This is a genomic window from Microbacterium sp. SS28 (assembly GCF_022761035.1).
In the GTDB taxonomy this organism is placed as follows: domain Bacteria; phylum Actinomycetota; class Actinomycetes; order Actinomycetales; family Microbacteriaceae; genus Microbacterium.
On the sequence record NZ_JAKWJP010000002.1, the window covers coordinates 281,969 to 395,017 of the forward strand.

The 113,049-nt window shown below is 69.2% G+C and carries 104 protein-coding genes, 5 tRNA genes and 1 other RNA gene (2 of these 110 only partly in view); 51 read left to right on the forward strand and 59 right to left on the reverse strand.

Features of this window, described 5'->3' with window-relative positions:
- The 4 genes from alaS to MJ607_RS06645 form a co-directional block, all read right to left on the reverse strand.
- A protein-coding gene (gene alaS, locus MJ607_RS06630) for an alanine--tRNA ligase (protein ID WP_243074784.1) crosses the window boundary here: on the reverse strand, positions 1-533 show its beginning. The gene continues 2,125 nt to the left of window position 1, outside the view; the window shows 533 of its 2,658 coding nt (coding positions 1-533); it begins with the start codon at positions 531-533; its stop codon lies off the left edge, out of view.
- Positions 534-597: 64 nt separating this feature from the next.
- Positions 598-936 carry an ATPase gene (locus tag MJ607_RS06635; protein ID WP_243074785.1) on the reverse strand — a complete coding sequence of 113 codons (339 nt, stop codon included), beginning with the start codon at positions 934-936 and terminating at the stop codon, positions 598-600.
- Between the two features lie 149 nt (positions 937-1,085).
- Positions 1,086-1,715 (reverse strand): 30S ribosomal protein S4, encoded by a 630-nt coding sequence (gene rpsD, locus MJ607_RS06640; RefSeq protein WP_243074786.1) that lies wholly within the window; start codon positions 1,713-1,715, stop codon positions 1,086-1,088.
- 193 nt (positions 1,716-1,908) lie between these two features.
- Positions 1,909-3,189, reverse strand: a complete 1,281-nt coding sequence (locus MJ607_RS06645; protein ID WP_243075273.1) for a replication-associated recombination protein A — start codon at positions 3,187-3,189, stop codon at positions 1,909-1,911.
- A gap of 164 nt (positions 3,190-3,353) precedes the next feature.
- On the opposite strand from MJ607_RS06645, the gene MJ607_RS06650 reads away from it, so the two are divergent.
- The 3 genes from MJ607_RS06650 to MJ607_RS06660 all read left to right on the forward strand — a co-directional run bounded on the left by MJ607_RS06650 (position 3,354) and on the right by MJ607_RS06660 (position 6,246).
- A complete protein-coding gene (locus tag MJ607_RS06650) occupies positions 3,354-3,671 on the forward strand; it encodes a dioxygenase (RefSeq protein ID WP_243074787.1) in 318 nt (105 codons plus the stop codon).
- Between the two features lie 594 nt (positions 3,672-4,265).
- Positions 4,266-5,519, forward strand: a complete 1,254-nt coding sequence (locus MJ607_RS06655) for a DUF349 domain-containing protein (RefSeq protein WP_243075274.1) — start codon at positions 4,266-4,268, stop codon at positions 5,517-5,519.
- 154 nt (positions 5,520-5,673) lie between these two features.
- Positions 5,674-6,246 carry a type IV toxin-antitoxin system AbiEi family antitoxin gene (locus MJ607_RS06660; RefSeq protein ID WP_243074788.1) on the forward strand — a complete coding sequence of 191 codons (573 nt, stop codon included), beginning with the start codon at positions 5,674-5,676 and terminating at the stop codon, positions 6,244-6,246.
- Here MJ607_RS06660 and MJ607_RS06665 read toward each other — a convergent pair.
- The 8 genes from MJ607_RS06665 to MJ607_RS06700 all read right to left on the reverse strand — a co-directional run bounded on the left by MJ607_RS06665 (position 6,216) and on the right by MJ607_RS06700 (position 14,939).
- Positions 6,216-8,477 (reverse strand): bifunctional (p)ppGpp synthetase/guanosine-3',5'-bis(diphosphate) 3'-pyrophosphohydrolase, encoded by a 2,262-nt coding sequence (locus MJ607_RS06665; RefSeq protein ID WP_243074789.1) that lies wholly within the window; start codon positions 8,475-8,477, stop codon positions 6,216-6,218. The two genes, MJ607_RS06660 and MJ607_RS06665, sit on opposite strands and share 31 nt — an antisense overlap.
- 81 nt (positions 8,478-8,558) lie before the next feature.
- Complete coding sequence (secF, locus tag MJ607_RS06670) at positions 8,559-9,548, reverse strand: protein translocase subunit SecF (RefSeq protein ID WP_243074790.1); 990 nt, start codon at positions 9,546-9,548, stop codon at positions 8,559-8,561.
- Positions 9,548-11,302 (reverse strand): protein translocase subunit SecD, encoded by a 1,755-nt coding sequence (gene secD, locus MJ607_RS06675; RefSeq protein ID WP_243074791.1) that lies wholly within the window; start codon positions 11,300-11,302, stop codon positions 9,548-9,550. Before secD ends, secF begins: the two co-directional genes overlap by 1 nt.
- A 41-nt stretch (positions 11,303-11,343) precedes the next feature.
- Positions 11,344-11,757 carry a preprotein translocase subunit YajC gene (gene yajC, locus MJ607_RS06680; RefSeq protein WP_243074792.1) on the reverse strand — a complete coding sequence of 138 codons (414 nt, stop codon included), beginning with the start codon at positions 11,755-11,757 and terminating at the stop codon, positions 11,344-11,346.
- Between the two features lie 82 nt (positions 11,758-11,839).
- Entirely contained in the window at positions 11,840-12,868 is a 1,029-nt protein-coding gene (ruvB, locus tag MJ607_RS06685; protein WP_308193812.1) for a Holliday junction branch migration DNA helicase RuvB, read from the reverse strand.
- On the reverse strand, positions 12,861-13,481 hold the full coding sequence (ruvA, locus tag MJ607_RS06690; RefSeq protein WP_243074793.1) for a Holliday junction branch migration protein RuvA: 621 nt from the start codon (positions 13,479-13,481) through the stop codon (positions 12,861-12,863). Before ruvA ends, ruvB begins: the two co-directional genes overlap by 8 nt.
- Before the next feature lie 68 nt (positions 13,482-13,549).
- Positions 13,550-14,125 (reverse strand): crossover junction endodeoxyribonuclease RuvC, encoded by a 576-nt coding sequence (gene ruvC / locus MJ607_RS06695; protein ID WP_243074794.1) that lies wholly within the window; start codon positions 14,123-14,125, stop codon positions 13,550-13,552.
- A gap of 55 nt (positions 14,126-14,180) precedes the next feature.
- Positions 14,181-14,939 carry a YebC/PmpR family DNA-binding transcriptional regulator gene (locus MJ607_RS06700; RefSeq protein ID WP_243074795.1) on the reverse strand — a complete coding sequence of 253 codons (759 nt, stop codon included), beginning with the start codon at positions 14,937-14,939 and terminating at the stop codon, positions 14,181-14,183.
- 62 nt (positions 14,940-15,001) lie between these two features.
- Between MJ607_RS06700 and MJ607_RS06705 the strand changes: the two genes are divergently transcribed.
- On the forward strand, positions 15,002-15,463 hold the full coding sequence (locus tag MJ607_RS06705) for a nitroreductase/quinone reductase family protein (RefSeq protein ID WP_243074796.1): 462 nt from the start codon (positions 15,002-15,004) through the stop codon (positions 15,461-15,463).
- Positions 15,464-15,470: 7 nt separating this feature from the next.
- On the opposite strand, the gene MJ607_RS06710 is transcribed toward MJ607_RS06705, so the two are convergent.
- The 6 genes from MJ607_RS06710 to pdxS all read right to left on the reverse strand — a co-directional run bounded on the left by MJ607_RS06710 (position 15,471) and on the right by pdxS (position 19,264).
- Positions 15,471-15,854, reverse strand: coding sequence for a YciI family protein (locus MJ607_RS06710; RefSeq protein ID WP_243074797.1), 384 nt, complete (start codon positions 15,852-15,854; stop codon positions 15,471-15,473).
- A 29-nt stretch (positions 15,855-15,883) separates the two neighbouring features.
- Positions 15,884-16,606 carry a hemerythrin domain-containing protein gene (locus tag MJ607_RS06715; protein WP_243074798.1) on the reverse strand — a complete coding sequence of 241 codons (723 nt, stop codon included), beginning with the start codon at positions 16,604-16,606 and terminating at the stop codon, positions 15,884-15,886.
- A gap of 71 nt (positions 16,607-16,677) precedes the next feature.
- Positions 16,678-17,211, reverse strand: coding sequence for a DUF1697 domain-containing protein (locus MJ607_RS06720; RefSeq protein WP_243074799.1), 534 nt, complete (start codon positions 17,209-17,211; stop codon positions 16,678-16,680).
- A 1-nt stretch (position 17,212) separates the two neighbouring features.
- Positions 17,213-17,734: a hypothetical protein gene (locus MJ607_RS06725; RefSeq protein WP_243074800.1), complete on the reverse strand. Its 522-nt coding sequence runs from the start codon at positions 17,732-17,734 to the stop codon at positions 17,213-17,215.
- 29 nt (positions 17,735-17,763) lie between these two features.
- A complete protein-coding gene (pdxT, locus tag MJ607_RS06730; RefSeq protein ID WP_308193820.1) occupies positions 17,764-18,363 on the reverse strand; it encodes a pyridoxal 5'-phosphate synthase glutaminase subunit PdxT in 600 nt (199 codons plus the stop codon).
- A gap of 10 nt (positions 18,364-18,373) precedes the next feature.
- Positions 18,374-19,264, reverse strand: a complete 891-nt coding sequence (gene pdxS / locus MJ607_RS06735; protein WP_243074802.1) for a pyridoxal 5'-phosphate synthase lyase subunit PdxS — start codon at positions 19,262-19,264, stop codon at positions 18,374-18,376.
- A 79-nt stretch (positions 19,265-19,343) separates the two neighbouring features.
- On the opposite strand from pdxS, the gene MJ607_RS06740 reads away from it, so the two are divergent.
- Positions 19,344-20,678: an aminotransferase class I/II-fold pyridoxal phosphate-dependent enzyme gene (locus MJ607_RS06740; RefSeq protein ID WP_243074803.1), complete on the forward strand. Its 1,335-nt coding sequence runs from the start codon at positions 19,344-19,346 to the stop codon at positions 20,676-20,678.
- Positions 20,679-20,685: 7 nt separating this feature from the next.
- On the forward strand, positions 20,686-21,537 hold the full coding sequence (gene pdxY, locus MJ607_RS06745) for a pyridoxal kinase PdxY (protein WP_243074804.1): 852 nt from the start codon (positions 20,686-20,688) through the stop codon (positions 21,535-21,537).
- Between the two features lie 24 nt (positions 21,538-21,561).
- Here the strand turns inward: pdxY and MJ607_RS06750 are convergent, their stop codons facing one another.
- Entirely contained in the window at positions 21,562-22,116 is a 555-nt protein-coding gene (locus MJ607_RS06750; RefSeq protein ID WP_243074805.1) for an HIT domain-containing protein, read from the reverse strand.
- Complete coding sequence (gene thrS / locus MJ607_RS06755) at positions 22,113-24,122, reverse strand: threonine--tRNA ligase (protein ID WP_243074806.1); 2,010 nt, start codon at positions 24,120-24,122, stop codon at positions 22,113-22,115. The genes MJ607_RS06750 and thrS overlap by 4 nt, the downstream gene beginning before the upstream one ends.
- A gap of 183 nt (positions 24,123-24,305) precedes the next feature.
- Between thrS and MJ607_RS06760 the strand changes: the two genes are divergently transcribed.
- Positions 24,306-25,382 carry an alpha/beta fold hydrolase gene (locus tag MJ607_RS06760; protein WP_243074807.1) on the forward strand — a complete coding sequence of 359 codons (1,077 nt, stop codon included), beginning with the start codon at positions 24,306-24,308 and terminating at the stop codon, positions 25,380-25,382.
- An 18-nt stretch (positions 25,383-25,400) separates the two neighbouring features.
- Complete coding sequence (locus MJ607_RS06765) at positions 25,401-26,861, forward strand: hypothetical protein (protein WP_243074808.1); 1,461 nt, start codon at positions 25,401-25,403, stop codon at positions 26,859-26,861.
- A gap of 54 nt (positions 26,862-26,915) precedes the next feature.
- On the opposite strand, the gene MJ607_RS06770 is transcribed toward MJ607_RS06765, so the two are convergent.
- Genes MJ607_RS06770 through MJ607_RS06785 form a run of 4 tightly spaced genes read right to left on the reverse strand, consistent with a single transcriptional unit; the run spans position 26,916 to position 31,512 of the window.
- On the reverse strand, positions 26,916-27,836 hold the full coding sequence (locus MJ607_RS06770) for an alpha/beta hydrolase (RefSeq protein WP_243074809.1): 921 nt from the start codon (positions 27,834-27,836) through the stop codon (positions 26,916-26,918).
- A complete protein-coding gene (locus MJ607_RS06775; protein WP_243074810.1) occupies positions 27,817-29,160 on the reverse strand; it encodes a cytochrome P450 in 1,344 nt (447 codons plus the stop codon). The genes MJ607_RS06770 and MJ607_RS06775 overlap by 20 nt, the downstream gene beginning before the upstream one ends.
- 2 nt (positions 29,161-29,162) lie before the next feature.
- Positions 29,163-29,633, reverse strand: a complete 471-nt coding sequence (locus tag MJ607_RS06780; protein WP_243074811.1) for a nuclear transport factor 2 family protein — start codon at positions 29,631-29,633, stop codon at positions 29,163-29,165.
- A 28-nt stretch (positions 29,634-29,661) separates the two neighbouring features.
- Positions 29,662-31,512, reverse strand: a complete 1,851-nt coding sequence (locus MJ607_RS06785) for a peroxidase family protein (RefSeq protein WP_243074812.1) — start codon at positions 31,510-31,512, stop codon at positions 29,662-29,664.
- Between the two features lie 263 nt (positions 31,513-31,775).
- Between MJ607_RS06785 and MJ607_RS20170 the strand changes: the two genes are divergently transcribed.
- Together MJ607_RS20170 and MJ607_RS06795 are read left to right on the forward strand one after the other, a co-directional pair.
- Positions 31,776-34,193, forward strand: a complete 2,418-nt coding sequence (locus tag MJ607_RS20170) for a GMC oxidoreductase (RefSeq protein ID WP_243074813.1) — start codon at positions 31,776-31,778, stop codon at positions 34,191-34,193.
- Positions 34,190-35,236, forward strand: a complete 1,047-nt coding sequence (locus MJ607_RS06795) for an alpha/beta hydrolase (RefSeq protein ID WP_243074814.1) — start codon at positions 34,190-34,192, stop codon at positions 35,234-35,236. Before MJ607_RS20170 ends, MJ607_RS06795 begins: the two co-directional genes overlap by 4 nt.
- 9 nt (positions 35,237-35,245) lie before the next feature.
- Here MJ607_RS06795 and MJ607_RS06800 read toward each other — a convergent pair whose 3' ends face one another.
- A complete protein-coding gene (locus MJ607_RS06800) occupies positions 35,246-35,905 on the reverse strand; it encodes a DNA alkylation repair protein (RefSeq protein ID WP_243074815.1) in 660 nt (219 codons plus the stop codon).
- Positions 35,906-35,984: 79 nt separating this feature from the next.
- Positions 35,985-37,166, reverse strand: coding sequence for a hypothetical protein (locus MJ607_RS06805; protein ID WP_243074816.1), 1,182 nt, complete (start codon positions 37,164-37,166; stop codon positions 35,985-35,987).
- A 128-nt stretch (positions 37,167-37,294) separates the two neighbouring features.
- On the opposite strand from MJ607_RS06805, the gene MJ607_RS06810 reads away from it, so the two are divergent.
- The 14 genes from MJ607_RS06810 to MJ607_RS06875 all read left to right on the forward strand — a co-directional run bounded on the left by MJ607_RS06810 (position 37,295) and on the right by MJ607_RS06875 (position 46,666).
- A complete protein-coding gene (locus MJ607_RS06810; RefSeq protein WP_243074817.1) occupies positions 37,295-37,507 on the forward strand; it encodes a KTSC domain-containing protein in 213 nt (70 codons plus the stop codon).
- 269 nt (positions 37,508-37,776) lie between these two features.
- Complete coding sequence (locus MJ607_RS20175; RefSeq protein ID WP_243074818.1) at positions 37,777-38,943, forward strand: site-specific integrase; 1,167 nt, start codon at positions 37,777-37,779, stop codon at positions 38,941-38,943.
- Positions 38,944-39,151: 208 nt separating this feature from the next.
- The gene (locus MJ607_RS06820) at positions 39,152-39,574 is read left to right on the forward strand and encodes a hypothetical protein (RefSeq protein WP_243074819.1); all 423 of its coding nucleotides are present in this window, start codon (positions 39,152-39,154) and stop codon (positions 39,572-39,574) included.
- 47 nt (positions 39,575-39,621) lie between these two features.
- The gene (locus tag MJ607_RS06825; RefSeq protein ID WP_243074820.1) at positions 39,622-39,942 is read left to right on the forward strand and encodes a hypothetical protein; all 321 of its coding nucleotides are present in this window, start codon (positions 39,622-39,624) and stop codon (positions 39,940-39,942) included.
- A 107-nt stretch (positions 39,943-40,049) separates the two neighbouring features.
- Positions 40,050-40,298, forward strand: coding sequence for a helix-turn-helix domain-containing protein (locus tag MJ607_RS06830; protein ID WP_243074821.1), 249 nt, complete (start codon positions 40,050-40,052; stop codon positions 40,296-40,298).
- Positions 40,295-40,717 carry a hypothetical protein gene (locus tag MJ607_RS06835; RefSeq protein ID WP_243074822.1) on the forward strand — a complete coding sequence of 141 codons (423 nt, stop codon included), beginning with the start codon at positions 40,295-40,297 and terminating at the stop codon, positions 40,715-40,717. The genes MJ607_RS06830 and MJ607_RS06835 overlap by 4 nt, the downstream gene beginning before the upstream one ends.
- Complete coding sequence (locus MJ607_RS06840) at positions 40,714-41,847, forward strand: AAA family ATPase (protein WP_243074823.1); 1,134 nt, start codon at positions 40,714-40,716, stop codon at positions 41,845-41,847. Before MJ607_RS06835 ends, MJ607_RS06840 begins: the two co-directional genes overlap by 4 nt.
- Positions 41,847-42,113: a hypothetical protein gene (locus MJ607_RS06845; protein ID WP_243074824.1), complete on the forward strand. Its 267-nt coding sequence runs from the start codon at positions 41,847-41,849 to the stop codon at positions 42,111-42,113. The genes MJ607_RS06840 and MJ607_RS06845 overlap by 1 nt, the downstream gene beginning before the upstream one ends.
- A 271-nt stretch (positions 42,114-42,384) precedes the next feature.
- Positions 42,385-43,590: a phage major capsid protein gene (locus tag MJ607_RS06850; protein ID WP_243074825.1), complete on the forward strand. Its 1,206-nt coding sequence runs from the start codon at positions 42,385-42,387 to the stop codon at positions 43,588-43,590.
- 183 nt (positions 43,591-43,773) lie between these two features.
- Positions 43,774-44,397 (forward strand): HK97 family phage prohead protease, encoded by a 624-nt coding sequence (locus MJ607_RS06855; protein WP_243074826.1) that lies wholly within the window; start codon positions 43,774-43,776, stop codon positions 44,395-44,397.
- A gap of 53 nt (positions 44,398-44,450) precedes the next feature.
- Entirely contained in the window at positions 44,451-45,584 is a 1,134-nt protein-coding gene (locus MJ607_RS06860) for a hypothetical protein (RefSeq protein WP_243074827.1), read from the forward strand.
- A gap of 52 nt (positions 45,585-45,636) precedes the next feature.
- A complete protein-coding gene (locus MJ607_RS06865) occupies positions 45,637-45,903 on the forward strand; it encodes a hypothetical protein (protein WP_243074828.1) in 267 nt (88 codons plus the stop codon).
- Between the two features lie 308 nt (positions 45,904-46,211).
- Positions 46,212-46,475 (forward strand): hypothetical protein, encoded by a 264-nt coding sequence (locus MJ607_RS06870; RefSeq protein WP_243074829.1) that lies wholly within the window; start codon positions 46,212-46,214, stop codon positions 46,473-46,475.
- Positions 46,475-46,666: a helix-turn-helix domain-containing protein gene (locus MJ607_RS06875; RefSeq protein WP_243074830.1), complete on the forward strand. Its 192-nt coding sequence runs from the start codon at positions 46,475-46,477 to the stop codon at positions 46,664-46,666. The genes MJ607_RS06870 and MJ607_RS06875 overlap by 1 nt, the downstream gene beginning before the upstream one ends.
- 73 nt (positions 46,667-46,739) lie before the next feature.
- On the opposite strand, the gene MJ607_RS06880 is transcribed toward MJ607_RS06875, so the two are convergent.
- The 3 genes from MJ607_RS06880 to MJ607_RS06890 all read right to left on the reverse strand — a co-directional run bounded on the left by MJ607_RS06880 (position 46,740) and on the right by MJ607_RS06890 (position 47,037).
- Positions 46,740-46,811 (reverse strand) — tRNA-Val (locus MJ607_RS06880).
- 26 nt (positions 46,812-46,837) lie between these two features.
- A tRNA-Cys gene (locus tag MJ607_RS06885) sits at positions 46,838-46,911 on the reverse strand.
- 53 nt (positions 46,912-46,964) lie between these two features.
- Positions 46,965-47,037: transfer RNA gene (locus tag MJ607_RS06890), tRNA-Gly, on the reverse strand.
- 154 nt (positions 47,038-47,191) lie between these two features.
- Between MJ607_RS06890 and MJ607_RS06895 the strand changes: the two genes are divergently transcribed.
- Positions 47,192-47,264 (forward strand) — tRNA-Val (locus MJ607_RS06895).
- 59 nt (positions 47,265-47,323) lie between these two features.
- On the opposite strand, the gene MJ607_RS06900 is transcribed toward MJ607_RS06895, so the two are convergent.
- The 3 genes from MJ607_RS06900 to zapE all read right to left on the reverse strand — a co-directional run bounded on the left by MJ607_RS06900 (position 47,324) and on the right by zapE (position 50,411).
- Entirely contained in the window at positions 47,324-47,872 is a 549-nt protein-coding gene (locus MJ607_RS06900; RefSeq protein ID WP_243074831.1) for a type II toxin-antitoxin system PemK/MazF family toxin, read from the reverse strand.
- Positions 47,873-47,941: 69 nt separating this feature from the next.
- Positions 47,942-49,216, reverse strand: a complete 1,275-nt coding sequence (locus MJ607_RS06905; protein WP_243074832.1) for an ammonium transporter — start codon at positions 49,214-49,216, stop codon at positions 47,942-47,944.
- A gap of 166 nt (positions 49,217-49,382) precedes the next feature.
- Entirely contained in the window at positions 49,383-50,411 is a 1,029-nt protein-coding gene (zapE, locus tag MJ607_RS06910) for a cell division protein ZapE (protein WP_243074833.1), read from the reverse strand.
- 119 nt (positions 50,412-50,530) lie between these two features.
- Between zapE and MJ607_RS06915 the strand changes: the two genes are divergently transcribed.
- The 3 genes from MJ607_RS06915 to MJ607_RS06925 are packed head-to-tail and all read left to right on the forward strand — an operon-like array spanning position 50,531 to position 52,647.
- Positions 50,531-51,436, forward strand: a complete 906-nt coding sequence (locus MJ607_RS06915) for a sulfurtransferase (protein WP_243074834.1) — start codon at positions 50,531-50,533, stop codon at positions 51,434-51,436.
- Positions 51,437-51,475: 39 nt separating this feature from the next.
- A complete protein-coding gene (locus tag MJ607_RS06920; RefSeq protein ID WP_243074835.1) occupies positions 51,476-51,919 on the forward strand; it encodes a SufE family protein in 444 nt (147 codons plus the stop codon).
- Positions 51,916-52,647, forward strand: coding sequence for a dihydrofolate reductase family protein (locus MJ607_RS06925; RefSeq protein WP_243074836.1), 732 nt, complete (start codon positions 51,916-51,918; stop codon positions 52,645-52,647). Before MJ607_RS06920 ends, MJ607_RS06925 begins: the two co-directional genes overlap by 4 nt.
- Here MJ607_RS06925 and MJ607_RS06930 read toward each other — a convergent pair.
- Complete coding sequence (locus tag MJ607_RS06930) at positions 52,619-53,842, reverse strand: S9 family peptidase (RefSeq protein WP_243074837.1); 1,224 nt, start codon at positions 53,840-53,842, stop codon at positions 52,619-52,621. The two genes, MJ607_RS06925 and MJ607_RS06930, sit on opposite strands and share 29 nt — an antisense overlap.
- Positions 53,843-53,867: 25 nt before the next feature.
- Here MJ607_RS06930 and MJ607_RS06935 point away from each other — a divergent pair, with 25 nt between their 5' ends.
- From MJ607_RS06935 to MJ607_RS06955, 5 genes are all read left to right on the forward strand, one after another.
- Positions 53,868-54,458, forward strand: a complete 591-nt coding sequence (locus MJ607_RS06935) for a DUF3000 domain-containing protein (protein WP_243074838.1) — start codon at positions 53,868-53,870, stop codon at positions 54,456-54,458.
- Entirely contained in the window at positions 54,451-55,650 is a 1,200-nt protein-coding gene (locus MJ607_RS06940; protein WP_243074839.1) for an HRDC domain-containing protein, read from the forward strand. The genes MJ607_RS06935 and MJ607_RS06940 overlap by 8 nt, the downstream gene beginning before the upstream one ends.
- A 73-nt stretch (positions 55,651-55,723) precedes the next feature.
- Entirely contained in the window at positions 55,724-56,929 is a 1,206-nt protein-coding gene (locus tag MJ607_RS06945) for a thiolase family protein (protein ID WP_243074840.1), read from the forward strand.
- A gap of 13 nt (positions 56,930-56,942) precedes the next feature.
- A complete protein-coding gene (locus tag MJ607_RS06950) occupies positions 56,943-59,102 on the forward strand; it encodes a 3-hydroxyacyl-CoA dehydrogenase NAD-binding domain-containing protein (protein WP_243074841.1) in 2,160 nt (719 codons plus the stop codon).
- Positions 59,103-59,198: 96 nt separating this feature from the next.
- The gene (locus MJ607_RS06955) at positions 59,199-59,879 is read left to right on the forward strand and encodes a TetR/AcrR family transcriptional regulator (RefSeq protein WP_243074842.1); all 681 of its coding nucleotides are present in this window, start codon (positions 59,199-59,201) and stop codon (positions 59,877-59,879) included.
- Positions 59,880-59,952: 73 nt separating this feature from the next.
- On the opposite strand, the gene dxs is transcribed toward MJ607_RS06955, so the two are convergent.
- From dxs to dut, 5 genes are all read right to left on the reverse strand, one after another.
- A complete protein-coding gene (gene dxs, locus MJ607_RS06960; protein WP_243074843.1) occupies positions 59,953-61,908 on the reverse strand; it encodes a 1-deoxy-D-xylulose-5-phosphate synthase in 1,956 nt (651 codons plus the stop codon).
- Between the two features lie 94 nt (positions 61,909-62,002).
- Positions 62,003-64,831, reverse strand: a complete 2,829-nt coding sequence (gene acnA, locus MJ607_RS06965; RefSeq protein WP_243074844.1) for an aconitate hydratase AcnA — start codon at positions 64,829-64,831, stop codon at positions 62,003-62,005.
- A 141-nt stretch (positions 64,832-64,972) separates the two neighbouring features.
- Complete coding sequence (locus MJ607_RS06970) at positions 64,973-65,686, reverse strand: DUF3159 domain-containing protein (protein ID WP_243074845.1); 714 nt, start codon at positions 65,684-65,686, stop codon at positions 64,973-64,975.
- A complete protein-coding gene (locus MJ607_RS06975; protein ID WP_243074846.1) occupies positions 65,683-66,318 on the reverse strand; it encodes a DUF3710 domain-containing protein in 636 nt (211 codons plus the stop codon). The genes MJ607_RS06970 and MJ607_RS06975 overlap by 4 nt, the downstream gene beginning before the upstream one ends.
- Before the next feature lie 74 nt (positions 66,319-66,392).
- On the reverse strand, positions 66,393-66,836 hold the full coding sequence (dut, locus tag MJ607_RS06980) for a dUTP diphosphatase (RefSeq protein WP_243074847.1): 444 nt from the start codon (positions 66,834-66,836) through the stop codon (positions 66,393-66,395).
- A gap of 12 nt (positions 66,837-66,848) precedes the next feature.
- Here dut and MJ607_RS06985 point away from each other — a divergent pair, with 12 nt between their 5' ends.
- Complete coding sequence (locus tag MJ607_RS06985) at positions 66,849-67,349, forward strand: DUF3093 domain-containing protein (protein WP_243074848.1); 501 nt, start codon at positions 66,849-66,851, stop codon at positions 67,347-67,349.
- On the opposite strand, the gene MJ607_RS06990 is transcribed toward MJ607_RS06985, so the two are convergent.
- Positions 67,324-67,617, reverse strand: a complete 294-nt coding sequence (locus tag MJ607_RS06990; protein ID WP_243074849.1) for a DUF4193 domain-containing protein — start codon at positions 67,615-67,617, stop codon at positions 67,324-67,326. The genes MJ607_RS06985 and MJ607_RS06990 overlap by 26 nt on opposite strands.
- A gap of 220 nt (positions 67,618-67,837) precedes the next feature.
- Between MJ607_RS06990 and sepH the strand changes: the two genes are divergently transcribed.
- Positions 67,838-68,878, forward strand: a complete 1,041-nt coding sequence (sepH, locus tag MJ607_RS06995; protein WP_243074850.1) for a septation protein SepH — start codon at positions 67,838-67,840, stop codon at positions 68,876-68,878.
- A gap of 39 nt (positions 68,879-68,917) precedes the next feature.
- On the opposite strand, the gene MJ607_RS07000 is transcribed toward sepH, so the two are convergent.
- Entirely contained in the window at positions 68,918-70,045 is a 1,128-nt protein-coding gene (locus MJ607_RS07000; protein WP_243074851.1) for an alkaline phosphatase family protein, read from the reverse strand.
- Between the two features lie 80 nt (positions 70,046-70,125).
- On the opposite strand from MJ607_RS07000, the gene MJ607_RS07005 reads away from it, so the two are divergent.
- Positions 70,126-72,585: a DNA topoisomerase (ATP-hydrolyzing) subunit A gene (locus MJ607_RS07005; protein WP_243074852.1), complete on the forward strand. Its 2,460-nt coding sequence runs from the start codon at positions 70,126-70,128 to the stop codon at positions 72,583-72,585.
- Between the two features lie 27 nt (positions 72,586-72,612).
- On the opposite strand, the gene MJ607_RS07010 is transcribed toward MJ607_RS07005, so the two are convergent.
- On the reverse strand, positions 72,613-74,688 hold the full coding sequence (locus MJ607_RS07010; protein ID WP_243074853.1) for a type IIA DNA topoisomerase subunit B: 2,076 nt from the start codon (positions 74,686-74,688) through the stop codon (positions 72,613-72,615).
- Between the two features lie 168 nt (positions 74,689-74,856).
- Between MJ607_RS07010 and MJ607_RS07015 the strand changes: the two genes are divergently transcribed.
- Positions 74,857-75,081: a hypothetical protein gene (locus MJ607_RS07015; protein ID WP_243074854.1), complete on the forward strand. Its 225-nt coding sequence runs from the start codon at positions 74,857-74,859 to the stop codon at positions 75,079-75,081.
- Between the two features lie 10 nt (positions 75,082-75,091).
- Here MJ607_RS07015 and MJ607_RS07020 read toward each other — a convergent pair whose 3' ends face one another.
- Complete coding sequence (locus tag MJ607_RS07020; protein WP_243074855.1) at positions 75,092-76,117, reverse strand: alanine racemase; 1,026 nt, start codon at positions 76,115-76,117, stop codon at positions 75,092-75,094.
- The gene (locus MJ607_RS07025; RefSeq protein ID WP_243074856.1) at positions 76,114-76,830 is read right to left on the reverse strand and encodes an alanine racemase C-terminal domain-containing protein; all 717 of its coding nucleotides are present in this window, start codon (positions 76,828-76,830) and stop codon (positions 76,114-76,116) included. Before MJ607_RS07025 ends, MJ607_RS07020 begins: the two co-directional genes overlap by 4 nt.
- A 46-nt stretch (positions 76,831-76,876) precedes the next feature.
- On the opposite strand from MJ607_RS07025, the gene MJ607_RS07030 reads away from it, so the two are divergent.
- The gene (locus MJ607_RS07030) at positions 76,877-77,899 is read left to right on the forward strand and encodes a sugar-transfer associated ATP-grasp domain-containing protein (protein WP_243074857.1); all 1,023 of its coding nucleotides are present in this window, start codon (positions 76,877-76,879) and stop codon (positions 77,897-77,899) included.
- A gap of 55 nt (positions 77,900-77,954) precedes the next feature.
- On the opposite strand, the gene MJ607_RS07035 is transcribed toward MJ607_RS07030, so the two are convergent.
- The 3 genes from MJ607_RS07035 to MJ607_RS07045 form a co-directional block, all read right to left on the reverse strand.
- Positions 77,955-78,653 (reverse strand): coenzyme F420-0:L-glutamate ligase, encoded by a 699-nt coding sequence (locus MJ607_RS07035; protein WP_243074858.1) that lies wholly within the window; start codon positions 78,651-78,653, stop codon positions 77,955-77,957.
- The gene (locus MJ607_RS07040) at positions 78,650-80,011 is read right to left on the reverse strand and encodes an RNA polymerase sigma factor (protein WP_243074859.1); all 1,362 of its coding nucleotides are present in this window, start codon (positions 80,009-80,011) and stop codon (positions 78,650-78,652) included. Before MJ607_RS07040 ends, MJ607_RS07035 begins: the two co-directional genes overlap by 4 nt.
- Positions 80,012-80,221: 210 nt before the next feature.
- A complete protein-coding gene (locus MJ607_RS07045) occupies positions 80,222-81,142 on the reverse strand; it encodes a proteasome assembly chaperone family protein (protein ID WP_243074860.1) in 921 nt (306 codons plus the stop codon).
- A gap of 348 nt (positions 81,143-81,490) precedes the next feature.
- On the opposite strand from MJ607_RS07045, the gene MJ607_RS07050 reads away from it, so the two are divergent.
- The 3 genes from MJ607_RS07050 (at position 81,491) to sucB (ending at position 86,141) form a co-directional block, all read left to right on the forward strand.
- Positions 81,491-82,966: a leucyl aminopeptidase gene (locus MJ607_RS07050; RefSeq protein ID WP_243074861.1), complete on the forward strand. Its 1,476-nt coding sequence runs from the start codon at positions 81,491-81,493 to the stop codon at positions 82,964-82,966.
- Positions 82,963-84,336 (forward strand): dihydrolipoyl dehydrogenase, encoded by a 1,374-nt coding sequence (gene lpdA, locus MJ607_RS07055; RefSeq protein ID WP_243074862.1) that lies wholly within the window; start codon positions 82,963-82,965, stop codon positions 84,334-84,336. The genes MJ607_RS07050 and lpdA overlap by 4 nt, the downstream gene beginning before the upstream one ends.
- A gap of 65 nt (positions 84,337-84,401) precedes the next feature.
- Positions 84,402-86,141 (forward strand): 2-oxoglutarate dehydrogenase, E2 component, dihydrolipoamide succinyltransferase, encoded by a 1,740-nt coding sequence (gene sucB / locus MJ607_RS07060; RefSeq protein ID WP_243074863.1) that lies wholly within the window; start codon positions 84,402-84,404, stop codon positions 86,139-86,141.
- 12 nt (positions 86,142-86,153) lie between these two features.
- On the opposite strand, the gene MJ607_RS07065 is transcribed toward sucB, so the two are convergent.
- Entirely contained in the window at positions 86,154-87,467 is a 1,314-nt protein-coding gene (locus tag MJ607_RS07065; protein ID WP_243074864.1) for a hypothetical protein, read from the reverse strand.
- Positions 87,468-87,590: 123 nt separating this feature from the next.
- Here MJ607_RS07065 and MJ607_RS07070 point away from each other — a divergent pair, with 123 nt between their 5' ends.
- Positions 87,591-88,301 (forward strand): DUF4191 domain-containing protein, encoded by a 711-nt coding sequence (locus MJ607_RS07070; RefSeq protein WP_243074865.1) that lies wholly within the window; start codon positions 87,591-87,593, stop codon positions 88,299-88,301.
- 155 nt (positions 88,302-88,456) lie between these two features.
- On the opposite strand, the gene MJ607_RS07075 is transcribed toward MJ607_RS07070, so the two are convergent.
- Positions 88,457-88,849: an RDD family protein gene (locus MJ607_RS07075; protein WP_243074866.1), complete on the reverse strand. Its 393-nt coding sequence runs from the start codon at positions 88,847-88,849 to the stop codon at positions 88,457-88,459.
- Positions 88,850-88,982: 133 nt separating this feature from the next.
- On the opposite strand from MJ607_RS07075, the gene glnA (MJ607_RS07080) reads away from it, so the two are divergent.
- The gene (gene glnA, locus MJ607_RS07080) at positions 88,983-90,407 is read left to right on the forward strand and encodes a type I glutamate--ammonia ligase (protein WP_243074867.1); all 1,425 of its coding nucleotides are present in this window, start codon (positions 88,983-88,985) and stop codon (positions 90,405-90,407) included.
- Positions 90,408-90,689: 282 nt separating this feature from the next.
- Here glnA (MJ607_RS07080) and MJ607_RS07085 read toward each other — a convergent pair whose 3' ends face one another.
- The 6 genes from MJ607_RS07085 to MJ607_RS07110 form a co-directional block, all read right to left on the reverse strand.
- Positions 90,690-91,046, reverse strand: a complete 357-nt coding sequence (locus MJ607_RS07085) for a cell wall-binding repeat-containing protein (protein WP_243074868.1) — start codon at positions 91,044-91,046, stop codon at positions 90,690-90,692.
- Positions 91,047-91,302: 256 nt separating this feature from the next.
- Positions 91,303-93,384, reverse strand: a complete 2,082-nt coding sequence (locus MJ607_RS07090; RefSeq protein WP_243074869.1) for a cell wall-binding repeat-containing protein — start codon at positions 93,382-93,384, stop codon at positions 91,303-91,305.
- Between the two features lie 473 nt (positions 93,385-93,857).
- Complete coding sequence (locus MJ607_RS07095) at positions 93,858-94,232, reverse strand: hypothetical protein (protein ID WP_243074870.1); 375 nt, start codon at positions 94,230-94,232, stop codon at positions 93,858-93,860.
- A 517-nt stretch (positions 94,233-94,749) separates the two neighbouring features.
- A complete protein-coding gene (locus MJ607_RS07100) occupies positions 94,750-97,749 on the reverse strand; it encodes a bifunctional [glutamine synthetase] adenylyltransferase/[glutamine synthetase]-adenylyl-L-tyrosine phosphorylase (RefSeq protein WP_243074871.1) in 3,000 nt (999 codons plus the stop codon).
- 16 nt (positions 97,750-97,765) lie between these two features.
- Entirely contained in the window at positions 97,766-99,103 is a 1,338-nt protein-coding gene (gene glnA, locus MJ607_RS07105; protein ID WP_243074872.1) for a type I glutamate--ammonia ligase, read from the reverse strand.
- A 29-nt stretch (positions 99,104-99,132) separates the two neighbouring features.
- Entirely contained in the window at positions 99,133-99,354 is a 222-nt protein-coding gene (locus MJ607_RS07110) for an SPOR domain-containing protein (RefSeq protein ID WP_243074873.1), read from the reverse strand.
- Positions 99,355-99,421: 67 nt separating this feature from the next.
- Between MJ607_RS07110 and ppgK the strand changes: the two genes are divergently transcribed.
- Complete coding sequence (gene ppgK, locus MJ607_RS07115; protein WP_243074874.1) at positions 99,422-100,186, forward strand: polyphosphate--glucose phosphotransferase; 765 nt, start codon at positions 99,422-99,424, stop codon at positions 100,184-100,186.
- Positions 100,187-100,280: 94 nt separating this feature from the next.
- On the opposite strand, the gene rnpB is transcribed toward ppgK, so the two are convergent.
- The 3 genes from rnpB to MJ607_RS20180 form a co-directional block, all read right to left on the reverse strand.
- Positions 100,281-100,643: RNase P RNA component class A (gene rnpB, locus MJ607_RS07120), an RNA gene on the reverse strand.
- A 46-nt stretch (positions 100,644-100,689) separates the two neighbouring features.
- Entirely contained in the window at positions 100,690-102,423 is a 1,734-nt protein-coding gene (locus MJ607_RS07125; protein ID WP_243074875.1) for a bifunctional 3'-5' exonuclease/DNA polymerase, read from the reverse strand.
- A gap of 19 nt (positions 102,424-102,442) precedes the next feature.
- On the reverse strand, positions 102,443-103,174 hold the full coding sequence (locus tag MJ607_RS20180) for a zinc ribbon domain-containing protein (protein ID WP_243074876.1): 732 nt from the start codon (positions 103,172-103,174) through the stop codon (positions 102,443-102,445).
- Between the two features lie 83 nt (positions 103,175-103,257).
- Between MJ607_RS20180 and MJ607_RS07135 the strand changes: the two genes are divergently transcribed.
- Positions 103,258-104,781 (forward strand): amino acid permease, encoded by a 1,524-nt coding sequence (locus tag MJ607_RS07135; RefSeq protein ID WP_243074877.1) that lies wholly within the window; start codon positions 103,258-103,260, stop codon positions 104,779-104,781.
- A gap of 28 nt (positions 104,782-104,809) precedes the next feature.
- Here MJ607_RS07135 and MJ607_RS07140 read toward each other — a convergent pair.
- Positions 104,810-104,882, reverse strand: a tRNA-Val gene (locus MJ607_RS07140).
- A 157-nt stretch (positions 104,883-105,039) separates the two neighbouring features.
- Between MJ607_RS07140 and aceE the strand changes: the two genes are divergently transcribed.
- The 6 genes from aceE to MJ607_RS07170 all read left to right on the forward strand — a co-directional run bounded on the left by aceE (position 105,040) and on the right by MJ607_RS07170 (position 112,621).
- A complete protein-coding gene (aceE, locus tag MJ607_RS07145; RefSeq protein ID WP_243074878.1) occupies positions 105,040-107,769 on the forward strand; it encodes a pyruvate dehydrogenase (acetyl-transferring), homodimeric type in 2,730 nt (909 codons plus the stop codon).
- A gap of 29 nt (positions 107,770-107,798) precedes the next feature.
- Entirely contained in the window at positions 107,799-109,001 is a 1,203-nt protein-coding gene (locus tag MJ607_RS07150; RefSeq protein ID WP_243074879.1) for a CdaR family transcriptional regulator, read from the forward strand.
- An 85-nt stretch (positions 109,002-109,086) separates the two neighbouring features.
- Entirely contained in the window at positions 109,087-110,001 is a 915-nt protein-coding gene (locus tag MJ607_RS07155) for an ACP S-malonyltransferase (RefSeq protein ID WP_243074880.1), read from the forward strand.
- Complete coding sequence (locus MJ607_RS07160; RefSeq protein WP_243074881.1) at positions 109,998-110,999, forward strand: beta-ketoacyl-ACP synthase III; 1,002 nt, start codon at positions 109,998-110,000, stop codon at positions 110,997-110,999. The genes MJ607_RS07155 and MJ607_RS07160 overlap by 4 nt, the downstream gene beginning before the upstream one ends.
- Before the next feature lie 75 nt (positions 111,000-111,074).
- A complete protein-coding gene (locus MJ607_RS07165) occupies positions 111,075-111,323 on the forward strand; it encodes an acyl carrier protein (RefSeq protein ID WP_243074882.1) in 249 nt (82 codons plus the stop codon).
- 59 nt (positions 111,324-111,382) lie between these two features.
- A complete protein-coding gene (locus MJ607_RS07170; RefSeq protein ID WP_243074883.1) occupies positions 111,383-112,621 on the forward strand; it encodes a beta-ketoacyl synthase in 1,239 nt (412 codons plus the stop codon).
- A gap of 161 nt (positions 112,622-112,782) precedes the next feature.
- On the opposite strand, the gene MJ607_RS07175 is transcribed toward MJ607_RS07170, so the two are convergent.
- Positions 112,783-113,049, reverse strand: the 3' portion of a protein-coding gene (locus MJ607_RS07175) for a DUF3145 domain-containing protein (RefSeq protein ID WP_243074884.1). The gene runs 237 nt beyond the window's last position; 267 of the gene's 504 nt are visible here — the last part of the coding sequence; its start codon lies off the right edge, out of view — the gene reads right to left on this strand; its stop codon occupies positions 112,783-112,785.

Below are 113,049 nucleotides of genomic sequence, written 5' to 3' on the forward strand. Positions count from 1 at the left end.
CGGTCGAAGAAGATCTCGGAGCAGGGTCCCGCGGGACCCGGGAGCCCCGTGCTCCAGTAGTTCGTGTCCTTGCCGAGCCGCTGGATGCGGTCCTCCGACACGCCCGCGACCGATTGCCACAGTCCGTGCGCCTCGTCGTCCTCTTCGTACACCGTGACCCACAGGTCGGCGGGGTCGAAGGCGAGTCCGCCGTCCTCCTCGGACGAGGTCAGCAGCTCCCACGCGAAGCGGATCGCATCCGCCTTGAAGTAGTCCCCGAACGACCAGTTGCCGAGCATCTGGAAGAAGGTGCCGTGCCGCGGGGTCTTGCCGACCTCTTCGATGTCGTTCGTGCGGATGCACTTCTGGTTGTCGGCCGCGCGCTGGTACGGCGCGGGCACGTCACCGCTGAGGTACGGGATGAACGGCACCATCCCGGCGACGGTGAAAAGCAGAGCCGGGTCGTCGGTGACGAGCGACGCGGACGGCACGATCGTGTGGCCGTTCTTCTCGAAGTAGTCGAGAAAGCGCTGAGAGATCTCGGCGGTCTTCATTCGTGTGGATTCCTCGAAGGCGAGCGCCGGCGGCCCGCGATGCGGGCAGCGGTGCGTATGCGGGTCAGTCGGTGAGCTTGGCGGCGGCGTTCTTCGCGGCGTCGACGGCGTCGGATGCCGCACCGGTCGCCGAGTCGACGACGTCGGATGCCGCATCCTTCACGGTCGCGATTGCTCCGGTTGCGGCATCGACGACTTCAGCGGCGGCGTCTCGCGCGGCGTCTACGACGCCCTCGAATCGCGCCTCCTGCTCGCGGTAGGCGTCGCCGATGCGGTCGGTGAACTCGGTGAAGCGGGCGTCGATCTCGGCGAGGAGCTCGTGGCCGCGGGGGTCCTTGTTCACGAAGTGCGCGACGACGAATCCGCCGATGATGCCGACCAGGAACCACAGGACGTTCTTCATGTCACCACTCCTCGGCCGCGGTCGCGGCATCCCTACATCGTAAGCGGTGTCTCGATACGTTCGCTGGCGCTCACTGCTCGACAGCCGATGACGAAGGGCGCCGGGTTTCCCCGACGCCCTTCGTGCACGATGCGCTTCCCGCGCCGCCCTTATCGGGCTGCGTAGTACTCGACGACGAGCTGGACGTCACCGACGACCGGCACCTCGGCGCGCTTGGGGCGACGCACGAGACGGGCCTGCAGCTTGTCGAGCTCGACCTCGAGGTAGGCCGGGACCGGGGGCAGGACGTCGGCGTGTCCGCCGAGCGCTGCGACCTGGAAGGGCTCGAGGCCCTCGCTCTTGGCCTTGACGTGGATGAGCTGACCCGGCTTCACGCGGAACGACGGGCGGTCGACGAGCTGTCCGTCGACGAGGATGTGGCGGTGCACGACGAGCTGGCGCGCCTGCGCCGTGGTGCGGGCGAAGCCGGCACGCAGCACGAGGGCGTCGAGACGCATCTCGAGCAGCTCGACGAGGTTCTCACCCGTCAGGCCGTCCTTGCGGCGGGCCTCGTTGAACGTGTTGCGCATCTGCTTCTCGCGGATGCCGTACTGCTCGCGCAGACGCTGCTTCTCGCGGAGACGGACGGCGAAGTCGCTGTCCTGCTTGCGCTTGGTGCGGCCGTGCTCGCCGGGCGCGTAGGGGCGCTTCTCGAGGTACTTGGCTGCCTTGGGGGTCAGCGCGACGCCGAGGGCGCGCGAGAGGCGGACCTTGCGGCGGTCCTGGGACTTCGTTGCCACGAAGTGTTCCTTCCGATGACGCGGCCGTGTCTTTCACGGCTCGCGGACGTATCGCCCGCTCCTCGCCCTTTCCGGACTGCACGCCGGGGCATGCCGGAAGGTCTTGAAGAAGAGAGGGGATGCCCGAAAACTGCGTTTCGAGCCGATCGAGTCTATCAGACCGGGCGTTCGAGCCCGCTGAGCGGGGCGGAGGTCACGCGCCGCCGTCGAGGATGCGGCGGATCTTCTCGAGCCGCGCCTGCACGTCACGCTCCTGGCCGTGGCTGGTGGGCTCGTAGTAGCGCGTGCCCTGGAGCTCGTCAGGAAGGTACTGCTGAGCGACGACGCCGATCTCGCTGTCGTGCGGATACCGGTAGCCCTTGCCGTGGCCGAGCCGCTTCGCGCCCGCGTAGTGCGCGTCGCGCAGCGGCGGTGGAACGCGCCCGAATCGCCCCGCGCGCACGTCGGCGATCGCCTTGTTGATCGCGTTGTACGCGGCGTTCGACTTCGCGGTCGTCGCGAGGTACGCCGTCGCCTCGGCGAGCGGGATGCGCCCTTCGGGCATGCCGATGAGCTGCACGGCATCGGCCGCAGCGACGGCGAGCGGCAGCGCCTGAGGATCGGCGAGCCCGATGTCTTCGGCCGCCGAGATGATGAGCCGCCGGGCGATGAACCGCGGGTCCTCCCCCGCCTCGAACATGCGGGCGAGGTAGTGCATCGCGGCATCCACGTCGGAGCCCCTGATCGACTTGATGAACGCGCTGATGACGTCGTAGTGCTCGTCGCCGTCGCGGTCGTATCGCAGCAGCGCCCGATCGACGGCCTGCGCGACCTGATCAGCCGTGATCTGGACCGCGGCGCCGTCTTCGGCCGCGCTCGCCGCGATGGACGCCGCGGCCTCGAGCGACGTGAGGGCCCGCCGGGCGTCTCCGGAGGCGAGCCGCACGAGCGCGTCGCGCGCCGCGGGCTCGAGCACCGCGGTCCCCGCGAGACCCCGCGCGTCGACGACGGCGCGGTCCACCAGCATCGCGAGGTCTTCGTCTGTGAGCGGAGTGAGGGTGAGCAGGAGGGAGCGAGAGAGGAGGGGCGAGATCACGGAGAACGACGGGTTCTCGGTCGTCGCGGCGATGAGGACGACCCAGCCGTTCTCGACCCCCGGGAGCAGTGCGTCCTGCTGGGCCTTCGTGAAGCGGTGGATCTCGTCGAGGAAGAGGATTGTCGACTGGCCGTACAGATCGCGCTGCGTCAGGGCGTCCTGCATGACCTCGCGCACGTCCCGCACGCCTGCCGTGATCGCCGACAGCTCGACGAAGCGGCGGCCGGACGATCGGGCGATCGCCTGCGCGAGCGTCGTCTTGCCCGTGCCGGGCGGCCCCCACAGCACGACCGAGGTCGCCGTGGTCGCGGCATCCGGATCAGCGAGAGCCACGAGCGGGGACCCCTTGCGGAGGAGGTGGCCCTGACCGGCGACCTCGTCGAGCGAGGTCGGCCGCATCCGAACCGCGAGAGGCGTCTGCCCCTGGAAGAGCGCGGCGGGAACTGTCACTCCCCCAGGGTAGTCGCGGGTTGCGACGCGGGCTCCGAGGCCCGTTTGGCCGCCGTTCCCGCCGCCCCGTAGGATCATCCCGGCCCGGCTCACCGGGGAGCGAGGGAGGTCCCGTGGCGACGGGTGGCAAGGACCGTGAGGGACGCGAGTCCCGAGAGCGCGCTCGCGTCTATCAGGCGCGGCAGCAGCTGCATGAAGACCAGGCCAAGCGCCGGCGCCGCGACAACCTGCTCGCAGGCGTCATCGGCGGCATCCTGATCCTCGGAGTCCTAGGGGTGCAGACCCTCTACTTCACCGCCGGTCCCGGCGCGCCCGAACCCGCGCCGAGCGTGACTCCGTCTCCGTCGACGACACCCGCGCCCGTGGACACGCCTGCTCCGACCGAGACGCCGCTGCCGAGCGTCGAGCCGACGCCCACCCCGACGCCCTGACCCCGTCGCAACCCTGAGGCCCGGCTGCTGCCGGTACTAGGCTTGTCTGCGTCCATCCCCCGCAGGCGGCGAGAGCCGCATTGAGGTGCAATCGTGACTGCCGTAGCAGACCCCACTCCGCAGCCCGCCGTCGACGACGAGTCGCAGCCTGACAGCGTCGTCGCGCCGGAGCCCACCCCCGACATCCAGCCCGAGAACGAGTCCGCCGACGCAGCGGCCGAGGATTCCGCCCCCGTCGCAGACGGCGGAGAAGACGAGCCCGACGCCGTCGAGGTCGAGCCCTCCCAGCCCGACGCCCCGACTGAGGCCGACGCCGCCCGCGTCGAGGTGGAGGACGAGGCCGAGGCTGCCGAGCCCGCCGCTGAAACCGAGCCCGCCGCTGAGGCGGAGACCGTGGAAGAGCCTGAGGCCGCGGCAGAGCCCGCAGCGGATGCGGGCACCGAGCCAGAGGCCGAGGCTGAGGTCGAGCCGGTCGCCGAGACCGAGCCGGTCGCCGAGCCCGAGGCCGCCCCTGCACCCGTTGCAGCTCCCACCCCGTCCCCGTCTCCCGCTCCGAAGCCGGCAGCACGTCCCGGGCCGCGGCCCGGCGCTCCCGTGTCTTCCCGTCCCGCCGCCGCCGCCGAGCCGTGGGGTCGCGTCGCCGAGGACGGCACCGTCGAGGTGCGCGAAGGCGACTCGTGGCGGGTCGTCGGCGAGTATCCGGACGGCTCCGCCGAAGAGGCTCTCGCCTACTACGAGCGCAAGTACGCCGATCTCGCGAGCGAGGTGACGCTCCTCGAGGTGCGTCAGCGCCGCGGCGGCGCCTCCGCCGCAGACCTGCGGTTCGCCGCCAAGGCGGTCACCGAGAAGATCACGGGCGCGGCAGCCGTCGGCGACCTCGCTGCGCTCGAGGCGCGCGTGTCCGCGCTCACCGCGACGCTCGCCGCGGCCTCCGAGACCGAGGCGGCCGCCGCGCGCGAAGCCGTCGACGACGCCATCGCGTCGCGCACACAGCTCGTCGAGAAGGCCGAGGCGCTCGCCGCCCGCGACCCGAAGACGGTGCAGTGGAAGCAGGCCTCCGCCGACCTCGCGACGCTCTTCGACGAGTGGCAGTCGCAGCAGACCAACGGCCCGCGACTGCCGAAGTCGACATCGCAGGAGCTCTGGAAGCGATTCCGGGATGCCCGTGCGAGCGTCGACAAGCACCGCCGCGAGTTCTACGCAGAGCTCGACGAGGCGCACAAGGCGGTCCGCGACCGCAAGGCCGCGCTCGTCGAGAAGGCCGAAGCCCTCGCGCCGAAGGGCGAGGACGGCATTGTCGCGTACCGCGGGCTGCTCGACCAGTGGAAGACCGCTGGCCGCGCCGGCAAGAAGGCCGATGACGCCCTCTGGGCACGCTTCAAGGCCGCCGGCGACGCGCTCTACGGCGCCCGCAGCGAGCGGGAGACGGCCGACGCCGAGGAGTCCCGCGAGAAGATCGCGGCCAAGCGCGAGCTGCTCGCCGAGGCCAAGACCGTCGCCGACGAGTCCGACATCGCGAAGGCGCGCACGCTGCTGACCGGCATCCAGCGCCGCTGGGACGAGATCGGCCGCATCTTCCCGCGCGAGGCCGAGCGAAGCATCGACGACGAGCTGCGCAAGATCGAGCAGGCCCTGCGCACGCGCGAGGACGCCGACTGGAAGCGCAACGACCCGACGCAGAAGGCGCGTGCGAACGACATGACGCGTCAGCTCACCGACGCGATCGAGAAGCTCGAGGAAGAGCTCGCGGCAGCGCAGAAGAAGGGCGACAAGGGCGCGGCGGCGAAGGCCGCCGAGGCGCTCGAGGCGCGCAAGGGCTGGCTGCGGGCGCTCGGCGGCGGTTCCTGAGCAGACCGCGAAGCGCTCGTATCGAAGGGCTGATCCTCGCACGAGTCGCATCGAAGGACTGAGAGAGAACCCCGGGCGCCGACGGCGCCCGGGGTTCTCCACAGAACGGCCCGATCGCGCCTGCGCGGGTCGGGCCATCCGGCACACTGCCGTCATGACCTCGCCCTTCCTGTACTTCCCGGGTGACCGGCTCTCCCCCGCCGAACTGTCGGCGGCGCGGCTGGACGGCGACCTCGTCGAGCTCGGCGAGGCGTACATCCCGGCCGATGCCGTCGAGACGCGCGCGCTGCGGGCGGGGTCTCTGCGCGACATCCTCCGCGAGAACCTCGCCGCGACCCTCCTGAGCGCCGCGTGGATCCACGGCGCGCTCGACGAACCGCCGTCGCGGCACAACGTCCAGCGGGCCGTCCCGAAGCGCCTGCACCACGTCGTCGACCGCCGGATCGTCTACCGCGACCCCACGATCGCCTCCGAGGAGCTGTGGCGCATCGGAGGCGTCCTCGTGACGGAGCCGCGTCGCACACTCGCCGATCTCGCGCGCTTTCCCGGCGAGGGGCACACGGATGCCGCCTGCCGCCTCTCCGACATGGCACCGGGACTCGCACTCGACGCGATCGCGTGGTTCGACGAGCGCACCCCCGTGCCCTACAAGCGCTCGGCGATCGAGCTGCTGCGGGGCCTGGCCGCCCGCGCGCCTCAGGAGGACGTGACGCGGTACACGTCGTAGACGGCGTCGATGCGCCGCACGGCGTTGAGGACGCGGTCGAGGTGGACGGTGTCGCCCATCTCGAACACGTAGCGGCTGAGCGCGAGACGATCGTTCGTCGTCTGCACCGACGCCGAGAGGATGTTGACGTGGTGCTCGCTCAGCACACGCGTGATGTCGCTCAGCAGCCCCGACCGATCGAGCGCCTCGACCTGGATCTGCACGAGGAACACGCTCTTGGACGTCGGTGCCCAGTCGACCTCGATGAGCCGCTCGGGATCGGCCATGAGCGACTTGACGTTCGTGCAGTCGGCGCGATGCACAGAGACGCCGCTGCCGCGCGTCACGAAGCCCACGATCTGGTCGCCGGGGACCGGCGTGCAGCACTTCGCGAGCTTCACGAGGATGTCGGGCGCTCCGCGCACGAGGATGCCCGAGTCGCCCCCGCGCGGCGCGCGGGAACGGCCCACCTGCGGGAGGTCGATGGGGCCCGTCGAGGTGTCGCTCGCGGCGACGAGCGCCGTGACCTTCTCGATGACGGACTGCGTGGAGACGTGGCCCTCGCCGACCGCCGCGTACAGAGCCGAGACGTCCTCGTACTTGAGCTGCTGCGCGACCTCGGCGAACGAGTCCTGGCTCATGAGGCGCTGCAGCGGCAGGTTCTGGCGGCGCATCGCGCGGGCGATGGCCTCCTTGCCCTGCTCGATCGCCTCTTCGCGTCGCTCCTTCGTGAACCAGCCGCGGATCTTGCTGCGCGCGCGTGTGCTCTTGACGAAGCCGAGCCAGTCCTGGCTCGGTCCGGCGTCCGGATTCTTCGACGTGAAGACTTCGACGACATCGCCGCTCTTGAGCTCGGATTCGAGCGGAACGAGCCGCCCGTTGACCTTCGCACCCATCGTGCGGTGGCCCACCTCGGTGTGCACGGCGTACGCGAAGTCGACAGGGGTGGCCCCCGCGGGCAGGCCGATGACGCGGCCCTTCGGCGTGAAGACGTAGACCTCTTTCGCGCCGATCTCGAAGCGCAGCGAGTCGAGGAACTCGCCAGGATCAGCCGTCTCGGCCTGCCAGTCCGAGATGTGCGCGAGCCACGCCAGATCGGCGTCGACCGACTTCGCGTCCGGCTTGCCGCCGGCCATCTGCTCCTTGTACTTCCAGTGCGCCGCGACGCCGTACTCGGCCTGCTGGTGCATCTCGTTCGTGCGGATCTGGATCTCGACGGTTCGCCCGCCCGGACCGATCACCGTCGTGTGCAGCGACTGGTACAGGTTGAACTTCGGCGTCGCGATGTAGTCCTTGAAGCGCCCGGGAAGAGGGGTCCACCGCGCGTGGATCGAGCCGAGCACGGCGTAGCAGTCGCGGACGCTTCCCACGAGGACACGGATGCCGATGAGGTCGTAGATGTCGTCGAACTCGCGGCCCCGCACGACCATCTTCTGGTACACGGAGTACAGCTGCTTGGGCCGGCCCATGACGCGACCGCGGATGCGCAGCTCGCGCAGATCCGCGTCGACGGAGTCGATGACGTTCTGGACGTACTGCTCGCGCTGCGGCGTGCGCTGGCGCACGAGGCTTTCGATCTCGGCGTAGAGCTTGGGGTGCAGGACGGCGAACGAGAGGTCCTCGAGCTCGGACTTGATCGTCTGGATGCCGAGACGGTGCGCGAGCGGAGCGTAGATCTCGAGCGTCTCGGTGGCCTTCTTCTGCGCCTTCTCGGGGGGGACGAATCCCCACGTGCGCGCGTTGTGCAGGCGGTCGGCGAGCTTGATGAGGAGGACGCGGATGTCGCGTGACATCGCGACGATCATCTTGCGCACCGTCTCGGCCTGCGCGCTCTCGCCGTACTTGACCTTGTCGAGCTTCGTGACGCCGTCGACCAGCATCGCGACCTCGTCGCCGAAGTCCGCCGTCAGCTGGTCGAGCGAGTAATCGGTGTCCTCGACCGTGTCGTGCAGGAGCGCCGCAGCGATCGCCCGCGGCCCGAGGCCCAGGTCGGCGAGGATCTGCGCCACCGCGAGCGGATGCGTGATGTACGGCTCACCGCTCTGACGGGCCTGACCCGAATGCGCCTGCTCGGCGATCGTGTACGCACGCTCGACGATCGTGAGATCGCCCTTGGGATGGTGCGTGCGGACGGTGCGCAGCAGCTGCTCGACGTCGTCCCGCCGGGCGGATCGCGAGAAGATCCGCGGCACGAGGCGACGCAGAGACGAGGACTGCGACGTGGCGGAGCCAGCCGGGACGGTCTCGGTCATTCCGATCGGCTCCCCTCCGCAGGATCGCTCAATCCTACGCCCGCGGCAGCACCGCTTCGCGCGCGCGGACCGCCGTCACGCTCAGACCGAGGCGACGGCGCGCTCGCGCGCCGTCAGGACGCGCTCGTCGCGCGCCGTGATCGCGGGCTCGTTCTCGCGCAGCAGCGAGTACAGCGGCGCCGCGACGAAGATCGTCGAGTAGGCCGCCACGATCGTGCCGACGAAGATCGAGAGCGAGATGTCGGTGAGCGTCTGCGCACCGAGCCACAGGGCGCCGATGAACAGGATCGCGCCGGTCGGCAGGATCGCGACGACTGTCGTGTTGATCGAGCGCACGAGCGTCTGGTTGACGGCGAGGTTCACCGATTCGCCGAACGTGCGACCCGACACCTCACCGTCCTCGCTCGTATTCTCGCGGATCTTGTCGAACACGACTGTCGTGTCGTAGAGCGCGTAAGAGAGGATCGTCAGGAAGCCGATGACGGCGGCCGGCGAGATCTCGAACCCGAACAGCGCATAGACGCCGATCGTGATGACGAGCACGTCCACGAGGCCGATGATCGCGGCCGCGGACATCTTCCACGTTCGGAAGTAGAGCGCGAGGATCACGAACGTCAGGATCAGGAAGATCACGAGGCCCCATAGCGAGGTGCGCGTGACGTCGGCTCCCCAGCTGGGTCCGATGAACGAGGAGGTGACCTCGCTCTGCGGGACTTCGTAGGCATCGGCGAGGGCGACCGACACCTGGCGGGTCTCCTCGGCGGTCATCTGGTCTGTCTGGACGCGGATCGTCGCGTCGCCGATCGTCGTGACCTTCGTCGCGGCATCCGGGACGACCGTGTGCACGGCGTCCTCCGCGATCGACTGGTCGGGGCTCGTGACGCCCGACACCGTGAACTGCGAGCCGCCCGTGAACTCGATCGAGAACTGGATGGGTCGCACGAGCGGGACCAGCAGCGAGCCGATCACGAGGGCGGCGGCGATGATGAACCACATCTTGCGCCGGCCGACGAACGGGAATGACGTCTTCCCGGTGTAGAGGTCGTTGCCGAGCTGATTCATGGAGCGCATCAGTCGTCTCCCCCCTTGCCCGTCGCGGTCGGTTTGTCTTTCACAGCCGTGGTCGTCTTGCCGCCGTCCGAAGCGGAGAGCTCGGCCTGCTTGCGCTCGGCGATCGTCTGGCGACGCTCGGCCTCACCGCGCGAACGCGATGCCTTGCGACTCGCAGCCGACGTGCCGACCGCGGCGGCGGGCGCGCGGAACTGCGCACGACCGCGATAGACGGCGCCCAGCGACTCGGGGTCCAGACCCGAGAGCGGATGCCCCGAACCGAAGAATCGCGTGCGGGCGAGGAGCTGCATCACGGGGTGCGTGAACAGGATGAAGATCAGGACGTCGATGACGGTCGTGAGACCCAGCGTGAAGGCGAAGCCCTTCACGGTCGCGTCGGCGAGGATGTACAGCACGACGGCGGCGAGGATGTTGATCGACTTCGAGATGTAGATCGTCCGCTTCGCGCGGTCCCAGCCGTCCTCGACGGCGCCCGTGATGGACTTGCCGTCTCGCAGTTCGTCTCTGATTCTCTCGAAGTAGACGATGAACGAGTCGGCGGTGAAGCCGATCGAGACGATCAGACCCGCGACACCGGCGAGCGACAGACGGAAGCCCATGCGCCACGCCAGGATGCAGATCGTGATGTAGGTCAGCACGCCCATCACGATGAGCGACGCGATGATCACGAAGCCGAGGGCCCGATAGACGATGAGCGAGTAGATCGCCACGAGGATCAGGCCGATGAGGCCCGCGATGAGACCGATCTGCAGCTGCTGCGAGCCGAGCGTCGCCGAGATCGTGTCGGAGCTGACGACCTCGAAGCTCAGCGGCAGGGCGCCGTACTTGAGCTGGTCGGCGAGGGTCTTGGCCGTCTCCTGCGTGAAGTCGCCCGTGATGCTGGGCTTGCCGTCGAGGATGACGCCCTGCATCGCGGGGGCCGAGAGCACGTAGCCGTCGAGCACGAACGCGAACTGGTTGAGGGGCGCCGTCTCGCCGTAGAGGCGCTGGCTGATCTCGCCGAAGGTCGCGGTGCCCTCGGAGTCGAACACGAGGTTGACCGACCACACGCCGTTGTTCTGCTGCAGACCGAAGGTCGCATCGTCGATCGACGAACCGTCGAGCTCGACGGGGCCGAGGATGTACTTGACAGTGCCGTCGACGTCGCAGGTCACGAGCGGCTCCTCGACCGGCTCGCTCGCGGGGTCGTTCGCCTCGTCCGCGCAGTCGTACGCGAGGAATTCCGCCTGCAGAGCGGGCGTGATCCACGACGGGTCGCTCGCGTCGGTCGGCGCCGCCGTGGGCGTCGCCTGCAGCGCCGGGTCGGGCGTCGGGTACGGCGTCTCGGCGCCGTCCTCACCGACGAACGTGTTGGCGGGCGCTCCCGCGTAGAGCACGGGTCGCAGCTGCAGCTGCGCCGAGGCCTCGATCCGCTGGCGCGTCTCGTCGTCGGCCTCGCCCGGGATCTGGACGACGATGTTCTTGCCGCCCTCGGTCGTGACCTCGGCCTCGCCGACGCCCGAGGCGTCGACGCGCTGGCGGATGATCGTGACCGCCTGGTTCATCTGCTCGGTCGACGGGTCTGCACCGTCCGTCGTCTGCGCCTCGAGGATGATCTGCGTGCCGCCCTGGAGGTCGAGCGCGAGCTCGGGCGTCCAGGAGCTCTCCTTGAACACGTAGACGCCGAGCGCGTTGATGCCGAACAGGACGGCGGTGATGGTCACGAGACCGATCAGTGCGCGCCAGGCATGCCGGACGGGAGTGGAAGTCGCCACGAGGGTCAGCTTTCTCAAATGCCCTCGAGAGGGCGAGGGGTTCAGGCCTTGGGCTTGTCCGTGCCGTTGTCGGTCTCGGGCTCGACGACCGGCTCGGACGCGTCGGTGAGCGGCTCCGCCTCGATCGCCTCGTGCTCGATCGGCTCATCGTCGGCCACGGTCTCCGTGGGGGTCACGACGCGCAGGATCGCCTGGCTGTGGACCTTGATCTCGACGCCCGGTGCGAGCTCGACGATCGCGGGCTGGTCGAGGTTGTCGGGGTCGTACGAGACGATCGTGCCGTACAGGCCGCCCTGGAGGAGCACCTCGGCCCCGGGCACCGTCTGGCGCGCCTTGGCCTCCTGCTCCGTCTTCTGCTTCTGCATCCGGCGGCGCGAGCTCCAGAACATGAAGATCAGAAGCGCGCCCAGGACGAGGATCAGGCCGTAGTTGGCGAAGAAGGCAGCGAAGTCCATGGGGGTGGGAGACCTTTCGGGTCAGGCGCGCGCCGTGGCGGCGCTGCCTTGGAGAAGGAGGATCGGCGAAAGCCTTCAGCGATTATAGGTCATTGAATCGCAGGGCCCCGTCCGGGTGCGGGGCCCCCAGGTGGGCGTACGCGTGAGGGGTCGCGACACGCCCGCGAGGGGTCCTGCCGAGGAATCCGATCCGCACGAGATAGGGCTCGACGACTGACTCGATCGTCTCGGCCTCCTCGCCCACAGTGACCGCGAGCGTGCTCAATCCGACGGGCCCGCCCTGGAACCGCCGCACGATCGCATCGAGGACTGCGCGGTCGAGCCGGTCGAGCCCGATCGCGTCGACGTCATAGAGGTCGAGGGCTGCGCTGACGATCGCCGTGTCCGCGCGTCTTCCCTCGCCGTGGACGACCTGGTAGTCGCGCACGCGCCGCAGCAGGCGGTTCGCGATCCGGGGTGTGCCGCGCGAGCGGCGCGCGATCTCGGAGCGGGCGTCGTCCGGCAGACCGACGTTCAGCATGAGCGCCGAACGCTCGACGACGCGCTCGAGCTCGTGCACCTCGTAGTACTCGAGATGAGCTGTGAAGCCGAACCGGTCGCGCAGCGGATTGGGCAGCAGTCCCGAGCGCGTCGTCGCTCCGACGAGCGTGAACGGCGCGAGGTCGAGCGGAATGCTCGTCGCGCCCGCACCCTTGCCGACCATGATGTCGATGCGGAAGTCCTCCATCGCGAGGTACAGCATCTCTTCGGCCGAGCGCGCCATGCGATGGATCTCGTCGATGAAGAGCACTTCGCCCGGCGTCAGGCTCGACAGGAGCGCCGCGAGATCGCCGGCGTGCTGGATGGCGGGCCCGCTCGACAGTCGCAGGGGCCGACCGCTCTCGTGGGCGACGATCATGGCGAGCGTCGTCTTGCCGAGTCCGGGAGGGCCCGACATCAGGATGTGGTCGGGCGAGCGCTGCTGGATGCGCGCCGCGTCGAGCAGCAGCTGCAGCTGACCCCGGACCTTCTGCTGGCCGACGAACTCGGCGAGCGACATGGGGCGCAGTGCGCCTTCTATCGCGAGCTCGGTCTCGTCCTCGGGCTCGTCGATGTCGCGGAGGTCATCCACCGGCGGGCTCCTTGCGCGCCGGGCCGAGCACGGCCAGCGTGAGCCGCAGCAGCGCCTGCACCGAGGCGCGGTCGGCGTCGGCAGCTTCGTCGGCGACGGATGCGACGGCCTCCGCCGCGATGCGCTCGGACCAGCCGAGACCCACGAGGGCCTGTGTGACCTGCGCCGGGACCGCGTGCAGTGCCGGTCCGCCCGCCGCGGCAGCGGGCCGCGAGGGCGTGAGTCTCCCCGCGAGCTGGACGACGATGAGCTTCGCGGTCTTGGGGCCGATGCCCGAGACGCGCCGGAACGGGGCGTCGTCGTCGGCGGCGACGGCATCCGCGATCTGGTCGACCGACAGCGTCGAGAGGACGCCGAGCGCCGATTTCGGGCCGACGCCGGTCACCCCGAGCAGGAGGCCGAAGGCCACGAGCTCGTCGTGCGTCTCGAAGCCGAAGAGCGACAGCGCGTCCTCGCGGACGATGAGCGTCGTGTGCAGTCGCAGCTCCTCGCCGAGCCGGGCGGAGTGCGCGACGTGCGGCGGGACGGCGATCGAGAGCCCGACGCCGCCGACTTCGACGACGACCGAATCGGCGTCGGCGTGCAGGACGCGTCCGCGAACCGAGGAGATCATGCTTCGAGCCTAGAGAGCGATTCGCAGTTTTGTTCGAGCGACACGCTCGCCGCCCGGCGTGCGGATCGTCAGCGCCGCGAGAGGCGCTCGGCGTCCTTCCAGGCGCGCTGCGCGGGCGTGAGCACACCGGCCGAGGAAGGGCCCGTCGGCGCGTCCGCGCGCCACGCGTGGCACAGAGCCAGCGCGAGGGCGTCGGCGGCATCCGCGGGCTTGGGCAGCTCGTCGAGGCGCAGGATGCGCGCGACCATCGTCTGGACCTGGCGCTTGTCAGCCGACCCGTAGCCCGTGATCGCCGCCTTCACCTCGCTGGGCGTGTGCGTCTGCGCGCTCAAGCCGTGCTCGGCCGCGAGCAGGAGCGCGACGCCGCTCGCCTGCGCCGTGCCCATGACGGTGCTGCGGTTGTTCTGCGCGAAGACGCGCTCGACGGCGACGACATCGGGACTGTGCTCGTCGAGGACGAGGCGCAGTCCCGCCGCGATGATCGCGAGCCGTCGCTCGATCGGCAGCTCGGGATCGGACCGCACGACGCCGACGTGGACGAGCGTCGCGGAGCGGTCGCGTGCGACATCCACGACCCCGACTCCACACCTCGTGAGCCCCGGATCGACGCCGAGGACTCGGACGGATGCCTGTGCGCGAGCCACTCCCCTACGCTAGGCGCTCGCCGGACACCGGGCTTCCAGGCGCGCCCGGCTCAGGTCAGTCGTCTTCCTCGAGCTCGGCCTGCACCTCGGCGGTCAGGTCGAAGTTGCTGTACACGTTCTGCACGTCGTCGCTGTCCTCGAGGGCGTCGATGAGGCGGAACACCTTCCGCGCCGTGTCAGCGTCGACCTCGACCTTGAGGTTCGGGACGAACTCGACGTCGGCCGACTCGTAGTCGATGCCCGCATCCTGCAGTGCGGAGCGCACCGTCACGAGGTCCGACGCGTCCGTGATGATCTCGAAGCCCTGAGCGTGCGGCTCGACCTCTTCGGCCCCTGCCTCGAGCACCGCGAGCATGACGTCATCCTCGCTCGTGCCCTCGCCGCCGACGACGATGACCCCCTTGCGCGTGAAGTTGTACGCGACGCTGCCCGGGTCGGCGAGCGTGCCGCCGTTGCGGCTGAGCGCCGTGCGCACCTCGGCGGCCGCACGGTTCTTGTTGTCGGTGAGGCACTCGATCATGAGCGCGACGCCGTTGGGTCCGTAGCCCTCGTACATGATCGAGCTGTACTCGACGGCTTCGCCGCCGATGCCCGCACCGCGCTTGATGGCGCGGTCGATGTTGTCGTTGGGGACCGACGTCTTCTTCGCCTTCTGCACGGCGTCGTACAGCGTGGGGTTGCCTGCGAGGTCGGCGCCGCCCATCTTGGCGGCGACTTCGATGTTCTTGATGAGCTTGGCGAACGACTTGGCACGGCGCGAATCGATGATCGCCTTCTTGTGCTTGGTCGTCGCCCACTTGGAGTGGCCGGACATGGATTCAAGTCTAGAGTGCGGGATCATGGACGGAGGATCGCCGAACCCGAGGAGGCGACGCCATGGCATTCGACACGCCGAACGGCACGAGGGGCGCGCGGCAGCCCGGCCGAAGCCGGCTCGAGCAGCGCGGAAATCGCTGGATGGTCGAGCGGATCCGCCGCAAGGGGTCGCGGGGCGACCGGGAGGTCGTGCTCGTCACGATCGGCAAGCGCACGGGCAAGGAGCGCATGAACCCGGTGCGGTGCTTCGTCGAGCCGGATGGCCGCAAGCTCATCGTCGCCGCGGCGAACGGCGCGGCACGGAACCCCTCCTGGTACTACAACATCGCCGCCGACCCGGACCGGGTTCGCATCGAGTACGCCGGCCGGCGGGTGCGGGTCAGGCCCGAGCAGCTGCACGGCGGCGAGCGCGAAGCCGCGTGGCGGCGCATCGTCGCCGAGGCGCGTGGGTTCGCGCGCTACGAGCGGATCACGGATCGGGAGATGCCGGTCATCCGCCTCACGCCGCTCGACGAGGAATGAGGCCGGTTCACTCGTCCGGCATCGAGCGCCGGTCCCCCACTGGAGCGGTCGCGCGGGGGAAGGCGAGCGAGTCGGCGGCCACCCACCACTCCATGAGGTCGTAGGCGAGACGGCCGGCCACCACCGACGGGTCGGCGTCGGACAGACGCGCAGCCTCGGCCGGGCTGCACGCGAAGATCGACATCCCCCGGTAGGAGCCGTCGCTCTGGGCGTCGAAGGGCCCGTTCACGACGAGGAGGCCGTCGCGGCGGAGCCGCGCGCGGTACGCGAGGTGCTCGGACTGAAGGACCTCGAGCTCCGCATCGGAGAATGCGACCGCGTCGACGGGCCGGCGCAGCACGACGACGGTGTAGACGTCGAACGCCTCCGGGATGTTCGGATCGCGTGCCATGAGCCGATCGTAGGCTCGCCCCGCCGCTTTCAGGCCGCGCCCTCGGACGGGCGATACCCCGGAACGGCAGTCCCGGCGGACAGGAGCGCGAGCGAGCGCTCGTACTGCCGGCGCCCGTAGAACTTGTACAGCGTCCGGATCACGGCCGGGATCTCCTTCATGAGGTCGGCTGCGACTTCAGGCGTGAGCGAATCCTGGATGAGACCGAAGAAGAGGAAGATCTGCGACCGGTCGTACGTCTTCTGCGCCTGCGCGCCGAGCGCGTCCCACTCCTCCTGTGTGAACACCTCCTGCATGACCGGCATCGCCAGCCGCTCCTCGTTCTCGAGGTGGTTGCGCAGGACAGCGCCTGTCTGCTCGAGCTGGACGGCGAGCGGCTCGCTCGTGGCGGGGCCGGGATCGGCGCACCACGCGTCGATGAGCGCGGGCGTCGCGTCGATCAGGACCGCGACCTCCCGATGGTGCTGTCGCATGAGGTCGACGTGGATGGCGCATGCGGGCTTGCGGGCCGTCATGGCGTCCCAGAAGCTGTCGTCCTCGAAGTGATGGTGGTGGTGGAGCGCCTCGCCGACGAGGAGCACGTTGCGCGCGACCGCGCGCACGCGCTTGGGGTCGGACGCAGGTGTTCCGCGCACGCCGGCGGGCATCACCTGATAGAGCCTTCGGAACGCGTCATGCACGAAGACCAGGTCCTTCGTGTCGCATCCGGCACCTGCAGGGACCTCTCCCGAGGGCGGCAGCATCGTGGCCATGGATCCGGCTCCTCCCCTGAGAATGAGGAGAAGCTATCGGTCGTCGCGCCGGCAGGGCAAGAGCCCCGGAGTCAGCCGAGGATCTTCCCCAGGGTCCGCAGATTGCGGTTCGTCGTCCGCGGCGCGAACGTGCGCTTCGCGAGGACCTTCGCGAACGGGGTGTCGGTCGTGGTTCCCTTGACCGGATTCCAATAGACGACGCCGGGTCCTGTCGCGACGGGGTCGACGACGGGGTCGAGGGATGCCGCGGCCGCCGCGAGCTCGTCGCGGGTCGCGGTGTCGGCGCAGAACACGACCCACGGCTGGCGATCCGCGTCCGACGCGTCGAACGGGAAGTCGTCGATGGCCGACGTCAGCTCGTCCCGCGTGATGAGGAGGATGTGGGCTTCGTACCCGAAGCGCGTTCCGAGCGCCTCCTCGATGGACGCCTGCAGCGTCGCGCGGGCGCGCGTGCCGGCATCCGCTTCGAACGCGACGTTTCCGCTCGCGAGCACCGTCCGCACCGACGCGAAGCCGAGGCCGCGGAAGACCTCGGCGAGGTCGGCGCTGCGGATCGCGACGCCGCCGACGTTGACGCCGCGCAGGAGTGCGACCCACGCCGTCATGTCAGAGCGCGAACTCGAAGCCGAAGCGCGCCGACAGGAGCGCGACGAGGTCGCGCGGGATCTTCGTGAGATAGGCGGGCGCCGGCGCGAGCGTGTCGGGTCCGCCGATGAAGGGGAAGTACACAGGGCCCTCGGTCGCGGCCTCGACGCGGTCGCGCACCGCGACGATGTCCGAGCCGATCCGCCGCAGATCCGTGATCGTGATGGGCGAGGCGAGGCGCAGCGTGTCGCTCACGGGCATGCGCCAGTGCGGCAGCGTGTCGCCGTGCCGTTCGCGCGACTCCTCGCCGAGCGGACCGAGCACCCGGCCCCACGCGCCGATCCCGGGAGGTGTCAGCGTGCGATCCCACACGAAGATCGTGTCGCCGGGCTCGGTGTGGCCGACGAGCTCGTGCGACCACTCGAAGCGGCGCTCGTCCGAGGACTTCGGCGCGACGAGCGCGTCACCCACGACGCCCTTCGACGGCGCGATCATCCAATAGCGCTCCTCGGGTTGGTCGCGCCACCAGTCGTTGATCGCCATGCGTGAAATCTAACCCGAGCCGCGAGGATTCAGCGCGCCGCGGCGCGCACGAGCCCCAGGAAGCGCTCGTGGAATCGCGTCTCGCCCGAGACCTCTGGGTGGAACGCGGTCGCGAGCAGCGGACCCTGCTCGACGGCGACGACGCCTCCGTCGGGCAGCGTCGCGATCGCGGTCGCCCGCGGGCCCACTGCCGCGACGAGCGGCGCGCGGATGAACGTCGCGCGCACGGCGTGCCCCTCGAAGCCCGCGACCTCGAGATCCGTCTCGAACGAGTCGACCTGGCTGCCGAACGCGTTGCGCGTCACGACGACGTCGAGTCCGCCGAAGGTCTCCTGGCCGGCGATGGGATTGGTGAGCCGGTCGGCCAGCATGATCATGCCGGCGCACGTGCCGTACACCGGCATGCCCGCGGCGATCGCGTCGCGGATGGGATGCTGCATCCCGAACGACCTCGACAGCTTGTCGATGACGCTCGATTCGCCGCCGGGGATCACGAGACCGTCGACGGCCGCGAGCTCGGCGGGGCGCCGCACGAGCGACACCTCGGCGCCGAGCTCGCGCAGCACGTGGGCGTGCTCGCGGACGTCGCCCTGCAGGGCGAGGATCCCGACGTGCGGTCGGCGTTCGATGCTCAGCGCGTCACCAGCCGCGCTCGGAGAGGCGGTGCGGTGCCGGGAGGTCGGAGACGTTGATGCCGACCATCGCCTCGCCGAGGCCGCGCGAGACCTCCGCGATGACCTTGGCGTCGTCGTAGAAGGTCGTCGCCTTCACGATCGCGGCAGCACGCTCGGCGGGGTTGCCGGACTTGAAGATGCCCGAGCCGACGAACACGCCGTCGGCGCCCATCTGCATCATCATTGCCGCGTCGGCCGGCGTCGCGACGCCGCCCGCGACGAACAGCACGACCGGCAGCTTGCCCGTCGCGGCGATCTCGGCGACGAGCTCGTACGGCGCCTGCAGCTCCTTCGCGGCGACGTACAGCTCGTCTTTCGTCATCGACTTGAGGACGTTGATCTCGCTCGTGATCTTGCGGATGTGCTTCGTGGCCTCGGAGACGTCGCCCGTCCCGGCCTCGCCCTTGGAGCGGATCATCGCCGCGCCCTCGTTGATGCGTCGCAGGGCCTCGCCGAGGTTGGTCGCACCGCAGACAAAGGGCACCGTGAAGCCCCACTTGTCGATGTGGTTGACGTAGTCGGCGGGCGAGAGCACTTCGGACTCGTCGATGTAGTCGACGCCGAGCTCCTGCAGCACCTGGGCCTCGACGAAGTGGCCGATGCGCGCCTTCGCCATGACCGGGATCGAGACGGCCTCGATGATGCTGTCGATCATGTCGGGGTCGCTCATGCGCGACACGCCGCCTTGGGCGCGGATGTCGGCGGGCACGCGCTCGAGCGCCATGACGGCGACGGCGCCGGCATCCTCGGCGATGCGGGCCTGCTCGGCCGTGACGACGTCCATGATGACGCCGCCCTTCAGCATCTCGGCGAGGCCGCGCTTGACGCGGGACGATCCTGTGGTGGGCTCGGACATGGATAGACTCCTCGGTATTGGCCTAGGCCAAAAGATAGCACGTCGCAGGACGTGATTCCGCAGGCCGCCAGGGGGTTCGATGGACGACGAGATCACGGGCGCCACGGCTGTCGAGATCGCCGAGAGCGTGCGCCGGCTGCTCGACCGGGCGACGCTGTCCCCCGGCGACCCCCTCCCCTCCGTGCGCGCCCTCGCCGATCGCCTGCACGTGAACCGCAACACCGTCATGGCGGCCTATCGCCTGCTCGGGCGCGCGGGAGTCGTCGTGACGGCGGGGCGCGGCGGAACCCGCGTCGCGGGGCGCGCGCCCGTCGCGCAGGAGGGGTACGCGATCGACACCGTGCTGCGCGACGTCGGCACGGGCAACCCCGACCCCGACCTCATCCCCGATCCCTCGACCGCCCTCGCGCACGTCGCGGGGCGCCCCGTCCTGTACGGCGAGCCGGTCATCGACCGCGAGCTCGCGGGCTGGGCCGACGGATGGATGCGCGATGCCGTCGACCCGGCCCTGACGTTCCGCCTCACGATCACGAGCGGGGCATCGGACGCGATCGAGCGGCTTCTCGCGCAGGCTCTCACGCGCGATGACGCCGTGGGTCTCGAGGATCCGTGCTTCCTCGCGAGCATCCACACGGTGCGGCTCGGCGGGTATCGCCCCATCCCGATCCCCGTCGACGACGAGGGGATGACAGTCGACGGACTGCGCGCCGCTCTGGCCGACGGCGTGCGGGCGATCGTCTGCACGCCGCGCGCGCAGAACCCGACCGGGGCGAGCATCAGCGCCCGGCGCGCGGAAGACCTGCGGAACGTGCTCGCGGCGCATCCGTATGTGCTCGTGATCGAGGACGACCACTTCGCGATGCTGTCGACGCAGCCCTACCACTCGCTCATCGGTCCCGATCATCGCCGCTGGGCGCTCGTCCGGTCGGTGTCGAAGTTCCTCGGCCCCGACATGTGCCTGGCCGTCACGGCATCCGATCCGCGGACCGCGGAGCGGCTCGCGATGCGGCTCACGCCCGGGACGACATGGGTCAGCCACCTGCTCCAGCGGCTCACGCACGCCCTCGTGACCGACGGCGAGGTGCTCGCCGAGATCGAGTCGGCGGCGGCGCACTACGCCGAGCGCAACGCCGCCTTCGCGGAGCGCCTCGCGACGCACGGCATCCCGGCCGTCGCGGGCGACGGACTCAACCTGTGGGTGCGCCTGCCCATCTCGGCGCGCTCCGCGACGGAGCAGCTCATGCGACGCGGCTGGCTCGTGCGGCCCGGAGACGAGTTCGTCCTCGCGGACGACGACGCCTCGTGGCATCTGCGTCTCACCGTCCACGATCTCGACGACGACGACGCGCAGCAGCTCGCCGCCGACATCGCGGCGGCCGCCCGGTCCGGGGAGGCCATGCGCGAAGTGCGATGATCGAGCGGTGAAGATTCTCTCGATCCAGTCCGCCGTCGCGTACGGGCATGTCGGCAACTCCGCCGCGGTCTTCCCGCTCCAGCGGATCGGGGTCGAAGTGCTCCCCGTCTACACGGTGAACTTCTCGAACCACACCGGCTACGGGGCGTGGCGCGGCCCGCTCATCTCACCGGCCGACGTCGCGGACGTCATCACCGGGATCGAGGAGCGCGGCATCCTCCCCCAGATCGACGTCGTGCTGTCGGGCTATCAGGGCAGCGAGGGCATCGGCGACGTCATCCTCGACGCCGTCGCGCGCGTCAAGGCCGCGAACCCGTCCGCCGTGTACTCGTGCGACCCCGTCATGGGCAACGCAAAGTCGGGATGCTTCGTCGCACCCGCGATCCCCGTGCTCCTCCGCGAGCGCGTCGTGCCGAACGCCGACATCATCACGCCCAACCAGTTCGAGCTGGGGTTCCTCACGGGCACCGAGCCGACCGATCTCGTCTCGACTCTGGCCTCGGCGGATCTGGCCCGCGAGACGGGACCGCGGACGGTGCTCGTCACGAGCGTCGAGCGACCGGATGCTCCGGCAGGCACGATCGAGATGCTCGCCGTGACGGACGACGGCGCGTGGATCGTGCAGACGCCCCGTATTCCGATGAAGGCGAACGGATCGGGGGATGTCACAGCCGCGCTGTTCACGGCGCACTATCGCTCGAGCGGCGATGCCGCGGACGCCCTCGCCCGCACGACGTCGAGCGTCTACGACCTGCTCGAGCGCACGCACGAGTCGGGCGAGCGCGAGCTGCAGCTCGTCGAGTCCCAGGAGGCGTACGCGCACCCGCGCATGCAGTTCGCCGTCACGCAGGTGCGCTGACCCGGCTGAGCTTCCCGCGGCGCGTCAGGCGTCCCAGGCCTCCGCGACGCTCTTTCGGACCTCGCCGAGGAGCTGCGGGAGCGCCTTCGTCTTGGCGATGATCGGGAAGAAGTTCGCGTCCGTCGCCCAGCGCGGCACGATGTGCTGGTGCAGGTGCGCGTCGACGCCCGCCCCCGCGACCGCGCCCTGGTTCATGCCGATGTTGAAGCCGTCACAGTGCGCGACCTTCTTGAGCACGCGCATCGCGCGCTGGGTGAGTGCGCCGATCTCGGCGACCTCTTCGTCCGTGGCCTCGTCGTACGTCCCGATATGGCGATACGGGCACACGAGCAGGTGACCCGAGTTGTACGGGAAGAGGTTCAGCAGGACAAACGAGGTCACTCCGCGGTGCACGATGAGGGCGTCGGCGTCGGTCATGCCGGGTGCCGCGCAGAACGGGCACACTTCGCGCAGCGGCTCGGGGCCGGCCTGGATGTAGGCCATCCGGTGCGGGGTCCACAGCCGCTGGAACTCGTCCGGGACGCCGGGGATGACGCTCGCCGCGATGAGCTCGGCCTCCCCGGCGCCGCCGTCGGTCACGCCAGATCCTCCGCGGTGTTCACGAGCGCGTGCGACGCGATGGCGCGCTGCACGAGCGCGATCGCCTCGTCGACGGGGATGCCGTTGCGCTGCGTCCCGTCGCGGAACCGGAACGAGACGGTGCCGCCGGAGCGGTCCTGCTCCCCCGCAATCAGCTGGATCGGCACCTTGTGGGTCGTGTGGGTGCGGATCTTCTTCTGCATTCGCTCGTCGGAGTGGTCGAGCTCGGCGCGCACGCCGTCGGCCCGCAGTCGCGCGATGATGTCGCCGAGATAGTCGGCGTACTCCTCTGCCACCGGGATGCCGACGATCTGCACGGGCGCGAGCCACACCGGGAATGCCCCGGCGTAGTGCTCGAGGAGGATCGCGAAGAACCGCTCGATCGAGCCGAAGAGCGCGCGGTGGATCATGATCGGCCGCTTCTTCTGGCCGTCGCGATCGGTGTACTCGAGCTCGAAGCGCTCGGGCAGATTGGGGTCGACCTGCACGGTGGACAGCTGCCACGTGCGGCCGATCGCGTCGCGCGTCTTCAGGTCGATCTTGGGTCCGTAGAAGGCGGCCTCACCGGGCACCTCGGTGAGCTTGAGCCCACTCGCGACGGCGACGTTGCGCAGCGCCTGGGTCGAGTAGTCCCAGAACTCCTCGGAGCCGATCCACTTGTCCTTCTCATCGTCGCGCATCGAAAGCTCGAGCTCGAAGTCGTCGAGGCCGAAGTCGCGGAGCATCGAGATGACGAACTCGAGGACGCGGGTCGCCTCGCCCTCGAGCTGCTCGGGGGTCACGAAGAGGTGCGAGTCGTCCTGCGTGAAGCCGCGCACGCGGGTGAGCCCGTGCAGGGCGCCGGAGAGCTCGTTGCGGTAGACCGTGCCGTTCTCGGCGAGGCGCATGGGCAGGTCGCGGTAGCTCCGCGCACGCTCCTTGTAGATCAGGATGTGCATCGGGCAGTTCATCGGCTTCAGGTAGTAATCCTGGCCGTGCTTCGTGATCACGCCGTTCTCGTCGCGCTCCTCGTCCATGACGATGGGCGGGAACATGCCCTCGCGATACGTCACGAGGTGGTTCGAGGTGAGGAACAGGTCCTCCTTCGAGATGTGCGGCGTGTAGACGTAGGTGTAGCCGCCCTCGATGTGGCGCCGACGCGCGTGCTGCTCCATCTCGCCGCGGACGACGCCGCCCTTGGGGTGCCACACAGACAGGCCCGAGCCGATCTCGTCGGGGAACGAGAAGAGGTCGAGCTCCTTGCCGAGCTTGCGGTGATCGCGCTTGGCCGCTTCCTCGAGGCGCGCCTGGTAGGCGCGCAGCTCGTCCTTCGTCGGCCACGCTGTGCCGTAGATGCGCTGCAGCTGGGGGTTCTTCTCGCTGCCGCGCCAGTAGGCGCCCGCGATGCGGGTGAGGTCCCAGCCGTTGCCGACGAGACGCGTGCCCGGCACGTGCGGTCCGCGGCAGAGGTCCTTCCAGACCGTCTCGCCGTCGCGGCCCACGTTGTCATAGATCGTGAGCTCGCCCGCGCCGACCTCGACCGAGGCGCCCTCGGTCTTCTCGGCGCCGCCGCCCTTGAGGCCGATGAGCTCGAGCTTGAACGGCTCGTCGGCGAGTTCGACGCGCGCCTCGTCGTCCGTCACGACCCGGCGGACGAACCGCTGGTTCTCGCGGACGATCCGCTCCATCTCCTTCTTGATCGCCTTGAGGTCCTCCGGAGTGAAGGGCTCGTCGACGCCGAAGTCGTAGTAGAAGCCGTCGGTGATCGGCGGGCCGATACCGAGGTTCGCCTGCGGGCGGATGCGCTGGACGGCCTGAGCGAGCACGTGCGCCGTCGAGTGCCGCAGGATGGCCAGGCCGTCGGGGCTCTCGACGGTGACGGGCTCGACGGCATCCGTCTCCTCGACGAGGGTCGCGAGGTCTTTCAGCTCGCCGTTGACGCGAAGCGCGATCACGGAGCGGTCGGGGAACAGTGCGAAGCCGTCCGCGGGGTACGACACGGTCGATGGAAGGGCGACGTCAGTCAAGGCAGGTCTCCAAGAGGTAATCGGATCAAGGCTACCTGCGACCCGTCGGGGTGAGCGTCCGGCGTGTCCGATCCGACCCGTGACGCGGACGCGTCCTTCCCAATATGCTGAAGCGTCGCGGGCGAGGCATGGGGGTCCACACCGCGGCGACGCAGGGCACGGCATCCAATGCAGGGGGTCGAAATGGGCGAAGGCGACGCACCGGGCGCGACGAGTGTCGAGGAACGAGAGCGACGGCCGCTGCGATGCGGTGAGGCGACCGTCTACCGATTCGCGACGCAGGACGGCGTGGAGCTTCAGCTCTCACGCTTCCAGGGCGGCACGAAGGGCCCCGTCATCCTGACGCCGGGCTTCGGCACCTCCTCGATCGCGTACACGATCGACACGACCGACACGAACTACCCCGAGTACCTCTTCGAGCACGGCTACGACGTATGGGTGCTCGACTACCGCGCGAGCCCCCTTCTCCCGTCGTCCTCGACGCCGTTCACACTCGACGACATCGCGCGCTACGACTACCCGGCCGCCGTCTCGAAGGTGCGCGAGGTGTCGGGCGCGGACTCCGTGCAGATCGTCGCGCACTGCGTCGGATCGCTCACGATGCTCATGGGCATGGGGCTCGGGCTCGAGGGCGTGCGGTCGGCGGTCGCATCGCAGGTGACGCTGCATCCGCGCGGCGGGACGCTCAACGAGCTGCGCGCCGGCATCTACGCGGGGAACATCCTCGACGCCCTCGGGGTCGACACGCTGACGACCGAGTTCGACGACGACCCCTCGTGGGTCGAGCAGCTCTACGACAGGGCGCTCGCGATCTACCCCGCCGGCGAGGAGCCGTGCGATCGCCCGTTCTGCCGCCGTGTCATGTTCATGTACGGCGAGGTCTACGACCACGACAAGCTCAACGACGCGACCCACGACCACCTCGAAGAGGCCTTCGGCGTCGCGAACATGCGCACGCTCACCCACATCACGAAGATCCTGCGCGCGGACCACGCCATCAGCTGGGACGGCGACCACGACTACCTCGACGACGTCGAGGGGCTCAAGCTGCCGATCGCCTTCATCCACGGCGAGCACAACCGGCTGTTCATCCCCGAGGGCAGTCAGCTCACCTACGAGTTCCTCGTCGAGCGCAACGGCCCCGAGCTCTACTCGCGCCACGTGATCCCCGATTACGCGCACATGGACTGCTTCATCGGGAAGGATGCCGCGCGCGACGTGTATCCCACCATCACCGCCCAGCTCGATCTGCACAACTGACAATCTCGAGGAGCCCGCATGACCAGCGTCGACGAGTCCACCGCAGCGGGATCGAGCGCGGCGGGACCACACCCCGCGCTCGCCGACCTTGCGAGCTATCCCTTCCTCTCGGCGCTCACCGACCGCCGTACGCGGCGGATCCCGCGCGGCTTCTCGGTGAACGCCGGTCCGCTGAGCCACGAGAGCCACAACGACCCCGCGCCCCTCAGCAAGCTCGAGGAGGCGATCCTCGTGAGCACCGTCACGGGCATCACGGGCATCACGACGCATGACGGGCCGCTCGTCGAGAAGAACGGCGAGAACGAGCTCGGCACGCCGTTCCTCAACATCCTGGCGCGCACGGGCAGCAGCGCCGACAACGCGCAGGCGACCCACTTCTTCATGATCAACGACGACGGCATCTTCCTGCTGCGCGCGCCGCGCGGGCAGGAGGCGCTCGATCTGCTCAAGGACCTGCCGCCGAAGTGGGGCGACCGCACCGAGGCGGACTGGATCGAGGCTGCCGGCAAGTGCATCATCCGGATCTCGGACCGTCGGCTCGACTTCCCCCGCGAGTGGCCGTACTACCTGGGCTGGAACAACCAGGCCTCGAACGCGCCGGGCACGACAGTCTTCTTCCCCGTCGTGGACTGCACGTGGCAGTACATCAACGCGATCATCATCCTGCTCACCGAACCCGGGGGCATGCGTCCGCTCTTCCTCGACGACTGGCGCAGCTTCCACCCCAAGGGGTTCGTGGAGCGGTTCGCGAAGATCGGCGGCGCACTCGGCATCACGCCGAAGATCCCGTACCACCCGATCGGCGGGCTCTCCCGCGTGCGCAGCGGCTACGTCAACAAGGACAGCCAGGCTCCGCTCGGCTTCGGAGGCGCGCTCCGCACCGACTACGAGTCCTTCTTCTACTTCCAGAACCTCATGCTCATGGGGCAGTCCATGGGACTCGGCGGCTGGATCCACGGTTCCGTGTTCCCGCCCTACATCTGGCAGCAGGACGACTCCAAGGGATGGCACGGCCTCGGGTTCCGGCTCGAAGAGCCGAAGAAGCACCGCAAGTGGCCGCCCGTCCCCGCATCGCAGGCCAACCCCGTCGGCATCGACGGCATCCTCGAGGGACTCACTCCCCCGTACGTCTCGTCGATGGACGAGGCCGTCGACCGCGTCGTCGAGTCGAAGTACAGCGCGACGGGACCGGCCTACGGCAACGAGAAGGTCTTCGCGAGCTCCTACCGCAACATCGACGATGCCCGCGCGTTCCTCGAGAAGGGCACGCGGTTCGGCCCCGACGAGATCGCGTACACGAAGGACATCTGCAACTACATCTGGGACACGTACGGGCGCTTCCCGGCCCACGTCGATGCCTTCTACACGCCCGGGATGTGGCTGCAGTTCTCCCACCTCGAGATGGAGTACTACGACCGCTTCTTCGACCCGCGGCAGTACACGCGCCAGGCGGCCCACGACGGGCTCTGGCACCGCTGATCCTACGGAAGAGGCCGGCCCGAGCATCGCCCGGGCCGGCCTCTCCTCACGCTGCTAGAGGTTCGCGGTGAAGAACGCGGCGACCTGTGCGGCTTCCTTGCTCACGTACTGGTAGCCCTCATAGCGGCCGGTCGACGGATACGCCAGGACGCCCAGGGAGTGGGGCGTGAGGGCGGAGAACCCCTCGACGATCCCCATCTCGCCCCACGGGTCCCCCGTGCCCTGCACATACTGCACGACCGTCTCGCCGAGCCGGGGCGCCACGACGGCGGGATCGTGCGTGCTCGGCAGCGGCGCGCGCAGGAACACGTAGACGAGATCCGTGCTGCGCGCCGCGGCGGGCCCGAGCGGGCCGAGCACGTCACGCGAGAAGTTGCGGTTGAAGACGCCGAGCTTCGTCGGCTGGACCGCGAGGAGCGCCTTCACGGGCGGGCCCTCGGGGATCGCGTACATGACGGTGTTCGCTCCCGCGGACGTCCCGAGCGCGCCGATGCGGCCGGCGTCGACATCCGATCGTCCCCGCAGATACTCGAGCGCGCCGTTGAAGTCGCGGGCCTCCCACCGGCCCATCGTGAGGGGCGGCCGCTTGCCGCTCTCGCCGTGGTTGGACAGGTCGAACAGCAGCACGTGGATGCCCGCGTCGTGCAGCGCCTTCGCGGCGGGCAGGAAGTCGACGTCACGGTCGACGAACGGCACGCGCCCCGCGACGTTCCCGCCGCGGTTCCAGATCCAGCCGTGGACGAAGACGACGGCGGGCGCGGGGCCTGCGCCCGCGGGGATGAACCATCCGCGCAGGTCGACGCCGTCCGTCGCCGTGAAGGACGCCTCCTCATAGGCGAGTCCGACGTCCGCGGGCGTCCGCACGATCGGCTGGCGGTCGCCGTAGATCATGAGCCGCGTCAGGTGCATGAGCTTGCGGATCCCCCGCTCGTCGAGCGGGGGACGGCCGGAGGCGTCAGCCGGCGACGGGGACATGCTGGCGGAAGTTCACCACGAGGCCGCTCGCCGGAAGGGGGAACAGCTCGTTCGTCAGGGTGAGGTCCTGCTCGGGGATCGACCACTCCGCCTTCCGCAGCAGGAGCGTGAGGTAGACCTTGACGGCGACCGTCACGATGTTCTCACCCGGGCAGCGGTGGTGCGTGCTCTGGCCGTCGCCGTGCGGCACGTAACTGCCGGGCGGAAGCGCCGCCTCGCGCTGCGGCTGGAACCGGTCGGGATCGAAGCGGTCCGGGTCGGGGAAGACGTCGGGGTTGCGCATGTTGATATGGATGCCGCCCATGGCGCCCCACCCCTTCGGGATGCGGTACCCGCCGACCTCCATGTCCTCCTGCACGCGTCCGAAGAACGTCGCGGAGTTCATCGCGAAGTAGCGGCGGACCTCTTTCGAGATCTGCTCGAGGTACTCCATGCGCTCGATCTGGTCCATCGTGATGGGGCCGTCCGGCGAGACCTCCAGGACCTCCGCCCGAGCCCGCTCCATGATGTCGGGGTGCTGTCCGAGGATCATCGTCGTGAGGGTCAGGGGCACGAAATAGCCGCCCTGCCCCGCGAAGATGAGGTGCCGGATGTCGCCCCGCAGCGTGTCGACGGGGACATCCGACTCCTGAGCCGCCGTGATCATGCGCGAGACGATGTCGTCGTAATCGCCCGTGAGGTGCCGGTCGAGCGCCACGCCGATGATCTCGTCCATTCGCTTGCGGCCCGCGATCGCCTTGCCATACGTCGTGCCGGGGATCGGGACCGGGAGGGTCATGAACGCGTCGCGCATGTTGGCGAGGTGGCGGTCCATCTCGGCCGCGTGCTCTTCGCTGAGATCTCCCGTGTACAGGGCGCCCGTCAGCCGCGCCGCGAAGCGCTGCAGGTCGGCCCGCAGGTTGCCGCCGCGGCCGCTCTCCAGCCACGGGTCGATCGTGCGCTGGAGCAGGTCCTGCATCGTCGGCAGATAGGACGCGATCGACGAGCGGAAGCCGACGGCGCGCAGCATGACGGATTTGCGCGAGTGATGCTCGACGCCGTCGATGAGGGCGAGCGAGTTGAGGAAGATCTGCTCGGCCGAGATCGGATCAGCATCGCCGCGGACGATCCGGGCGTCCGTCGCGAACGTGTGGAAGGCCTCGTGGCCCGAGAAGACCACGAAGCTGTTGCCGAACAGCCGCGTCTTGAAGATCGGGCCGTACTTCTCGAGCCGGTCCTTGTAGAAGCCGTGGTTGTTGCGGATGATCGAGAAGGTCTCGCCCAGCCACGGAAGCCCGAACCGGCCGGGCGGGAGAGGTCGCTGCTTCTTCCGGGGGCGTGCCATGGTCAGTTCTTCTTCATCTTCTTGGGCAGCAGCTTCATCGTCCATCCGAACCAGCGCGACGAGCGGAAGACCCAGTTGATCATCCGCTGGTTCCACTCGTGGAGCCAGTACTCCTTGATCAGGTAGTTCTCGTCCAGGATGAAGATGCCCGTCGCACGTCCGGGCAGCGTCTTGATCGGCATCCGGATCTCGTACCTCAGGATCACCGTCGTGAAGGTCTCGCCCGCGGTGATGTCCAGAACCTCGCCGACGAACATGCCGTCCTTGATGAACTGCGTGAGCTGCGTGTAGAGCCCGACGATCTCGTCGGTCGTCTTGTAGTCGCCCGACATGTGGTTCTGGCCCGGGTAATGGATGACCGCGTCGGGCGCGAGCAGCTTGCGGAAGGCGACCATGTCGGCGGCCATGAGCACGTCCCAGTACGTGCGGATCAGGTTGAACCGCGCCTCGCGGTCCTCCTCTGTCGTGTTCATCGGACTCCTTGCCTGACGCGTCGGCGCGTCACTTCTTCTGGGCGACTGCGGCGGTCGCCGCGGCGGGGGCGGTGCGCGGTGCTGCGACGTTCCACGGCACGAAGGCGTTCGGGACGCCCTCGAGCGCGCTGCCGAGCTGCGGGAAGTGCCGCAGCAGGACCGTCTTCATGGTGTTGTCGGCCACCCACTGCAGGCCCGACTTCGTGTAGTACTCCTCCGTGTAGCACTCCGTGATGAAGCGGTCGCTCTTGAGGCGCCGGCTCGCCATGAGGATGAACACGCGGAACGCCGTGTCGCTGAACCCGAAGCCCTCGGGCGGGGTCTCGGCGTGCATCCCGACCTGCAGGTCGACCTTCTCGACGTCGCCGTAGACCTCCTCCAGCTCCTTGGCCCAGACGGGGTTGTCGGTGAGCTCGGCGAAGGTCGCGGCGGGCTTGAGGTGCAGGCGCCGCCGGAACTCGTTATAGCGGGGGACGCCGCGCTCGCGGTCGCGCGCGATGTCGAGCGCCGCCAGGTCGAGGCGCACGCCGTCGGGCAGCGTGAGGTCCTGCATCCACCGCGGGAAGTTGTGCAGCTGGACGGCGCCCGGGTTCTGCACGCCGAACGAGTACCAGAGGTCCTGGATGCTCTGCGGGCCCTCCAGGACGCGCTGCGCGTTGAGGAGGATGATCTCCTGGAATTCCATCGAGTCCAGCAGCGAGTCATCCTCGAGCGAGCGCACGTCGAGCTGCTCGGGCAGGAGCGGGTGGAGCCGGTAGACCGCCGAGAACTCCTCGGTCAGCTGATACGGCGCGCCGTGGTGGTTGTGCGGGGATCCGGGGATGCCGCTGATGACGTCGCTCTTGCTGATGCGACCGAACCGCCGGTGCAGCTTCTCTTCGGCCAGGCCCCACCAGTTCGCCCGCATCGCGACCTTGAGGACGGGGTGCGCGATGATCGCGGGCGTCCACTCCACCGTGTGGATCTTCGCCAGCAGCGCCGAGTTGATGAGCTGCGCCGTGCCGAACAGCTCGTCCTCGGTGAGGTGCGGGTAGTCCTGCTTGAGCCGATCGCAGATCGCGTTGTGCTCGAGCGTGAAGAGGGTGTGGAGCATCCCGAGCCCCACCCACCAGTTCTCGCTGAAGCCCGTCAGCGCGACTCCCGATCGCGGGTCGAGCGGCAGCGTGCCGTCCTTCAGGACGAGCTTGCCGTCGACGAAGCTGCGCACGGCCTTCTGCTTCGCCGCCGAGCTGCCGTAGATCGAGGAGGCGTCCCACCAGTGCGACTGGCTGTTGATGTACGTCGGCGGGATGTCGCGGTCGGCGTCGACGCGCGTGCCGTCCTGCCTCGTCCGCGGGATGCGCATCGGATCCTCGAACCACCCGTCGCCCTCGGGCAGCGGGATCTCGATGTTCTCGTTCTCCTCGCGGCCGTGCGCGAACCAGTCGTGCGTCTGGAACTGGATCCAGGATGCGGCGAGCAGGTTGATCGACGTCGCGGGCGTGAACTCGCCGCGGCGCATGAGCTTCTGGCTGACGAGCCGCGGGTTGGGCTCCATGAGCCCAGGCATGTCGGCCGGCCGCGCGTTCGCGAGCGGTACGTTGCGGGCGAAGCGCGTGCCGGCCCTGCCCATGTCGGGGTCGCTCAGGTCGTTGTACGAGCCGTCCGGCGTGCGGAACCGGCGCTCGGCGTCGGGTGCGTCGGCGAGCGCCACACCGGGCGTCCGCCCCGTGTCGCCGGGCGTCCTCGTGTCGATGAGGTTCTCCGCGCGCAGCTGATCGCGCAGGGCGATCAGGTTGAACAGCCCGAACAGGAACGGCAGCTTGTGCCACGGGGTCCGGCGATTGACCCTCGTGTAGATGCCGATCAATGCGCGTTCGAATGTCGACGGCTTGCTCACTGCGAACTCCATTCGCGCAGGACGGCGGTCCCCCAGTGGACGTGCCCTCATCCCAGTGGATCTGCCCGAATCATAGTGAAGCGCGGATGCCGGGGCCATCCTTCGCGCGAGACTTTCCGTGTCGTGTCCCTCCCGTCGTCCCTCACCCTCTTCGGTGCATGCTCGGGCGGTAATGCGTTGCGGGCGAGGGTCGCCGCTCACTAGTTTGAGGGCAGGTGCGGGACTGGGGCCGGCCACAGCATGCGAACTCACGGGAGGCTCACGTGGCAGTGAAGACCGAGCATGTCGACGCCGTCGTCATCGGTTCCGGATTCGGGGCATCCGTGTCCGCCTACCGACTCGCCGACGCAGGGCGTTCGACCGTCGTGCTGGAGCGCGGCCGCTCCTACCCGCCGGGCAGCTTCGCGCGCAATCCGTACGAGATGAGCCGCGCCTTCTGGGAGCCCAAGGACGAGCTCTTCGGGCTCTTCGACATCCGCTCCTTCCGCAAGCTCGAGGGAATCGTGTCGGCGGGCCTCGGCGGCGGATCGCTCATCTACGCGAACGTCCTGCTGCGCAAGGACGAGCGCTGGTTCGTGCACGACTCGCCGCTTCCCGGCGGCGGGTACGAGAACTGGCCGATCGGCCGCAACGATCTCGACAAGCACTATGACGTCGTCGAGGCGATGATGACGCCGACCCCGAACCCCTACCCCGACCTGCCGAAGGCGAAGGCGCTGCGGGATGCCGCGACGAGCCTCGGGATGCCGACCTTCGCACCGCCGCTCGCGGTCTCGTTCGCCTCGCGTCCCGGCGGCACGGCGCAGCCGAAGCAGATCATCGAGGATCCCGCTTACGGCAACATCCACGGCGCGACGCGTCTCACCTGCCGGCTCTGCGGCGAGTGCGACATCGGCTGCAACGAGGGTTCGAAGAACACCCTCGACCACAACTACCTCTCCGCGGCGGCGGCGAAGGGCGCCGACATCCGGACCCTCGCCGAGGTGTACGGCGTGACGCCGCTCGACGGGGGCGGATACGAGGTGCGCTACTGGCAGTACGGGACGGAGGCCGAGGCCGACGGCAAGCGCTCGCGCACCCAGGTGCGCATCACGTGCGACCAGGTCTTCCTCGGCGCGGGCACCTTCGGGACGACGGCGCTGCTGCTGCGCAATCGCATCGGCCTCCCCGCGCTCGGCCGTGCTCTGGGCAGCCGGTTCAGCGGCAACGGCGACCTCATCACCTTCTGCATGGACGCCAAGGCGACCTCCGAGGCGGGCCAGACCCGCTTCATCGATCCCACCTACGGCCCCGTCATCACGACCGCCATCCGCAAGGCCGACGGCGTCGACGAGGAGGGCAAAGGGCGCGGGCAGTACATCCAGGAGGCGGGCTTCCCCGAGTTCGCGAACTGGCTCATCGAGACGTCGCAGATCTCGACCTCGCTGCAGGCCGCAGCAGCCCTCGTCCGCCAGATGGTCGCGAACCGCGTGAGCAACAAGAACGAGTCGACGATCTCGGCGGAGGTCGCCAAGCTCGTCGGCCAGGGCCGACTGACGTCGAGCTCGCTTCCGCTGCTCGGGATGGGGCGCGACACGCCCGACGGACGCATGACGCTCCGGGACGGCGAGCTCGACATCGAGTGGTCGACGGCGACGAGCAAGGAGTACTTCGACTCGATGCGCGAGACGATGCGCGACATTTCGGAGACCCTCGGCGGCACGTTCCGCGACAACCCGCTGTGGTGGACGAAGCGCGTCATCACGGTCCATCCCCTCGGCGGCAGTCCGATGGGCCGACATGTGCACGAGGGCGTCGTAGACAGCTGGAACGAGTCGTTCGGACACCCCGGCCTGTTCGTCGTGGATGGAGCGGCGGTGCCGGGTCCCGTCGGTCCGAATCCGTCTCTCACGATCGCCGCGATGGCCGATCGCGCCGTCGAGCACATGCTCGAGAAGCCGCGCCCGAAGCGACGGCCCGCGAAGCGCCCAGAAGCCGCGGCAGTGTCGCTCGAACCGGACACGGTTCTCGATCCCGTCGCGGGCCGCAGCATGGAATTCACCGAGAAGATGAAGGGGTACATCGCGCTCGGTGAGACCGACCCCGTGGCGGGATGGCAGCTCGGGCGGACGCTGACCCAGCAGTTCATGTTCAAGCTCACCATCACCGCGCCCGACGTCGAGCGCTTCGTCTCCAGCGAGGACCACACGGCGATCGCGGAGGGCTACATCGACAGCGATGCGCTCGGCGGCGAGCGACCCGTCCAGCGCGGGTGGGCGAATCTCTTCGTCGACACCGAGCACGAGGGGACCCGCGAGATGCGGTACCGCCTGTGGTTCAGCGACATGTCGGGCACTCCCATGACGATGTACGGCTTCAAGACCGTGCGCGACGACCCAGGCCTCGACATCTGGCGCGACACGTCGACCCTGTACATCACCGTCAGGAAGGGCCACCTGCCGCCAGGCGTCAACGGCTCAGACGACGGGACCGGCGAGGTGATCGCCGCGGGCATGCTGAAGATCCTGCCGGCCGACTTCGCGCGCCAGCTGACGACGTTCCGCGGGGCGGGGCGAGGCCCACTCACCTCGATCGCGCGATTCGGCGCCTTCTTCGGAAAATCCGTCGCGGACGCCTACCTGCCTCCCGCCCGGGGCGCCTCCGTCGCGCCGGTCCCGGTCCGCGAAGGAGCGCCGGAATGACGGCGGTGACGCGGCGGCTCCACGTCGACGAGCCGCATTTCTTCCAGGCCGACGACGGCGTCCCGCTGACGCTCATCCGCGTGCGCGGACCCGAGCAGCCCACGAAGGGCCCCGTGCTGCTCGTGCACGGCGCCGGCATGCGCGCAGAGTCGTTCCGTCCGCCCGCGACCCGTTCGCTCGTCGATCTGCTCCTCGAAGACGGCTGGGATGTCTGGCTGTTCAACTGGCGCGGCTCGATCGACCTCACGCCCCTCCCCTGGACCCTCGACGACGTCGCCCGCAGCGACCACCCCGCCGCTGTGCGCTACATCACGGCCGCGACCGGAGCGTCGAGCATCAAGGCCATCGCGCACTGCCAGGGCTCGACGAGCCTCAGCATGGCCGTCGTCGCGGGCCTCGTGCCCGAGATCGATCTCGTCGTGGCCAACTCGGTGTCGCTGCATCCGCGCGTCCCCCGCTTCTCCAAGGTCAAACTGAGGGTTCTGCGGCCCCTCCTCCAAGGCCACTCCGCCTACGTCGACATCGCGTGGGGCGACGGCCCGGAGCGCGGCTTCGGCAAGATCACACGCTCGACAGTCCGGCTGTGGCACGCGGAGTGCCGCAACGGATCATGCAACATGGCGAGCTTCGCGCTCGGGTCGGGGCATCCCGCGCTGTGGAGCCACCGGAATCTGGATGCCGCGACCCATGAGTGGCTCGGTACCGAGTTCGGCAAGATCCCGCTGAGCCTCTACACGCAGGTGGCGAGGTCGGAGCGCGCGGGCCACATCGTGTCGATCCGGCGGCTCCCGGGTCTGCCCGTGCACTACTCGGCCTCGGCGCCGCAGTCGCAGGCGCGCTTCGCGCTCTACACGGGCGCCGACAACAGGGCGTTCCTGCCCGCGAGCCAGAAGGCGACCTACGCGTACCTCCAACGTCACCAGCCGGGACGGCACTCGCTGCAGGTGATCCCCGGCTACGGCCATGCCGATGTCTTCGTGGGGCATCGGGCACACATCGACGTGTTCCCGAGCATGCTCGAGAGGCTCAACGAGCCCGCCTGAGCAGCCTCCTCAGAGGTGCTTGAGCGCTTCCCGCACCGACAGCGGACTCAGTTCGTGCCCCGCGACGAAGTCGCGCACCCACTCGGGCGCGACGCGCGCGTGCTCGCGGAGCGCCCAGCCAATCGCCTTGCGGATGAAGAACTCCCGATCGCCGGTGTTGGGCTCGATCGCATCGGCGAGGAGCACGGGATCCAGCCGATCCCGCCTGCCGAGCTGCGACAGGATCGCGATGCGCCGGATCCAGAAGTCGTCGTCGACGCTCCAGTCGCGGACGAGCGCCGACGTCTGTTCGGGGCGCGCATCGAGCGCCTCGGCGAGCCGGTGGGCGAGGTCGTCGGTGATGTCCCACCACCGCCCCGTGCGCACCATGTGCTCGACGATGCCGATGACGGCGGGGTCGGCGCGCAGAGGCCGGAACCCGAGCAGCTGCATCGCGGCATAACGCTCTTCGCGGTGGGATGCCGCGTCCCACAGCTCGACCGCCGTCGCGCGGAGGACCGCGGCATCCGTCGTCCCTTTCGCCGCTGCGCGGACTATGCGCTGCCCTTCGGGCTTCGCGACGCCGTAGAAGGGCATCTCGGACTTCATGTAGGCCTGCTGCCCGGGGGCGCGCAGCGGGTCGGCCGCCGCACGCAGGTCGGCGCGGATCCGGTCGGCCAGCGCGCTCATGCGGGGGTGCGGGGAGGCAGTTCGGCCATGACCGAAGCGTAGCCGCCGGCCACGACACCCCGGCCCGTGGATGCCCGGGTCAGAGGAGTATCCGCACCTGCCGCGCGGGACTCGTCGAGCTCGACAGGGACTCCGAGCCTCCGAACGTCGCCACGATCGTGTGCAGTCCGCGGCCGAGCTTCGGCAGCCGGATCGTCGTGGACACCGAGCCCACGCCGCTGACGACCACGGGCGGGCGGCTCTTGCCGTCGATCACGAGCACGACGGAGCCGGCGATCGGTCCCCCGAGCGGATCCGTGACGACGACGCGCGCAGTGCCCGCCGACAGCGTGGACACTCCGTAGCGCCGGTCGAGGGTCAGTCCGGTCGTCGAGGCGGTGGTTGCGGACTCCACAGCGAGGCGTGCGACCCAGATGCGCGTCGTGACCCGGTCGGGCGCCGTGTTCGAGCCGGGAACGGTCGAGGTCGACTCGGCCCGGACCACGATGTCGTCGCCGGGCTTCGCAGGGAGGCTGCGGGGGATGGTGAAGCTGAGCACCGCCCCGTCGACGGTCGCCTCCACATCTTCGGCGGGACCCGTGGTCGTCGTGCCGCCGCCGACGGACACCTCCAGCCGCACGTCGAGGACCGGGGTCGAGCCAGGCGGGAACCAGATGCCCGCGGGGCCGCTGATCCGCACGCGATCGCCCAGCGCAACGGGGCTGCCCGTGGCATCCCGCGCTCCGTCGAGCGGCTCGCGCTCGGTCGTTCGCGTCGCCTTGGCGGGCGACTCGTCCAACGTCAGCTGCGCCCCGGCATCGCCGGCGCCGACCAGGTTCCAGATCGACAGGTATGACGCCTCGGCGCGAGCCGCGCAGGACGCCGTGTACGCCTCCCCCACCCCAGCCACGGCTCCGGTCGGCACGGTCAGCGTGCGGTCATACGGTGGGGACCACCACTCGTTGCTCGACCAATAGCGCTCCGCGATCAGCGAGCCGTCCGCTGCCAGGAGGTTGCAGGCGATCTCGTCGCCCTGGGGCCCGAAACCCGGGGCGAAGACGATCGTCCTGGTGTCCGGCCCGATCGTGATCAGCCGCGAGGCGGGCGTCGTCGCGCCGTACTCGAGGACGAAGCTCGAGTCGCCCGTGTTGCCGGTCGAGAAGTCCCGGACCGCGGCTGTGGCGGTCGGTGCCGCTGCCGCGGAGCCGCCCACCGCGGCGGCGCCTCCCATCATGATGACGGCTGTGACGAGCGCGGCTCCCACACGGGATCTGGCATTCATGCGATGTCCTCCACTGGTCGACGTCGGCCAGCGGATGCACCGTCGTATCAGTCTGCGTGAGGCCGCGGAGATGCCACAAGAAGGAAATGCCACCTATGACCGGGGCGCGGACGGCGTACCGTGTGGGGATGCACCGACGACAAGTGGACTCGACGGTCATCTCCGCAGCCGGTTACGACGGAGCGACCGCGGTGCTCGAGATCGAGTTCACCTCCGGGGACGTCTATCGCTATTTCGCGGTGCCGCCATCGGTGCACAGAGGTCTCATGGGCGCGGAGAGCGCCGGCCGGTTCTTCGCGCAGCGCATCCGTCCCGTGTACCCCGCCGAGCAGGTGCGGTGAGTCGGAGGACCCGTGCGGTGCCGCCGAGGACTCGCCCCCGTTCAGAGCGCGCCGGGAAAGCCAGAAAGCCCCCGGCGAACCGGGGGCTTTCACGTGGTGCGCGATACTGGGATCGAACCAGTATCAGCGTAACTGGGAAGAACCGCGAGATTACGCCATTATCCGCGTGTTCTTGCGGGAATCGGCAGTGCGATGTTAAGGTCACTGGAAGACGCAAGTGGACACCGTGGGACAGACGATATCCCACGGTATCCCACGAAGGAGACCCAGTGGCCCGCACGAAAGCACGCAAGACGCGCGAGGCGTGGGGCCAGGTCGACAAGCTCCCGTCCGGTCGAATCCGTGCCCGTTACACCGGTCCTGACGGCGAGCGCTACGGCGCACCGATCACGTTCGACACGCTCACCGACGCTCGCGGGTGGCTCGCGAAGCAGCGTTCGGCGATCGACGCTGGCACGTGGTCATCACACACCGCCCAAGGTGCTGCGGCTGCGCACGTTCGTCGCGTCGACACGCTCGGCGAGTACGCCGCGGACTGGATCAAGACCCGCGTCAGTAGGAACGGTGACCCGCTGCGCCCGCGCACCCGCGTCGAGTACGAACGGCTTCTCGCTGGGCCGCTCGCGGTGTTCACCCCGCAACGCCTCGCCAGCATCTCCCCCACGGCCATACGCGCCTGGTACGCCGCCGAACGGGACTCCGGACGGGTGACACAAGCCGCGCGCGCTTACGGCCTTCTGAAGGCGATCATGGCGACCGCTGTTACCGATGGGCGAATCCCCACGAACCCCTGCCACGTCCGGGGCGCGGCATCCGCGACGACCGGTCGCAAGATCGAGCCGCCGACCCCCGCCGAACTGCAGAAGATCGTCGACGCCATCACACCCCGCTACAGGGCCGCTGTGCTGATCGCAGCATGGGCAGGATGCCGATATGGCGAACTCACCGAGCTGCGACGCAAGGACATCCTCATTGTTCGCGAGGGCGGAGAGGTCCGCTCGGTCGGCGTCGACGTCGCGCGCGCAGTCACCCACGTCACCGGCGTGGGTTTCGTGGTGGGCAAGACCAAGAGCGAGGCGGGCGTGCGCGCGATCGCACTACCCCCGCACATTTACGGCCCCGTGCTCGAGCATCTGAAGCTGTACACGGCCGACTTCCCCGAGTCGTTGCTTTTCCCCGCCAAAGACGGTGTGCGGCACTTGGGCGAATCGAGCTTCGTGAAGCACTGGTACCCCGCTCGAGCGGAGGCTGGCCGCGAGGATCTCCCGTTTCACGCCCTCCGCCACTACGGCGCCACGAAGTACGCGCAGACCGGCGCAACGCTCAAAGAGATCCAGGCGCGCCTGGGGCACTCGACGGTGTCGGCCGCGATGAAGTACCAGCACGCCGCTGGGCGTGACGAAGAGCTTGCGAGGCGCATGAGCGACCTCGCATGAGGTGCGGAGTTATCCCCACCTGGTAACGAAAGCGCCGGCCACCAGCTGACACTGATGACCGGCAGAACAGAGGAAGGTCAGTTCCCATGTCCATCACAACCATAGAGTCCGATCGACGCTCGGCTGATACGTTCACTCGCCCGAAGATGCCAGCAGGCGTCGACGGCTCTCAAATGGCCTACTACGTCGAGTCGAAGCTCGAGGGAGGGTGGGTTCGTTCGAGATCGAGCCTGACTCCAAGGGCGTTTGGGAGATCAGCCCCGGCACAACGGATGACAAGTGGCTGACGGTCCAGGAGGCTCGCGCGTACGTCCGCGAGCTCCGTCTGGCGATCGCTGCGGCCGAGGCCTTGAATCGTCACAAGCCCCGAGTCATCGCGCCGTGCGACGTGGCGATCGCAACGGAAGTCAGCGCCGTCATCGCTGAACGCGAGTGGGGTCCCCAGGAAGCCGCCGCGCGTTTCGGATGGTCGACGACGAAGCTCGCGTCGAGGCTGCGCGGACACTCCTCATGGACGGTCGACGATCTTGTCGAGGTCTCGGACGGGTTGAGCGAAGACGACGGATTGGAGACGATCACGCGCCTGTTCGGGATCGGTATGGATGCGACGAAGGTCGCTCACGGAGACTGAGCGACGCACGATCTGACCCGACAACCGAGAATCGAAGGAGTAACCGGATGCCACAGATTCCGCTCGCGCTGTGCGACAAGCCCCGGGGCGCGCACGTCCTCGCCCGACTCGTCGCGCACGAGGGAAAGGTGGCTGTCGAGTTCGCGGCAGCAATCCCAGCCCCCACCAAGCGCACGGACTTACCTCGCCGGCGACTCTCCATACAGTCGGCGGCCTGGGGCACGCTCGCCGTTGAGTCGGAAGTGTTCCAGTCCAGCAGCACCATCCTGTTCTGCGCACCATGTCGCCGAGGCTATGTTCTCGAGTTCGACGACCTAGACATCAACGGGCGTGTGCCGATCGTTCTCGCGCGCGAGCCAAACCTGTAGAACGTCTCAAACGGCAGACACGCCCACGAATGACCACGCGTGTCTGCCGTTTGGGGTAATGTCCTCATTAACGCCCCGCCTACTGCTGGCGGCATCTCGTTTACTCCTTGGGCAAGGTAGACACCTCTTCGAAGGTTGTCGCCTTGCCTATTTCCATTTCAGGGCCCGCAGAGCCCGCATGGGTTTCCATCCGTGACGCCGCAGAGCGTAAGCGCCTCAGCGTCAAGACGATCCGCCGCTACATTTCTGCCGGCTACATCCACGCCGAGCGAGTCGGCCCGAAGCTGATCCGTGTCAGCGTCGCTTCTCTCGACGCTCTCGGCACCCCGCTTCAGTACCGCGGCGGTGCCTCTTGAATGACGAAAGCCGCCCGGAGGCGGCTGTCGAGACTGCTGTGGCGGCGGTCACTGCCAAGGATATCGCGAGCCTCGGACGTAGCGCCGAGACGCGCCTGACGCTCGCCCAGATCGACGCCCTGCGCTGGCGGATGATCGCCGGCGAGGTCCCCGTCTTCGAAGTCCCCATCGAGCTCCTGGGCTGGTACTGGGCGGGCGTCGAGCAGGCACCGCACTACGAGTGTGAGCGCCGGCTTGCGATCGCCAACCGCGACGCGGACGACCTGTACTTCCGGCTCCACAATCCGGCCGAGGTCGCGGCCGACCGCGATCGCTGGTTGCGCTTCGCCGACGTCGTGCTTCGACGGAAGTCTGCCGATGAGCAATGGGCGGAACTCGACCGCGTAGCCGCTCAGCGGGCTCAGGGGGTGGCACGTTGAGCTACACCTCAACCGCCTACATCAACGTCAGCGACATCCTCGAGCGGGGAGACGTGAAGCCGCCCGTGCCGACCGTGGGTCGACGAAGCGACGGCACCGGACTGTTCTACCGGGAACAGGCGAACCTCGTCTTCGGAGATCCGGAGTCAGGCAAGACACTCATCGCCCAGTGCGCCGCCGCCGACGAAATGTCCATGGGGCGCGCCGCGCTCATCATCGACCTGGATCACAACGGGGCGGCGGCGACGATCTCGCGCCTCGTGAGCATGGGCGTCGATGAAGCAGTGCTTCGCGATCCCGACCTATTCCGCTATTGCCAGCCGGAAGACGCGGACCACCTCGCAGTCGTCGTGAAAGAGGCTGTCGAGTGGAAGCCGGCAATCATCCTGCTCGACAGCCTGGGCGAGTTGCTGCCGATGTTCGGCGCATCGTCGAACTCGCCCGACGACTTCACGCGGGTCCATGCGGCCGTCATCAAGCCGTTGACGAAGTCGGGCGCGGCCGTGCTCGTCATCGACCATCTCCCGAAGAACCGCGACTCGCAGTCGTTCGGATCGACGGGGACCACAGCGAAGAAGCGTGCGATCGGTGGCACGTCGCTTCGCGTGACCGTGCAGGAGCCCTTCCGCCCTGGGATCGGGGGCAGAGCCCAGGTCACGCTGAACAAGGACCGTCATGGCGGTCTGAGGGCCGCATGCCCCACGGAGGACCGGGAACCGCTCGCCGCGACCTTCAAGCTCTGGAACGAGAACGGCGACATCCTCTGGCGGTTCATCCCGCCAGCCCTCGGCGAGAGGCCGCTCGCTGCAGGGTTCGTCGAGCAAGACGTCATCGAGCTCTCGGAGCTGATGCCGGCCCCGACGTCGCAGCGCGACATCAAGGAAAGGCTTGGATGGGGGTCCACTCGCGCCATGGACGCGCTCCGTGAGTGGCGCCGCCGCGGTCAGCCGACAACGGTGCTCCCCGCTCCTGCACCCTATGTGTCAGGAGCACAGGAGCACTCTGTTACTGCTCCTAGGAGCGATATAGGAGCACAGGAGCACTCAAATGACGGTGCTCCCCGCTCCCCACACATAGGGGTGCGGGAGCAAGGAGCACTCGCCAACCCTATGAACGGGGAGGCGGCTTGATGCGCATGCGTCCGGAAGTCCGGTTCGGTGTCGCTATCGCACAGTGCAGCCCCGACGATCTCGTCTTGGCGCTCCGTGTCGTTGGCGCGATGCTCCACGACGTCGACATTGACGAGCCTGGTACACAGGTCGGTCTGGTGAAGCTGTGGAAAGGGATCGCCGCAGCCATCGGTGACGAGATCAACACGCGCCCCGTGCAGGACCTCATGTCGGAGGTCGACTTCGCAGCGTTCAACGGGCTCGATGACCTGGGGACCACTGACTAGTGGATCAGCGCACGGTCAGCAACGTCGTCACAGTGCTCAGGCACTTGTCGGAAGCGTTGCAGGCGGAGGGGTCGGGGTACGCGCACGTGCCGAACGAGCTCGCGCTGGTCCTCGTCCGTCCTGGCCCGTCACAGGGTTGCCGGCGCTGTGGTCGCGCGGTTCCATCCGTGCGGGTGGGCCGGCCGCGGCTGTACTGCGCGGACTGCCACCCGCCGAGACACAAAGTCACCACAAACGAAACGCTGAGGGAAAGTCCCTTGAAGGAGAACCCATGAGCAACATCGAAGACGCGCTCGAGCAGCGCAGGCAGGGCCTCATCACCGAGGCGACCAAGATCGCGCAGAAGGGCGTGGCGGAGAACCGCAGCCTGTCGGGCGAGGAGCAGTCGAAGTTCGACGGCATGATCGCCGAGGCCGAGAAGCTGCAGGAGAGGGTGCATGAGCTCCACGAGGGGGCGCAGCGTGCTCAGGAGTGGCAGCGCTCGTGGGAGCAGTCCACGGGGCGCCAGTACCGGTCCACCGTCCAGGACGGCGCGTTCGGCAAGTGGGCTCGTGAGTCGCGCAGCGGCGACACGTACGACCTTGCCCCCGTGGCTGGCGCTGAGCGCCGCGCAGTCGCCGCCTACCGCTCGGGACAGGTCGAAGAGCGCGCGATGTCCGCGACGGGCGGTGTGGGCGCTGACGGCGTGTACGGCACGCTCTGGGAGTACGCCGTGGCGGGCAGTCAGATCCTGCAGGCCGGGTGCACGATCATCAGCACGGCGGACGGCAACACTCTTCCGCTTCCGGTCGCGACGGTCCACTCGACCGCGGCGACTGCCGCAGCGAACGCCGCGCTGACCTCGAGCGACGCGACGATCACGACGGTGAACCTGACCACGACGAAGTACCAGTACATCACTCTGGTCCCCAACGAGCTGTTGCAGGATGTCACGTTCGACATCGAGGGGTATCTCGCCCGTGCCGCAGGTCGCGAGCTCGGCAAGAACATCGCGAACGTGGCCGGCACGGCCGCTGTCGCTGGGTTCACCACGTCGGGCGCGACGGTCGCCAACGCATCGATCGCGACCGGCCTCGCCGACGCCGTGATCGATCTCTACCACTCGGTGCTCCCGGAGTACCGCACCACCGCCGCCGCGCTCGCCAACGACGACACGCTGCTGCGGCTGCGGAAGGCGAAGACGACCGGGTCGGGCGACTACGTGTGGCAGAACAGCCTCACCTCGGAGCGACCCGACACGCTGCTCGGCAAGGGCGTGTACGTGCACCCCGCGCTCGACTCGGCAGGCGCCGCGTCCCGGAAGATCATGTACTTCGGTGACTGGTCCGCACTCGCCGTCCGCATCGCGGGCGGCATCCGGTTCGAGCGGTCCACGGACTACGCATTCGGCAACGACCAGACCGCGTTCCGCGCGATCGTCCGCACCGGCTCCGTCGTCGTCGACCCGAACGCGGTCAAGTACCTCGTCACGACTTAACAGGCTTGCGCGTCAACCGCACCGCGCCCGACTGGACATTGAGGGCGAGCACGGACCGGATGGCCTCAGAAGGTGACTTTCACACTGCATAGATCGAGACCAGCGCGCAACACTCCCCCCGGCCCCGCCCCCAGCTCCTCCTCTGGGGGCGGGGCCGGCTCAGATACTCGAGAGGACCTGTCAATGACCGAAGTTGAACGCCGGTACACCCCCATCCGCGTCGACCTCCGCACCACGGGCGAGCGCCGCGCGATCGGTGGCTACGCCGCGAAGTTCTCCCCCGCGATCTCGCGGAACCTGGGCGGGTTCGTCGAGCGGATCGCGCCGGGATTCTTCGACCGCTCTAAGGGCGAAGGATGGCCCAACGTCCTTGCCCGCTACAACCACGACGACAACATGCTGCTCGGCACCAGCGACGCCGGCACACTCCGACTCGCCGTCGACAACGTCGGGCTGCTCTACGACGTCGACCTGCCCAGCACTCGCGAAGACGTGTACGAGCTTGTACAGCGCGGCGACGTGCGACAGTCCTCGTTCGCGTTCGCCGTCGACGAAGACGATTGGACCCAGGTCGACGGCTACCCGCTGCGCACACTCGTATCAGGCCGACTGTTCGACGTGGCGCCGGTGAACACGCCCGCCTACCCCGACACATCCGTGGCGCTTCGCTCGCTCGCGAAGCGCTACGGAGCGCCGCTCGACGAGGTCCGCGCGATGTCCGACGCCGGCACCCTCGGCAAACTCACCGGCCGGGGCGGGTCCGCGCACATCGCGCTCACCAAGGCCATGCGCCTACAGGGGGCCTGACGATGGCTCAGAACGCCATCAACATCAACATCCTCGCGAACGTCCGCGAGGCAGTGAAGGGCGTCGACGACGTCGCGGATGCGGTCGAGGACGTCGAGGATCGGCTGCACGACCTCACCAAGGAAGGCAGCTCCTCCACTGACCGGATGGAGCGCGACTTCAAGGACCTCGCGAAGGCAGCGGACAAGGCATCCGACGAGATGCGCTCGAAGTTCAGGGACGCTTACCGCGACGTCAAGCGGCACTCCGACGACGCGATGGACGCCGCGAAGAGGGGTGTCGACGACTTCAAGGACGAAGCGAGCAGCACCGCGCGGGAGGCCGCCGCGTCCTTCGATGGATCAGCTGACTCGATCGGCGACGCATTCCAAGAGGTCGCCGCGAACGCCTTCGCTGGTTTCGGCCCTGCTGGCGCCGTAGCGGGCATCGCAGCCGCGGCCGGTATCGGTGCCGCGGTCGCCGGATTCGCGGCCGTCGACGAGGCGAACAAGAAGAGCCAGGAACGCATTGACGAGTGGGTCGAGAAGTTCATCGACGGTCAGGGTCGCATCCAGGAAGAAGCCGTCCTGACGGGCGTTCAGAGCATGTTCGGCGACCCTGAGGCGATGCAGAAGGTCACTGCCATCATTGCCGCTACTGGCCTCGAGCAGTCCACCGTGATGCGGGCGCTCTCCGGGGATATCGAAGACAATCGGCTCGTCACCGAATCTCTCACCGCCGCGCGCGACGCCCTCACGGACGCGCAGAAGGACAACCTCGAGCAGCACAAGCCGTACATGGACGGACTGAAGGACGAGAGTCAGGAGCTGCTGAAAGCCGAGGACGCGCTGAAGAAGCACAACGGCGAGCTCGACAAAGCCACTAGCCAGTACGGCACCTACGCAGACGCGCTGTCCACCGGCCTCGTGCGCATGGCTGAAACGAAGGTCGCGGCCGGCGAAGCATCGAAGGCAATCGACGAGTTCGGCGACACCGTGTACACGCTCCCGGACGGGAAGAGCGTGTACGTCGACGCCGAGACCGGGCAGGCCACGCAGGATCTCGACGAGTTCAACCGCATCGACCTCGCCACCAAGAACGTGAAGGTCAAGGTGTACGTCGACAAGTCCGACTGGGACAACTGGACGCCGCGCGAGAAGGTCGCGCTTCTGAATCTGCGCGCCCCGGGCGGGAGGCAGGTGATATGACGACGACGATCACCCGCCAGGCGTGCCGAACCGAAGAGACACGGAGACAGAGATGACGATCAACCCCGACGAGAGCAACAACAAGCCCCAGCCCGGGTGGCTCGACTACGGCAACCCCGACCTGCAGGCGCTCATCCTCACCTTCAAGTTCGTTGGCGAGCTGATGCGCGCGGACGCCACCGCCGATCAGTGGAACGCACTGAAGGACGCTCTCGTCGCCGAGAACACCGCGGACGAGTTGGCCAACATGCTCATCGGCGCGTGCACCATCCACGCCCGATCGATCAACGAGGCTGACGCAAGAGGCGACCGCGCCTGACCGCTGACCAACCGAGGGCGAGAGCAAGCAACACGCGCGCGCCTCTGCCCCCCCCCCCCCCCCGGAGGGGGCAGAGGCTCAGCCTGACCCCTCGTTCTTTCCGCAGGCTGGGCCGATATGACCCGCGAGTCAAACGTCTCTCTCCCCAACGTTTTTTCCACTGCGCACACGGCTGCTGCACCACAAAAAAAGGGTTTGACTCGCGGGTCTTGGTGGCCTCGCTGGGCTAAAGAATCGCCTGAGCGCCCGGGGGGGTACACGTTTGACTCGCGGGTCTTGGGTATGCCCTGGCCCTAAAGAACCCCCTCTTGACCGACCGCACGCCCGAGGGCCACGATGCCACGGTGGAGACGATCCGTATCGAGTTCCCGCCCGCACTCATGACCCGTGACGTCGCGGCGTACTACCTTGGCCGCTCGACGCGCGAGCTCGACCGACTCCGTGAGAAGGGCCACATCACGGCCCGCAAGTTCCGGCCGGACTCGCCCGACGGCAGCGCGCCGTACTACGCGAAGGAAGACCTCGACGAGTTCGTTGCGTCTCTCCCCGAGAATCACCGTGAGCGTGCCTGATGCCGAACGATCCGCGACGACAGAAGCTCGCGTACTCCGTTCAGGAGGCGGCAGAGGTCGCTTCCATCAGCGTCTCGCTCATCCGGCAGCTGATCCGCGACAACAAGCTTCCCGCGCGCCGGCAGGGGTCGAAGATCCTCATCCTCCACAGCGACCTTCTCCTGTACCTCGAGTCGCTTCCCGAGGCGTAGAGCGATATCCCACGTATGTCCCACGGGTCGGTCGGACAAAGCAAAAACCCCCGGAAATCCGGGGGTTTCAGTGTGCGCGATACTGGGATCGAACCAGTGACCTCTTCCGTGTCAGGGAAGCGCGCTACCGCTGCGCCAATCGCGCCCGTATGGGCTTGTTCAGTTGATGAGTGGAGGTGGCGACGGGATTCGAACCCGTGTAAACGGCTTTGCAGGCCGGTGCCTAGCCGCTCGGCCACGCCACCGTGTGGTTTGACCCCACGTGCCGTGATCTCCCTGAGGGAGACCCCTGCACTCGAGCGGATGACGAGACTCGAACTCGCGACCCCAACCTTGGCAAGGTTGTGCGCTACCAACTGCGCTACATCCGCATTTCGTGTCCCGGACTCTCACCCGGGCACTCGTATGACTTTAGCCCACGATCCGCGCAGTGCAAAACCGAGCGCGGCCCGCGCGTGTCACGCCGCGCGATTCGTGCGACCCCTCTGCATCCGGTAGGATCGTGACTCGGCCCCGCGGGGTCGAGGGCGATTGGCGCAGTTGGTAGCGCGCTTCCTTCACACGGAAGAGGTCATCAGTTCGAGTCTGGTATCGCCCACGGAAACACCCCCGGAATCCGGGGGTGTTCCTCGTTTCAGGCGTCGCCGCTCCCCCGCCTCAGCCCACGATCTCCCATCCGTAGCGATCGCGCAGCGCGCGGGCGACATGGTGGAAGCGCTCGGGATCCAGAGCGGCCGCCTCACGACGCATCCCGTCGCCGTGCACGCTGTACAGCTGCTCGATGTCGACCCACGAAGGCCGCCCCTGCGTGTCCCACGGGCCAGCGCCGAGCGCCAGGAAGTCCCGGTCGCCGTCGTGCGACTTGCTCGTGAGCCGGACGGCGAACACGCGCGAGCCGTCCGCCCTCCCGATCACAAGGACGGGTCGATCCTTGCCGCGGCCGTCGTTCTCGGCATACGGCACCCAGGTCCAGACGATCTCGCCGGCGTCGGGATCGCCGTCGTGATCGGGGGCATAGGCGATCCGGAGTCCGTCGGCGGGCGGCGGCTCCACCGCGGTCGTCGCGCTCGCGCCGAGACGACCAGCCCCTTCTCCGCCGTCGGAGGCCCCCACGGGGCGCGCTGTGGGAACCGTGGGGCGCGCGGCCCTCGCGGAAGGGCGCAGGAGGGACTTCAGCGCGCTCAGGAGGCTCGGGCGAGGACTCATGCCGCCACCCTATGCGCACACGCCAGAGGGGCGCCGCGCGATGCGCGACGCCCCTCTGCTCGGGTGAGCTCAGCCGCGAGCGTCGGTGAGGACGTAGCCCTCTTCGCCGTGCACCACGGTGTCGATGCCGGCGATCTCGTCCTCGTTCTTCACGCGGAAGCCGATCGTCTTCTGGATGATCCAGCCGATGGCGTAGGCGAGCACGAACGAGTAGATGAGGACCGCGAAGGCCGCGATCGCCTGGACGAGCAGCTGCGTGCCGTCGCCGCCCGTGAACAGGCCCACGTCGGTGGCGAAGAAGCCGATGTACAGCGTGCCGAGGAGGCCGCCGACGAGGTGGATGCCCACGACGTCGAGCGAGTCGTCGAAGCCGAGCTTGAACTTCAGCTCGATCGCCAGGGCGCACACGGCACCCGCGATGAGGCCGAGGACGATCGCCCAGCCCGGCGTCAGCGCGGCGCAGGCGGGAGTGATCGCGACGAGACCCGCGACGGCGCCGGAAGCGGCTCCGACCGACGTGGGCTTGCCGTCCTTGATCTTCTCGACGATGAGCCACGCGAGAAGCGCGGCGGCGGGTGCGGCGATCGTGTTGACGAAGGCCAGCGCCGCGGTGTTGTCCGCCGCGAGCTCCGAGCCGGCGTTGAATCCGAACCAGCCGAACCACAGCAGGCCCGCGCCCAGGAGGACGAACGGCGGGTTGTGCGGGACGGCGATGCCCTTCTGGAAGCCGACGCGCTTGCCGAGGACGAGCGCGAGGGCCAGGGCCGCGGCACCGGCGTTGATGTGGACCGCGGTGCCGCCGGCGAAGTCGATCGCACCGGCGCCGAGCCACTCCTGCAGCCCGTACGTGATCCAGCCGCCGTACGAGAAGCTGCCGTCCTCGGCGAGGCCGAAGTTGAACACCCAGCTCGCGACGGGGAAGTAGACGATCGTCGCCCACACCGTGGCGAAGATCATCCACGCGCCGAACTTGGCGCGGTCGGCGATGGCGCCCGAGACGAGCGCGACGGTGATGATCGCGAAGGTCGCCTGGAAGGCGACGAAGGCGAGCGGCGGGTACGCCGCCCCCTCAGGCGCCTCGAGGAGGCTCGTGAGGCCGAACTCAGCGGGGTCGATCGTCCAGGGGAACTGGATTTGGCCCACGGCGGTGGCGGGGAACGCCACGGCGTATCCGTAGAGCACCCACAGCACGCCGATAAGACCCATCGCGCCGAAGCTCAGCATCATCATGCTGATCACGCTCTTGGCCTTCACGAGTCCGCCGTAGAAGAACGCCAGTCCCGGCGTCATGAGGAGGACGAGCGCGGCTGCTATGAGGATGAATGCGGTGTTGCCTTGATCCATCTCAGAAGGAACCTCTCTGCAGGGACGCAGGTATAGCGTCGGGTTCGCCCATTCTGACGAGAGACGGTTTCCACGGTTTCCGACCGGTGTTTCCTGACTGTTACGCATCGCATCATCGTGTAAACATCACGTTTCGCGACACCCGGAGTCGGCTGGCGGGCGACCCTCAATCGTGCGTGAGGGCGACGAGCCGCGACACCGCGCGGAGGTACTTCTTGCGATAACCGCCCGCGAGCATCTCGTCGCCGAAGACGAGGTCGAGCGGGATGCCGGTCGAGCGGATCGAGATCTGGGCGTCGTACGCCCGGTCGATGAAGGCGACGAAGCGCAGCGCGGCGGACTGGTCCTCGAGCGCGACGACGTCGCGCAGGCCGATGACGGACAGGCCGTCGATGAGCCGCAGATAGCGGCTCGGGTGGACGTGCGAGAGGTGTTCGATGAACGTCGGGAACGCGTCATCCGATGCCGTGCCGTCTACGGCGGCCGCTGCGACGGCGCGCTCGTAGTCTGCTTCGGCGAGCACGGCTGCGTGGCCGTCTACCGCGCGGTGGCGATAGTCGGTGCCGTCGATCCGGAGCGTCTGGAAGTTCGCGGACATCGCGTGAATCTCGCGGAGGAAGTCCTGCGCCGCGAAGCGTCCCTCCCCCAGCGCGTTCGGAGGTGTGTTGGATGTCGCGGCCATGCGCGTGCCGCCGGCGACGAGCTCGCCGAGCAGGCGCGTCATGACCATCGTGTCGCCGGGGTCGTCGAGCTCGAACTCGTCGATGCACAGCAGGTCCGAGCCTCGGAAGAGCTCGACGGTGTTCTGGTACCCGAGAGCGCCCACGAGCGCCGTGTACTCGATGAACGAGCCGAAATACTTCCGGCGTGCCGGCATCGCGTGATAGATCGAGGCGAGCAGGTGCGTCTTGCCGACGCCGAAGCCGCCGTCGAGGTAGACGCCGGGCTTGAGCTCCGGGCCCTTCTTCGCCCGGCGGAAGAGGCCGCCGCGCGGGGCGGCGGCACCGACGCCCGCGAACGTCATGAGCGCGTCCTTCGCCTCCTGCTGCGAGGGGAAGGCGGGGTCGGTGCGGTACGACTCGAACGTCGCGTCGTCGAACTGCGGAGGCGGGACGAGGGCCGCCACCATCTCGGCGCCCGACACCTGCGGCTGCCGCTCTGTCAGATGGACGATTCCGGCTGCCGTGGTGGTCATGTCGTCCTATGTCGGTCTCTTACGGTGACGGTGCGCGACGAACCGCGGGAATCTAGGGTCGGAGAGCGCGGTTCAACCCTACGCCGTTGCCGTGAGCACCCGACCCGAGGAGCATCCCTTTGACCGTCGAATTCGACACCTCGTCCCCCAAGTTCGCCGATTACGCCGAGCCCGGCCGGCTCGTGACGGGCGGCTGGCTCGAGGAGCGGCTCGACGCACCGGGCATCGTCGTGGTCGAGTCCGATGAGGACGTCCTGCTGTACGAGACGGGCCACATCCCCGGCGCGGTCAAGGTCGACTGGCACACCGAGCTCAACGACCCCGTCGTGCGCGACTACCTCGACGGCGCGGGCTTCGCCGAGCTGCTGAGCCGCAAGGGCATCTCGCGCGACGACACGATCGTCATCTACGGCGACAAGAACAACTGGTGGGCCGCGTACGCCCTGTGGGTGTTCTCGCTCTTCGGGCACGAGGACGTCCGGCTGCTCGACGGCGGCCGCGACAAGTGGATCGCGGAGGGCCGGCCGCTCACGACGGACGCCACGGTGCGGACCACGACCGAGTACCCCGTCGTCGAACGCGACGACTCGACGCTGCGCGCCTATAAGGAGGACGTCCTCGCCCACCTCGGCAGCCCGCTCATCGACGTGCGCTCGCCCGAGGAGTACGACGGCTCCCGCACGTCGGCGCCCGCCTACCCCGAAGAGGGCGCACTGCGTGCGGGCCACATCCCCTCGGCCCAGAGCGTCCCGTGGGCCCGCGCCGTCGCGGCGGACGGCGGCTTCAAGTCGCGCGCCGACCTCGACGAGATCTACCGCGGGGAGGTCGGCCTCCAAGACGGCGATGCGATCGTCGCCTACTGCCGGATCGGCGAGCGCTCGAGCCACACGTGGTTCGTGCTGCGTCACCTGCTCGGCTTCGACGACGTCCGCAACTACGACGGCTCGTGGACGGAGTGGGGCAGCGCCGTGCGCGTCCCGATCGTGACCGGCGCCGAGCCGGGCGAGGTCCCCACGCGCGCCTGACCGGGTCTCGCGCGGCCGTCGCGTGGGAGGATGGGACCGATGACCGAGACCGTTCTTCCCGCGACGCTCGCCGAGATCCGCGACGAGTTCCTCGAGCTCGCCGAGCCGGAGCGCCTGCAGCTTCTCCTGGAGTTCTCGCAGGAGCTTCCGGCCGTGCCGTCCGAGTACGAGGGCCATCCCGAGCTGTCCGAGCGCGTCGCCGAATGCCAGTCCCCCGTCTACATCATCCTCGAGGTCGACGACGAGGGCATCGTCGCGATGCACGCGACAGCTCCGCGCGAGGCGCCCACGACGCGCGGCTTCGCGAGCATCCTCGTGCAGGGCATCACGGGCCTCAGCGCCGCCGAAGTGCTCGCCATCCCCGACGACTTCCCGCAGTCGATCGGCCTGACGCGGGCGGTCTCGCCGCTGCGCATCGCCGGCATGACGGGCATGCTTATGCGCGCCAAGCGACAGGTCCGGGCGAGGCTGGCCGCGTCATGACCGCGGCATCCGCCCCGTCGATCGTCACGGAGGTCGTGCCGCGGTCCCTCGCCACGGCGACGATGGGCGCAGGCGACACGGACGAGTGGATGTCGCAGCGCTACGCCGCGCCGGACGGCCGCTTCGTGCGCCTCAACCTCGTCACGACGATCACGGGCGCCACAGCGGGCGTCGACGGCACGAGCAACAGCATCACCTCGCGCACCGACCGCTACGTGCTCGGGGCGATCCGCCGCGCCGCCGACGTCGTGGTCGTGGGCGCCGAGACCGTGCGCGCGGAGGGCTACATGCTCCCGAAGTCGGTGCGCCTCGCGATCGTGACGGCGTCGGGCGATCTCGGCGAGAAGGGTCTGCGCACCGACGGCGACCGCCGGCCCGCGATCATCCTGTGCCCGCAGGCCCGCGCTGCGCGCGTGCGCGAGGCGCTCCGCGACGCGCCGGTCGAGATCATGCCCCTTCCCGCCCACGACGACGCTGTCGGGCCGCAGGCGATCGTCGATGCGCTCGTCGCGGCGCACCTCCCCCGCATCGTCTGCGAGGGCGGGCCCGCACTCGCGACGCAGTTCCTCGAGGCGGGCGTCGTCGACGAGGTGTGCGTCACGGTGTCACCGGCGATCGAGCCGCCGGGGCATCCGTTCGTCCAGGTGAGCTCCGCCGTCGCGACCTCCGTCGCCGGCATGCTGGTCGACGACGCGGGCTTCAGTTATCTGCGTCTGCATCCGCAGTGACCAGGTCCTTGCGCTGCAGCCACGATCGGATCGCGCCGCTCCACCGCTCCTGGTCGTAGTTCCACAGCTTGGTGTGGCGGGCGACCTCGAAGACCTGCATCTCGACCAGGTCGGGGCGCTGCACGACGAGGTCGTGCGACGAGTCGGACGGCACGAATCCGTCGTCGTCGCTGTGCAGGATGAGGATCGGATGCCGCAGCTCGTGCGCGCGCGAGACGACGTCGAGGCGATCGAACGGGATGCCGCTCCCCGTGCGCGTGACGGGCGACGCCCAGTCCGACGCGAGCGCGCCGATCGCGAGCCCCGTGATCGCGCTCGGGAGGCCGTTGAGCTTCGTCTGGTGGTCGAGCACCTTGCGCCAGTCGATGACGGGCGATTCGAGCACGAGCCCCGCGATGAGGTCGCGGTGCGCCGAGTTGAGCGCGACCTGGAGCGCGATCGCGCCGCCCATCGACCACCCCATGAGCACGACGCGGCGCGCGCCCCGGCGGCGGGCGAAGCCCACGGCGGCGTCGACATCCCGCCACTCCGTCGCCCCGAGCGTGTAGGTGCCGGTGCGGCTGCGAGGCGCCTCGCCGTCGTTGCGGTACGACACGACGAGCGACGTCACGCCCGCGGCGTGGAAGACCGGCACGGCGCGCAGGCACTCGCGGCGATCCGTGCCGCGGCCGTGGATCTGGATGACCCACGTGTCGCCGCCGCCCGCAGCGGGAAAGAGCCACGCGGGGCACGGGCCGACCGCCGAGCCGATGAGCTCGGGCGTGAACGGCAGGTGCAGCTCTTCTGCGCGCGAGTAGTACCAGCCGCTGAACGCGGCGTCGGCCGAGAGGCTCGAGGAGGGCGCGATGTGGGTCAGCAGCTTGCGCTTGACGGTGTCGCCGTCCTCAGCGAGCACCGAGCCGAGCTTGACGTAGGTCGCCGTCCCCGAAGTGAACAGCCCGTAGCGTCCGGGGAGGCTCGTGTCGGGCGTCCGGCTCAGCGTGATCGTCTGAGCGGCGGTGTCCAGACCGACGATCTTGGTGTCGGCGATGCGGACGGAGGGCGTCACGATGCGGCGCGCGTACCGGACCGACACGAAGCCGAGGAGAGTCAGGATTCCGGTCAGCGCGACGCTCAGCGTCACCAGCGCCGCACGGATGCCGGCGAGGAGGGCGGGGGTTGCACCACGCGTCGCGGCGCGCCTGGGAGTGACCATCGAGCCCTCACTCTAGTCTGTCCGCGTGGCTGAGCTTCGTCCCCCGGCGCCTTCGGCGTCGTTCGCGCGCGCGGCCGAGGAGGTGCGGAACACGGGCTTCCGCGACGACCTCATCGTGAGGGAGATCCCTGCGCCGCCGGGGCTCGCGCCCGAGGCGATCGCCCTCGCGGGCGACGTGCGGCCCGAGGCGGAGGGCCGGGCTTCCGATCTCGGGACTGGGCGCTTCATCCTCCTCCACGACCCCGACGAGCCCGCAGCATGGGAAGGACCCTGGCGCATCGTGTGCTTCGCTCAGGCGCCCCTCGAGCCGGACATCGGCATCGATCCGCTCCTCGCCGACGTGACCTGGTCATGGCTCGTCGATGCGCTCGACGCGCACGGCGCCGAATACGGCGCGGCATCCGGAACCGCGACGAAGACGCTCTCGAAAGGGTTCGGGTCGCTCGCGGCCGAAGGCGACGGCGCGCAGATCGAGCTGCGGGCGTCGTGGTCCCCGCAGGGCGGTGTCGGGCCACACGTGGAAGCATGGGCAGAGCTGGTCTGCATGCTCGCCGGGCTCCCGCCCGGATCGGAAGGCATCGCCGTCCTCGACAACCGGAGGACGCCGCGTGGCTGAATACCTCGTCATCGCCGATGCGGACGGACTGACGGATGCCGCCGCCCGCCTCGCGGAGGGGACGGGGCCCGTCGCGGTCGACGTCGAACGCGCGTCGGGCTTCCGCTACTCGCAGCGCGCCTATCTCATCCAGGTCTTCCGCCGCGGAGCGGGACTCTTCCTCTTCGACCCGCCGCCGATCGGCGACTTCCATGCGCTGCAGGACGCGATCGGCGACGTCGAGTGGGTGCTCCACGCCGCGAGCCAGGATCTTCCTTCGCTGCGCGAGCTCGACCTCGTCCCGGTCTCGATCTTCGACACGGAGCTCGCCTCACGGCTGCTCGGTCGCGAGCGCGTCGGGCTGGGCGCCGTGGTCGAGGAGACGCTCGGCATCGCGCTTGCGAAGGCGCATTCGGCCTCGGACTGGTCGGTCCGCCCACTCCCGCACGCGTGGCTCGAGTATGCGGCGCTCGACGTCGAGCATCTCGTCGACGTGCGCGATGTGCTCGCGGCGGACCTCGAGGCGCAGGGCAAGACCGAGTTCGCCGCGCAGGAGTTCCAGGCGGTCCTCGAGCGACTTCCCAAGGCGCCGCGCGAAGAGCCGTGGCGACGCCTGAGCGGCCTGCACACGGTGAGGGGACGGCGCTCGCTCGCGGTCGCACGCGCACTGTGGACGGCGCGAGAGGAGTACGCGCGGGATGAGGATGTCTCACCCGGACGCCTCGTGCCCGACCGCGCGCTCGTCGCGGCGGTCCTCGCTGACCCCGCCACGAAGGCGGAGCTCGCACGGGTCAAGGACTTCACGGGCCGCGCGAGCCGCTCGCAGCTGGATCGCTGGTGGGCAGCGATCGAGGAAGGCCGTGCAACGGAGGACCTGCCGAACGACCGCGCGACCGGTGGGGACTCGCTGCCTCCCCCGCGCGCGTGGCCGGATCGCAATCCGCCCGCGGATGCGCGCCTGAAGGCCGCGAGGCCCGTGCTCGAGGCGCTCGCGGAGTCTCTTCAGATGCCCGTCGAGAACCTTCTGACACCCGAACTGCTCCGCCGGGTCGCGTGGGCGCCACCGTCCCCCATCGACGCGGACTCCATCGGACAGGCGCTCACGGAGCTCGGCGCGCGCAGATGGCAGATTGAGCAATCTGCACAGCCGATCGCCGATGCCTTTGTGGCTTCCGTGCAAGTCGATTCCGAGGCCCCTGAGACGGGTTCGTAGGTTTCCGCCACCCGATTCGGGGGCCTCCGGGGCCCCTCCTAGGCTGGCTGCATCCCAACTTTCTGGAGGCAGAGTGGCCGAGATTTCGGACGTCTTCTTCGTCGATGGCACGCGCACCCCCTTCGGTCGCGCCGGCGAAAAGGGCATGTACTGGAACACCCGCGCCGATGACCTCGCCGTCAAGGCGACCATCGGACTCATGGAGCGCAATCCCGGCGTTCCCAAGGACCGCATCGACGACGTGGCGATCGCCGCGACGTCGCAGACGGGCGACCAGGGGCTGACCCTCGGGCGCTCCGTCGCGATCCTGGCGGGGCTTCCGCAGACCGTTCCCGGGTTCGCGATCGACCGGATGTGCGCGGGCGCCATGACGAGCGTCACCACGATGGCCGGCTCGATCGGCGTCGGCATGTACGACGTCGCGCTCGCGGGCGGTGTCGAGCACATGGGCCACCACCCCATCGGCGCGAACTCCGACCCCAACCCGCGCTTCGTCGCAGAGCGCATGGTCGACCCGGGCGCCCTCAACATGGGTGTCACGGCCGAGCGCATCTTCGACCGGTTCCCGCACCTCACCAAGGAGCGCAGCGACCGGTACGGAATGCTGAGCCAGCACAAGGCGCAGGCGGCCTACGACGCGGGCAAGATCCAGCCCGACCTCGTGCAGGTCGCGATCAAGGACGCGAACGGCGCCTGGGGTCTTGCGACCGAGGACGAGGGCCGCCGGCCGCAGACGACGATGGAGGACCTCGCGGGCCTCAAGACGCCGTTCCGTCCGCACGGCCGCGTCAGCGCCGGCACGTCCTCGCCGCTCACGGACGGCGCGACGATGGCGCTCCTCGCCGGCGGCGGTGCCGTCAAGGAGCTCGGCCTCGCGCCGAAGATGAGGCTCGTCTCGTTCGCGTTCGCGGGCGTGCAGCCCGAGATCATGGGCATCGGCCCCATCCCCTCGACCGAGAAGGCGCTCAAGAAGGCCGGACTCACGATCGACGACATCGGAGCCTTCGAGCTCAACGAGGCCTTCGCGATCCAGGTCATCTCGCTTCTGGACCACTTCGGCATCGCCGACGACGACCCGCGGGTCAACCCGTGGGGCGGTGCGATCGCCCTCGGGCACCCGCTCGCGGCATCCGGTGTGCGTCTCATGATCCAGCTCGCGGCACAGTTCGCCGAGCGCCCCGACGTCCGCTACGGCCTCACGGCGATGTGCGTGGGCCTCGGACAGGGCGGCTCGGTCATCTGGGAGAACCCGCACTTCGACGGCAAGAAGCGCAAGTAAGGACCATCGACGAATGACGAACACCGCTTCCGAGCAGTACGCCCAGATCGACTTCTCGCCGCTGGACGCCCTCGCCGACGGAGAGGTGGTGACGCACTCCCCCGTGCGCGACATCCGCCTCGCCTCCGGCAAGGTCCTCGCCCTCATCACGCTCGACAACGGCCGTGACCACAACCGCCCCAACACTCTGGGACCGACGACGCTCAAAGAGCTCGGCGCGACGCTGAACTCGCTCAAGGCGCGTGCGGCCGACGGTGAGATCCACGCCGTGGCTCTCACCGGCAAGCAGTACATCCTCGCCGCAGGTGCCGACCTGTCGGACATCTCGCGGGTGGGCTCGAAGGACAACGCGCTGCTCATCGCGCAGCTCGGTCACCACGTGCTCGGCAAGCTGTCCGAGCTCGGCGTGCCCTCCTTCGCGTTCGTCAACGGGCTCGCGCTCGGCGGCGGACTCGAGATCGCGCTCAACTCCACGTATCGGACAGTGGATGCCTCGGCGGCCGCGATCGCGCTGCCCGAGGTCTTCCTCGGCATCATCCCCGGCTGGGGCGGCGCCTACCTCCTGCCGAACCTCATCGGCATCGAGAACGCGCTCGAGGTCGTCGTATCGAACCCGCTCAAGCAGAACCGCATGCTCAAGCCGCAGCAGGCGTTCGACTACGGGATCGTCGATGCGATCTTCCCCGCGGCGAACTACCTCGAGGACTCGCTCCGCTGGGCGGACGGCGTGCTCGGCGGCTCCGTCAAGGTCGTCCGCAAGAACGAGCCGGGCAAGATCGAGCGCCTCACGAAGTGGCCCATCGCCATCAAGGTCGCGCGCGGCATGCTCGAGTCGAAGATCGGCACGGTCCCGCGCTCGCCGTACGCCGCGCTCGAACTCCTCGACAAGGCGAAGAGCGGCACGAAGGCCGAGGGCTTCGCGCGTGAGGACGAGGCGCTCGCCGACCTCGTGACGGGCGATCAGTTCGCGGCATCCATGTACGCCTTCGACCTCGTGCAGAAGCGCGCGAAGCGCCCCGTCGGCGCCCCCGACAAGGGCCTCGCGAAGAAGGTCACGAAGGTCGGGATCATCGGTGCGGGCCTCATGGCGAGCCAGTTCGCCCTGCTGTTCGTGCGCAAGCTGCAGGTGCCCGTCCTGATCACCGACCTCGACCAGGCGCGCGTCGACAAGGGCATCGCGTACATCCACGAGGAGATCGGCAAGCTCGAGGCGAAGGGCCGTCTCGACGGCGACACCGCCAACAAGCTGCGCGCGCTCGTCACGGGGACGACCGACAAGAGCCTCTACGCGGACTGCGACTTCGTCATCGAGGCCGTCTTCGAAGAGGTCGGCGTCAAGCAGGCCGTCTTCGGCGAGATCGAGCAGTTCATCGCCGAGGACGCGATCCTCGCGACGAACACGTCGTCGCTCTCGGTCGAGGAGATCGGCGCGAAGCTCGCTCACCCGGAGCGGCTCGTGGGCTTCCACTTCTTCAACCCGGTCGCCGTCATGCCGCTCATCGAGATCGTCACGACCCCGCAGACGGCGGATGCCGCCCTCTCGACCGCCTTCGTGGTCGCGCGAGGGCTCGGCAAGAACGCCGTGCTGACGGCCGACGCGCCGGGCTTCGTCGTCAACCGCCTGCTCGCCAAGGTCATGGGCGAAGCAGCGCGCGCCGTCTACGAGGGCACGCCGCTGCTGACTGTCGAGAAGGCTTTCGCGCCCCTCGGTCTGCCGATGACGCCGTTCCAGCTCATCGACCTCGTCGGCTGGAAGGTCGCGGCGCACGTACAGGACACGATGGCGCACGCGTTCCCTGACCGGTTCTACGCCAACGAGAACTTCCACCGGCTCGCGGAGCTTCCGGAGGTCGTAGAAAAGGACAAGTCCGGCCGCGTCACGGGCTGGTCGAAGGCCGCGTCGGCCGTGCTCAAGGGCGCCGTCGGCTCCGCCTCCTCGAGCGAGGAGGCGATCCTGCAGCGGGTTCAGGACGGCCTCGCGCAGGAGATCAGGATCATGCTCGACGAAAAGGTCGTCCCCGAGGTCGAGGACATCGACCTGTGCCTCATCCTCGGCGCAGGCTGGCCCTTCATCGACGGCGGCGCCTCGCCCTACCTCGATCGCGAGGGGGCATCCGAGCGAGTCTTCGGCGGCACGTTCCACCACCCCGTCATCAAGGGGATCGCCGGCTGAGGCATCCCGATCCGTCTGAGGGCGGCCCTTCTGCGGAAGGGTCGCCCTCGTTCGTGCGACTGGCGGGCAGGCAGCCCTTTCAGGTAGCTTCTGAACATGTTCAGTACTCCCGAGCCTGTCGCCCGCAGCAAGAGCGAGCGGACGCGCGAACGCATACGCGCAGCGGCACTCGAGTCGTTCCGCACGCGCGGCTACGACGAGACGACGATCCGCAGCATCGCCGCGGAGGCGGGAGTGTCGGTCGGCACCACGAACTACCACTTCGGGTCGAAGAACGCCCTCGTGCAGGAGCTGTACCTCGAGGTCCAGCAGGCCCACCGGTCCGCGGCCGCTCCGTTGCTGGCGACCACTGACGACCTCGTCGAGCGGCTCTCGATCGTGTACACGACGGGCCTCGACCAGCTGACGCCCTACCACGCGCACGCGCCCGAGTTCCTTTCGGCCGCCGTGTCGCCGCGCTCTCCGATCAACCCCCTCGCAGAGGAGTCGGCGCCCGCGTTCGCGATCGTCGAGGGCCTCTTCCGCGACGCCGTCGACGGTGCGGCCGACGCGCTTCCCGACGAGTTCCGCACGGCGCTCCCCCACGCGCTCGCGCTCGGCCACCTGCTGCTCGCGCTCTTCTGGGTCTACGACTCCTCGCCGGGACAGGCCCGCTCGCGCCGTCTCGTCGAGCGCGGCCTCAAGCTGCTGCGCTTCGTGGTCCCCCTCATACGCGTGCCGCTCTTCCGCGGGCCTCTCCGGGAACTGCTAGACCTTGTCGCCGAGGTCCGCACGTGAGTGCGGTGGATTCGTCGCCGCGGACGGAAGCCGATCCGATCGCCTCGCATCCTCCGGCGTTCGAGGACGCTCTCTAGTCGCGAGTCTCGCGCGCGCGCGAGAGCCCCGTGAGAGTCGGGATCTCGCTCGTCGCGGGGCGCGCGACGGGGATGCGGGTGCCGAGCACCTGGGCCACGACATCCTGCGCGATCTTCGCAGCGGTGAGGCCTGCGTCCTCGAGGATCTGCTCGCGGCTCGCGTGGTCGATGAACTCGTCGGGCACGCCCAGCTCGTCGACCGCCGTGTCGACTCCCGCTTCGCGCAGCACCTGGCGCACACGTGTGCCGATGCCGCCGACGCGGATGCCGTCCTCGATCGTGATGACGAGGCGATGGGATGCCGCGAGTTCGACGAGCGACGGCTGCACGGGCACGACCCACCGCGGGTCGACGACCGTCGCTCCGATGCCCTGCGCGCGCAGGCGACCGGCGACATCGACGGCCATGTGCGCCATCGGGCCGATCCCGACGAGGAGCACGTCCTGCGCATCGCTCTCGACGAGGACGTCGACACCGTCCTTGAGACGGCGGACGGCGGGCAGCTCGGGGCTCACGGAGCCCTTGGGGAAGCGCAGGACGGTGGGCGCGTCGCTGACCGCGACGGCTTCGCGGAGCTCCTCGCGCAGGCGCACGGCGTCGCGGGGAACCGCGATGCGGATGTGCGGAACGATCTGCAGCATCGCGAGGTCCCAGATGCCGTGGTGGCTGGGACCGTCCGGGCCCGTGACGCCGGCGCGATCCAGGACGAACGTGACGCCGGCGCGGTGCAGCGCGACATCCATCAGCACCTGGTCGAAGGCGCGGTTCATGAACGTCGCGTAGATCGCGAGAACCGGATGCAGACCGCCGAAGGCGAGGCCCGCCGCCGAGGCGACGGCGTGCTGCTCGGCGATGCCGACGTCGTAGACGCGGTCAGGGAAGCGCTGCGAGAACGGCAGCAGACCCGTGGGGCGGAGCATCGCGGCCGTCATCGCGATGACGTCCTCGCGCTCGGCGCCGACGCGCGGGAGCTCCTCCGCGAAGACGTCGGTCCAGGACGTTCCGCCGCCGCTGCCGAGCGCCTCGCCCGTCACGGGGTCGATACGACCGACGGCGTGGAACTGGTCAGCCTCGTCGAGCAGCGCAGGCTCGTAGCCGCGGCCCTTGTCGGTGATCGCGTGGACGATGACGGGAGCCCCGTACTCCTTCGCGAGCTCGAGCGTCTCGATGAGCGACGGCAGATCGTGGCCGTCGACGGGCCCCAGGTACTTGATGTCGAGGTTCGAGTAGAGCGCCGCGTTGTTGATGAAGCGGCTGAGGAACCCGTGCGTACCGCCGCGCAGACCGCGGTACATGGCGCGTCCCGCCGAGCCGAACTTGCCGAACAGGGATTCGGACCCTCCGCGCAGCGTCTCGTACGTGTCGGCTGTGCGGACGCGGTTGAGATACCGGGCCATTCCGCCGATCGTCGGCGCGTACGACCGCCCGTTGTCGTTGACGACGATGACCAGGTTGCGGTCGTTGTCGTCGGAGATGTTGTTGAGCGCCTCCCACGTCATGCCGCCCGTGAGCGCGCCGTCGCCCACCATGGCGACGACGTGGCGGTCGCGTCGGCCCGTGCGCGTGAGCGCGCGGGAGACGCCGTCGGCCCAGCTCAGCGAGCTCGACGCGTGCGAGGACTCGACGACGTCGTGCGGGCTCTCGGCGCGCTGCGGATAGCCGGCGAGCCCGCCGCGGGCGCGCAGCTGCGAGAAGTCCTGACGCCCCGTCAGCAGCTTGTGAACGTAGGACTGGTGCCCCGTGTCGAAGATGATCGGGTCGTTCGGCGAGTCGAAGACGCGGTGCAGGGCGATCGTGAGCTCGACGACGCCGAGGTTGGGACCCAGGTGCCCGCCCGTGCGCGAGACATTCTCGATGAGGAATGCGCGGACCTCGGCGGCGAGCTGATCGAGCTGCTCGAGGCTCAATGCGTCGAGATCGCGGGGTCCGGTGATGGACGACAGCAGCGACATCCCCGCTCCTTTCCGGCCCGGAAGGGCTCTGCAAGTCTACCCGGGGCATGAAGAGGGGACCGGATGCCGTAGCATCCGGCCCCCGATTCCTGTCTCAGACCAGCGAGCGCAGCACGTACTGCAGGATGCCGCCGTTGCGGTAGTAGTCCGCCTCACCGGGCGTGTCGATGCGCACGACCGCGTCGAACTCGACCGTCTCCTTGCCGGGCGCGGAGAACTCGCTCGGGGCTGCCGTGACCTTGACGGTCTTCGGCGTCACGCCCTCGTTGAGCTGCTCGAGGCCTTCGATCGAGACGATCTCGGTGCCGTCGAGGCCCAGCGACTCCCACGTCGCGCCGGCGGGGAACTGCAGCGGGACGACGCCCATGCCGATGAGGTTCGAGCGGTGGATGCGCTCGAAGCTCTCGGTGATGACGGCCTTGACGCCGAGGAGGCTCGTGCCCTTCGCCGCCCAGTCACGCGACGAGCCGGAGCCGTACTCCTTGCCGCCGAAGATGACGAGCGGCGTGCCGGCAGCCTGATAGTTCTGGCTCGCGTCGTAGATGTACGACTGCGGACCGCCCTCCTGGGTGAAGTCGCGCGTGAAGCCGCCCTCCACGACCGCGCCGTCGTTGACGGCGCTGACGAGCAGGTTCTTGAGGCGGATGTTCGCGAAGGTGCCGCGGATCATGACCTCGTGGTTCCCCCGGCGCGAGCCGTAGGAGTTGAAGTCCTTCTGCGCGACGCCGTGCTCCGTCAGGTACTGAGCCGCAGGCGTGCCCCCCTTGATGTTGCCGGCCGGGCTGATGTGGTCGGTCGTGACCGAGTCGCCGAGCGTCGCGAGCACGCGGGCGCCCGAGATGTCGGCGACCGGGGTGAGCTCCATCGTCATGCCGTCGAAGTATGGGGGCTTGCGCACATAGGTCGAGGCGTCGTCCCACTCGAACACGTCGCCGGTCGGCGTCGGCAGCGTCCGCCACCTCTCGTCGCCCTCGAAGACGCTCGCGTACTGGTGCGTAAACATCTCCTTGTTGATCGACGAGTCGATGGTGGCCTGCACTTCGGCCGAGTCCGGCCAGATGTCGCGCAGGAACACGTCGTTGCCGTCCTGGTCGGTGCCCAGCGCGTCGACCTCGAAGTCGAAGTTCATCGAACCGGCGAGCGAGTACGCGATCACGAGCGGCGGGCTCGCGAGGTAGTTCATCTTCACGTCGGGGTTGATGCGACCTTCGAAGTTGCGGTTGCCCGACAGCACGGCGGTGACGGCGAGATCGTTCTCGTTGATCGCGGTCGAGACCTCCTCGATGAGGGGTCCCGAGTTGCCGATGCAGGTGGTGCAGCCGTATCCGACGGTATAGAAGCCGAGGTCCTCGAGGTCCTTCGTGAGGCCGGCCTTCTCGTAGTAGTCGGTGACGACCTTCGAGCCGGGCGCGAGGGTGGTCTTGACCCACGGCTTGGCCTTCAGGCCCTTCTTCACCGCGTTGCGGGCCAGCAGACCGGCCGCGAGCATGACGGACGGGTTCGACGTATTGGTGCACGACGTGATCGCGGCGATCGTGACGGCGCCGTGGTCGAGCACGAACTGCTCGCCGCCGGGGAGCGTCACCGGGGTCGGCTTCGACGCGGTCGCCGGCGCGTGGCTGCGGTGGTGGTGCTGGTGGTGGCTGTACTCCTCCTCGGGGGAGTTTCCGGGCGGGTCGGACGCGGGGAACGACTCGGACCCTTCCAGATCGACGAGGTCGTGGTCGATGTCGGCGTAGTTCGTGAGGTCGCTCGCGAACTGCTGCTTCGCCTGCGAGAGCACGATGCGGTCCTGCGGGCGCTTCGGGCCGGCGATCGACGGGACGACCGTCGACAGGTCGAGCTCCATGTACTCGCTGAAGACCGGCTCACGGGAGGCGTCATGCCAGAGCGTCTGCTCCTTCGCGTACGCCTCGACCAGCGCGAGCTGCTGCTCGTCGCGGCCCGTGAGTCGCAGGTAGTCGACCGTCACGCTGTCGATCGGGAACATCGCGGCGGTCGAGCCGAACTCCGGGCTCATGTTGCCGATGGTGGCACGGTTCGCGAGCGGGACCGATGCCACGCCCTCGCCGTAGAACTCGACGAACTTGCCCACGACGCCGTGCTTGCGCAGCATGTCGGTGATCGTGAGCACGACGTCGGTCGCGGTGACGCCCGTGGGGATCGCGCCGGAGAGCTTGAAGCCCACGACCTTGGGGATGAGCATCGAGACGGGCTGGCCCAGCATCGCGGCCTCGGCCTCGATGCCGCCGACGCCCCAGCCGAGCACACCGAGGCCGTTGACCATCGTCGTGTGCGAGTCGGTGCCGACGCACGTGTCGGGGTAGGCGCGCAGGACGCCGCCCACGGACCGGTCGTAGATGACCTTCGCGAGGTGCTCGATGTTGACCTGGTGCACGATGCCGGTTCCCGGCGGGACGACCTTGAAGTCGTCGAACGCGGTCTGACCCCAGCGCAGGAACTGGTAGCGCTCACCGTTGCGCTCGTACTCGATCTCGACGTTGCGCTCGAGCGCGTTCTCGGAACCGAAGAGGTCGGCGATCACCGAGTGGTCGATGACCATCTCGGCGGGCGACAGCGGGTTGATCCGCTTGGCATCGCCGCCGAGAGCCGCCACCGCTTCGCGCATCGTGGCCAGGTCGACGATGCAGGGGACACCGGTGAAGTCCTGCATCACGACACGGGCCGGTGTGAACTGGATCTCGGTGTCGGGCTCGGCCGCGGCATCCCACGATCCGAGTGCCTCGATCTGCTGCTTCGTGACGTTCGCACCATCCTCGGTGCGGAGCAGGTTCTCGAGGAGCACCTTGAGACTGAACGGCAGCTTGTCGTAGCCGGGCACCGTGTCGATGCGGAAGATCTCGTAGTCGGTGCTGCCGACCGTCAGGGTGCTCTTGGCACCGAAGCTGTCAACCGTGGACACGTGTCTGTCTCCTTCGTCGGCACGGGGAGCAGGACTCAGACGCCCCGCATCCTCCATCTTTCCCCTCGTCGCATGCCTCGGCTAGTGAGGATCGCCTAAGCGGCGAGCGAGAGAATTTATCTTGATGTCAAGATAAATGTATCACTTGCGCGCATGGGGGTAGAGCGCGCGGACGGCGAGCCATGTGACGGCGACGAGCGGGGCGAACAGCGGCAGGCCCATGATGAGCTTCGTCGTCGCGAGGGCTGTGACGTCGCCCGAGAAGTAGAGCGGAAGCTGGATCAGGAGGCGCAGCGCGAAGAGCGCGGCCCACGCGAGCGAGAGCCAGAAGAAGACGCGGCGCTTCCGCGCGTCACCGCGCCACTTCGTCCCCTCACCCATGAGGAAGCCGACGGCGAGGCCGATGAGCGGCCAGCCGATGAGGGCCGAGACGAGGAACGCCGTGCCGTACAGGCCGTTCGTGAGGAAGCCCCACACGAAGTTGTCCTCCGCTCGGCCCGTCCACAGCGCGAGGGCGGCGGCGGCTCCCGTCGCGACGAGCCCGCCGATCGCGGCGCTCGCAGGCTGGCGCATCGCGAGCCGCACGATCGTGAAGACCAGCGCTATGCCGACCGACACGATGAGCGCCGGCAGCAGCTCTTGCCAGAACGTGTAGATGACGAGGAACGACAGCGATGGCAGGACGGATTCCAGGATGCCGCGCCAGCCGCCCATCGCACGCCACACGACGTGGCCCGTGCTCGCCTCCGTAGCGGGGTCGAGCCCCGCGCGGCGCGCGGCGCCGCCGAGGGCCGCGCCGAGCACCTCGGACGCCGTGGGGTCCGGAGCGTCCGGTGCGGGCTTGTCGTCCGTCATGCCGTGCCCGGCGTCGCGGGCATCTTGAGCGGGATGAGATCGCGCGGAGGCATGGGCGACCCGCCGCGCACGACGACGATCGAGCGGAAGAGGTCCTCGACCTTGGCGGCCGCCTCGACGTCGGTCGTGGCCGCTCCCCCGATGACCCCGCGAAGGAACCAGCGCGGGCCGTCGACGCCGACGAAACGCGCGAGCCGCTTGCCCGCGGCGCCCTCGGCACCCGCGAGCACGGGGACCTCGGCGAGCAGCTCGGGGCCGAGCGGGCCCTCGCGCTCCTCTACGCGTCCGCCCTGCTGACGGATCTGCTGCCGGATCTGCTCGCGCGTCTCCTCCCACAGCCCGCTCGAGCGCGGGGCCGCGAACGGCTGGACCTGCAGGGTCGAGCCGGCGTAGTCCAGGCCCACAGCGACGATGCGCTTGGTCTGCTCCTCGACTTCGAGGCGCAGGTTCAGCCCTTCGCGCGGCAGGATCTTGATCCCGCCGAGGTCGATGTACGGGCGGACGGGGTTCGCCTCGGACTCGTCGAACGGACCGGCGGTGGCGCGGTCGGCGGGCTCGGCCGCCTCCGGCGCATCCGCCTCGTCAGGGGCCGCCTCGTCGGGGGTCGCATCTGAGGAAGTGGCATCGGTCATGCCAGGGCTCCATCCTTCTGTGTTGTTCGATCGCGGGGAGCTCCCCGCGAGGACTCGCTGGCGCTCGTCGGCGGCTACGCCGCGCCGCCGTAGCCGGTCGACCCGAAGCCGCCCTCGCCTCGTACGCTCTCGGGGAGCTCGTCGACGGGGATGAACTGCGCCCGCGTCACGGGCATGACGATGAGCTGGGCGATGCGATCGCCGACGGCGATGTCGAACGCGTTCTCGGGGTCGGTGTTCAGCAGCGTGACCTTGATCTCGCCTCGATAGCCCGCGTCGACGGTGCCGGGCGAATTGACGATCGTGATGCCGTGCTTCGTGGCCAGGCCGCTGCGCGGGACGACGAATGCGGCGAAGCCCTCCGGCAGCGCGATGCGCACTCCCGTGCCGACGAGAGCACGCCGCCCCGGCTCGAGACGAAGGGCCTCCGCGGAGACGAGGTCGGCCCCGGCGTCTCCGGGGTGGGCGTACGCAGGAACCTCGGGCGCGATAATGAGGACGTCCACGGTTTCGGTCACTCAAAGAGGGTAATGCAGAAGACAGCTGGCGACAGCGCCCCCACGGGGTCGCTCGCAACGTTCCGAGAGCGGCTGAGTCCCTCGCTGTGGGTGCTCGTCAGCGCGGCGGTGGTGGCGCCTATGGCGGCCCTCGTCTTCGCGCCGATCGACACGACGATCGCACTCATCGCGGGCGCACTGCTGGGCGCGCTCTTCGTGACCCTGCTCATCGCGGGCTCGCCCGTCGTCGCCGTGCGCGACGGCGCGCTGCACGCGGGCCGCGCCCGCATCCCGCTCGACCTGCTCGGCGAGCCGCAGGCTCTCACGGGGGAGGACGCGCGCACGGCGCGGGGCCCCGGGCTGGATCCTCGCGCATGGCACGTGATCCGGGGTGGCATCGACGGCCTGCTCGTCGTGCCGGTCATCGATCCGGACGACCCGGCACCCGCATGGATCGTGTCGTCCCGGACGCCGGACCGCCTCGCAGCGGCGATCCGGCGTGGTCGGACTACGCCGCGCACTCCGCGCAGATAGGACCGTCGGCGCGCTCGTGGTCGAGCTGCGAACGGTGCTTCACGAGGAAGCAGTTCACGCACGTGAACTCGTCCTCCTGAGGCGGGAGCACGACGACGTCGAGCTCGAGGTCGGACAGATCGGCGCCGGGCAGCTCGAAGCCCGATGGGTTGTCGGCATCCTCGACGTCGACCGACCCCGACATCTTGTCGGGGACCCTCTCCTTGAGCGCCTCGATCGACTCGCTGTCGTCCTCGGTCTTGCGGGGGGCGTCGTAATCCGTAGCCATGCCTGAACGTCTCTACTTCCGAAAAATCAATATCGTTGTCGCATGCCCTGGCGGGCGGCGATAGTTTGCACGAAGGCGGGCCGAATCGCAAATGCCGGACCTGCGGGCTCTCCTCGCGTGCCAGCGTGAAACTCGCGGCGCGCCCACGATATTCCCAGGACCGGACAGGTCCCTGTGGGACCATGGCCGGACACGGCTGGATCGGAGAGGGCGGTTCGCAATGGAACAGCTCAAGGTGATCGGAACCGAGGACGACAGGCTCGTCCTCGCGACCGAGACGGGCGAGCGCTATGCGCTCGCGATCGATGACGTGCTCCGTGCCGAAGCGCGCCGGGCCCGTCGTGAGCGCGACGGCGAGGAACGCGCCACGGTCCGGCCGAGCCCTCGCGACATCCAGGCCCACATCCGCGCGGGTCTGTCGGCGGAAGAGGTCGCGAAGCTCCTCGGCGCCCGCGTCGAGGACGTCGCCCGGTTCGAGGGCCCCGTCCTCGCCGAGCGCGAGCACATCGTCGGCCAGGCGCTCGCGGTCCAGGTCCTCCTCGGATCCGATCTCGATGGCGATCGCCACCCGACCTTCGGCGCGGCGGTGCGCGTCAAGCTCGCCGAGGCCGGCGCCAAGGGCGAGCGCTGGACGAGCTGGAAGGAATCGACCGGCTGGATCGTCAAGCTCGAGTTCACGGCGAGCGAGATCGACCACGATGCCCGCTGGGGCTTCGAGCCTCGCCGCTCGACTCTCTCTCCGCTGAACCCGGACGCGATCCAACTCTCGCGGCAGGGTTCGCTGCCGGAGGGCCTCATCCCCCGCTTGCGAGCGCTCGACCAGACTCCCGTCAAGGACGACTCCCGCTTCGACAGCGGAGCCTTCGGCCCGCGGCGGCTCCCCGACCCCGAGGCGGATCTCGAGTCGCCGGACGTGCCTTCGCCCGTCGCGCCCGCGGTGCAGCAGGCCGCGATCAAGCGCGCCGACGAGCCGACCACGACGACACCCGAGACGGCGGACCTCCTCGAGGCGCTGCGCCGCCGCCGCGGTCAGCGCGAGCCCCTCCCCGGTGCGGACGAACTCGCCCCCGTGCGCGGTCCGAGCCCCGTCGCGCTGTTCGACGCCCTCGAGTCCGGATACGACGAACCGGCAGCACCCGAGCCCCAGCCCGACTACGAGCCCGACCGTCCTGTCGCCGCCGAAGCGTCAGGCCGCCGCAAGGGGCGCACCTCGATGCCCTCATGGGACGAGATCGTCTTCGGAGCCCGCGGCGAGGAGTAACGCCGCGCTACGCGCAGCGCGGCCCGCAGGCGCCTGAGGTCAGGCGAAGGCCCCGAGCCGGATGAGCGGCACCGTGCGCTCCTCGTCGGTGAGCGATCCGTGCTGCCCGATCATCTTCTGCGGAGCCTTGTCGGCCAGGCGATCGTCGTAATACGCCACGGCGGCACGGGCGGCGACCAGGACGTCCCCGATCCGTTCGCGCACATCGTCCGCGACGGCGCCGAAGAGACCCGCCTCGATCGCCTCATCGCGCGAGAGCACCCAGGACCGGCCGGACTCGGACACCCGCCACGCCTCGAGCACGGCATCCGCTCGTCCCGGCTCCGCATACAGGTGCAGCATGCGCGGCTCGCCGCCGATCACGCGGACGCCGTCCACGAGGTCGTCGCCGGCGCGCAGCAGCAGCTGCCGGTGCCGCGGCACGTCGACGACGCCGTGGTCGGCTGTCACGAGCGCACCCGCGTCCGACGGCAGCGCCTTCGCGAGCGTCCGCGCCGCGCCGTCCACCGTCTCGAGGGCGTGCGCCCAGTCGTCGGACTCCCAGCCGCGCTGGTGAGCGATGCCGTCGAGTTCGGGCGCGTAGAGATAGACGAGGGCTCCGGGATGCCGCGCCACGAGCTCTGCGGCGAGCTCGGCGCCCTCGGCGGAGTTCTTCGCCGAGACGAACTCGGCGCCGCGCACCGTGGCCGTCGAGAAGCCGGAGCCCTCGAACTTGGCCCGCGAGACCACGAAGCACGGGCGACCCGCGTTCGACTCGCGTTCGAGGATGGGCTGGGCGCGCTGCCACGTGTGCGGGTCGAGCCCGTCCGTCTCCCAGCCCTTGAGGAGATTGGGCGCGAGGTCGGTGCCGGGGATGCGGACGCGATAGCCGACGAGACCGTGCTCTCCCGGCTCGACACCGGTCAGCAGCGACGTGAGTGCCGCGGCGGTCGTCGAGGGGAAGACGGAGCGCGCGACATCCCGCTTCCCTCCCGCCTCGGCGAGGAATCTCGCGTGGCCTGCGCGGGCCGAGAGGTTGCGGGCGCCGAGCCCGTCGACGACGAAGAGAACGGCGCTGCGGGCGGGGCGCAGCCACTCACCGCGCCCCTCGAGGGCGGCGACGACCTCGGGTACGACACGGGTGAGGCTCCGGGCGCGGGGCGGGTCCGCCGGTAGGCTGAGGGACATCCGGGCCAGTCTCGCACACCCGCGGACAGCCCCCGCCGGACACTCTCCGCCGGCCCATCGTCACCCGAGGCCAGATCGTCATGCCCGCACCCCGCACCGATTCCTCCCCCGCCGACCACGGCCGCATCGAAGACATCGACGTCGCCACCGAGATGCAGGGCTCGTTCCTCGAGTACGCCTACTCGGTCATCTACTCACGCGCGCTGCCGGATGCACGCGACGGTCTCAAGCCCGTCCAGCGGCGCATCCTCTTCCAGATGGCGGACATGGGCCTGCGTCCCGACCGCGGGCACGTCAAGAGCGCGCGCGTCGTGGGCGAGGTCATGGGCAAGCTCCACCCGCACGGCGACGCCCCCATCTACGACGCCCTCGTGCGGCTCGCGCAGCCGTTCTCGCTGCGGGTCCCGCTCGTCGACGGTCACGGCAACTTCGGCTCGCTCGACGACGGTCCCGCCGCCCCCCGCTACACCGAGGCGCGTCTCGCGCCCTCGTCGCTCGCCCTCACGGAGAACCTCGACGAGGACGTCGTCGACTTCATCCCCAACTACGACGGCCAGTTCCAGCAGCCCGCCGTGCTGCCGGCCGCCTTCCCCAACCTCCTCGTCAACGGCGCGGCCGGCATCGCCGTCGGCATGGCGACCAACATGGCGCCGCACAACCTCATCGAGGTCGTCGGCGCCGCGACCCACCTGCTCGAGAACCCCGACGCGACGCTCGAAGAGCTCATGGAGTTCGTTCCCGGCCCCGACCTCCCCGGCGGCGGTGTCATCGTGGGCCTCGACGGCATCAAGGACGCCTACGCGACGGGCCGCGGCACGTTCCGCACGCGCGCCAAGGTCTCGATCGAGCCGCTCGGCCCCCGCCGCACGGGGCTCGTCGTGACCGAGCTGCCGTACCTCGTGGGCCCCGAGCGCATCATCGAGAAGATCAAGGACGCCGTCCAGTCCAAGAAGCTGCAGGGCATCGCGGACGTCACCGACCTGACCGATCGCCACAACGGCCTGCGGCTCGTGATCGGCATCAAGACGGGCTTCGATCCGCAGGCCGTCCTCGATCACCTTTACCGCCTCACGCCGCTCGAGGACTCGTTCGGCATAAACAACGTCGCGCTCGTCGCGGGCCAGCCGCAGACCCTGGGTCTGCGCGAGCTCCTGCGCGTCTATCTCGACCACCGCATCGAGGTCGTGACGCGCCGCAGCCGCTTTCGGCTGCAGCGGCGCAAAGAGCGCCTGCACCTCGTCGAGGGCCTCCTCATCGCGATCCTCGACATCGACGAAGTCATCCAGGTCATCCGGCAGTCGGACGACGGCGAGCAGGCGCGCACGCGCCTCATGGACGTCTTCGACCTCTCGCAGCTCCAGGCCGAATACATCCTCGAGCTGCGCCTGCGCCGCCTCACGCGCTTCTCGCGCATCGAACTCGAGACCGAGCGCGAGACGCTCCTCGCCGAGATCGCTCAGCTCGAGGAGCTCCTGGGCAGCCAGGTGCTCCTGCGCGCACAGGTCGCGAGGGAGCTGGATGCCGCGGCCGAGACCTTCGGGACGCCCCGGCGCACGCTCCTGCTCAACGGCGGGCCCGTCGCCCCGCGCTCGCGCGCCGCGGCATCCGCTCCCGACCTGCAGATCGCGGATGCGCCCTGCCGCATCTTCCTCTCGGCGACGGGCCGCATGGTGCGCGCCGAACTCGCGGCCGACTCGGCCAACGACGGCGTCGTCACGCCGTCGCGGCGCTCCAAGCACGATGCGATTCTGTCGTCGGTGGACGCCACGACCCGCGGTGACGTGGGCGCCGTGACCTCGGCAGGGCGCCTCATCCGCTTCTCCCCCGTCGACCTGCCCTCGGTGCCCGGCAACTCCGTCCAGCTCGCCGCGGGCACCCGCGCCGACCAGTACCTGGGTCTCGGCGCGGGCGAGCACGTCGTGGGCCTCGTCCCGCTCGCGGACGCGCCGCCGATCGCCGTCGGCACGGCGCAGGGCGTCGTCAAGCGCTTCGCGGCATCCGAGATCGCGGGCAAGCACGACATCGAGATCATCGCGCTCAAGGACGGCGACCGCGTCGTGGGCGCGGCCGTCGCACCCGACGACGCCGAACTCGTCTTCGTCGCGACGGATTCGCAGCTGCTGCGGTTCTCCGCCGACTCCGTGCGCCCCCAGGGCCGCGCGGCCGGCGGCATGGCCGGCGTGCGGCTCACTCCGGGTGAGCGCGTCCTGTTCTTCGGCGTCGTGAGGGCCGAGGCGTCCGGAACCGTCGTCGTCACGATCGCGGGCAGCTCGCAGGCGCTCGCGGGAGCGGATGCCGGCTCGGGCAAGGTCTCCGACTACGCCGAGTTCCCGCCCAAGGGCCGCGCGACGGGGGGCGTGCGGGCACAGCGCTTCCTGAAGGGCGAGGACACCCTCACGCTCGCGTGGGTCGGGTCCGAGCCGCGCGCCGTGGGCGCCGACGGTGCGACGCGCACGCTGCCCGCCCCGGGCGCGAAGCGCGATGCGTCCGGCCAGCCCCTCGACGGCGTCATCGGCGCCGTCGGGACCGTCGTCAGCTGATCTGCCACTCCCGGCGGGCGGCGGGGCTCAGGCGTCGATGCTCTCGCGCGACAGCCGGTCGCTCGAGCTGACGATGAATTCGCGGCGCGGGGCGACCTCGTTGCCCATGAGCAGTTCGAAGACGGATGCCGCAGTCTCGGCGTCCTGCATCCGCACGCGTCGCAGCGTCCTGCCGCCGCGGTCCATCGTCGTCGTGGCCAGCTGCTCGGCATCCATCTCACCCAGGCCCTTGTAGCGCTGGACGGGCTCCTGCCAGCGTTTGCCGGACTTGCCGAGCTTCGTGAGCAGAGCGTGCAGCTCCTGCTCGCTGTAGGTGTAGATCGTCTCGTTGGGCTTGGACCCCGGGTTGACGACGACGACGCGATGCAGCGGCGGCACCGCCGCGAAGACGCGCCCCTCTTCGATGAGCGGGCGCATGTAGCGGAAGAAGAGCGTCAGCAGCAGCGTGCGGATGTGCGCGCCGTCGACGTCGGCGTCGCTCATGAGGATCACCTTGCCGTAGCGCGCCTGCTCGATGTCGAACGACCGCCCCGAGCCCGCGCCCACGACCTGGATGATCGACGCGCACTCGGCGTTGCCGAGCATGTCGCTGATCGACGCCTTCTGGACGTTGAGGATCTTGCCCCGGATGGGCAGGAGCGCCTGGTACTCGCTGTTGCGCGCGTGCTTGGCCGTGCCCAGCGCGGAGTCGCCCTCGACGATGAACAGCTCGGACTCGGCGACGTCGTTCGTGCGACAGTCCGCGAGCTTCGCGGGCAGCGACGAGGACTCGAGAGCGTTCTTGCGACGCTGCGTCTCTTTGTGCGTGCGGGCCGAGATGCGCGCCTTCATCTCGGAGACGATCTTGTCGAGCAGCATCGACGCCTGGTTCTTGTCGTCGCGCTTGGTCGACGCGAAGCGCGCGGCGAGCTCACGGCTGACGACGTTCGCGACGATCTGGCGGACGGCCGGCGTGCCGAGCACTTCCTTCGTCTGCCCCTCGAACTGCGGCTCGGGCAGGCGCACGGTCAGCACGACGGTGAGACCCGCGAGGATGTCGTCCTTCTCGAGCTTGTCGGTGCCGACCTTGAGGCGACGGGCGTTCTGCTCGACCTGCGCGCGCAGCACCTTCATGAGCCCGAGCTCGAAGCCCTGCTGATGCGTGCCGCCCTTGGGTGTCGCGATGATGTTGACGAAGGAGCGGCTCGCCGTGTCGTAGCCCGTGCCCCAGCGCACCGCGACATCGACGTGGCACTCGCGCTCGAGCTCGGTCGGGATCATCGCGCCCGTGGGCTGCAGGACGGGCACGGTCTCTTTGAACGTGCCTGTGCCCGTGAGGCGCCATGTGTCGGTCACGGGAGCATCGGGCGCGAGGAAATCGGCGAACTCCGAGATGCCGCCGTCGAACCGGAAGCTCGTCTCGTTGACGCCGCCTTCGCGCTCGTCGCTGATGACGATCTCGAGGCCGGGCACGAGGAACGCCGTCTGGCGTGCGCGCTGCTCGAGCTCCTCGAGGTTGAACGCGGCATCCTTCGTGAAGATCTGGCGGTCGGCCCAGTACCGGATGCGCGTGCCCGTCACACCCTTGGCGGCACGCCCCGCGACCCGCAGCTCGGAGCTCTTCTCGAACGGGCTGAAGCCCGCGTCGGGTGTCGGGCCGGCGAAGGTGCCCGGCTCGCCGCGGTGGAACGACATCGCCCATGTCTTGCCGTCGCGGTCGACCTCGACGTCGAGGCGCTCCGAGAGCGCGTTGACGACCGAGGCGCCCACGCCGTGCAGGCCACCGGATGCCGCATACGAGCCGCCGCCGAACTTGCCGCCCGCGTGGAGCTTCGTGAAGACGACCTCGACACCCGTGAGACCCGTGCGCGGCTCGATGTCGACGGGGATGCCGCGGGCGCGGTCGCGCACCTCGACGCTGCCGTCGGCGTGCAGCACGATCTCGATGCGGCTGCCGTGCCCGCCGAGGGCCTCATCGACGGAGTTGTCGATGATCTCCCAGAGGCAGTGCATGAGCCCGCGCGAGTCGGTCGAGCCGATGTACATGCCCGGGCGCTTGCGGACGGCCTCGAGCCCTTCGAGCACCTGAAGATGGTGGGCGGAATACTCGGCTGTCACAGTCATCCAGCGTATCCGCGGCATCCGACGCTGTGCCGCACAGACACCCGCGTCTCGAACACGCGTACGCGCTCAGCGAAATGTCATGCATTGGGGGCATTCTCGAAACAAGCGCGTGGTTGTATGTCATGACCAAGCGAAGCAGCACGAGTGACGATCCGAGGAGGCACCGAGATGAACACGCTTTCGACCCCGACCCAGCCCGCCGCCGTCCTTGAGCACCGCCTGACCGCTGCGGACCGCTGTGACTCCTGCGGAGCCCAGGCCTACATCGCCGCCGAGGTGAACGGCAGCGAACTGCTGTTCTGCGCCCACCACGGCCGCAAGTACGAAGAGAAGCTCCGCTCGATCGCCACGTCGTGGCATGACGAGACGGCACGGCTGAGCGAGTCCGTCTGAGCAAGTCCGCCTAGCGGACCACGCGCGCGACGGTCGGTGCGATCCGCACGGCGATCTCCTCGCCGATCGTGCCGACCGTCTCGGCCGCATCCGTCGCGCTGAACGGCGCTCCCGCGCCCAGCATCCGCACCTCGTCGCCGATCGCGGCGCCAGGCCAGGCGTCCAGATCGCTCTCCTCGAGCCGGATCGCGCGGACGAGCGAAGCTCCTGCCGATGTCCCCGCCTCCAGGTGCCCGGCGAGCGAGGAGGGAAGTCCGTCGAGGCTTCCCGTGCCGACAGTCACGGTGTCGGTCGAGACGCGCACGACCCGGGTCACCAGGGCCGAGATCGGATGGATGCCGAGCTCCGACTCCCCCGGACCGCCCGCGGGACGGATGCCGTACGCGAACGCCCCGATCCGCACGAGGTCGTAGCGGAACTCATCCCGTGCGAAGCCTGCGGCGGAGGCCGCGAGGTGGCGCAGGCGGGGACGCAGGCCCGCCGCGCGCGCCTGGTCCCACGCCGTCTCGAAGACGGCGCGGGCCGCGTCATCCTCCTCGTGGGAGGCCTCCGCGATGTGACTCCACACGCCCACGACCTCGATCCGGCCCGCGCGCTCGAGCTCGGCGGCGCGTGCGACGACCACGGGCCATTCCTCCGGCCGCACGCCGTTGCGATGCAGTCCTGTGTCGATCTTGAGGTGCACGCGCGCGACTCCGTCGACGGCGGCGAGGTCCTCGAGGAGCACGGCGTCGCCGACGCCGACGTCGAGATCGGCGTCGACCGCCTCCTGCGCTTCGGCGGCGGAGGCGACGATCCAGACGAACACGCGCGGCGCGACGCCGAGGCGGGTCCTGACGGCGCTTCCCGTCCGCACATCGAACGCGCCGAACCACCGGACGCCCTCGGCCCAGGCGCGCTGGACGATCGTGCCGAGGCCGTGCCCATAGGCGTCGTCCTTGACGACGAGCATGTGCTCGGCGGGGGCGACGGCGCGGCGCACTGCGCGCAGATTCTCGGCGAACGCGTCGAGGTCGACGCGGAGCTCGGCTGTCATTCGACGTCCTCCCGCTGCGCGCGCAGCCCGACGGCCGTCACGAGCTCGGCCGCCGACAGCCCCGTACAGGCGACCCAGTCCGCCAGGCGCGGATCATCCGGGCCGTCGCCGAAGAACACGACCTCGTCGCCACGCGAGACATCCGCATCTCCGATGTCGACGACGCACACGTCCATCGCCACGCGGCCGACGACGGGATGCCGCGCCGCCCCGATGCGCACCGCAACGCGATCGCCGAGCGACCGGACGATGCCCTGCGCGTACCCGCCCGACACGAGCGCGACGCGCGTATCGACGGGCGCGCGGTGCGTGAAGCCGTACGAGACTCCCTCTCCCGCCCGCAGGCGCTTGACGACGAGCACGGAGCCGGAGAGCCGCATGGCCCCGATGCCGTCGGATCCCGGGAGCCCGTAAACCTCGTCGGGATCGAGTGACGCCTCGCCCGCGCCGCGCACAGCCGCGCCGGGCAGCTCCGCCTCGAGCGCCTCCCGGTCGGCCTCGTCGACGACGAACGCGTCCACGCCTGCCGCCAGAAGCGTGCGCGAGACGCCGCGCGCACCGTGCCCCCACGCGTCGTGGCGGAGGTCCGCGACGGCGAACTCCCCGTCCGAGCGCAGAAGGAGAGCTTCGACGTTCGCACGCAGCGCACGGTGGTCGATGCGGGCTACGGGAGCGCTGCGCCGGAGCACCGTCATCCGATCGCCCGAAGTCACGCCGTCTAGACTAACGGGGTCCCCCGTTCCCTACCCTGGAGCCCGCATGCCTCGGAAGGGCCTCGGCCTTGCGCCCCGCCTTCGCTATCTCGCCGGACGCGCCCGTCGCATCGATGTCGGCTCCGTCGTCGTGCGCGCCAAGGAGGCGTCCCACCAGCACGACAAATGGACGCCGGCGATCGTGGTGGACATGCTGTGGCAGGCGGGATTCCGCAACGTCGGCTTCCAGGACTACATCGACTACGACTTCGCGATCCTGAACGCCGCCGAGCGCGCGACGTACATGACGCATCCCGTGTCGAACCAGCTCTCGCAGAAGTACGACCACCCCGACTTCCGCGGGCTCTTCCAGGACAAGATCGAATTCGACCGCGTCTTCAGCGAGCACCTGCACCGCGAGTGGATGGTCGTCGAGGCGGGCAACGCCGACGCCGTGCGGGACTTCGCACAGCGCCTCGGCACGATCGTCACGAAGGAGCCCGTGGGACAGGCCGGAACCGGCGTGCACCGCTACCACGCGGCCGAGATCGAGGATTGGGATGCCTTCCACGAGGGGCTGCTCGCGCGCGGCGAGCTGCTCATCGAAGAGGTGATCGCGCAGCACGCCGACCTCGCGGCCGTGTGCCCCGGGACGGTCAACACGACGCGCGTGACGGCCTTCTTCGACGGCGAGAAGACGCACATCCTCGCGATCGCCCAGAAGTTCGGCCGCGGCGCCGTGAGCGACCAGATGACCTACGGCGGCTTCTACACGATGCTCGACGACGAGGGCCGCTCACGCGGCAAGGGCTACGACTCGCACGAGAACATCCACGAGTACCACCCCGAGTCGGGCGTGAAGATCGCCGACTTCCGGCTGCCGCTGATGGACGAGGTCGTCGCGTTCGTCGACCGTGTCGCGCGCGTCGTGCCCCAGGTGCAGTACGTCGGCTGGGACATCGTCGTGACGCCGACGGGCCCTGTCCTCGTCGAGGGCAACTGGGCAGCCGGCGTCTACGAGAACAAGCCGAGCGCCACCGGCATCCGGACCGGCCACAAGCCCCGCTACCAGGCCGCCATCGGGTTCTGACGCGTGCAAAAGGCCCGGGCTCCCCATCGGGGGCCCGGGCCTTCTCGCAATCAGGTCAGGAGGCGCGGACGACGCCGAGCGGCGTCGACTGGTGCCCCTGGCCGAGCGGGTTGTCGCGCAGGATCGCCACGAGTCGCTTCTCGGCGTCCTTCGAGAGGGTCGAGCCCAGGATGTTCCCGCCGATGTCGTTGATGTCGACGACGGCCACCTCGGGGACTCCGCCCAGGAGCCCCTTGAGCCGCTGCGCGACCTCGCGCGGACGGTCGGGTCCGAGCACGACGGCCTTGTTGTACGGCGGGATCGTGCCGCTCGTGGGACCGTCGATCGCACGCGCCTTGTCGCCCGCGATGCGGTAGAAGTCACCACGGCGCCCGAACAGCTTCGTGACGGCCGAGACGGACGCCGCGAAGAGGATGCGGATCGTGCCGCACTCGCGCAGCGCCATCTCCATCGTCTCCGGCATGCCGAGGCCGATGCCGTACGGCGTCTTGACGACGTACTTCGAGAGGAAGAACGCGAGACGGCGCGGCTTGATCGAGTCGATCGGGAACGATCGGCCCTGTGTGATCGCGACGATCTTCTCGGTCACGAACAGCGTGTCGCCCGGCTTGACGACATCCGTCGCGTACTCCTTGATGAAGGCGTCGAGGTCGTCACCGGGCATGACGACGCGCGTCTTGATCGGAATGCGGGCGTAGCTCGCTCCCTCGAGGTCGACGGTCAGCGCCTTGCCGGCGTTGGCCTCACCCGTCATTCGAGGTAGTCCCGCAGCGACTGCGAGCGGGACGGATGCCGCAGCTTCGCCATCGTCTTCGACTCGATCTGGCGGATGCGCTCACGCGTCACGCCGAACGTGTCCCCGATCTGGTCGAGCGTCTTGGGCTGTCCGTCGCCGAGACCGAAGCGCATGCGGATGACGCCCGCCTCGCGCTCGGAGAGCGAGTCGAGGAGCGACTCGAGCTGACGCTGCAGCATCGTGAAGCCCACGGCGTCCGCGGGCACGACAGCCTCGGTGTCCTCGATGAGGTCGCCGAACTCGCTGTCGCCGTCCTCGCCGAGCGGAGTGTGCAGCGAGATCGGCTCACGGCCGTACTTCTGCACCTCGATGACCTTCTCGGGGGTCATGTCGAGCTCGCGGCTCAGCTCTTCCGGCGTGGGTTCGCGACCGAGGTCCTGCAGCATCTGGCGCTGGACGCGCGCGAGCTTGTTGATGACCTCGACCATGTGGACCGGGATGCGGATCGTGCGGGCCTGGTCCGCCATCGCGCGCGTGATCGCCTGGCGGATCCACCACGTCGCGTACGTGGAGAACTTGAAGCCCTTGGTGTAGTCGAACTTCTCGACGGCGCGGATCAGACCGAGGTTGCCCTCCTGGATGAGATCCAGGAACTGCATGCCGCGGCCCGTGTAGCGCTTGGCGAGCGAGACGACGAGGCGGAGGTTGGCGCCCAGCAGGTGGGACTTGGCGCGCTGGCCGTCGCGGGCGACCCACTGCAGGTCGAGGCCCAGCTGGTTCGACTTCTCGGCCGCCGTCATGTGCGAGAGCTTCTCTTCGGCGAACAGGCCCGCCTCGATGCGCATCGCGAGCTCGACCTCTTCGGCCGCGTTCAGGAGCGGCACCTTGCCGATCTGCTTCAGGTAGTCCTTGACCGGGTCGGCCGTCGCGCCCGTGATCATGGTCGAGTAGACGGGGACGTCGTCCTCGTCGGTCGTCGAGATGACGATCGCGCCGGTCGGGAGCGGCTCGGAGAACGCGGGAGCCTTGCCCTCCTCGTCCTCCTCGTCCTCGGCGGAGTCGGCTTCGCCCTCGGCGTCGCCGGCCGCGGGGGCCTTGGTGCGCGCCGTCTTGGCCGCGGGCGTCTCGTCGTCGCTGTCGTCCTCGATCGCCACGTCGTCGTCGAGTTCGACCTCGTCGTCGATCTCTTCGGACTCGTCGGGATCGGCGCTCTTGCTCGCCTTGGCCTTCGAGGCGCGCGCGGGCGCGGCCTTCGCCGGAGCCTTGGGCGCGGTGCGCTTGGCCGCGGGCTTCTTCTCCACAGCCTCGGCCGGAGCCTCGGCCTCCGTGGCCTTCGACGCTCGGGCTTTGGGTGTCGTGTTCGTGCTCAAGGTCACGTTTCGCCTCTCATCGGGTGGAGCGCGTCCCGCGCTCCCCGATCGAATTCGGACACTAGTAAGACCCTTGTCAAGTCCCCAGCCCGGCGAGCAGTGCTCGCGGACCGCGATGACAACGGGTCAGATCATCTATTGTCTCACACTCGCCGCGTGCAAACGGCGGAAGCGGACATAGGTGTCCAAGGCGGCGGGACCGAGCGTGATTCCCGTTCAGGGGCGCTTGTCTTCGTCTCCCGACGGTCGCGACGCGAGGAACCGCTCGAGCTCGGCGGCGAGCTCATCGGCGCTGGGAAGGTCGCCCGCGTGGATGATCGGCGTCGCGAGCGTCGACCCCGCCATGTAGGAGTCGTACCGCTCTTCGAGCCCCTGCACCATGCGCGAGAGCTCATCGCTCCCGGCGACCTGCTCCTCGACCTTGGTGAGGTACTCGCGGTTCTGCTCGCGCAGGTCGTCGCCCGAGAACACGAGGCCCGTCGCGACGGTGATGCTGTCGAGTGCGGCGAGCGTCGACGCGGGGTACTCCGTGTCGCCGAGGTAGTGCGGGACGAGGAGGACGAATCCGGCGATCGCGAAACCCGCCTCCGAGAGGCGGTACTCGATGAGGTGCCCCGCCGTCGCGGGAACCTGCGTGTGCGGCTGCCAGACCGAGTGCGCCGCCGTGAGGTCGGTGCGGGTACCGCTCACCGTCGTGCCGATGGGGCGCGTGTGGGGCACGGGCATGGGGATGGAGTGCACCCACGTCACCGTGGAGACGGCGAACGACTTCGCGAACTCGACGACGGCGGCGGCGAAGCCGTCCCAGGCGAAGTCCGGCTCGTAGCCTGCGAGGACGAGGAACGGCTGCCCCTGCGAATCGTGCGCGAGGGAGAGCTCGAGCCGCGGCGGGCGGTAGTCGGTCAGGTGATCCTGGTCGAACGAGATGACGGGACGACGCGCGCGGTAGTCGAGCAGCACGTCGTTCGAGAAGACGACGAGCGGAGTCGGATCCAGTTCGTCGCGCACGTAGTCGACAAGCCCGCTCACCGCGGAGCCCGCATCGGTGAACCCGGTCAGAGCGATGACCAGCGGAAGCCCCGACGGCGCCGGCGGAGCCGACGCGGCGCGCTCGAAGAGGGGTGCGGAGAGGGGCATGGGTCCATGCTACGAGCCACATCCGACGGCGGGGCCACCAGCATCCCGCTGACAGCGAACACCGACCGGAACCGCGACCCCGCCGGCTGTGCCGAAGGCGGAGCGTATCGAAACCCGCCGGGTTGAGTGGCCCCGCCGAAGGCGGAGCGTATCGAAACCCGCCGGGTTGAGTAGCCCCGCCGAAGGCGGAGCGTATCGAAACCCGCCGGGTTGAGTGGCCCCGCCGAAGGCGGAGCGTATCGAAACCCGCCGGGTTGAGTAGCCCCGCCGAAGGCGGAGCGTATCGAAACCCGCCGGGTTGAGTGGCCCCGCCGAAGGCGGAGCGTATCGAAACCTAGGATGGTCTCCATGTCGTATCCCGACCTCGAGTACCGATCCGATCCGATCCGCGAGACCGACGCCGACGCCGTGCTCCTCGCACTGCCTCCGCTCGACAAGGACGATTCCCCCGCACTCGACGATTGGCCGGGACTGCGGGAGGCGCTCCTCGCGACCGGATTCACCGGGTCGCCCTCGTCGTTCCAGCGCGTCTATGCGCCCGAGAGCACGACGCTTCCGCTCGCGGTCGTGGGCACGGGAGCGAAGCCGGATGCCGCGGCCGTGCGCGACGCCGTAGGCGCCGGCATCCGCACCCTCACGGGTTTCGCGACGGTCGCGGTCGGGCTGCCCGCCGCCGACGAGCTGTGGGTCGCCGCTGCGGAGGGCGCCACCCTCGGCGGCTACCGCTTCGACGGCTACAAGTCGGAGGCGCCCCGATCCCGCGCGACCCTCGTGCGCGTGCACGGCGCACAGGATGCCGATGCCGGCGCCGTCTCGGCCGTGGAGGCGACCGCGTCCGCGGTCGCACTCGTGAAGGACCTCGTGTCGATCCCGGCCGAATGGCTCGGGCCCGCCGACTTCGCGGACCGTGCCGCGGCGAGCGTCGCGGACCTGCCTGTGACGGTCGAGGTGCTCGACGAGGCGGCGCTGGCTGCCGGCGGCTACGGCGGGATCCTCGGGGTCGGCCAGGGTTCGGACCGCCCGCCGCGCCTCGTGCGACTCGACTACGCGCCCGAGGCCGCGACTCGTCACATCTCGCTCGTCGGCAAGGGCATCACGTTCGACACCGGCGGCCTCTCGCTCAAGCCCGCCGCGAGCATGGTCGGCATGAAGTACGACATGTGCGGAGCCGCGACGGCTCTCGCGGTGCTCCGTGCCGTCGCGACGCTCGAGCTGCCCGTGCATGTGACCGCGTGGCTCTGCATCGCCGACAACATGCCCTCGGGTCGCGCGACGCGCCCGGGCGACGTCCTCCGGATGCTCGACGGGACGACGGTCGAGGTGCTCAACACCGATGCCGAGGGGCGTCTCGTCCTCGCCGACGGGCTCGTCGCGGCCAGCCGCGAGCATCCCGATGTCCTGATCGACGTCGCGACGCTGACCGGCGCCATCACGGTCGCCCTCGGCACGCGGCACGCCGGCGTCATGGGCGACGAGGACGCCGTCTCGCGGTACCTGTCGGCCGCCGACGACGTCGACGAGCTCGCGTGGCGGCTGCCGCTCCCCGCGCACATGAACGACGACCTCGACTCCCCGATCGCCGACCTCGTCAACGCCAAAATCGGCGACCCTGCGGGCGGATCCCTGTTCGCGGGACTCTTCCTGCAGCGGTTCGTCGGACGGACGTCGGATGATGCCTCGGCGCCTCGGATCCCCTGGGTCCACCTCGACATCGCGGGCGTCGGCATGAACAAGGGCGGCGGATTCGGCTTCACCGACAAGGGCCCGACGGCCGCGACGGTCCGCTCGCTCGTCCGCTTCATCGAGAAGGAGTCGGCGCGATGACCGATCACGCTTTCGACGTCGTCGTGCTCGGCGGCGGCAGCGGCGGATACGCCGCGGCGCTGCGCGCGGCCGAGCTCGGCAAGTCCGTCGCCCTGGTCGAGAAGGACAAGGTAGGCGGCACGTGCCTGCACCGCGGCTGCATTCCCACGAAGGCGCTGCTGCACGCTGCGGAAGTGGCCGACACGGCGCGTGAAGCCGCATCCATCGGCGTCCGTGCGACCTTCGAGTCCATCGACCCCGACGGCGTGCGCGCGTACCGCGAGGGCATCGTCGCGAAGAAGTTCAAGGGCCTCGAGGGTCTCGTCAAGGCGCGCAAGATCACGGTCGTCTCCGGTGAGGGACGCCTCGAGGCGGACCGCGCCGTGCGCGTCGGCGACGATCGCTACGTGGGCACGGATGTCGTCCTCGCGACGGGCTCGTACAGCCGGACGCTGCCCGGGCTCGAGATCGGCGGGCGCGTCCTGACGAGCGAGCAGGCGCTCGACCTCGCCGAGGTCCCGCGCCGCGTCGTCGTCCTCGGCGGCGGCGTGATCGGCGTCGAGTTCGCGAGCGTGTGGCGCTCGTTCGGGGCCGAGGTCACGATCGTCGAGGCGCTCGATCATCTCGTCCCTGTCGAAGACCCGTCGCTCAGCAAGGCCCTCGAGCGCGCATTCCGCCGGCGCGGGATCGCCTACTCGCTCGGCGTGCGCTTCTCGCAGGTCACTCAGACGACGGATGCCGTCACCGTGACGCTCGAGGACGGGAAGGTCTTCGAGGCCGACTACCTGCTCGTGGCCGTCGGCCGGGGCCCCGCCACCGCGGGGCTCGGATACGAAGAGGCCGGGGTCGCGCTGGACCGCGGCTTCGTCACGACCGACGACGCGCTGCGGACCTCTGTCGAGCACGTCTGGGCCGTCGGCGACATCGTGCCGGGCCCGCAGCTCGCGCACCGCGGATTCCAGCAGGGCATCTTCGTCGCGGAGAAGATCGCGGGGCTGTCCCCCGTCACCGTCCTCGACACGCAGATTCCCAAGGTCACCTACTCGCGCCCCGAGGTCGCCTCGGTAGGACTCACGCAGCCGCAGGCGGAAGCCGCCCACGGCGCCGAGGAGATCGTCGCGTACGAGTACAACCTCGCCGGCAACGGCAAGAGCGAGATCCTCGGGACCTCGGGCCTGGTCAAGGTCGTGCGACGCAAGGACGGACCCGTCCTCGGCGTCCACCTCGTCGGAGATCGGGTCGGCGAGCTCATCACCGAGGGGCAGCTCGCCGTCGGCTGGGAGGCACACCCGGAAGACATCGCACCCTTCCTCCACGCCCACCCGACGCAGAGCGAAGCGCTGGGCGAGGCCTTCCTCGCGCTCGCGGGCAAACCGCTGCACGCCCTGTGAACTCCGACCCGCACACCGCATCACTAAGCTAGACACGACATCTGCATCTATAAGGAGACAGTCCCATGAGCACTTCCGTGGTCCTCCCCGCGCTCGGTGAGAGCGTCACCGAGGGAACGGTCACCCGCTGGCTCAAGAAGGTCGGAGACACCGTTCAGGCGGACGAGGGACTTCTCGAGATCTCCACGGACAAGGTCGACACCGAGATCCCGTCGCCCGTGAGCGGCGTCATCGAGGAGATCCTGGTCCAGGAGGACGAGACCGTCGAGGTCGGCGCGATCCTCGCGAAGATCGGCGACGGCTCGGCCGCGCCGGCCGCCGCGCCCGCGCCTGAGGCAGCTGCCGCACCGGTTCCCGCCGAAGCGCCCGCCGAGCCCGCCCCGGCCGCCGAAGCCCCGGCCCCCGCGCCCGCTGAAGCCGCACCCGCACCCGCCGCTGCTGCGCCCGCCACCTCCGGCGGCAAGGAGGTCGTCCTCCCCGAGCTCGGCGAGAGCGTCACCGAGGGCACCGTGACCCGCTGGCTCAAGCAGGTCGGCGACCAGGTCGAGACGGACGAGCCCCTGCTCGAGATCTCGACCGACAAGGTCGACACCGAGATCCCCTCGCCGTTCAGCGGCGTGCTGCAGGAGATCCTCGTCGCCGAGGACGAGACGGTCGCCGTCGGCGCCGTCCTCGCCCGTGTCGGCGACGCCGCCGCTGCTCCCGCCGCAGCCCCCGCGCCGGCTGAGCCCGCTCCGGCACCCGCAGCCCCCGCACCCGCGGCGGCTCCCGCGGCTCCCGCGCCCGCTGCCGCCCCGGCCCCCGAGCCTGCTGCAGCTCCGGCTCCGGAGGCTCCCGCTGCCGCGGCTCCGGCTCCCGCTGCTCCCGCCGCGGCCGCCCCCGCAGCGGAGGAGGCCGACGGCCCGACGTATGTCACGCCGCTCGTGCGCCGCCTGGCGCAGCAGCAGGGCGTCGACCTCTCCGCCGTCGCAGGAACCGGCGTCGGTGGACGCATCCGCAAGGAGGACGTCCTCAAGGCCGCCGAGGCACCCGCACCCGCCGCTCCTGCCGCCGCAGCCCCGGCCGCTGCTCCCGCGCTCGAGGTCTCGCCGCTGCGCGGCACGACCCAGCCGATGTCGCGACTGCGCAAGGTGATCGCCGAGCGCGCCGTCGCCTCGATGCAGGCCACGGCTCAGCTGACGACCGTCGTCGAGGTCGACGTGACGCGGCTCGCCGGGTTCCGCGACAAGGTCAAGGCGGAGTTCCAGTCCAAGACGGGCGACAAGCTGTCGTTCCTCCCGTTCTTCGCCATCGCGGCTGTCGAGGCGCTCCAGGCGTTCCCGATCATCAACGCGACGGTCGACGGCAGCGACATCGTCTTCCCCGCGGCCGAGAACATCTCGATCGCCGTCGACACGGAACGCGGCCTCCTCACCCCCGTGGTGAAGAACGCGGCCGGCAAGAACCTCGCGCAGTTCGCGCGCGAGATCGCCGACCTGGCCGCACGCACGCGCGACAACAAGCTGAAGCCGGACGAGCTCGCGGGCGGCACGTTCACGCTCACGAACACAGGCTCGCGCGGTGCGCTGTTCGACACCCCGATCGTGTTCCTGCCGCAGTCGGCGATCCTCGGCCTCGGCGCCGTGGTCAAGAAGCCGGGCGTCGTGACGGTGGACGGCAAGGACGCGATCTCGGTCCGCTCCTACGTGTACCTCGCACTCTCGTACGATCACCGCATCATCGACGGTGCCGACGCGGCCCGCTTCCTGGGTGCCGTGAAGGCTCGCCTCGAGGCCGCGGAGTTCGAACCGCAGCTCGGCTACTAGCCCGCAGCTCGATCACGATGGCTGATCCGCGACGTCCATGACGTCGCGGATCAGCCATTCGTCGTCTCGGAGGACGATGACGACGAGCTGCGCGCCGCCGGCCTCATCGACCGAGGTGACGCGGAGGACGGCCGCACCGCCGAAGTCGTCGATGAGCGTGATCCGACGTCGCATCGGCGCAGTGTCGACCGGTCCCGCGGCGATCGGCTTGCCCGGCTCCTCGATGATCCCGGCGAGGCAGGCGTCGTCCTGGGCGCAGGCTGCGCGGGCCACCAAGAGGGCATCGAGCACGCCCTCGAGCCCGGCGGGCGCGGCATCCGTCGTCGCAGGATCGGCTTCTGCGGGAGGCTCCACGGGAGCGGGCGTCTGAGCCGGCGTCGCCGACCACTCAACGGTCGCCGACGCCGCGGGCTCGGCCGTCGCGGGTCCGCCGGCGGGCCACAGCATTCCGCCCGCCACGATGACGCCGGCCGCGAGGCTCGCCACGACGATCGGACGCCGGCGCTGCGGCGTGCGCACGCGGGTGAAGCGCCGCCACACGGCTGTCGTGGCCTGCGAGAAGGCATCCGCGAGGTCAGCGTCGACGTGGCGCGCGAGCCGGCCCAGGATCGTGCGCGTCTCCTCCGGCTCGTCGGCGAAAGTCTCGCGCGAGCCGGCCGTCGGACCGTCGATCCTCGCCGCGCGCGCCCTGCGAGGCGTGAGCACCGTCGTCGCGAGCGGCTCGGGAGCGGCGGTCTCGAACAGCTGAGCCTCGAGGCGGGGCAGGTTGCGCGCGAGGCGCGTGCCGTCGCTGATCGACTCGGTGATCTCGGCGAGCGTCGCAGCCAGCGCGCCGGACGCCGCATCGGCGACGACGTGGACGAGCTCGGACGTCAGTTCGCCCAGGGGCCGGCCCGCATCGACGAACGCGAAGACCGGCATCCCTCCCTCGCTCAGCCACCACTCCCCGCGGCTGTCGAGTCCCTCGGGCAGCCCCGTGCTCGCGCAGGAGCCGCGGAGCATGCTCACCGCCAGAGTCAGCCGCTCGCCGTCGCTGAGCGGTGCGTCTTCGCGCCGTCGGAGAAAGTCCGCGAGCCTCTCGCTGCACGGTGCCATCGCCGCGTAATGGCCGTCGCGATGGCGGACGAGGTCGAGCGGCACGAGCAGGTGCCCGTCGGCGGGGGCGATCCATCCCGGCCACGCATCCCCGAGCGACTCCGCCTCCACGAGCAGCACCGTGCCGCTCGCCTCGCTGTGAGCGAGCACTCCCGGCCATGGGGTCTCCGCCGTGGAGTCGAGGCGTCGGATGATCCGGTAGGCGTCGAGAAGAGGATCGTGGGCAGGCACGCCGCCAGTCTCGGGGTGCTGCCGCGCCCCCGACGTCGAAGCTTCACATCTGGGGACTGGCGCAGCTCTCCTCGTGCCTGTGCAGGAGCGGTCGGCGGGCCGCCCGAAAGGTAGTCTGGTGGTATGTCCGGCCGATCGACCGCACCCGAGAAGCGCCCTGGCTTCTTCCGGCAGCTGCGCACCCTTTACACGTTCACCCAGAAGGCCTTCCGCTGGCTGCCCTGGCTGCTCGTGGCAATCTTCGTCCTCTCGATCGGCGCAGGCGTCGCCGTCGGCTTCGCGATCCCGCCCGTCCAGTGGTGGAGCATCGTGCTGTGGGGCGTCACCGGCCTCATGCTCGGCATCCTCGCGTCGCTCATGACGATGACGCGCCTGTCCACGAGCGCCATGTACAAGCAGATCGACGGGATGCCGGGTGCCGCCGGGCACGTCCTGTCGTCGTCGCTCGGCCGCAACTGGACCGCGAGCGACATGCCCGTGGGCGTCAACCCGAAGACCCAGGACGCCGTCTATCGCGTCATCGGCCGCGGTGGCGTCGTCATCGTGGCGGAGGGCGCACGCGGCCGACTGACGCGCCTCGTCAACGACGAGCGCTCGAAGGTGCAGCGCGTGGCGGCAGGCGTGCCGGTCACGGTCATCTACGTCGGCCACGGTGAGGGCGACGTGTCGATCAACAAGCTCGCGCCGACGATCAAGGCCCTTCCGAAGAAGATCGACCGCTCGACGCAGTCGGCCGTCATCAAGCGCGTCGAGTCGGTGTCGCAGTCTCTCGCGTCGCTTCCCATCCCGAAGGGCATCGATCCTTCGAAGGCGCGCGCACCGCGCCCTCGCTGAGCTCACGCACGCAGTCGGCCGGGCCGATCCGCGACGGTCCCCACGACCGGACGAGGACCGTCCCGGCCGCTCTTTCGCGTCGACCGGTCGAGTCGCTCCGACGACAGATCGAGTTGGGCGCGAAGCGCCCGTATCGAGATCCGTGGCCTCCGGCGCTACGACCTGATCAGAACGGTCCCGGCTGCCTTATCGTGCAGCCCGCGCTGATCGGCATCCCAGACGACCGCGGGGATCACCACGATCAGCAGGGCCGTGCGCACGATCGGCCGCCAGAGGCCGGCCCACGCGCCGTCCACTCGCACCAGACGCAGGCCGAAGATGCGGTGGCCGGGGCTCCCCTGCAGCGTCGGCAGGAAGGCGATCTGGATGATCGCGAAGATCGCGAGGATCGCGAGTGCGTCCCATCCCCAGAAGCCCGAGATGAGGTACGCGGCGCCGTAGTCGAGACACAGCGCACCGATGCGGCGACCGACGCGGGCGATGGAGCCTCGCCCTTCACGGGGCAGAGCAAGTCGCTCTCCGGGGTAGGTCTCGCCAGTCTGCGTCACGGCACAAGCGTACCCAGCGTCGCGTAACATGCCTGAAACATTGGTGTCACTGCAGGGCAATCCCCTCCCGGTACCGTTCAGGGGAGCCGCTGTGACGCGGTCTTTCCCGAAGTCCTACCTCCCTGGAGCCTGAATGTTCAACAATTCCTCCGAGGTGCTGAAGTTCATCAAGGACGAGGACGTCAAGTTCCTCGACATCCGGTTCACGGACCTTCCTGGTGTCCAGCAGCACTTCAACATCCCCGCGTCGACGGTCGACGAGGAGTTCTTCACCGTCGGTCAGCTCTTCGACGGCTCCTCGATCCGCGGCTTCGCGAACATTCACGAGTCGGACATGCAGCTGATCCCGGACGTCTCGACGGCGTACCTCGATCAGTTCCGCGAGGCGAAGACGCTCATCATGATCTTCGACATCTACAACCCGCGCAACGGCGAGATTTACCACAAGGACCCGCGTCAGGTCGCGAAGAAGGCTGAGAAGTACCTCGCCTCGACCGGCATCGCCGACACGGCGTACTTCGCCCCCGAGGCCGAGTTCTACATCTTCGACGACGTCCGCTTCGAAGTGAAGCAGAACTCGAGCTTCTACTCGGTCGACTCCGAGGAAGGCGCGTGGAACTCGGGTCGCGCCGAAGACGGCGGCAACCTGGCCAACAAGACGCCCTACAAGGGCGGCTACTTCCCGGTGTCCCCCGTGGACAAGACCGCCGATCTGCGCGATGACATCACGCTGAAGCTGATCGAGGCGGGCTTCACCCTCGAGCGCTCGCACCACGAGGTCGGCACGGGCGGCCAGCAGGAGATCAACTACCGCTTCGACACGATGCTGCACGCGGCCGACGACATCCTGAAGTTCAAGTACATCGTCAAGAACACCTCCGAGCAGTGGGGCAAGTCGGCGACGTTCATGCCGAAGCCGCTGTTCGGCGACAACGGCTCGGGCATGCATGTGCACCAGTCGCTGTGGCTCGACGGCAAGCCGCTGTTCTATGACGAGAAGGGCTACGGCGGCCTGTCGGACCTCGCTCGCTGGTACATCGGCGGACTGCTGGCCCACGCTCCCGCGGTGCTCGCGTTCACCAACCCGACGATCAACTCGTACAAGCGTCTGGTCAAGGGCTTCGAAGCCCCCGTGAACCTCGTCTACTCGGCGGGCAACCGCTCGGCGGCGATCCGCATCCCGATCACGGGCAGCAACCCCAAGGCCAAGCGTCTCGAGTTCCGCGCTCCGGATGCCTCGGGCAACCCCTACCTCGCCTTCGCGGCGCAGCTCATGGCGGGCCTCGACGGCATCAAGAACCGCATCGAGCCCCACGAGCCGGTCGACAAGGACCTCTACGAGCTGCCGCCCGAGGAGGCGAAGGGAATCCCCCAGGTTCCGAACTCGCTGCAGGACTCGCTCGACGCGCTCGCGGCCGACCACCAGTTCCTCCTCGAGGGCGGCGTCTTCACGCCCGAGCTCATCGAGACCTGGATCGACTACAAGATCGAGAACGAGATCAAGCCGATCGCGCAGCGACCGCACCCGTTCGAGTTCGAGCTGTACTACGGCGTCTGATCCAAACTGCAACTGACCAGGGGATCTTGTTCGACTGAGAACGGCTCCGACCGCACTCAGTCCACAGAATTCCGGCTCCACTGAAAGGGGGCGGCTCTCCCGTGTTCGCGGGAGGGCCGTCCTCTTTGTGCATCGAGCCCGCGAACTCTTCTGGGGGCGGGCGGCATGCTCGGCGGCCGGGATACGGGGACCCGACTCGGCCGCGTTTACAGATCCCGACCCGAGGCGGAGTTCATGCGTGCTGTTCGATCAGTCGTTGCGCAGTCCCGCGTGGAGGCGTTGTTAGGGGCAGGCGACGAGGTTAGCGGCCGGCTCGGAGACTGAGCTCGGATCTCCCATCACCACACGAGAGCGTGAGTAGTGCCTTCCGATGGAGTCAGCGACAACTTGGGGTGTGCACTGTGGGGGCGTTATGTAGATCGGCGCGCCGGGTCGACCGGCCACAGCGGCGGCCGCCAGCGCATCCGGTAAATTGGTGCCGTTCGTCACGAACAAGGCATCGGTCTGGTAGTGGAAGTAGGCATCGTCTATGAGGACCGCCGTTTCGTAGCGTCCTGCGCCGCCATATCGATTCACCGAGAATCCGAGGCACTCGAGCTGCGTCTGCATCGTCCCGGAGACGGAGTTCTCGTCGCCCACGATCGAGATCGTCTGAACGCCCAGCCGGGTAGTTCGGCGATGGTTGGTTCGGGTACCGATGGTGATGTCGGGGTTCCATCCCAGTTAGCGAGTTACGGTCGCTTCACCGTTGGCGAATGTGAAGGAGAACTGCGTGGGGTCGGCGTCGCTGGCTGCGTGCGCGGGACCCACCGAACGGCGTTGCGGCCGCGGCGCCAGCAATCGTGGCTGCCAGTGCCACTCCGACGCGGAGCCCACGCGCAGTTGCGGACTACCATCAGCGGAGGGACTTGCGGTAGCCGGCGGCGACTGCCGCCGATTCGGTGCTGAAGCACTCTTCAGGGTTGGTGGCGTCGTAGAACTGGCCGCCGGGCATGTGGTAGATCATCGAGTCGGCGTTGCCCTTGATCGGTGCCCATGCAGGGCAGTTCCACGTTCCCGTGATGGGTTTGGTGCGGCTGGGGTATCCGACAGCGCCGGTTGCCGCGGAGGTGGCGGACGCTCCGAGGTAGCCGGTCGCGGAGCCGGTGACTTGGACGGCGATGCTCTTGCCCGCGAGTGCCGAGGTGAGGAGGAGGGTGCTACCCGTGCCGGAGACCGGCGATCCGTTGGCATACCACTGATATGAGAACTGGGTGCCGGCGGTCCACGGACCCGGGTTCGCCGAGAGAGTGCTGTTCACTGTCGTCGTGCCACTTATCGTGGGCTGGCCGACGGTCATGCAGCCGAGGTTGGCGGCGGCGGCATCACCGACCGACTTCGTGTCCCCCATCACGACCCGGGCCGAGCCGCCGACCCGGTTCAGCGAGACGTGCACGGCTTCCGGAACACACGGCTGGGCAGTGATGTAGAGCGGGGCGCGCAGGTAACCGGCCAGTGCCGCCGCGGAGAGCGCGTCGGGGAAGTTCGACCCTGCAGCCACGAACGCGGTACTGACGGCGCCCGGGAAGTAGGCGTCGTTGATCATCGCCGCGGTTTCGTAGCGTCCTGCTCCCCCGTAGCGCGTCACCGATCCGATGGCGCTGCGAAGCTGCGACTCTATTCCCGCGGAAACCGACTTCTGGTCGCCGACGATGGACAGCGACGTGACGCCGAGCTGGGCCAACATGCCAAGCGTCTCCGGCGGCACCGTTGCCGCGGCTCCTTCGACGAGGACCACCGGAGCCTGGCGAGACCCTGCCGCGCCTGTGGCTGCGAGCGCGTCGGGGAAATTTCTACCGTTCGCAATGATCGCGTGGGAGGACGCCGTAAAGGCGGTGTTGACGATGATCCGGCCGGTTTCGAAACGGTCCGCGCCCCCGAGTCGCGTGGTGGGCGCGACCGTGCGAAGCGCCTGAACGACCGACTCGCTGATCGATCGCGCGTCGCCCGTGACATAGATCTGCTTTGGCGCAAGGCGGATCACCTCGCTCAAGGTCGACGGCTGAATCGTGTCACCAGTCGTGGTCAGCAGGGGGCCGCCGAGGACCGCTGCCGCCGAAGCGGCGGAAAGAGCATCAGGGAAGTTGCTTCCCAACGCAACGAACAGAACCGGAACGCCGGGAGCGTACCGCTGAGATGTCGCGATGGACGTGGCGTATCGATCGATGCCGGCCAAGCGAGTCGTGGTGTCAGGCGCGAAGGGCGCGATCACGGTCTCACCGGGCGCGGTCTCACCAGGCACCGGCTCACCAGGCACCGTTTCACCAGGAACTGTCTCACCGGGCACCGTCTGATCGGGCACCGTTTCATCAGGGTCGGTTTCCGTCGACGTGATCATCACGGTCGGAAGCGTGACCTCCGTGTCGCCACAATCACCCGAAAGCACCGACTTCAGCGCCGCCTGCTCTGCAGCGTCAGTGGTAAGTGACCAGCGGTACTTGATCGTCGCCCAGGAGGTGACGTATTCGCAGGTGTTGGCCGTGTTCGGCGGCAGCCACTCGGCCGGGTCCTTGTCCGACTTCGACTGATTGGATGCCGACGAGGCGGCGGTGAGTGCGTAGGGGACGTCGAGGTCGTTAGCGAAGGAACGTCGCTGCTCGTCGGTCCATCCTGACGCGCCTGAACGCCATGCCTCGGCGAGAGCGACGACGTGGTCGATCTCGATCCCACTTGGCGATGTTGCGGTCGCACCGTCATAGGGCGACACCCATGTTCCATTGGTCAGGTAGCATCCCGCACCCACCGAGAGGGAAGTAGTCGATTCCTCGATCAGAACCTCGTACCGGGTGTTGCACCCGTCACCGTCGACGTCGATCCAGTGTTCGAACCGGTCACGGTCGTACGCGGGCGACGTTGTTTCGTCGGCGACCTTGAGCAGCCCCGGGAGCTGCGACGCGGTGTTCGTTGCGGCTGCTGCGGGCTGGACTGCGACGACCATAGACAAAAGAATTGATGCGCCGGCGAGAATGGCGATGCGCGCTCGAATAGACACGACGAACGTGACCTTTCCTTGGAGATACGGCCCCAGGACCGCACTCCTCAGACTAGCTCAACGAACCAATAGAATCCTGATAGACACTGCATAAAGGGGTTCGTCACGCGCCGGGTTGGGTCCGCTCAGGGCACGCGGATGGCGTCGGCTCCCCGAGCCGACAGCCCAGTCACCACGGTCTCTCCCGACCTGGCGGAGTGAACGCGTCCCCGACCAGCCCCCTGATCAGCGCCCCTTCCACCAAGGTCACCCACCCAATCTGCTCTGGTTGTCTTTGAGGCTTGTTTCGGCCGGGTTCTCGAGTCTGACTGACAGAGTCGCCGCCCCGAACGATCAGGTCGCAAGGGCGGCTGCCACTCGCGGAAGTGCGAGCGCATTGCGGCTTCTGATCTATCCGCCCCATGGGAGCGTCCGGATGCCTAACGAGGAGTCGGCCCGAGGCGGTTGTCGAGTGCGCCCTGCCCTTGATTGGCGACCACACTCGAGTTTTCCAGGAGGGCAGCATTCACCAAATCATTCGCCGCGTCACCGCTGACGTCCTGAGTAATCCTGGCGAGCGCATCGGCGATCGCCTGCGCGTCCACGATCACATCGGGCGGGGGGTTGATCGCCGTGAGGTAGCCGCGCACGATGTCGAGCTCGGCCTGCAGCATCTCATCGTCGTTCTCGTTCTTGCGCACTCGCTGCAGAAGGGTCACATGAAACGGGGAGCCTATCCGCACGCGTGTGCCCGTCACCAGCGAAATGACATCGATCTCGTCGGTGTTGGCCAGCGGGATGATCGTGTAGGACATGTTCTTCTCCTTTGGAGCTGGCGGCGCTAGAAGGCCCTGTACGGCATTGATTCGGGCACCGAGGATGGTCTCAGTCCAGCCGAGATAGGTTCGCCCGATCTGCCGCTGGCGCGCAGCCAGGGTCGTCTCACTGATGACACCGAAATTGGGAAAGTCCGTCGCGACGACTCGGCCGTTGCCGAGGCTGATGACTACGTCGCCCGCGGTATTGCCCGGCCTCTCGCCCCACCACACAGGAACACCAGGGGGGGGATTGCGATCGTCCCGGTGTTTTCCGTCGCTACCCTCCCAGCCCGCGAGAGCGGTCCCGAATGTGCCCCGTGCTCTCGCCCCGTTCGCCCAATACGCGAGCCAAACGTAGTGAAGGCACATACCGTGCGAGCACGTGCGGTAGGAGAGAAGTGTCTGCGCGGCAGCATTGCCGTCGACCATGGCGCACCCCGTCCGAAGTCGGATCAAATGCGGTGCAAATGGTACTCCTAAGCGGAGACCACCAAAAGGGCCGGGCGGAGCGGGCTCAGCCGTAGAAGTTCTTCTCGAAGACCCGTCGCGCGCGGCGCGTCGCGGCGAGGTAGTCCTCCTCGACCTGTGTCGCCGAGCGAGGCGGATACTCGAGCAGACGCCCGATGCCGTCGAGCCGCTTGCGGTCGACGGGGAGGACATCGCTCGTCTGGCCCGACAGCAGCGTATTCGCCGAGCGCAGACGGCTCGCGAGGCGCCACGCCTCGGCGAGACGATCGGCGGAAGCCTCAGGGAGGAGCCCGCCCGCGGCGGCGGCGCGCAGCGCGGTGATGGTCGAGGTGGTCCGCAGCTCCGGCAGCCGATGCGAATGCTGGAGCTGAAGCAGCTGGACGAGCCACTCGACATCGCTGAGCGATCCCGGTCCGAGTTTGAGGTGGCGTGCGGGATCGACCCCCTGCGGCAGACGCTCGCTCTCGACCCTCGCCTTGATCCGCTTGATCTCGCGCACCGCCTGCGGATCGACGGACGCCGGGTACCGCACGTCGTCCGCGAGCGCCATGAAGTCGCGGATCAGCTTGACGCTGCCGGCGACGCCGCGCGCCCGCAGGAGCGCCTGAGCCTCCCACGAGAGCGACCAGCGCCGGTAGTACTCGGCGTAGGCCTCGAGCGAGCGGGCGAGCGGTCCGTTGCGGCCCTCGGGCCGCAGATCGGCGTCGAGGTCCAGCGGCACTCGGTGGTCTTCCGAGTGCTTGCGCAGGGCGGCCACCAGCTGGAGCGCAAGCGCGTGCGCGCGCTGCGGATCGACGCCGTTCGCGCGGTAGACGTACATGACGTCGGCGTCCGAGCCGAACCCCAGCTCGGCACCGCCGAACCGCCCCATCGCTATGACCGAGAAGTCCAGCGCGGCGTCCTCCGCGGGCACGACCTCGCGCCACACGGCGCGCAGCGTCGCCTGGATGGTCACCTCGGTGATCGTCGTGAGCGACTCGGCGAGCTCTTCTACCGTGATCGCGCCCAGGATCGCCGCCATGGCGGTCCGCAGCAGCTCGCGGCGACGCAGGGCCCGGACGGAGCGCATGGCGTCCTCGATCGTCGCGTGCCGAGTCTGGATGGCGCGGGCCTCCTGCTGCAGGGCGACGCCCGAGCGGGGCGTGAGCAGGTCGTGGTCGTCGAGCCACGCTGCGGACTCCGGCGTCCACTCCATGAGCTCGGCCACGTACTTCGAGCCCGAGAGCACGCGTGTGAGGCTCTCCGCCGCGGCCGACGAGTCGCGCAGCATCCGCAGGAACCAGGGGCTGTCTCCCAGCCGCTCGCTGATCCGCCGGAAGGCGAGGAGCCCGTAGTCGGGGTCGACCCCGTCGGCGAACCAGCGGATCATGACGGGCATGAGGTGACGCTGGATCGTCGACTTGCGGCTGAGGCCGCTCGTGAGGGCCGCGATGTGCCGCAGAGCACCCGCCGGGTCGGCGAACCCGATCGCCGCGAGCCGGTCGTGCGCCTGCGCCGTCGACAGCGCCCTCTCCTCCGCAGGCAGAGCCGCGACCGCCGACAACAGCGGACGATAGAAGAGGCGGACATGGATGTCGCGGACCTCGCGCTTCACCGACTCCCACACCTCCCACACGCCGGGGCCGGTCTCGGCGAGCCGCGACGCGCGCGCGAGCACACGCAGCTCGTCGGGGCGCGACGGCATGAGGTGCGTGCGCCGCAGCTGGCGCAGCTGCATCCGGTGCTCGAGCACTCTGAGGACGCGGTAGTCCCTCGAGAAGGTCGCCGCCTCGGCGCGGCCGATGTACCCCTCGGCGACGAGGGCGTCGAGGGCCTCGAGCGTGCCGCGCTGCCGGATGCGGTCATCGCTCAGGCCGTGCACGAGCTGCAGGAGCTGCACCGTGAACTCGATGTCCCGGATGCCGCCGGGGCCGAGCTTGATCTGCTGGGCGACCTCCGCGGCCGGGATGTGCTCGGTGACGCGCTCGCGCATGCGCTGGACGCTGTCGACGAAGTTCTCGCGCGCGGCGCTCGACCACACCTTGGGCTGCACCGCGCCGACATAGGCCGCGCCGAGCTCGGCGTCGCCCGCGATGGGCCGGGCCTTCAAGAGTGCCTGGAACTCCCAGCTCTTGGCCCATCGGTCGTAGTAGGACATGTGCGAGTCAAGGGTCCGCACGAGCGCGCCCTGCTTGCCCTCGGGCCGCAGATTCGCGTCGACCTCCCACAGGGCGGGCTCGATCTCGGCACCCGAGACGCCACGCATCATCTGCACCGCGAGGCGCGTCGCGATGTCCACGATGCGGCTCTCGCCGACCTCCTCGAGGAGGTCGTCCGCTCCCCCGGCGACGAAGATGACATCGACGTCGCTCACGTAGTTGAGCTCGCGCGCGCCCGTCTTGCCCATTCCGATCACGGCGAGCTTCGTGCGCGCGACCTGATCTCGCGGGAACAGGCCCGGTCCCACGCCCCCTGCGATCTTGGTGCGGGCGACGCACAGCGACGCCTCGAGGGCGGCGCCCGCGGCATCCGCGAGCCTTCCGGCGACGGCGGCGAGTTCGTCGACGGGGCTCGGCGTCAGGAGGTCGAACGCCGCGATCCGTGCGAGCAGGGTGCGGTAGCGCACGCGGAGGGCGATCCACGCCTCCTCGTCGCCGCGCTCCGCGAACCCGTCCTGCGCGCCGACGGCCGCGAGCAGCTCCGACTGCAGGTCGTGAGTGGACGGCAGCACTGCGCCGGCTCCGACGAGCCCCACGAGCTCCTCCGGGTGCCGCAGGTAGAAGTCGCCGAAGCCGGAAGACGCCCCCAGCAGCGCCCACAGCGCGCGCCAGCCCCGCGGATCGGTCCGCAGCGCGCGCACGGGAGCGGCATCCCGACGCACGATGCGCGAGAGCGCCACGAGCGCGGCATCCGGATCCGCGGCGACCGCGATCGAATCCGTCAGCTCATCGCGTTCCAGCCCGAGCGCCTGCTCGAGCTCGACGAGGAGGTCTTCGGCGCCCGCGAGGTCGCCGAAGCCGAGCCTCGCAAGCCCTGTGAGGGCGGTGGACCTTTCGGGTGTGGACATCGTCTCGCGAGCGAGATCAGAGCATCTCGAGGTTGCTCTTCAGCTCGAACGGCGTGACCTGCGTGCGGTAGTCCTGCCACTCCGTGCGCTTGTTGAGCAGGACGTAGTTGAACACCTGTTCGCCGAGCGTCTCGGCGACGAGCTCCGACTCCTCCATGTACTCGAGGGCGTGGTCGAGGCTCGCGGGCAGCGGCGCATAGCCGAGCGCGCGACGCTCGGAGTCGGTGAGCGACCACACGTTGTCTTCCGCCTCGGGCGGGAGCTCGTACTCCTCCTCGATGCCCTTGAGACCCGCCGCGAGCATGAGCGCATAGGCGAGGTAGGGGTTGGCCGCCGAGTCGAGGGCACGGTACTCGACGCGCGAGGACTGGCCCTTGTTGGGCTTGTAGAGCGGCACGCGCACGAGCGCGGAGCGGTTGTTGTGACCCCAGCAGATGAAGCTCGGCGCCTCGTCGCCACCCCAGAGGCGCTTGTACGAGTTGACGAACTGGTTCGTGACGGCCGAGATCTCGTTCGCGTGGCGCAGGAGGCCCGCGATGAAGTGCCGTCCGACCTTCGAGAGCTGGTACTGCGCGCCCTCTTCGTAGAAAGCGTTGACATCGCCCTCGAAGAGGGACATGTGCGTGTGCATGCCGCTGCCGGGCTTACCGCTGAGCGGCTTGGGCATGAACGTCGCGTAGACGCCCTGCTCGATCGCGACCTCTTTGATGACGGTGCGGAAGGTCATGATGTTGTCGGCCGTCGCGAGGGCGTCCGCGTAGCGCAGGTCGATCTCGTTCTGGCCGGGCCCGCCCTCGTGGTGGCTGAACTCGACCGAGATGCCGAGGTCCTCGAGCATGCGCACGGAGCGCCGGCGGAAGTCGTGCGCCGTGCCGCCGGGGACGTTGTCGAAGTAGCCGGCCGAGTCGACGGGCTCGGGGCCGTCGGTGCCGAACGACGAGGACTTCAGCAGATAGAACTCGATCTCGGGGTGCGTGTAGAACGTGAACCCCGCGTCGGCGGCCTTCGCGAGCGCGCGCTTGAGGACATGCCGCGGATCGGCGACGGCGGGCTGGCCGTCGGGCGTCGTGATGTCGCAGAACATGCGCGCCGTCGGGTCGATCTCACCGCGCCAGGGCAGCGTCTGGAACGTCGTGGGGTCGGGATGCGCCAGCAGATCCGACTCGTACGACCGGGTGAGACCCTCGATCGCCGACCCGTCGAATCCGAGGCCCTCGCTGAAGGCTCCCTCGACCTCGGCCGGTGCGATCGCCACCGACTTCAGGGTGCCGATGACGTCGGTGAACCACAGGCGGACGAACTTGACACCCCGTTCCTCGATCGTGCGCAGAACGAAGTCACGCTGCTTGTCCATCTGATCCTCTCCCGGCCGTGACGGCCAGACTATCCGGCGTTCTCGTCGGTCTCGGAGGACGAGCCCCACGCGTCGTCGCGTGCTTCGTCCTCGCTCCACGCGCGCGAACGCTCGCGGAGGACCTCGGGGGCGCCTGCGGCCTCCTCGGGGGTGTCGAAAGGACCGGCTCGATCGACGGAAGGAGACTCGAAGCCCTTCTCGACCTTGCCGGTCTTGAGGTTGTACCAGTACTTCTCTTCGCCGTCCGTCACGGTGCCTCCCCTTCGATCCTGCCTCGATCCTACTGATCGCTCACGTGCCGCTGGATAGGCTGGGCCCATGGGAGCGAACGCGAGACGTGCGGTGGGCGTCGACATCGGCGGAACGGGCATCAAAGCGGGGATCGTCGATCTCGACGAGGGGGTGCTCGCGAGCGATCGCGTCAAGGTGCCGACCCCGGCGGGCGCCGAACCTGCGGACGTCCTCGCGGCCGTCCGCACGGTGCTGGACACGCTCGGCGTCGCCGACGACCACAGCGTGCACCTCGGTGTCGCCTTCCCCGCGATCGTGAAGGGCGGCCGCACGCTGTCGGCCGCCAACGTCTCGGACAAATGGATCGGATTCGAGGCCGAGAAGTTCTTCGAGGACGGCCTGGGACGCGGCATCCACTTCGCCAATGACGCGGATGTCGCCGGGGTCGCCGAGGTCCGCTACGGCGCCGCGCGCGGCCGCGAGGGGCTCGTCGTCCTCACGACGCTCGGCACGGGCATCGGCTCGGCCCTCATCTACAACGGAGTCCTCGTACCCAACAGCGAGCTCGGGCACCTGCAGCGGGCGAAGCAGAAGGGCGACGCCGAGACCTACGCCGCGTACTCCGCGATGGAGCGTGAAGAGCTCTCGTGGGAGGAGTGGGCGGAGCGCCTGCAGTGGTACTACAGCCACGTCGAGTTCCTCTTCAGCCCCGACCTGTTCATCGTCGGCGGCGGCGTGTCGAAGCACAGCGACCAGTTCCTGCCGCTGCTCGACATCAAGACGCCGATCGTGCCGGCCGTGCACCGCAACAACGCGGGGATCATAGGGGCAGCGGCTTTGGCGCTCGGCTGACGAAGTCAGCCCTCGCGGGGAATTCCCCGCGATCTCATGAACACAGCGCTGCGGCTTTGGCGCTCGGCTGACGAAGTCAGCCCGGCCTGAGGTGCGAATGGGCCGGCCTGTACGCCGGGTTCTGTCCGGGGGCGTGAGCCCCGTGGACGGTCATCTCTCTCGGCGACACGTTGCCGTGCCGCTCCAGCGGCCTACCCGAGGACTCGGCGAGCCGCGTCAGCATCCTCTGTCTGGCCTTGCTCCGGGCGAGGTTTACCTTGCGGGCCGTGTCACCACGACCCCGGTGGTCTCTTACACCGCCGTTTCACCCTTACCCCGGCCGAGGCCGAGGCGGTCTGTTCTCTGTGGCACTGTCTCGCGGATCACTCCGGGTGGGTGTTACCCACCGCCCTGCCCTGTGGAGCCCGGACGTTCCTCGGCGCGGGCGAACCCGCGACGCGACCGTCCAGCCGACCCATTCGCATCCTCGATTTTAGACGCACGCGCTGAGTGCGACCTCGCGGTCAGTCCTTGTCGGCGGTCTGCGCGATCTTGAGATCGAGGGGGAAGTCCAGCGGGAACTCTCCGAAGAGCAGACGACCCGCGGATGCCGCAGACCCGCGCACAGCGTCGGCGACGGCGACGGCGAGGGCGATCGGGGTGTGCACGATGATCTCGTCGTGCAGGAAGAAGGCGATGTGCGGCGAGGCCGCGAAGACCGGGCCGGAGCGCGGCGCGGCATCCGTCGGAACCGGAGGGAGTGCCGCGAGCCGGCCCCGCAGATCGGCGAGCCACGCGAGCGCCCATTCGGCCGCCGTGCCCTGCACGACGAAGTTGCGCGTGAACCGGCCTCGATCGCGGGCCCATCGGCGGGCCTGCGTCTCGTCGGCTCCGGATGCCTCGGCCTCGGTCGCCCGCGACTGGGAGTCCCGCCAGCCCGAGGACGGCGCAGGCGAACTGCGGCCGAGCCAAGTCGTGACGACCCCGCCTTCCTCGCCGACGCGCGCCGCGTCGTCGACGAGCGCCATCGCGCGGGGGTACTGCCGACGCAGGCGCGGCACGAGCCGGCCGCTCTCGCCGGTCGTCGCCCCGTACATCGCGCCGAGGATCGCGATCTTCGCCTCGCTGCGCGTAGCGACAGTCCCGCTCTCGACGATGCCCGAGTAGAGATCCCGCCCGCGGGCGGCATCCGCGAGTCGCTCGTCCCGCGACATCGCGGCCAGCACCCGCGGCTCGAGCTGTGCGACGTCGGCGACCACGAGCGTCCAGCCGGGGTCCGCGCGAACGGCGGTGCGCAGCTGCCTCGGCAGCTGCAGCGCTCCCCCGCCGGACGAGGCCCACCGGCCGGTCACGACGCCGCCGGGGATGTAGACCGGGCGGAAGCGCCCGTCGCGCACCCATTCGTCCAGCCACGTCCAGCCGTTCGCACTCAGGAGGCGCGAGAGCTTCTTGTACTGGATGAGCGGTTCGATGACGGGATGCTCGTGCTCGGCGAGCTCCCACCTGCTGGTCGATTCGACGAGGATCCCGACACGGTGCAGCGATCGCAGCAGCTTGGGCTGCGAATCGAGACTCGCCGCCGGGTCGCCGAGCTCGCGGCGCACACGGTCGGCGAGCTCTTGGAGGTGCGCCGGCTGCCCGCCACCCGCGCGGCGGGGGCCGAGGACCTCGGTGAGCAGCGCGTCGTGGACGGCGGCGTCCCAGGGCAGTCCCGCGGCGCGCAGCTCCGCCGCGACGAGCGCGCCCGCCGACTCCGCCGCGATGAGGAGCCGGAGGCGTCCGGGGTCCGAGGAGCCGGAAACGGCGGCGCGCTGACGGGCGAACTCCGCGAGGGCGGCGTCGAGGCCACCCGGCGGACCCACCGGCGTCGCGACCTCGTCGAGGTCGAACAGCGCGGCCGACTGCTCCGGCGCCGCGACGCCCGCGACATCCCACGCCGTCGCGGCACGCAGCTCGTCTGCCGCGGTGACGAGAGCCGAGTCGCGCAGGATGGCGTGGCACAGGCGCAGATCGTGGCAGCGCGCCACGCGCACTCCCGCGGCGAGCAGGCCCGGGTACCACGACGTCGCGTCGCTCCAGACCCACCGCGGTGCATCGACGGCCTCACGATCCGCGATCCAGGCCGCGGCATCCGTCGCCGTCAGCGTCTCCCGCGCGCATTCGCGCCCCACCGCGTCGAGCGTTGCCGCGACGACATCGCCTCCCGCGCGCCCGAGGACGATCCACGCGACGACGTCGGCAGGGTCGGCCCCCGTCACCGTCGTACGGCGGGCTGCGTCACAGCCCGGACTCCTCCGTGCGCACGAGGATCCCGCCGCATTCGGGGCAGTGGACGACGGCGTCGGTCTGCGCCTGGCGGATCGCCTGGAGATCGGTGCCGGAGAGCACCATGTTGCAGCCCTCGCATGTCGCGCGGCGCAGGAGCCCCGCCGCGACACCGCGCTTCGCGAGACGGTCGTAGAGGGCGACGAGGTCGGCGGCGATGCTCGCCGCGACCGCCTCGCGGTCGCGCGTGGCCTGCTCGAAGTTCGTCGTCGCCTCGCCGATCGCCTGCTTCGCCTCGGCGCTCAGGCGGGAGCCCTCGGCGTTCGTCTCGGCGATGAGCGCCTCCTGCTCGGCCACGGCGGCGTCGGCCTGCTCGAGGCGCTCCATGATCTCGAGCTCGGCGTCCTCGAGGTCTCCCTTGCGGCGCGCGAGCGAGGCGAGCTCGCTCTCGAGTCCCTGCGCCTCTTTCGGGTTCGTGGATGTCGCGAGCCGCTCCGCGTCGCGGGCCCTGCGCGCGTCGACGACGGCGACATCGGACTCGATGCGGGCGAGCTCCGTGCGGAGGTCGTCGCGCGCTCCGAGCCGGGTCGACAGCTCCTGGCTCAGTCCCTGCCGCTGCGCGAGAAGCTCGCTCACGCGCGCCGCCTGAGGCGGGTTCGCGCGAGCGGCTTCGGCGCGCCGGATGCGCGTGTCGAGCTCGGCGAGGTCGAGGAGACGGCGCTGGTCTGCGGGGGATGCGATCACGCTCCCAACCTACCGCGGGGCGTCGACGCGAGCTCCCGGCGGCCACTACCATGCAACGACCGGTGCATCGAAGGAGACGTCACATGAACGTTCTGCGCACGAAGTCGGTCGAGCAGTCCCTCGCCGACACGGACGAACCGGAGTTCCGCCTCAAGAAATCGCTCACAGCTCTCGATCTCACCGTCTTCGGCGTGGGCGTCGTGATCGGCGCCGGCATCTTCACGCTGACGGGACGGGCAGCGCACGAGGTCGCAGGCCCAGCGATCGTCATCAGCTTCGTCGTGGCGGCGATCGCCTGCGCGCTCGCGGCCATCTGCTACGCCGAGTTCGCCTCGACCGTCCCGGTCTCGGGCTCGGCGTACACGTTCTCGTACTCGTCGCTCGGCGAGCTGTTCGCGTGGATCATCGGCTGGGACCTCATCCTCGAGATGTTCCTCGGCGCGAGCGTCGTGGCGCAGGGCTGGAGCGCCTACTTCGGAACGCTCATGGATCAGCTCGGGGCACCCGTCCCCGAGGCGATCGGATACGGCGGGACCGTCGACCTGATGGCGATCCTGCTCGTTCTCGTCCTCGGCGGACTCATGACCTTCGGCATCAAGGAGTCCCTGCGGGTCAACCTCGTGCTGGTCGCGGTCAAGCTCTTCGTCGTGCTGTTCGTCATCGTCGCGGGCCTGCTCTTCGTCGATCCGGCGAACTGGACGCCGTTCATCCCCGAGGCGACGGCGCGCGAGACTGCGACGGGGCTCAGCCAGCCGCTCCTCCAGTTCCTCTCGGGCGTCGAGCCCGTCGCCTTCGGCGTCGGCGGCATCTTCGCGGGCGCCGCTCTGGTGTTCTTCGCCTACATCGGCTTCGACGTCGTCGCCACGACGGCGGAGGAGACGCGCAACCCGCAGCGGGACCTGCCCATCGGCATCATCGCGTCGCTCGTGATCTGCACGATCCTCTACTGCGCCGTGGCGCTCGTCGTGACGGGCATGGTGCCCTACCAGGACCTCGACCCGGCGGCCGCGCTCGCCTTCGCCTTCGCCTTCCACGGGCAGGCGTGGATGGCGACCCTCATCTCGGCGGGCGCCGTGGCGGGTCTGACCACGGTGGTGCTGACCCTCCTCATCGGCGCGACGCGCATCATCTTCGCGATGTCGCGCGACGCCCTCCTGCCGATCGCGCTCGCCAAGGTGCACCCGAAGTTCCGGACGCCGTGGGTCATCTCGATCATCGTCACCGTGATCGTCGCGGTGGTCGCAGGGTTCACCCCCATCGGCCTCCTCGAGGAGATGGTGAACATCGGCACCCTGTCGGCGTTCGTGCTCGTGGCCGTCGGGATCATCGTCCTGCGCCGCAAGCGCCCCGACCTGCCCCGGCCCTTCCGCGTGCCGCTGAGCCCGTGGCTGCCCGCGCTGTCGGCGGCCCTGAGCCTCTACCTCATGCTCAACCTCACGGTGGAGACGTGGCTGAGATTCCTCATCTGGCTCGTGATCGGGTTCATCATCTACTTCGCCTACGCGAGCCGTCACTCGCGCATCGGGCAGCCCGGCTACACCGACTTCTCATTGCCGCACATCGTGTCGCACACGCGGGACGACAGCGACGACGACCCGCGCTCGTGAGGCGCCGGGCGGAAGACTGTGCGAGAAGTGGGCCCTGCCGGGATCGAACCGACGACATCCACGGTGTAAACGTGGCGCTCTACCAGCTGAGCTAAAGGCCCCTCCCGTCAGTCTACGGACAGCACCCGGCCCGATTCGACGTCGAAGGTTCCCTGAATCGCTAGGCTGGTCAGCGGTGTGCTGTCCGAAGCCGACAAAGCCGGCAGCATCCGTATGCCGAATTCCTGGCATGACCTGCCAGATGACGAAAGGTCCCTTGTGACTGTCAACGATCAGGATCCGTACTCCCAGGGACCGCTGGACAGCGATCCGGAAGAGACCTCCGAGTGGCAGGAATCCCTGCAGCAGCTCGTGCAGGCAAAGGGATCGGGCCGCGGCCGCGAGATCATGCTGAGCCTCCTGCAGACCTCGCATGAGCTGCAGCTCAACGTGCCGCAAGTGCCGACGACCGACTACATCAACACGATCGCGCCCGAGAACGAGCCCGAGTTCCCCGGTGACGAAGAGCTCGAGCGGCGCTACCGCCGCTGGATCCGTTGGAACGCCGCACTCACGGTGCACCGCGCGCAGCGGCCCGGAATCGGCGTCGGCGGGCACATCTCGACCTACGCGTCGTCCGCATCGCTCTACGAAGTCGGCTTCAACCACTTCTTCCGCGGGCTCGACGACCCGAGCGGCGGCGACCAGATCTTCATCCAGGGCCACGCCTCCCCCGGCATCTACGCCCGCTCGTTCCTCGAGGGCCGGCTTTCGGCCGAGCAGCTCGACGGCTTCCGTCAGGAGAAGTCGAAGGCTCCCCTCGGCATCCCGTCCTATCCGCACCCGCGGCTCATGCCGGACTACTGGCAGTTCCCGACCGTCTCGATGGGCCTCGGTCCCATCAACGCCATCTACCAGGCGATGACGAACAAGTACCTCACCAACCGCGGCGTCAAGGACCTCACGAACTCGCACGTGTGGGCGTTCCTGGGCGACGGCGAGATGGACGAGGTCGAGAGCCGCGGTCAGCTGCAGGTCGCCGCGAACGAGGGGCTCGACAACCTCACGTTCGTCGTCAACTGCAACCTGCAGCGCCTCGACGGACCCGTGCGCGGCAACGGCAAGATCATCCAGGAGCTCGAGAGCTTCTTCCGCGGCGCCGGCTGGAACGTCATCAAGGTCGTCTGGGGCCGTGGCTGGGACGAGCTGCTCGCGACGCAGGATGCCGCAGCCCTCGTGCACCTCATGAACACGACGCCCGACGGCGACTTCCAGACGTACCGCGCCGAGGACGGCAAGTTCATCCGCGACCACTTCTTCGGGCGCGACGAGCGCACGGCGTCGATGGTGCAGGACTGGTCCGACGACGACATCTGGGGCAAGCTGCGCCGCGGCGGCCTGGACTACACGAAGGTCTACGCCGCGTACAAGGCCGCGACCGAGCACAAGGGCCAGCCCACCGTCATCCTCGCCAAGACGATCAAGGGCTACGGCCTGGGTCACCACTTCGAGGGCCGCAACGCGACCCACCAGATGAAGAAGATGACGCTCGAGGACCTCAAGCACTTCCGCGACTCGATGCGCATCCCGATCACGGACGCGCAGCTCGAGGAGAACCCCTACGCCCCGCCCTACTTCCACCCGGGCAACGAGGACGAGACGATCCAGTACATGGTCGAGCGCCGCCGCGCGCTCGGCGGCTTCCTCCCGGAGCGCCGCTCGCACCACGTGCCGATCCAGCTCCCCGGCGACGCGTCCTACGCCCTGCCCAAGAAGGGCTCGGGCACGCAGGAGATCGCGACGACGATGGCCTTCGTCCGGCTCCTGAAGGACCTCCTCCGCGCGAAGGACTTCGGTCACCGGATCGTGCCGATCATCCCCGACGAGGCCCGCACGTTCGGCATGGACGCGTACTTCCCGACGGCGAAGATCTACAACCCGAACGGCCAGAACTACACGTCGGTCGACCGCGAGCTGCTCCTCGCCTACAAGGAGAGCCCGCAGGGCCAGATCATCCACGTCGGCATCAACGAGGCGGGCGCCGTCGCGGCGTTCACCGCGACGGGCACGTCGTACTCGACGCACGGCGAGCCGCTCATCCCGGTCTACGTCTTCTACTCGATGTTCGGCTTCCAGCGCACGGGCGACGCCCAGTGGGCGGCCGGCGACCAGATGGCGCGCGGCTTCATCATCGGCGCGACGGCGGGACGCACGACGCTCACGGGCGAAGGCCTGCAGCACGCCGACGGCCACTCGCAGCTGCTCGCCTCGACGAACCCCGCGACTGTCGCGTACGACCCTGCGTACGGCTACGAGATCGCGCACATCGTCCGTTCGGGCCTCGACCGCATGTACGGCGGCAACCACCCCGACCCGAACGTCATGTACTACATGACCGTCTACAACGAGCCGCTCGTGCAGCCCGCCGAGCCGGAGAACGTCGACGTCGAGGGCATCGTGCGCGGCATCCACCGCATCTCGGTCGCCGAGGGAGAGGGCCCGCGCGCCCAGATCCTCGCATCGGGCGTCGGCGTTCTCTGGGCCTACGAAGCACAGCGGCTGCTGCGCGACGACTGGGGCGTCCAGGCGGACGTCTGGTCGGTCACGTCGTGGTCGGAGCTGCGTCGCGACGGTCTCGCGGCCGACCAGCACAACTTCCTGTACCCCGACGAAGAGCCGCACACGGCGTACATCACCGAGAAGCTGCGCGACACCCCCGGCCCCGTCATCGCGGTGAGCGACTGGATGCACGCCGTGCAGGACCAGATCCGCCCGTGGGTGCAGCACCGCTACGCCACGCTCGGCGCCGACGGCTTCGGCTTCTCGGACACGCGTGCGGCCGCCCGTCGCTTCTTCAAGATCGACGGCCCGTCGGTCGTCGTGCGCACGCTGCAGGCGCTGGCCGAGGACGGCGTCGTCGACCGCGGCCTCGCGGCCCAGGCGATCGAGAAGTACCGCCTGCACGACGTGACAGCCGGCACGAGCGGCAACGCCGGCGGCGAGAGCTGACCGAGGGGATGGCTGAGGGTCGCCCGCAGATGGACAAGACCGAGACACTCGCGTGGCTTCGTCGCATCTCGGGCGACCTCGCTTCCGCCACGATCAAGCGGCTCGAGGAGACGCTGACGTGGTACTCCGACATGCCCCCCGCGCGGCGGTCTGCCGTCGGGCTCGTTGCACAGGCCGGCATCTCGTCCTTCATCCAGTGGTACGAGGACCCGCGCTCGACACCCGCGATCGCGGCCGACATCTTCGCCGCGGCGCCGCGTGAGCTGCTGCGCAGCGTGAGTCTGCAGCAGACGCTGCAGCTCGTGCGCGTCACGGTCGAAGTGACCGAGGAGCGGGTCGCGTCCAAGGGCGAGCACGTGCGCGAAGCGATCCTGCTCTACTCGCGCGAAGTCGCATTCGCCGCGGCCGACGTCTACGCGCGCGCCGCCGAGACGCGGGGCCTGTGGGACGCGCGGCTCGAGGCGCTCGTCGTCGACTCGATCCTGACGGGCGAGGCCGACGAGGAGCTGCCGAGCCGCATCGCGGCCCTCGGCTGGCACGGCCACGGCGAGGTGTCGGTGCTCGTGGGCACGACTCCCCCGCTGCTCGACGTCGACCAGCTGCGCCGGACGGCGCGCAAGCTCGGCGTCGACGTGCTGATCGGCGTGCAGGGCTCGCGCCTCGTGCTCGTGATCGGGCGCGCCGAGCTGCCGGCGCGCACCGAAGAGCTCCCCGCAGAACTGCCCTTCCCCGAGATCGCCCGCCGCCTCGAGCCGGGCTTCGGAGCCGGCCACCTCGTCGTCGGCCCCGCAGTGCCGGCGCTCGTCGAGGCGAGCCAGAGCGCGCGTGCGGCGCTCGCGGGGTTCGCCGTGGCGCGCGCATGGCGCCACGCGCCGCGACCCGTGGAGGCCGACGACCTGCTGCCCGAGCGGGCGCTCGCGGGCGATCCGCTCGCGAAGCAGACGCTCGTCGAGAAGATCTACCGGCCGCTGCACACCCACAGCACCGACCTCGTCGCGACGCTCTGGAGCTACCTCGACAACGGCCGTTCGCTCGAAGCGACGGCCCGCGAGCTGTTCGTCCACCCGAACACCGTGCGGTACCGGCTCAAGCGCGTCTCCGAGGTCATCGGATGGGATGCGACGGGCCCGCGCGAAGCGCTCATCCTGCAGACCGCCCTCGTGCTCGGCTCGATCGGCACCGACGCGACGCGTCGTCGAGCGCCCTCCTCATCGCGCCGACTCAACGGATGACGCTGTACGACAACGACAAACGATTCGCGGAATTCTGTGCGTCCACCGCCAGAAGACCGGATTCGATCCTTGGAAGGATGGATAGGTGATCATCGCGGTCTTCCCCGGACAGGGCTCTCAGTCCCCCGGGTTCCTCACCCCCTGGCTCGAGCGAGACGGCGCTGCCGACCGCCTCGCGGCCTACTCAGAGTGGGCCGGCGTCGATCTCGTCGCGGCAGGCACCGAATGGGACGCCGACCGCATCCGCGACACGAAGGTCGCCCAGCCCCTCATCGTCGCCGCGAGCCTCCTGTCGTGGAACGCCCTCGAGGACCGCAGCGCCGTCGCCGGCGTCGCGGGCCACTCGGTCGGCGAGTTCGCGGCCGCTGCTGCGGCGGGCATCCTGAGCGAAGAGGACGCCCTGCGGCTCGTGGGACTGCGCGGTCGTGCCATGGCGGATGCCGCAGCCGCGGCCGAGACCGGCATGAGCGCCGTCATCGGCGGGGACGAAGCATCCGTCGTCTCGCGTCTCGAAGAGCTCGACCTGACCCCCGCGAACTACAACGGAGGCGGACAGCTCGTCGCAGCGGGGGCCATCGCGGACCTCCAGCGACTCTCGGCCGAGCCCGTCGCCGGCACGCGGGTCATCCCGCTGCAGGTCGCCGGCGCGTTCCACACGCGCTTCATGGCACCCGCCGTCGACGCGCTGCGCGCCGCCGCGACCGATGTGGCGACGGGCGACCCCGCTGTGCGGGTGTGGACCAACCGCGACGGCTCGACGGTCGACTCGGGCGCCGCCTTCCGCGACCTGCTCGTCGACCAGGTCGCCTCGCCCGTCCGCTGGGACCTCTGCATGGCAGCCTTCGCCGACGCGGGAGTCACCGGAATCGTCGAGCTCAGCCCCGCCGGCACACTCATCGGCCTCGCCAAGCGCGCGCTGCGCGGCGTCCCCGGTGTCGCCGTCAAGACCCCCGACGACCTCGAAGCCGCCTCCGCGCTGCTGAACGGAGCATCCGCATGAGCCGTCCGCTCGCACAGCCCACCGGCGTCGCGCACACCCGCATCTACTCGTACGGCGCGGCGCGCGGCGAGATCGCGGTGCCCAACGCCGACATCATCGGCCCCATCGACTCGAGCGACGAGTGGATCCGCCAGCGCACCGGGATCGTGACGCGCACGCGCGCCGTCGCCGGGACGGATGCCATCGATCTGGCGACGGATGCTGCGCGCGAGGCGATCGAGCGCTCGGGTGTCGCGGCATCCGATGTCGACGCCGTCATCGTCGCGACGATCAGCAATCCCAAGCAGTCGCCCTCGGTCTCGGCGATCGTGGCCGACCGCGTAGGTGCGAACCCCGCCGCCGCCTACGACCTCAACGCCGCGTGCGCGGGCTTCGCGTACGGCGTGGCACAGGCCGATGCCCTCATCCGCGGCGGCATCGCGAAGTACGTCGTAGTCGTCGGCGCCGAGAAGCTGAGCGACATCGTCGACCCCGCCGACCGCAGCATCTCGTTCCTGCTCGGCGACGGAGCGGGCGCGGTCGTCGTCGGCCCGAGCGACACGCCGGGCATCGGCCCGACGGTATGGGGCTCGGACGGCTCGAAGTCCGAAGCGGTCGGCATGAACCACACGCTGACGGACTTCCGCGACGGCACGGCGCCCTGGCCGACCCTGCGCCAGGAGGGCCCCACGGTCTTCCGCTGGGCCGTCTGGGAGATGGTCAAGGTCGCCCGCCAGGCGCTCGAGGCCGCGGGCATCGAAGCATCCGATCTCGCCGCCTTCGTCCCCCACCAGGCGAACATGCGCATCATCGACGAGTTCGCCAAGCAGCTCGGACTCCCCGAGACGGTGCTCGTGGGCCGCGACATCGAGACGACCGGCAACACGTCGGCCGCATCGATCCCGCTCGCGACGCACCGCCTGCTCGAGGAGCACCCCGAGCTGAGCGGCGGACTCGCGCTGCAGATCGGCTTCGGCGCCGGACTCGTGTTCGCCGCCCAGGTCGTCGTCCTCCCGTAGCCGCAGATCACCCGACCCTAGACTGTCAACGGCCCGAAACCGGGCCCGCGAACCCCGAAGAAAACAGGAGAAACCATGGCATTCAGCAGCGAAGAGGTCCTCGCTGGGCTCGCCGAGCTCATCACCGACGAGACCGGCATCTCGGCCGACGAGGTCGCGCTCGAGAAGTCGTTCACGGACGACCTCGACATCGACTCGATCTCGATGATGACGATCGTCGTCAACGCCGAGGAGAAGTTCGGCGTGACGATCCCCGACGACGAGGTCAAGAACCTCAAGACCGTCGGCGACGCCGTCTCGTACATCTCGTCGAACCAGGCCTGAGCCCACCTCCCGGTGGGGACGCGACGCGTCCCCACCGGCTCCCCCGCACGAGGATTCCCATGAGCACACCCCGCATCGTCGTCACCGGCATCGGCGCTTCCACGCCGCTCGCCGGCACCGCCTCTGAGACCTGGGCAGCGCTGCTCGACGGCGCCTCCGGCGCCCGCACCCTCGAACACGAGTGGGTGGCGAAGTACTCACTCCCCGTCACGTTCGCGGCCGAGGCCGCCGTCCGTGCCGACTCCGTGCTCGAGCGCCCCGTCGCCAACCGCCTCGACCCCTCGGCGCAGTTCGCGCTCGTCGCGGCGCGCGCCGCGTGGGAGGACGCCGGCGCCCCCGACGTCGACCCCGAGCGGCTCGGAGTGGACTTCGCGACCGGCATCGGCGGCCTGCAGACCACCCTCGCGGGCTGGGACACGCTCAAGGAGAAGGGCCCGCGCCGCGTCATGCCCATGAGCGTCCCGATGCTCATGCCCAACGCGCCCGCCGCCGCCGTCTCGATGCACCTCAACGCGCGCGCCTACGCCCGCACCGTGGCGTCCGCCTGCGCCTCGAGCACCGAGTCGCTCATCAACGCGTTCGACTCGCTGCGCCTCGGTCGCGCCGACGTCGTCATCGCGGGCGGCTCCGAGGCCGTCATCCACGGCCTCACGATCGCGGCCTTCTCGGCGATGCAGGCGCTCTCGAAGCGCAACGACTCCCCCGAGACCGCCTCGCGGCCATACAGCATCGACCGCGACGGCTTCGTCATGGGCGAGGGCGCCGCGGCGCTCGTGCTCGAGACGGAGGAGCACGCCAAGGCGCGCGGCGCCAAGATCTACGCCGAGGTCGTCGGCGGCGGCGTCACGGCCGATTCGTACCACATCACGGCCCCCGAGCCCGAGGGACTCGGTGCATCGCGCGCCGTGCGCGCGGCGCTCAAGGAGGCCGGCGCGACGCCCGACGACGTGACCCACATCAACGCCCACGCGACCTCGACCCCGACGGGCGACATCGCCGAGTACAAGGCGCTGCACAGCGTCTTCGGCGACCGCGTGCACGAGATCCCGGTCTCGGCGACGAAGGCTTCGACGGGTCACCTGCTCGGCGGGACGGGCGCGCTCGAAGCGATCTTCACGATCCTCGCGATCCAGGACCGTCAGGCTCCGCCCACGATCAACCTGACGACGCAGGACCCCGAGATCCCGCTGCGCATCTCGGGCTCGACGATCCCGCTCGGCGACGGCCCGCAGCTCGCGATCAGCAACTCGTTCGGCTTCGGCGGCCACAACGCCGTCGTCGCGTTCCGCTCGGTCTGACACGCACGAGACGCCCCCGCGCTCCGCAGGAGCGCGGGGGCGTCTTTCGTGTCAGCGGTGATTCGCGTTCTCGGTCTCCGGGATTCTCTGCCTCCGACCACCGTTAGTTGCGCCTCCACCGCCTTCCCGCGCCCGCCGGCCTCACCGGCGGGAAGCTGTCGTCAGCCGACCTTGTGCAGCCAGACGACGGGTGCGTCGTCGCTCGCGTGCCGGAACGGCTCGAGCTCTTCGTCCCACGCCGCGCCGAGCGCCACCTCGAGCTCGCGCTGGAGCTCGACCGGGTCGCCCGCCGCGACTTCCAGCGCGTACCGCACGCGGTCCTCGCCGATGACGACGTTGCCCGCCGTGTCGGTCTGCGCATAGTGGATGCCGAGACCCGGCGTGTGCATCCACCGTCCGCCGTCGCTGCGGGGCGTGGGGTCCTCGCT

Bases quoted from the DNA above. Each gene is read 5' to 3' on its own strand.
- MJ607_RS06810 (WP_243074817.1), top strand. From the start codon at position 37,295: ATGCACCGACGACAAGTGGACTCGACGGTCATCTCCGCAGCCGGTTAC.
- MJ607_RS06770 (WP_243074809.1), bottom strand. From the start codon at position 27,836: ATGTCCCCGTCGCCGGCTGACGCCTCCGGCCGTCCCCCGCTCGACGAG.
- lpdA (WP_243074862.1), top strand. From the start codon at position 82,963: ATGACCGATCACGCTTTCGACGTCGTCGTGCTCGGCGGCGGCAGCGGC.
- zapE (WP_243074833.1), bottom strand. From the start codon at position 50,411: ATGACCACCACGGCAGCCGGAATCGTCCATCTGACAGAGCGGCAGCCG.
- MJ607_RS07170 (WP_243074883.1), top strand. From the start codon at position 111,383: ATGAGCACACCCCGCATCGTCGTCACCGGCATCGGCGCTTCCACGCCG.
- pdxS (WP_243074802.1), bottom strand. From the start codon at position 19,264: ATGTCCGAGCCCACCACAGGATCGTCCCGCGTCAAGCGCGGCCTCGCC.
- MJ607_RS07150 (WP_243074879.1), top strand. From the start codon at position 107,799: ATGGACAAGACCGAGACACTCGCGTGGCTTCGTCGCATCTCGGGCGAC.
- MJ607_RS06775 (WP_243074810.1), bottom strand. From the start codon at position 29,160: ATGGCACGCCCCCGGAAGAAGCAGCGACCTCTCCCGCCCGGCCGGTTC.
- MJ607_RS06855 (WP_243074826.1), top strand. From the start codon at position 43,774: ATGACCGAAGTTGAACGCCGGTACACCCCCATCCGCGTCGACCTCCGC.
- MJ607_RS07135 (WP_243074877.1), top strand. From the start codon at position 103,258: ATGAACGTTCTGCGCACGAAGTCGGTCGAGCAGTCCCTCGCCGACACG.
- MJ607_RS06780 (WP_243074811.1), bottom strand. From the start codon at position 29,633: ATGAACACGACAGAGGAGGACCGCGAGGCGCGGTTCAACCTGATCCGC.
- MJ607_RS06950 (WP_243074841.1), top strand. From the start codon at position 56,943: ATGACGAACACCGCTTCCGAGCAGTACGCCCAGATCGACTTCTCGCCG.
- ruvA (WP_243074793.1), bottom strand. From the start codon at position 13,481: ATGATCTCCTCGGTTCGCGGACGCGTCCTGCACGCCGACGCCGATTCG.
- glnA (WP_243074872.1), bottom strand. From the start codon at position 99,103: ATGGACAAGCAGCGTGACTTCGTTCTGCGCACGATCGAGGAACGGGGT.
- MJ607_RS07035 (WP_243074858.1), bottom strand. From the start codon at position 78,653: ATGACGGGTGAGGCCAACGCCGGCAAGGCGCTGACCGTCGACCTCGAG.
- MJ607_RS07100 (WP_243074871.1), bottom strand. From the start codon at position 97,749: ATGTCCACACCCGAAAGGTCCACCGCCCTCACAGGGCTTGCGAGGCTC.
- MJ607_RS06660 (WP_243074788.1), top strand. From the start codon at position 5,674: ATGACCTCGCCCTTCCTGTACTTCCCGGGTGACCGGCTCTCCCCCGCC.
- MJ607_RS06955 (WP_243074842.1), top strand. From the start codon at position 59,199: ATGTTCAGTACTCCCGAGCCTGTCGCCCGCAGCAAGAGCGAGCGGACG.
- dxs (WP_243074843.1), bottom strand. From the start codon at position 61,908: ATGTCGCTGCTGTCGTCCATCACCGGACCCCGCGATCTCGACGCATTG.
- MJ607_RS06930 (WP_243074837.1), bottom strand. From the start codon at position 53,842: ATGGTCACTCCCAGGCGCGCCGCGACGCGTGGTGCAACCCCCGCCCTC.
- MJ607_RS07015 (WP_243074854.1), top strand. From the start codon at position 74,857: ATGAACACGCTTTCGACCCCGACCCAGCCCGCCGCCGTCCTTGAGCAC.
- sucB (WP_243074863.1), top strand. From the start codon at position 84,402: ATGAGCACTTCCGTGGTCCTCCCCGCGCTCGGTGAGAGCGTCACCGAG.
- MJ607_RS07090 (WP_243074869.1), bottom strand. From the start codon at position 93,384: ATGGTCGTCGCAGTCCAGCCCGCAGCAGCCGCAACGAACACCGCGTCG.
- MJ607_RS06765 (WP_243074808.1), top strand. From the start codon at position 25,401: ATGACCAGCGTCGACGAGTCCACCGCAGCGGGATCGAGCGCGGCGGGA.
- MJ607_RS06665 (WP_243074789.1), bottom strand. From the start codon at position 8,477: ATGACCGAGACCGTCCCGGCTGGCTCCGCCACGTCGCAGTCCTCGTCT.
- MJ607_RS06710 (WP_243074797.1), bottom strand. From the start codon at position 15,854: ATGGCACGCGATCCGAACATCCCGGAGGCGTTCGACGTCTACACCGTC.
- secF (WP_243074790.1), bottom strand. From the start codon at position 9,548: ATGCGCTCCATGAATCAGCTCGGCAACGACCTCTACACCGGGAAGACG.
- glnA (WP_243074867.1), top strand. From the start codon at position 88,983: ATGTTCAACAATTCCTCCGAGGTGCTGAAGTTCATCAAGGACGAGGAC.
- MJ607_RS06970 (WP_243074845.1), bottom strand. From the start codon at position 65,686: ATGACGGACGACAAGCCCGCACCGGACGCTCCGGACCCCACGGCGTCC.
- MJ607_RS07030 (WP_243074857.1), top strand. From the start codon at position 76,877: ATGCCTCGGAAGGGCCTCGGCCTTGCGCCCCGCCTTCGCTATCTCGCC.
- MJ607_RS07160 (WP_243074881.1), top strand. From the start codon at position 109,998: ATGAGCCGTCCGCTCGCACAGCCCACCGGCGTCGCGCACACCCGCATC.
- MJ607_RS06975 (WP_243074846.1), bottom strand. From the start codon at position 66,318: ATGACCGATGCCACTTCCTCAGATGCGACCCCCGACGAGGCGGCCCCT.
- MJ607_RS07050 (WP_243074861.1), top strand. From the start codon at position 81,491: ATGTCGTATCCCGACCTCGAGTACCGATCCGATCCGATCCGCGAGACC.
- MJ607_RS06795 (WP_243074814.1), top strand. From the start codon at position 34,190: ATGACGGCGGTGACGCGGCGGCTCCACGTCGACGAGCCGCATTTCTTC.
- MJ607_RS07000 (WP_243074851.1), bottom strand. From the start codon at position 70,045: ATGTCCCTCAGCCTACCGGCGGACCCGCCCCGCGCCCGGAGCCTCACC.
- MJ607_RS06800 (WP_243074815.1), bottom strand. From the start codon at position 35,905: ATGAGCGCGCTGGCCGACCGGATCCGCGCCGACCTGCGTGCGGCGGCC.
- MJ607_RS07005 (WP_243074852.1), top strand. From the start codon at position 70,126: ATGCCCGCACCCCGCACCGATTCCTCCCCCGCCGACCACGGCCGCATC.
- sepH (WP_243074850.1), top strand. From the start codon at position 67,838: ATGGAACAGCTCAAGGTGATCGGAACCGAGGACGACAGGCTCGTCCTC.
- MJ607_RS06990 (WP_243074849.1), bottom strand. From the start codon at position 67,617: ATGGCTACGGATTACGACGCCCCCCGCAAGACCGAGGACGACAGCGAG.
- MJ607_RS07095 (WP_243074870.1), bottom strand. From the start codon at position 94,232: ATGTCCTACACGATCATCCCGCTGGCCAACACCGACGAGATCGATGTC.
- MJ607_RS06865 (WP_243074828.1), top strand. From the start codon at position 45,637: ATGACGATCAACCCCGACGAGAGCAACAACAAGCCCCAGCCCGGGTGG.
- MJ607_RS07020 (WP_243074855.1), bottom strand. From the start codon at position 76,117: ATGACAGCCGAGCTCCGCGTCGACCTCGACGCGTTCGCCGAGAATCTG.
- MJ607_RS06700 (WP_243074795.1), bottom strand. From the start codon at position 14,939: ATGTCCGGCCACTCCAAGTGGGCGACGACCAAGCACAAGAAGGCGATC.
- MJ607_RS06740 (WP_243074803.1), top strand. From the start codon at position 19,344: ATGGACGACGAGATCACGGGCGCCACGGCTGTCGAGATCGCCGAGAGC.
- yajC (WP_243074792.1), bottom strand. From the start codon at position 11,757: ATGGACTTCGCTGCCTTCTTCGCCAACTACGGCCTGATCCTCGTCCTG.
- MJ607_RS06900 (WP_243074831.1), bottom strand. From the start codon at position 47,872: ATGAGTCCTCGCCCGAGCCTCCTGAGCGCGCTGAAGTCCCTCCTGCGC.
- MJ607_RS06760 (WP_243074807.1), top strand. From the start codon at position 24,306: ATGGGCGAAGGCGACGCACCGGGCGCGACGAGTGTCGAGGAACGAGAG.
- MJ607_RS06715 (WP_243074798.1), bottom strand. From the start codon at position 16,606: ATGGCCACGATGCTGCCGCCCTCGGGAGAGGTCCCTGCAGGTGCCGGA.
- MJ607_RS06925 (WP_243074836.1), top strand. From the start codon at position 51,916: ATGACCGCGGCATCCGCCCCGTCGATCGTCACGGAGGTCGTGCCGCGG.
- MJ607_RS06985 (WP_243074848.1), top strand. From the start codon at position 66,849: ATGCAGAAGACAGCTGGCGACAGCGCCCCCACGGGGTCGCTCGCAACG.
- MJ607_RS06720 (WP_243074799.1), bottom strand. From the start codon at position 17,211: ATGACGGCGTGGGTCGCACTCCTGCGCGGCGTCAACGTCGGCGGCGTC.
- MJ607_RS06845 (WP_243074824.1), top strand. From the start codon at position 41,847: ATGCGCATGCGTCCGGAAGTCCGGTTCGGTGTCGCTATCGCACAGTGC.
- MJ607_RS06705 (WP_243074796.1), top strand. From the start codon at position 15,002: ATGGCATTCGACACGCCGAACGGCACGAGGGGCGCGCGGCAGCCCGGC.
- MJ607_RS07165 (WP_243074882.1), top strand. From the start codon at position 111,075: ATGGCATTCAGCAGCGAAGAGGTCCTCGCTGGGCTCGCCGAGCTCATC.
- MJ607_RS06920 (WP_243074835.1), top strand. From the start codon at position 51,476: ATGACCGAGACCGTTCTTCCCGCGACGCTCGCCGAGATCCGCGACGAG.
- MJ607_RS06850 (WP_243074825.1), top strand. From the start codon at position 42,385: ATGAGCAACATCGAAGACGCGCTCGAGCAGCGCAGGCAGGGCCTCATC.
- MJ607_RS07045 (WP_243074860.1), bottom strand. From the start codon at position 81,142: ATGCCCCTCTCCGCACCCCTCTTCGAGCGCGCCGCGTCGGCTCCGCCG.
- MJ607_RS07070 (WP_243074865.1), top strand. From the start codon at position 87,591: ATGTCCGGCCGATCGACCGCACCCGAGAAGCGCCCTGGCTTCTTCCGG.
- MJ607_RS06725 (WP_243074800.1), bottom strand. From the start codon at position 17,734: ATGGCGATCAACGACTGGTGGCGCGACCAACCCGAGGAGCGCTATTGG.
- MJ607_RS06875 (WP_243074830.1), top strand. From the start codon at position 46,475: ATGCCGAACGATCCGCGACGACAGAAGCTCGCGTACTCCGTTCAGGAG.
- MJ607_RS06645 (WP_243075273.1), bottom strand. From the start codon at position 3,189: ATGCGGCCGACCTCGCTCGACGAGGTCGCCGGTCAGGGCCACCTCCTC.
- MJ607_RS06635 (WP_243074785.1), bottom strand. From the start codon at position 936: ATGAAGAACGTCCTGTGGTTCCTGGTCGGCATCATCGGCGGATTCGTC.
- ppgK (WP_243074874.1), top strand. From the start codon at position 99,422: ATGGGAGCGAACGCGAGACGTGCGGTGGGCGTCGACATCGGCGGAACG.
- MJ607_RS06805 (WP_243074816.1), bottom strand. From the start codon at position 37,166: ATGAATGCCAGATCCCGTGTGGGAGCCGCGCTCGTCACAGCCGTCATC.
- MJ607_RS06905 (WP_243074832.1), bottom strand. From the start codon at position 49,216: ATGGATCAAGGCAACACCGCATTCATCCTCATAGCAGCCGCGCTCGTC.
- MJ607_RS06825 (WP_243074820.1), top strand. From the start codon at position 39,622: ATGCCACAGATTCCGCTCGCGCTGTGCGACAAGCCCCGGGGCGCGCAC.
- MJ607_RS07010 (WP_243074853.1), bottom strand. From the start codon at position 74,688: ATGACTGTGACAGCCGAGTATTCCGCCCACCATCTTCAGGTGCTCGAA.